At 64.5% G+C, this 86,439-nt stretch carries 70 protein-coding genes and 2 pseudogenes (1 of these 72 cut by a window edge); 33 read left to right on the top strand and 39 right to left on the bottom strand.

What is annotated here, in order from left to right; genetic code table 11:
- Positions 1 to 154, bottom strand: a pseudogene (locus YU9_RS41085) (IS110 family transposase); the annotation flags it as partial.
- Between the two features lie 268 nt (positions 155 to 422).
- Between YU9_RS41085 and YU9_RS0107020 the strand changes: the two are divergent.
- The 3 genes from YU9_RS0107020 (at position 423) to YU9_RS0107010 (ending at position 3,165) form a co-directional block, all read left to right on the top strand.
- Entirely contained in the window at positions 423 to 647 is a 225-nt protein-coding gene (locus YU9_RS0107020; RefSeq protein ID WP_027572157.1) for a hypothetical protein, read from the top strand.
- A gap of 322 nt (positions 648 to 969) precedes the next feature.
- Positions 970 to 1,941: an ABC transporter substrate-binding protein gene (locus tag YU9_RS0107015; protein WP_027572156.1), complete on the top strand. Its 972-nt coding sequence runs from the start codon at positions 970 to 972 to the stop codon at positions 1,939 to 1,941.
- 222 nt (positions 1,942 to 2,163) lie between these two features.
- Positions 2,164 to 3,165: an ABC transporter substrate-binding protein gene (locus YU9_RS0107010; RefSeq protein ID WP_084298913.1), complete on the top strand. Its 1,002-nt coding sequence runs from the start codon at positions 2,164 to 2,166 to the stop codon at positions 3,163 to 3,165.
- Between the two features lie 142 nt (positions 3,166 to 3,307).
- Here YU9_RS0107010 and YU9_RS0107005 read toward each other — a convergent pair whose 3' ends face one another.
- Both YU9_RS0107005 and YU9_RS0107000 read right to left on the bottom strand, forming a co-directional pair.
- Positions 3,308 to 5,098, bottom strand: coding sequence for an adenylate/guanylate cyclase domain-containing protein (locus YU9_RS0107005; protein ID WP_027572154.1), 1,791 nt, complete (start codon positions 5,096 to 5,098; stop codon positions 3,308 to 3,310).
- A 386-nt stretch (positions 5,099 to 5,484) separates the two neighbouring features.
- Positions 5,485 to 7,224 carry a methyl-accepting chemotaxis protein gene (locus tag YU9_RS0107000; protein WP_027572153.1) on the bottom strand — a complete coding sequence of 580 codons (1,740 nt, stop codon included), beginning with the start codon at positions 7,222 to 7,224 and terminating at the stop codon, positions 5,485 to 5,487.
- Between the two features lie 223 nt (positions 7,225 to 7,447).
- Between YU9_RS0107000 and YU9_RS0106995 the strand changes: the two genes are divergently transcribed.
- The 4 genes from YU9_RS0106995 (at position 7,448) to YU9_RS0106980 (ending at position 13,941) form a co-directional block, all read left to right on the top strand.
- Entirely contained in the window at positions 7,448 to 8,830 is a 1,383-nt protein-coding gene (locus tag YU9_RS0106995) for an ethanolamine ammonia-lyase subunit EutB (protein WP_027572152.1), read from the top strand.
- A 156-nt stretch (positions 8,831 to 8,986) separates the two neighbouring features.
- Positions 8,987 to 10,573: a B12-binding domain-containing radical SAM protein gene (locus YU9_RS0106990; RefSeq protein ID WP_027572151.1), complete on the top strand. Its 1,587-nt coding sequence runs from the start codon at positions 8,987 to 8,989 to the stop codon at positions 10,571 to 10,573.
- A gap of 6 nt (positions 10,574 to 10,579) precedes the next feature.
- Positions 10,580 to 11,365 carry an ethanolamine ammonia-lyase subunit EutC gene (gene eutC / locus YU9_RS0106985; RefSeq protein WP_027572150.1) on the top strand — a complete coding sequence of 262 codons (786 nt, stop codon included), beginning with the start codon at positions 10,580 to 10,582 and terminating at the stop codon, positions 11,363 to 11,365.
- Between the two features lie 209 nt (positions 11,366 to 11,574).
- Complete coding sequence (locus YU9_RS0106980; protein WP_027572149.1) at positions 11,575 to 13,941, top strand: RND family transporter; 2,367 nt, start codon at positions 11,575 to 11,577, stop codon at positions 13,939 to 13,941.
- Positions 13,942 to 14,039: 98 nt separating this feature from the next.
- On the opposite strand, the gene YU9_RS0106975 is transcribed toward YU9_RS0106980, so the two are convergent.
- The gene (locus tag YU9_RS0106975; RefSeq protein WP_018648252.1) at positions 14,040 to 14,537 is read right to left on the bottom strand and encodes a hypothetical protein; all 498 of its coding nucleotides are present in this window, start codon (positions 14,535 to 14,537) and stop codon (positions 14,040 to 14,042) included.
- A 447-nt stretch (positions 14,538 to 14,984) separates the two neighbouring features.
- Between YU9_RS0106975 and YU9_RS0106970 the strand changes: the two genes are divergently transcribed.
- From YU9_RS0106970 to YU9_RS0106940, 7 genes are all read left to right on the top strand, one after another.
- Positions 14,985 to 15,218 carry a hypothetical protein gene (locus YU9_RS0106970; protein ID WP_027572148.1) on the top strand — a complete coding sequence of 78 codons (234 nt, stop codon included), beginning with the start codon at positions 14,985 to 14,987 and terminating at the stop codon, positions 15,216 to 15,218.
- Between the two features lie 193 nt (positions 15,219 to 15,411).
- Positions 15,412 to 16,296: a squalene synthase HpnC gene (hpnC, locus tag YU9_RS0106965; RefSeq protein WP_027572147.1), complete on the top strand. Its 885-nt coding sequence runs from the start codon at positions 15,412 to 15,414 to the stop codon at positions 16,294 to 16,296.
- The gene (hpnD, locus tag YU9_RS0106960; protein ID WP_027572146.1) at positions 16,286 to 17,125 is read left to right on the top strand and encodes a presqualene diphosphate synthase HpnD; all 840 of its coding nucleotides are present in this window, start codon (positions 16,286 to 16,288) and stop codon (positions 17,123 to 17,125) included. The genes hpnC and hpnD overlap by 11 nt, the downstream gene beginning before the upstream one ends.
- Positions 17,125 to 18,381: a hydroxysqualene dehydroxylase HpnE gene (gene hpnE, locus YU9_RS0106955; RefSeq protein ID WP_027572145.1), complete on the top strand. Its 1,257-nt coding sequence runs from the start codon at positions 17,125 to 17,127 to the stop codon at positions 18,379 to 18,381. The genes hpnD and hpnE overlap by 1 nt, the downstream gene beginning before the upstream one ends.
- 51 nt (positions 18,382 to 18,432) lie before the next feature.
- Complete coding sequence (shc, locus tag YU9_RS0106950) at positions 18,433 to 20,385, top strand: squalene--hopene cyclase (protein ID WP_027572144.1); 1,953 nt, start codon at positions 18,433 to 18,435, stop codon at positions 20,383 to 20,385.
- A complete protein-coding gene (locus YU9_RS0106945) occupies positions 20,382 to 21,131 on the top strand; it encodes a phosphorylase (protein WP_027572143.1) in 750 nt (249 codons plus the stop codon). Before shc ends, YU9_RS0106945 begins: the two co-directional genes overlap by 4 nt.
- A gap of 325 nt (positions 21,132 to 21,456) precedes the next feature.
- Complete coding sequence (locus YU9_RS0106940; protein WP_027572142.1) at positions 21,457 to 21,789, top strand: DUF6572 domain-containing protein; 333 nt, start codon at positions 21,457 to 21,459, stop codon at positions 21,787 to 21,789.
- A gap of 859 nt (positions 21,790 to 22,648) precedes the next feature.
- On the opposite strand, the gene hpnH is transcribed toward YU9_RS0106940, so the two are convergent.
- Positions 22,649 to 23,809: an adenosyl-hopene transferase HpnH gene (hpnH, locus tag YU9_RS0106935; RefSeq protein ID WP_027572141.1), complete on the bottom strand. Its 1,161-nt coding sequence runs from the start codon at positions 23,807 to 23,809 to the stop codon at positions 22,649 to 22,651.
- 37 nt (positions 23,810 to 23,846) lie between these two features.
- A pseudogene (gene ispH, locus YU9_RS41075) lies at positions 23,847 to 24,770 on the bottom strand (4-hydroxy-3-methylbut-2-enyl diphosphate reductase); the annotation flags it as partial.
- Positions 24,771 to 25,216: 446 nt separating this feature from the next.
- Between ispH and YU9_RS0106920 the strand changes: the two are divergent.
- The gene (locus tag YU9_RS0106920; protein WP_027572140.1) at positions 25,217 to 27,805 is read left to right on the top strand and encodes an MMPL family transporter; all 2,589 of its coding nucleotides are present in this window, start codon (positions 25,217 to 25,219) and stop codon (positions 27,803 to 27,805) included.
- Here YU9_RS0106920 and YU9_RS0106915 read toward each other — a convergent pair.
- Positions 27,773 to 28,417: a DUF2147 domain-containing protein gene (locus tag YU9_RS0106915; protein ID WP_027572139.1), complete on the bottom strand. Its 645-nt coding sequence runs from the start codon at positions 28,415 to 28,417 to the stop codon at positions 27,773 to 27,775. The genes YU9_RS0106920 and YU9_RS0106915 overlap by 33 nt on opposite strands.
- A 141-nt stretch (positions 28,418 to 28,558) precedes the next feature.
- Here YU9_RS0106915 and hpnO point away from each other — a divergent pair, with 141 nt between their 5' ends.
- Positions 28,559 to 29,950, top strand: a complete 1,392-nt coding sequence (gene hpnO, locus YU9_RS0106910) for an aminobacteriohopanetriol synthase HpnO (RefSeq protein WP_027572138.1) — start codon at positions 28,559 to 28,561, stop codon at positions 29,948 to 29,950.
- A gap of 88 nt (positions 29,951 to 30,038) precedes the next feature.
- Here the strand turns inward: hpnO and YU9_RS0106905 are convergent, their stop codons facing one another.
- The 4 genes from YU9_RS0106905 to YU9_RS0106890 all read right to left on the bottom strand — a co-directional run bounded on the left by YU9_RS0106905 (position 30,039) and on the right by YU9_RS0106890 (position 32,754).
- The gene (locus tag YU9_RS0106905) at positions 30,039 to 30,812 is read right to left on the bottom strand and encodes an anti-sigma factor (RefSeq protein WP_027572137.1); all 774 of its coding nucleotides are present in this window, start codon (positions 30,810 to 30,812) and stop codon (positions 30,039 to 30,041) included.
- Entirely contained in the window at positions 30,809 to 31,357 is a 549-nt protein-coding gene (locus tag YU9_RS0106900) for a sigma-70 family RNA polymerase sigma factor (protein ID WP_027572136.1), read from the bottom strand. The genes YU9_RS0106905 and YU9_RS0106900 overlap by 4 nt, the downstream gene beginning before the upstream one ends.
- A 109-nt stretch (positions 31,358 to 31,466) precedes the next feature.
- Positions 31,467 to 31,790: a cupredoxin family copper-binding protein gene (locus tag YU9_RS0106895; RefSeq protein ID WP_027572135.1), complete on the bottom strand. Its 324-nt coding sequence runs from the start codon at positions 31,788 to 31,790 to the stop codon at positions 31,467 to 31,469.
- 19 nt (positions 31,791 to 31,809) lie between these two features.
- Positions 31,810 to 32,754 (bottom strand): metallophosphoesterase, encoded by a 945-nt coding sequence (locus YU9_RS0106890; protein WP_027572134.1) that lies wholly within the window; start codon positions 32,752 to 32,754, stop codon positions 31,810 to 31,812.
- Between the two features lie 617 nt (positions 32,755 to 33,371).
- Here YU9_RS0106890 and YU9_RS41070 point away from each other — a divergent pair.
- A complete protein-coding gene (locus tag YU9_RS41070; RefSeq protein ID WP_051380355.1) occupies positions 33,372 to 35,291 on the top strand; it encodes a TonB-dependent siderophore receptor in 1,920 nt (639 codons plus the stop codon).
- Complete coding sequence (locus YU9_RS0106880) at positions 35,291 to 35,959, top strand: PepSY-associated TM helix domain-containing protein (RefSeq protein WP_027572133.1); 669 nt, start codon at positions 35,291 to 35,293, stop codon at positions 35,957 to 35,959. The genes YU9_RS41070 and YU9_RS0106880 overlap by 1 nt, the downstream gene beginning before the upstream one ends.
- Positions 35,960 to 36,041: 82 nt before the next feature.
- On the opposite strand, the gene YU9_RS0106875 is transcribed toward YU9_RS0106880, so the two are convergent.
- The gene (locus YU9_RS0106875; protein WP_027572132.1) at positions 36,042 to 37,661 is read right to left on the bottom strand and encodes a GMC family oxidoreductase; all 1,620 of its coding nucleotides are present in this window, start codon (positions 37,659 to 37,661) and stop codon (positions 36,042 to 36,044) included.
- 175 nt (positions 37,662 to 37,836) lie between these two features.
- Here YU9_RS0106875 and YU9_RS0106870 point away from each other — a divergent pair, with 175 nt between their 5' ends.
- The gene (locus YU9_RS0106870) at positions 37,837 to 39,006 is read left to right on the top strand and encodes a M20 aminoacylase family protein (RefSeq protein ID WP_027572131.1); all 1,170 of its coding nucleotides are present in this window, start codon (positions 37,837 to 37,839) and stop codon (positions 39,004 to 39,006) included.
- 170 nt (positions 39,007 to 39,176) lie between these two features.
- Here the strand turns inward: YU9_RS0106870 and YU9_RS0106865 are convergent, their stop codons facing one another.
- Positions 39,177 to 40,805, bottom strand: coding sequence for an inorganic phosphate transporter (locus YU9_RS0106865; protein ID WP_027572130.1), 1,629 nt, complete (start codon positions 40,803 to 40,805; stop codon positions 39,177 to 39,179).
- A gap of 117 nt (positions 40,806 to 40,922) precedes the next feature.
- Positions 40,923 to 42,320 (bottom strand): UdgX family uracil-DNA binding protein, encoded by a 1,398-nt coding sequence (locus tag YU9_RS0106860; protein ID WP_027572129.1) that lies wholly within the window; start codon positions 42,318 to 42,320, stop codon positions 40,923 to 40,925.
- 165 nt (positions 42,321 to 42,485) lie between these two features.
- On the opposite strand from YU9_RS0106860, the gene YU9_RS0106855 reads away from it, so the two are divergent.
- Genes YU9_RS0106855 through YU9_RS0106845 form a run of 3 tightly spaced genes read left to right on the top strand, consistent with a single transcriptional unit; the run spans position 42,486 to position 48,260 of the window.
- Complete coding sequence (locus YU9_RS0106855; protein ID WP_027572128.1) at positions 42,486 to 43,292, top strand: ImuA family protein; 807 nt, start codon at positions 42,486 to 42,488, stop codon at positions 43,290 to 43,292.
- Positions 43,189 to 44,784, top strand: a complete 1,596-nt coding sequence (locus YU9_RS0106850; protein ID WP_036017111.1) for a DNA polymerase Y family protein — start codon at positions 43,189 to 43,191, stop codon at positions 44,782 to 44,784. Before YU9_RS0106855 ends, YU9_RS0106850 begins: the two co-directional genes overlap by 104 nt.
- Positions 44,781 to 48,260, top strand: coding sequence for an error-prone DNA polymerase (locus tag YU9_RS0106845; protein WP_027572126.1), 3,480 nt, complete (start codon positions 44,781 to 44,783; stop codon positions 48,258 to 48,260). Before YU9_RS0106850 ends, YU9_RS0106845 begins: the two co-directional genes overlap by 4 nt.
- Before the next feature lie 257 nt (positions 48,261 to 48,517).
- Here YU9_RS0106845 and YU9_RS0106840 read toward each other — a convergent pair whose 3' ends face one another.
- Both YU9_RS0106840 and YU9_RS0106835 read right to left on the bottom strand, forming a co-directional pair.
- Entirely contained in the window at positions 48,518 to 49,288 is a 771-nt protein-coding gene (locus YU9_RS0106840) for an SDR family NAD(P)-dependent oxidoreductase (protein WP_027572125.1), read from the bottom strand.
- Positions 49,289 to 49,452: 164 nt separating this feature from the next.
- Positions 49,453 to 49,740 (bottom strand): hypothetical protein, encoded by a 288-nt coding sequence (locus YU9_RS0106835; RefSeq protein WP_027572124.1) that lies wholly within the window; start codon positions 49,738 to 49,740, stop codon positions 49,453 to 49,455.
- Between the two features lie 109 nt (positions 49,741 to 49,849).
- Between YU9_RS0106835 and YU9_RS0106830 the strand changes: the two genes are divergently transcribed.
- From YU9_RS0106830 to YU9_RS0106820, 3 genes are all read left to right on the top strand, one after another.
- Positions 49,850 to 51,250, top strand: a complete 1,401-nt coding sequence (locus tag YU9_RS0106830) for a CoA transferase (protein WP_027572123.1) — start codon at positions 49,850 to 49,852, stop codon at positions 51,248 to 51,250.
- A gap of 145 nt (positions 51,251 to 51,395) precedes the next feature.
- Entirely contained in the window at positions 51,396 to 52,646 is a 1,251-nt protein-coding gene (locus YU9_RS0106825) for an efflux RND transporter periplasmic adaptor subunit (protein ID WP_027572122.1), read from the top strand.
- 29 nt (positions 52,647 to 52,675) lie between these two features.
- Positions 52,676 to 55,792 (top strand): efflux RND transporter permease subunit, encoded by a 3,117-nt coding sequence (locus YU9_RS0106820; RefSeq protein ID WP_027572121.1) that lies wholly within the window; start codon positions 52,676 to 52,678, stop codon positions 55,790 to 55,792.
- Between the two features lie 3 nt (positions 55,793 to 55,795).
- Here YU9_RS0106820 and YU9_RS0106815 read toward each other — a convergent pair whose 3' ends face one another.
- The 5 genes from YU9_RS0106815 to YU9_RS0106795 form a co-directional block, all read right to left on the bottom strand.
- Positions 55,796 to 56,758, bottom strand: a complete 963-nt coding sequence (locus YU9_RS0106815) for an amidohydrolase family protein (protein WP_027572120.1) — start codon at positions 56,756 to 56,758, stop codon at positions 55,796 to 55,798.
- A gap of 51 nt (positions 56,759 to 56,809) precedes the next feature.
- Complete coding sequence (locus YU9_RS0106810) at positions 56,810 to 57,367, bottom strand: hypothetical protein (protein ID WP_027572119.1); 558 nt, start codon at positions 57,365 to 57,367, stop codon at positions 56,810 to 56,812.
- 24 nt (positions 57,368 to 57,391) lie between these two features.
- Positions 57,392 to 58,822 carry a TolC family outer membrane protein gene (locus YU9_RS0106805; RefSeq protein WP_027572118.1) on the bottom strand — a complete coding sequence of 477 codons (1,431 nt, stop codon included), beginning with the start codon at positions 58,820 to 58,822 and terminating at the stop codon, positions 57,392 to 57,394.
- Positions 58,823 to 59,006: 184 nt separating this feature from the next.
- On the bottom strand, positions 59,007 to 59,786 hold the full coding sequence (locus tag YU9_RS0106800; protein WP_027572117.1) for an enoyl-CoA hydratase: 780 nt from the start codon (positions 59,784 to 59,786) through the stop codon (positions 59,007 to 59,009).
- Positions 59,787 to 59,931: 145 nt separating this feature from the next.
- Positions 59,932 to 60,585 carry a hypothetical protein gene (locus tag YU9_RS0106795; protein ID WP_027572116.1) on the bottom strand — a complete coding sequence of 218 codons (654 nt, stop codon included), beginning with the start codon at positions 60,583 to 60,585 and terminating at the stop codon, positions 59,932 to 59,934.
- Positions 60,586 to 60,876: 291 nt separating this feature from the next.
- On the opposite strand from YU9_RS0106795, the gene YU9_RS0106790 reads away from it, so the two are divergent.
- Both YU9_RS0106790 and YU9_RS0106785 read left to right on the top strand, forming a co-directional pair.
- On the top strand, positions 60,877 to 61,422 hold the full coding sequence (locus YU9_RS0106790; protein ID WP_027572115.1) for a sigma-70 family RNA polymerase sigma factor: 546 nt from the start codon (positions 60,877 to 60,879) through the stop codon (positions 61,420 to 61,422).
- A gap of 2 nt (positions 61,423 to 61,424) precedes the next feature.
- The gene (locus YU9_RS0106785; protein ID WP_027572114.1) at positions 61,425 to 62,063 is read left to right on the top strand and encodes an NrsF family protein; all 639 of its coding nucleotides are present in this window, start codon (positions 61,425 to 61,427) and stop codon (positions 62,061 to 62,063) included.
- Positions 62,064 to 62,327: 264 nt separating this feature from the next.
- Here YU9_RS0106785 and YU9_RS0106780 read toward each other — a convergent pair whose 3' ends face one another.
- Positions 62,328 to 63,428 (bottom strand): DUF2336 domain-containing protein, encoded by a 1,101-nt coding sequence (locus YU9_RS0106780; RefSeq protein WP_027572113.1) that lies wholly within the window; start codon positions 63,426 to 63,428, stop codon positions 62,328 to 62,330.
- 63 nt (positions 63,429 to 63,491) lie between these two features.
- The gene (locus tag YU9_RS0106775; RefSeq protein ID WP_027572112.1) at positions 63,492 to 64,649 is read right to left on the bottom strand and encodes a GGDEF domain-containing protein; all 1,158 of its coding nucleotides are present in this window, start codon (positions 64,647 to 64,649) and stop codon (positions 63,492 to 63,494) included.
- A 435-nt stretch (positions 64,650 to 65,084) separates the two neighbouring features.
- Here YU9_RS0106775 and YU9_RS0106770 point away from each other — a divergent pair, with 435 nt between their 5' ends.
- The 4 genes from YU9_RS0106770 to YU9_RS0106755 all read left to right on the top strand — a co-directional run bounded on the left by YU9_RS0106770 (position 65,085) and on the right by YU9_RS0106755 (position 69,195).
- Positions 65,085 to 65,654 carry a sigma-70 family RNA polymerase sigma factor gene (locus tag YU9_RS0106770; protein ID WP_027572111.1) on the top strand — a complete coding sequence of 190 codons (570 nt, stop codon included), beginning with the start codon at positions 65,085 to 65,087 and terminating at the stop codon, positions 65,652 to 65,654.
- The gene (locus YU9_RS0106765) at positions 65,651 to 66,346 is read left to right on the top strand and encodes a hypothetical protein (RefSeq protein ID WP_027572110.1); all 696 of its coding nucleotides are present in this window, start codon (positions 65,651 to 65,653) and stop codon (positions 66,344 to 66,346) included. Before YU9_RS0106770 ends, YU9_RS0106765 begins: the two co-directional genes overlap by 4 nt.
- Before the next feature lie 16 nt (positions 66,347 to 66,362).
- Positions 66,363 to 68,075 (top strand): S8 family serine peptidase, encoded by a 1,713-nt coding sequence (locus tag YU9_RS0106760; RefSeq protein WP_027572109.1) that lies wholly within the window; start codon positions 66,363 to 66,365, stop codon positions 68,073 to 68,075.
- Positions 68,076 to 68,559: 484 nt separating this feature from the next.
- On the top strand, positions 68,560 to 69,195 hold the full coding sequence (locus YU9_RS0106755; RefSeq protein WP_051380354.1) for a TIGR03809 family protein: 636 nt from the start codon (positions 68,560 to 68,562) through the stop codon (positions 69,193 to 69,195).
- Here YU9_RS0106755 and YU9_RS0106750 read toward each other — a convergent pair.
- The 6 genes from YU9_RS0106750 to YU9_RS0106725 form a co-directional block, all read right to left on the bottom strand.
- Positions 69,192 to 70,562, bottom strand: coding sequence for a TIGR03808 family TAT-translocated repetitive protein (locus YU9_RS0106750; RefSeq protein WP_027572107.1), 1,371 nt, complete (start codon positions 70,560 to 70,562; stop codon positions 69,192 to 69,194). The two genes, YU9_RS0106755 and YU9_RS0106750, sit on opposite strands and share 4 nt — an antisense overlap.
- A gap of 95 nt (positions 70,563 to 70,657) precedes the next feature.
- Entirely contained in the window at positions 70,658 to 71,311 is a 654-nt protein-coding gene (locus YU9_RS0106745) for a pyroglutamyl-peptidase I (protein WP_027572106.1), read from the bottom strand.
- Positions 71,308 to 72,297: a methylmalonyl Co-A mutase-associated GTPase MeaB gene (gene meaB / locus YU9_RS0106740; RefSeq protein ID WP_027572105.1), complete on the bottom strand. Its 990-nt coding sequence runs from the start codon at positions 72,295 to 72,297 to the stop codon at positions 71,308 to 71,310. Before meaB ends, YU9_RS0106745 begins: the two co-directional genes overlap by 4 nt.
- A gap of 51 nt (positions 72,298 to 72,348) precedes the next feature.
- A complete protein-coding gene (locus tag YU9_RS0106735) occupies positions 72,349 to 73,860 on the bottom strand; it encodes a tripartite tricarboxylate transporter permease (RefSeq protein ID WP_027572104.1) in 1,512 nt (503 codons plus the stop codon).
- A gap of 4 nt (positions 73,861 to 73,864) precedes the next feature.
- Entirely contained in the window at positions 73,865 to 74,356 is a 492-nt protein-coding gene (locus YU9_RS0106730) for a tripartite tricarboxylate transporter TctB family protein (protein WP_027572103.1), read from the bottom strand.
- A 174-nt stretch (positions 74,357 to 74,530) separates the two neighbouring features.
- Positions 74,531 to 75,523 (bottom strand): tripartite tricarboxylate transporter substrate binding protein, encoded by a 993-nt coding sequence (locus YU9_RS0106725; protein ID WP_027572102.1) that lies wholly within the window; start codon positions 75,521 to 75,523, stop codon positions 74,531 to 74,533.
- Between the two features lie 161 nt (positions 75,524 to 75,684).
- Between YU9_RS0106725 and YU9_RS0106720 the strand changes: the two genes are divergently transcribed.
- On the top strand, positions 75,685 to 76,209 hold the full coding sequence (locus YU9_RS0106720; protein WP_245266315.1) for an SRPBCC family protein: 525 nt from the start codon (positions 75,685 to 75,687) through the stop codon (positions 76,207 to 76,209).
- 7 nt (positions 76,210 to 76,216) lie between these two features.
- Here YU9_RS0106720 and YU9_RS0106715 read toward each other — a convergent pair whose 3' ends face one another.
- The 10 genes from YU9_RS0106715 to YU9_RS0106670 all read right to left on the bottom strand — a co-directional run bounded on the left by YU9_RS0106715 (position 76,217) and on the right by YU9_RS0106670 (position 84,692).
- Positions 76,217 to 76,987: a DUF3298 and DUF4163 domain-containing protein gene (locus tag YU9_RS0106715; protein WP_036017123.1), complete on the bottom strand. Its 771-nt coding sequence runs from the start codon at positions 76,985 to 76,987 to the stop codon at positions 76,217 to 76,219.
- 31 nt (positions 76,988 to 77,018) lie between these two features.
- Positions 77,019 to 77,315: a nucleotidyltransferase family protein gene (locus YU9_RS0106710; protein ID WP_027572099.1), complete on the bottom strand. Its 297-nt coding sequence runs from the start codon at positions 77,313 to 77,315 to the stop codon at positions 77,019 to 77,021.
- 34 nt (positions 77,316 to 77,349) lie between these two features.
- Entirely contained in the window at positions 77,350 to 79,506 is a 2,157-nt protein-coding gene (scpA, locus tag YU9_RS0106705) for a methylmalonyl-CoA mutase (protein WP_027572098.1), read from the bottom strand.
- A 23-nt stretch (positions 79,507 to 79,529) separates the two neighbouring features.
- Complete coding sequence (locus tag YU9_RS0106700) at positions 79,530 to 79,994, bottom strand: GFA family protein (RefSeq protein WP_027572097.1); 465 nt, start codon at positions 79,992 to 79,994, stop codon at positions 79,530 to 79,532.
- Entirely contained in the window at positions 79,991 to 81,862 is a 1,872-nt protein-coding gene (locus YU9_RS0106695) for a methylmalonyl-CoA mutase family protein (RefSeq protein ID WP_027572096.1), read from the bottom strand. The genes YU9_RS0106700 and YU9_RS0106695 overlap by 4 nt, the downstream gene beginning before the upstream one ends.
- 81 nt (positions 81,863 to 81,943) lie before the next feature.
- Entirely contained in the window at positions 81,944 to 82,435 is a 492-nt protein-coding gene (gene folK, locus YU9_RS0106690) for a 2-amino-4-hydroxy-6-hydroxymethyldihydropteridine diphosphokinase (protein WP_027572095.1), read from the bottom strand.
- A 1-nt stretch (position 82,436) separates the two neighbouring features.
- The gene (folB, locus tag YU9_RS0106685; RefSeq protein ID WP_027572094.1) at positions 82,437 to 82,805 is read right to left on the bottom strand and encodes a dihydroneopterin aldolase; all 369 of its coding nucleotides are present in this window, start codon (positions 82,803 to 82,805) and stop codon (positions 82,437 to 82,439) included.
- On the bottom strand, positions 82,802 to 83,662 hold the full coding sequence (gene folP / locus YU9_RS0106680; protein ID WP_027572093.1) for a dihydropteroate synthase: 861 nt from the start codon (positions 83,660 to 83,662) through the stop codon (positions 82,802 to 82,804). Before folP ends, folB begins: the two co-directional genes overlap by 4 nt.
- Positions 83,663 to 83,894: 232 nt before the next feature.
- Positions 83,895 to 84,302, bottom strand: a complete 408-nt coding sequence (locus tag YU9_RS0106675; RefSeq protein WP_027572092.1) for a DUF4332 domain-containing protein — start codon at positions 84,300 to 84,302, stop codon at positions 83,895 to 83,897.
- 24 nt (positions 84,303 to 84,326) lie between these two features.
- Positions 84,327 to 84,692, bottom strand: coding sequence for a hypothetical protein (locus YU9_RS0106670; protein WP_027572091.1), 366 nt, complete (start codon positions 84,690 to 84,692; stop codon positions 84,327 to 84,329).
- A 346-nt stretch (positions 84,693 to 85,038) separates the two neighbouring features.
- Here YU9_RS0106670 and YU9_RS0106665 point away from each other — a divergent pair, with 346 nt between their 5' ends.
- Positions 85,039 to 86,439 carry the 5' portion of a helicase HerA-like domain-containing protein gene (locus tag YU9_RS0106665; protein WP_027572090.1) on the top strand. Its footprint extends 222 nt past the window's final position, so 1,401 of the gene's 1,623 nt are visible here — the first part of the coding sequence; its start codon is at positions 85,039 to 85,041; its stop codon lies beyond the right edge, outside the window.

Genomic DNA, 86,439 nt, shown 5'->3' with positions numbered 1-86,439 from the left:
GCGGCAGGTTGGCGAGCCGCGTTTCCACCTGGCCACGCGACCATTTCTGCCGCAGCACGATCGCACCACGCTGATCGTGCCCCACGACGTGGAACGAGTTCTTGCCGATATCGATGCCGATCACGGCGATCGCTGCGTTGAGTTTCTGAGACATGGCCTGCTCCTTGTCTTCGCTGCCCCCGCCAGCTTCTCGTGCTGGCAGGGCCGGAGCACGGCCGGACCATCCCATTACCGGAAGTCGCACTTGTGAAGGCGAAGATCGGTAAGCTCAAAATAAACAATCACTGAACTGCTCGTTCGGCCGGCGTTCACATCAACCCTTTAAGGTCTTCAAACTGAAAATTAGTGCCCTAGATGGAGTTCCCAGCCGTGGAACAGACTCGGTTATCGACGCAGGGCACACTCACAATGGAGGAGACATCATGAAGAAGTTTCTTATTTCGGCGGCAGCCGCAACAATCATGACCGGCGCTGCCTACGCTCAGACGGAATTTTACGTAGTGCAAGACACCACCACGAAGAAATGCACCATCGTGGACAAAAAGCCGACCACCACCACCAGTGTGGTTGTTGGCGACGGCAAGGTGTTCAAGACGCGCGCCGAAGCTGAGACCGGAATGAAAAGCATCAAGGTCTGCGCGCCCTAAGATTGGCGATGGCGGGAAGCGATAACGCCCCACCGAAGAAGAGCGAGGCCGCCTCAGTTGGCGGCCTCGTTCGTATCAGGCCAAGCCTTGCAATGTCGGCCATTGGCCCGAAGGGGGCCGAGACCCGGTACTTCTGTCGGATGTCAGCTGTTTGGAGTGTACCGGACACGGTATGCTCAACCTGAGTTCTTCCGGGCCTGACCCATTGCGGGCGTGCGACATCGCGCCGCTTCGCGACCGAGAATTGCACTTCAGTGAGTGCGACGAACGTCAAGGACTGATACTCTGCGCTCCATCGTCCTCAAGCTGCGATGAGGAACGAATGAAACGGCGGGAGTTCATAGCAGCTACTGCGGCGGTGCTCGTTTCACCTCGGCATTCGCTTGCGCAAACCAAAGCTCGCCGAATTGGCTTCCTCGGCCGTTGGGCAGATGATCCGACCCGCGACCCAAGTCATGCTGCATGGCTTCGCGGCTTGCGGGAGAAGGGCTGGATCGCGGGCAAGAACCTGCTTGTCGAATATCGTGATGCCGCGGACGGCCTACCGGCTTTAGCTGCCGACTTGGTGGCCTTGACTCCCGAATTGATAATTGCTTCGGGACCGAACCCAGCCCTAGCTCTGAAAGCGGCCACTACCGCCATTCCGATTGTGTTCGTGGCGGTGTACAATCCCATAGCTATTGGCCTTGTGCAAAGCCTGTCACATCCGGGCGGCAACATCACTGGTCTCGCGACCTCCGTTCCCGGAGGTATGACTGGAAAATTTGTAGAGATCCTCCGGGAACTGGTGCCTGGCGCCGCGAAAATTGCGCTGTTGGTCAATCCAGAAAATGCAATTCACCGGCTACTGTTGGCGGAAGAAATACCGCGTACTGCCGGAAACATGGACGTGGCCCTGCCGACAGTTGAGGCGAGCAAGGCCGAGGAACTGGATGTTGCTTTTGCCTCGGCCGTCGCCCAGCACGCCGATGCAATAATAGTTTTGGCGGACTATCTTACTATTTTCGAGGCCCCGCGAGTTGTCGCCCTCGCGGCTAAGCACAAATTGCCCGCCATTTATCTCTTCCGGCAATTTGCCAAAGGCGGATTGGTCGTCTACGGACCCGAATTACCCGATGTATGGCGCCGTGCAGGCAGCTATGTCGATAAGATTCTCAAAGGCACCAAGCCTTCAGATCTGCCGGTGGAACAGCCGACCAAATTCGAGTTGGTGATCAACATAAAGACTGCCAAGGCACTCGGCCTCACCGTACCGCCCTCGATACTCGTCCGCGCCGATGAGGTAATCGAATGATGCTGCACTGCATGGGTCCGGAAGTGGCCCGACGCTGACCTTGGCGTGAGCGACCATGGCGTCCGGTCTGCGGGGTAGACCGGACCAGCCCCAATGCAGGTGCGAAGTCGCCGTTTGACCAACTGAGGCATCGAGCCTGATAAATGTCTAAAGCCAGTTGGGTGCCATTTCTCACTCGCGGCCTATTCTCAAAGTGCTAGGCTTTAAGCACTGGACGAGTTCATGTCTTCGCACATGCAGCGGCGCGAGTTCATCACGCTTCTAGGCGGCACGGTGGCGACGTGGCCGTTGGCCGTGCGTGCGCAGCAACCGGCAGGGCGGGTCTACCGGGTGGGTTTCCTCGGGATCGCTTCCCGTCAGCGAGCGCTCCCTTTCGTCGAAGCATTCGAAGATGGCCTGCGAAGGTTGGGCTACCGTGTTGGCGAGAACGTCACCATCGAGTACCGCTTCGCCAACGGCGAGATGGACCGGCTGCCTGCGCTTGCAGCGGACCTGGTCCGGCTCGGCGTGGACGTCATCTTCGCTGCGTTCAATCCGGCCACGGTGGCTACCATGACGGCGACCAGGACCCTCCCGATCATCATGGTCGCCACAATCGATCCTGTCGGTACCAGGCTGGTCGCCAGTCTGGCGCGTCCCGGAGGTAATGTCACCGGACTAGCCGCCGATGCGGGCGGCGAGATTTTGGGCAAGCGGTTTGAGTTGTTGAAGGAAGTGATACCGAACCTGTCGCGTCTAGGCATCATGTGGAATCCGGACGTTGCGGTCAATCGAAGCCGGCAGGCGGCGATGACGGAGACCGCTCGGACGCTCGGGCTGACCACAATTCCGGTTGAAGTACGTGGAGTGGACACACTTGAGCAGGCGTTCGCGACAATGACGAAGGAGGACGCGCAGGCGTTCGTCGTACAGGGAGATAGCGTACTGCATGAGTACCGCGGCCAAATTGCAGAAATGGCTGCAAGGAATCGGCTGCCGTCCGCAGCAGTCGCGAAAGATTTGGCGGCGGCGGGTTTCCTTCTAAGCTACGGAGCAGATCTTCTCGACCTATATCGTCGCGCCGCGAGCTTTGCTGACAAGATTTTCAAGGGTGCGAATCCTGCCGACCTGCCGGTCGAACAACCAATCAAGTTCGAACTGGTGGTGAACCTCAAGACCGCCAAGGCACTCGGCCTCACCGTGCCGCCGACGCTGCTCGCCCGCGCCGACGAGGTGATTGAATAGAGACGCTGTTTGCTGCGGTGCATGAGTCCGGAAATGGCCCATCTGCGAAGTTGCGCTGGGTCTCACGGAGGTCCGCTTATCGCGGCAGAGCGGACCAGATTTGCTCAACCTGAGTTCTTCGCATTTTGACCCATCGCCGACATCACCCCTCTGGTATCCCGGCCATGCGCATGCCCTCATAGAAGCGCTCGCGTCCAGCGAGGTAAGTCGGATTGTCGCTCGGCACGTTGGCGCGGAAGCGGGAGATGGTGAAAGTCGGGTCGAGCGCAAGCCCCACTTGGGCTGCGGATCGCGCCTCATCAAGCCGACCGAGGTGCGCCAGCGCGGTGGCAAGATAGATATGCGCGCGTGGATGATTTCGGTTGATCTCCACCGAACGACGGAACCGCGCGACCGCCTCTTCGTCGGCACCGAGCTGCAGCTTGGCGAAGCCCGCGAATATCATCCAAACAAAAGCCTCCGTATCACGAGGACTGAGGCGAAGTGCCTCTTGGACATGGGCCTCGGTCTCCTCGCCGCGACCGAGAAGATACTTGGCGCGACCGATATAGGCGTGCGCATTAGCTAGGTTTCGATCCAGCGCCAATGCCTGCTCGCATTCAGCAATACCTTGGGCCGCGCGGTTGGTGAACATTTTGACGTTTCCTAGAAGCCAGTGGGCGCGTGCGTGCTGGGGGGCCAGGGACAGAGCCTTGATCAAGGCGGTCTCAGCCGCTGCGAGACGCGCGGCTCGGTCAACGGTCAAAGCCATGCCAACAGCTGCCGCATCAACAACTGCCAATCCGACCAGCGCTTCGACATTTTTGGGATCGAGCGCCAAGGCGCGTTCAAAAAAGCTGCGCGATTGCGCAAGATATTCGGAAGTCCTTCCCTTGCTTAAGCAAGCCATGCCCTGGAAAATCAAATCCATCGCATCGGGATGCAGCGAACGCTCCGCCCGCCGCGCCTCAGTCTCAATGAGTTGGGCATTTAGGGTGTTGGCAAGCCGCGATGCAATTTCGTCCTGTATGTCGAAGAGATCGGCGACTGGCTTGTCGAAGCGTTCGGCCCACAAATGGCTTCCCGTCTCAGCGTCGATCAGCTGTACGTTCACCCGAAGCCGGTTGCCGCCGCGTTGCACGGAACCTTCGAGGACATAACGGACGTTTAGCTCGCGCCCGATTTGCTTCACGTCAACGGCCTTGCGCTTGAAAGTGAGCGCCGTGTTGTGAGCGATGACGAACGAGCCGCTGATGCGCGACAAGTCTGTAGTCAGGCTCTCGGTCACGCCATCCACGAAGTACTCTTGCTCGGGATCGCCGCTGATGTTCGCGAATGGTAGAACCACAATGGACAAGCGTGGTGCTGAAAGCGGGCTGTGTGTCGTGCTGCCGCCCTTTGTCGCCAGGCTGGGTTCATCACGGACTATGGCATAGACCCGCACCGGGCGGTCGATGTTCTTGAGGTTCTGCTCGCCAAGATCAGCGAACTCGATCCCGACCTTGCCTCGGACTTGATCGTAGGTCGAAGACGAGATGCAGATGCCGCCGGGTTCTGCGATGCCCTCAAGCCTCGCCGCGATGTTGACGCCATCGCCAAAGATGTCATGAGGCTCGACAATTACGTCGCCGATGTTGACGCCCACGCGCAAAGCGATCCGTCTGCCTTCCGCGTCACCAATTGTAAGTTCCTTGATGCGGGTTTGAAACTGCACAGCGGCCCGAACCGCTTGGACCGCGCTCGGAAACACAGCTAAGAACCCGTCGCCGGTGTTCTTCACGATGCGGCCGCCGTGTTCGGCAATGGCCGCGGCGACGGCGTCCGTCAGAAGCGCCGTCAGCCTGGCATGCGTAGCCTCTTCCTCCGTGTGCATGAGCCGTGCGTACCCAGCCACGTCGGCGGCCAATATCGCCGACAACTTGCGCTCGACCCGCACTGGTCGCTTTTGCACCATGGCCTGCAATCCAAACCCATGAGATATTGTACGACGGATCGAGTGACCAGGCCACACGGCTAATGTCGCCTGTTGGCCCATCGCCGACTCGCCGAGGCCAAATGGTAGCTTCCGGTTTTGGCGGCAGAGCGGGCGAGACGCGGCCTCTTTGTTTGGCAAGACTTCCGCGCTCCGATCCTATGGTGAGCAGGGTCCGTACCGCACGCCATCGCCAGGATGACATCATGCCACTGTTTTGCCCGACGAGTCAAAATAGATTTCGTAAAATCAGCAGACGCGTGCGGCCCCCGCCAAGTCATTGAAAAACCTGTGCCCGCCTACTGTGCATGGGGTTGTTTTCAAGTTTTTATTTTGAAGCGGCCAGCCTAGCGGCCACGTCCGCGCCGTCACCCCGCCCTGGCGATGCCGCCGTCCGTGGCCCCCGAGCGCAGGTTCTGGAAGAACGTCTCCACCTCGCGCGACAGCGTCTGCGCCGTCGCGGTCAGGCTGCTCGCCGCGGTCAGCACCGAGGCTGCCGCCGTATCGGTCTCGCCGATGGCATCGCGCAGCGAGGTGATGTTCGCGACCAGCGTCTCGTTGCCCTGCGCGGCTGATTGCGCGTTGGAGGAGATTTCGCGCGTGGCCTGGTCCTGCTGACTGACGGCGCCGGCGATGGCCGAGGTGACATCGTTGATCTCACGCACCGCGCCGCCGATCTCGCGGACGGCATCCACCGCGTTGCGGGTGGAGGCCTGGATCATCGAGACGTTCTCGCTGATTTCGGCCGTGGCCTTGGCGGTCTGGCCGGCGAGCGCCTTCACTTCGTGGGCGACCACGGCAAAGCCGCGGCCGGCATCGCCGGCGCGCGCGGCTTCGATGGTGGCGTTCAGCGCGAGCAGATTGGTCTGCTCGGCGATCGCCTGGATCAGATTGAGCACGCCGTCGATGCGCTGCGTGGCCGCGGCGAGGCTCTCGATCTCGGAGATCGACTTCTCGGTGCGCTGGCCGGTCTGCTCGACCGCACCAGCGCTCTGCCGCACCTGGCGTCCGATCTCCACCACCGAGGCCGACAGCTCCTCGGCCGCGCTCGCCACCGCCGAGACGTTATGTGAGGCCTGCTCGGTGGCGTTCGCCGCCGTGCCGGCGCGGCTGCTCGCATCCGCAGTGACGCGCGTAATGCTCTGCGCGGTCTCGCGCATGGTGGAGGCGTTGTCGCTGAGGCCGTGCATGATGGCGCCGATCGCATCGCGAAATTCCTCGACCGATCGTTCGATATGACGGGCACGCTCCTCGCGCGCGGCGGCGTCCTGCGAGACCTGCGAGGCGAGGTTGCGGTTGCGACCCATCGCGTCCTGGAAGACCTGGATCGCGCGGGCCAGCGCGCCGATCTCGTCGGCGCGATCGGAGTGCGGCACCACGACATTTTCGGCGCCGTCGGCGACCTGCTTGATGGTGGCGGTGATCGCGGCGAGCGGCCGGGCGATCGAGCGGGCGATGATGACGATGCCGATCACGACAAGGGCTAGCGCCACGCCGCCGAGGCAGGTGAGCACGAAGGACAGCGTGCGGTTGGTCTCGGCTAGTTGGGCGATCTGCCCGGCGCGCTCGGCATAAACCTTGGAGAGCGCCTCGAGGTCCTTGTTCAGCGCCGAGCGCACGCTGCGATTGGCGTCGTTGTCGCCCCATTCGCGGCCCGCGGCTGCATTGATCTCGACGCCGCGGCGCACCAGCTCCTTGCGGAATTCGACGAACTGCTCGATGCGCTTCTTGAAGGTGGCAAACTGCTCGGCATCGTCGGCTTTGACGATCGTCTCCCAGCGCTTCACGACATCGAGGATCTGGGCGTTGAACTTGAGCAGGCCATCGCCGTATTTCTTCACCACGGCCGGCTCGGTCGACATGTAGACGCCGCGCGATTCCATCACGACCGCATAGACCAGCGAGTTGACCCGCTCGACGTTCAGCGCGGCTGCATTCGCCGTCTCGATCGCGCTGGTCAGGTCGGCGCTGCGGCGGCTGTTGTAGTCGGACAGCATCGCGATCGCCGCCGTGAGCAGCGCAAACAGCGCGAAGATCGCGTAGAGCTTGGTGGCGAGCGTGAAATGGCCTGCCGGCTTGGTGGCATTCCCAGATCGGTCAGTTGTCATGGTGTTCAGGGGCCCGGATGAGCTTGAGACGACCGGTGAGCGCGGTCGTTTAAAATTGATGCAAAACTATGCAGAACGAAGATGGACGCGGCGTTAATGTGTCCGTTGGCTGCCTTCGTCCTTGGTCGAACGAAACGTAAGATATTTCAGCGTCTTGATCCGAAGATATAGTTTCACGATAGTCTTGGAGTCGGCCATTGGCCGATGAACCCCGGAGACACCCTTGGTCTACCGCCACAGCATCGACGCCACGACCTACACCTTCCCTGATCTGCGCGACCTCCTCGCCAAGGCGACACCGCCGCGCTCCGGCGACCGGCTGGCCGGGGTCGCCGCCGACACCGCCGCGCAGATGATCGCGGCGCGGATGGCGCTTGCGGACGTGCCGCTCGGGCAGTTCCTGCAGGAAACCGTCATTCCCTATGAGACCGACGAGGTCACCCGCCTCGTCATCGACAGCCATGACGCCAAGGCCTTCGCGCCGGTGGCCTCGCTGACGGTCGGAGCTTTCCGCGACTGGCTGCTGTCGGACGCCGCAACGCCCGAGGTGTTGCGCAAGCTGGCAGGCGGCATCACCCCGGAAATGGCGGCCGCGGTGTCAAAGCTGATGCGCAACCAGGATTTGATCCTGGCGGCGCGCAAATGCGAGGTCACCACCGCCTTCCGCAACACCATCGGGCTAAAGGGGCGGATGAGCACGCGGCTGCAGCCCAACCATCCGTTCGACGATGCCAGGGGCATCACCGCCTCGATCCTGGACGGCATCCTGCTCGGGTCCGGCGATGCCTGCATCGGCATCAATCCCGCGAGCGACGATCCCGCCATCATCGCGCAATTGCTGCGGCTGCTCGACGAGATTATCGCCCGGCTGAAGATCCCGACGCAGGGCTGCGTGCTGACCCATGTCACGACGACGCTGTCGCTGATCGGGCAGGGCGTTCCGGTCGACCTCGTCTTCCAGTCGGTCGCCGGCACGGAGGCCGCCAATCGCAGTTTCGGCATTGATCTTGCGCTTTTGAAAGAGGCGCAGCAGGCCGGGCTGTCGCTGGGGCGCGGCACGGTCGGGCAGAACGTGATGTATTTCGAGACCGGCCAGGGCTCGGCGCTCTCGGCGGGCGCCCATCACGGCGTCGACCAGCAGACCTGCGAGGCGCGCGCCTATGCGGTCGCCCGCGCCTTTGCCCCGCTCCTGGTCAACAGCGTGGTCGGCTTTATCGGTCCGGAATATCTCTATGACGGCAAGGAAATCATCCGGGCGGGGCTGGAGGATCATTTCTGCGGCAAGCTGCTCGGCCTGCCGCTCGGGGTCGACATCTGCTACACCAACCATGCCGAGGCGGACCAGGACGACATGGACAATCTCCTGACGCTGCTCGCCGCCGCCGGCGTCACCTTCATCATGGGGGTCCCCGGCGCCGACGACGTCATGCTGAACTACCAGTCGACGTCTTTTCACGACGCGCTCTATGTCCGCGACGTCTTCGGCTTGCGTCGCGCGCCGGAATTCGACGACTGGCTGGCGGGCTCGGGCATCACAGGCGCCGATTTCCGTCTTGCCGGCGATGCAGGCCTGCTGCCTGATTTTGCCTCGCGGCTGATCGCGTGAGGCGGCGGCAGGTGCCAACTCTCCCTCAGGAAACCATCGGCGCTTTCCGGAATTATGCTTGTGCCACAATATTGAGAAATTCCGGCGACAGCATTACCCTATGCGTCTGGCTGGCAATTTCCGCACCATTCGGTCGAGCGTGGCGGGGGAGCTTTGATGCGAGCTGAAAGTAACGGAACGTCCCGGCGGATTCTCTGCGTATTTCCGCGTTACACCTCGTCCTTCGGTACGTTCGAGCATTCATATCCCCTGACCGACGGCGTCCGCGCCTTCATGCCGCCGCAGGGGCTATTGCTGATCTCCGCCTATCTGCCGCAGGATTGGCAGGTCAAATTCGTCGACGAGAATCTGCGCCGCACGACGAAGGAGGAGTTCGAATGGGCGGAAGCCGTCTTCGTCAGCGGCATGCACATCCAGCGCCAGCAGATGAACGACATCTGCCGCCGCGCCCATGAATTCGATTTGCCGGTCGCGCTCGGCGGGCCCTCCGTCAGCGCCTGCCCGGATTACTATCCGTCCTTCGATTATCTGCATGTCGGCGAGCTCGGCGACGCCACCAACCAGCTGATCGAGATCCTCTCGCGCGACACCTCGCGCCCGGAGCAGCAGGTCGTGCTCACGACCAAAGACCGCGTGCCGATGACGGAGTTTCCGATCCCGGCCTACGAGCTCGCCGACGTGAAGAAATACTTCCTCGGCAGCATCCAGTATTCCAGCGGCTGTCCCTATCAGTGCGAGTTCTGCGACATCCCCGGCCTCTACGGCCGCAATCCGCGCATCAAGACGCCACAGCAGATCGTCGCCGAGCTCGACCGCCTGCGCGAATGCGGCGTGACCGACACCATCTATTTCGTCGATGACAATTTCATCGGCAATCGCAAGGCTGCGATGGACCTGCTGCCGCATCTGATCGAATGGCAGAAGAAAACCGGCTATGTGGCGCGGCTCGCCTGCGAGGCGACGCTCAACATCGCCAAGCGGCCTGAGATACTCGAGAAGATGCGCGAGGCCTATTTCGTCACCATCTTCTGCGGCATCGAGACGCCCGATCCGGATGCATTGCATGCGATGCACAAGGACCACAACATGATGGTCCCGATCCTGGAGGGCGTGCGCACCATCAACTCCTACGGCATGGAGGTGGTCTCGGGCATCATCATGGGGCTCGACACCGACAAGCCGAACACCTCGGAGGCGCTGCTCGCCTTCGTCGAGGAGTCCCGGATTCCGCTGCTCACCATCAATCTGCTCCAGGCGCTGCCGAAGACGCCGTTGTGGGACCGGCTGGAGCGCGAGGGACGCTTGGTCGACGACGACGGCCGCGATTCCAACGTCGACTTCCTGCTCCCCTATGAGGAGGTCGTGTCGTCCTGGAAGCATTGCATGGAGGTCGCCTACGCGCCCGAGAGGGTCTATGCGCGCTATCAGCATCAGTGCGATTACACCTATGCCAACCGCCTCAAGGTGCCGTTGGCACCGGAGATGAAGACTTGGCCCAACATCAAGCGCGGCCTCGTCATGCTGCGCAACATTTTCTGGAAGGTCGGCGTGCTCGGCGATTACAAGCGCGTGTTCTGGAAGTTCGCGCTGGGACGCATCAAGCGCGGCGATCTCGAAGGTTTGATCGGCTGCGCCACGATCGCGCATCACCTCATCACCTTCGCGCGCGCGGCCTCGAGCGGCAAGCAGAACGCCTCGAACTATTCGATCCGGCTGCGCGAGGCCGCCGTTCCCGCCGAATGATGCCACATGTCTGATCCGGCCCTGCCGCGCCGTCCGACGCTCGATTTGCGGGCGTTCACGCCCGCGCGCGTTGCACTTGGCCGCAGCGGCGCGAGCATGCCGACGAAGGCGCTGCTTGATTTCACGCTGGACCATGCCCGCGCGCGCGATGCCGTGCATGCCGCCTTCGATACGCCGCGTCTGGTCGCCGATCTCGGCGCGCTTGGACTTGCCGTGACCGAAGTGAGGAGCCGGGCGGTCGATCGCAGCGACTATCTGCGGCGGCCGGATCTGGGACGACAGCTTGAGCTCGGCTCGGCGCAGCTTCTGGCACGAAGCGCCTCGGCGCCGTGCCAGCTCGCGCTTGTGATCGGAGACGGCCTGTCCGCGGCGGCGGTCCACAGCCATGCGGCGATCATGGTGAGGCACCTGCTGCCGCTGCTCGCGGAGGGCGATGCTGTCGCGATCGGCCATGTCGTCGTCGCCTCAGGCGCGCGCGTCGCGCTCGGCGACGAGATCGGCGCCATTCTCGGTGCCCGCATGGTCGTGATGCTGATCGGCGAACGGCCCGGCCTGTCCGCGCCCGACAGTCTCGGCGCCTATCTGACCTTTGCCCCGAAGCCCGGCCGCACCGATGCCGAGCGCAATTGCGTCTCGAACATCCACAACGCCGGGTTGAGCTATGACGAGGCTGCCTTCAAGGTCGCCTGGCTGGTCCGCGAGGGGCTGGCCCGGCAGGTGAGCGGCGTGGCGCTGAAGGACGAGAGCGCGGACCGCGCGCCGCGCCAAATTGGCACATTCTCGCCTGGATGACCGGCATCCCAGGCCCAGATCGCCGCTTTCTTGATCGATTCGGCCAAGCTTCGCCTGCTTGCGAAAAGACCTGTTGACCTGCTAAACCGCTGCCGGCGATTTTCCGCGCATTTTCAAAGGGCAAGCCTCCCATTGGTATGGCGTTTTCAAGCCGTTCGCGGGGCGCAATAAGCTCTCAAGACTGAGCCAATTTAGGAACTGGACAAGGCATGCTCGAAAAGCACAGCGAGAGTGAGGTTCGTGTCGACAAGGTCGAGCAGGGACCTGCGTCCTCCATCGCCTTCGGGCTGGAGCGTCTCGGGCTGATCGCGGTCCGGGCCCCGATCGTCTCCTGCATCGTCCTGCTCGCCCTGATCGTCGGCGCCGTGTTCGGCATCTACCGCATCAAGATCGACGATTCGCTGTCGCAGCTGTTCCGCTCCGACACCCGCGAATTCAAGCAGTATGAAGAGGTGACGAAGAAGTTCCCGGCGGAGGAGTTCGATGTTCTCGTCGTCGTTGAGGGCAAGACGCTGCTGGAGCGGAACAACCTCGAGAAGCTGCGCGACTTCGTCACCGACCTGCAGCTGGTCGAAGGTACGCGCGGCCTCGTCTCGCTGTTCTCGGCGCGCCAGGCGCCGGCCCCGGGCAAGCTGCCGGCGGCGCTGTTCCCGGCCGAGCTGCCCGAGGGCGCGGCCTATGACAAGTTCATCGAGACCGTCAAGAACAACGAAATCATCCGCGGCAAGCTGCTGTCGGAGGACGGCACGCTGGCGCTGATCGTGCTGTCGCTCGATCCGGAAGTGGTCGGCTCCAACAAGCTGACCAAGACCGTCGGCGACATCCGCGCGCTGATGAAGGAGGATCTCAGCGACACCGGTCTCAACGTGCAGCTCTCCGGCGTGCCGGTGATGCAGCTCGAGATCCGCAATGCGGTCGAGCGTGACGGGCTGACCTACAACATCCTCGGCATCCTCGCCGGCTGTGTCATCGCCATCATCTTCTTCCGCAAGATCTCGTTCATGATCGCCGCGGCGTTCCCGCCGATGATCGCGATCCTCTTGGCGCTCGGTGCGCTCGGCTGGGCCAATTTCAACCTCAACATGTTCCTGAACGTGATGACGCCGCTCATCATGGTCATCAGCTTCTCGGACTCGATGCAGCTCACCTTCGCCGCGCGCGACCGGCTGATCGCAGGCCAGGACAAGTTCACCGCGTTCAAGAACGCGGTGCTGGTGGTCGGGCCTGCCTGCGTGCTGACGCACGGCACCGCCGGCATTTCCTTCATCGCGCTGCAATTCTCCGACTCCGACCTGATCCGCAAGTTCGGCGAGGCCGGGCTCGCCGCCACCATCATCGCGCTGGTCGCGGTGTTGTCGCTGGTGCCGGTGTTCGGCGTGCTCTTCGTGCGCAACGAGAAGGTCTTTGCGGTCAAGTTCCAGGGCGCCGATGCCGGCGTCCAGGCGCTGCGCAATTTCTGCTACTGGATCGCGGTGCGCATGGTCGGCCGGCCCGGCCTGTTCAGCCTGATCGCGGTGCTGTTCGTCGGCGGCCTCGGTGTCATTTACGCCAATCTGGAGCCGCGCTACCGGCTCGCCGACCAGGTGCCGGACAAGCGCCAGGCGGTTGCCGCCAGCGACCGGTTAGATGCCAAGCTCACCGGCGCAAACCCCGTCAACGTACTGATCGTGTTCCCCAAGGGTGAATCGCTGTATTCGCCGGAGACGCTCCAGACCATCGCCGAGGTGCACGCCACGGTCGAGAAGGCTGCCGGTGTGGGCAACGTGTGGTCGCTGGAGACGCTGCGTCGCTGGCTGGCCGAGAAGGCCGGCAGCGCCGATGTCGCGACGCTGAAGGAATATGTCAGCGTCATCCCCGAGCATCTGGTGCGGCGGTTCATCGACGCCGAGCAGGATGCCGTCGTCGTCGCCGGCCGCGTGCCGGACAAGGATTCGAGCCAGCTCCTGCCGATCGTGGACAAGCTCGACACCGAGCTCGACGCCGTCCGCAAGAAACACCCCGGCTATGAGGTCGCGGTGACCGGCCTTGCCGCCATCGCGGCGCGCAACTCGGCCAACATGATCGAGAAGCTGAACCGCGGCCTCACCGTCGAATTCGCGCTGGTCGCGATCTTCATCGGTCTCGCCTTCCGCTCGTGGGTGGTGATGTTCGCCTGCATCCTGCCGGGCATCTTCCCGGTGGTGATGTCGGGAACGGTGCTGTGGGCGATGGGCGAGGGGCTGCAATTCGCCAGCGTCGTCGCGCTCACCGTCTCGTTCGGCCTGGGATTGAGCGCCACCATCCACTTCCTCAACCGGCTGAGACTGGAGAGCAAGCCGGGCGTCGGCTCGGGGCTCGCCGTGGAGCGGGCGACCGTGCTGGTCGGCCCTGCGCTGATCCTGACCACGGTGGTCTTGGCCTGCGGCCTCGTCGTCACCGTGTTCTCCGACCTGCCGTCGCTGCGACTGTTCGGCTGGCTCAGCGCCTTCTCGATGGTCATGGCGCTCGTCGCCGACCTCTTCATCCTCAGGCCGACGGCGATGTGGCTGATCAACCTGCACGGCAAGCTGCAGGGCACGGATAAGCCGGCGATCTGAGCCGCATCGTGGGGTTTTGGCCCGCGCAGGGAGCGTTACGGCAAAAAGCCCCCGGCTCGCGAGAGCCGAGGGCTTTGTTGTTCTAAGCGGAAAGGATCCTAGCCCTTCGTCATCGTGATGTTGACGCCGCGAATCTCGCCCTTGGAAGAGATCTGCACGGTCTGCTTGGTGCCGTTGGTGCGCAGCGACAGATTGGCGGCGAAGCCGTTGGCCTCGACGAATACGTCGATCTGGCCGCCGCCGGCGGTGCCTTGGAGGTTGCCGAAGATGTTGCGGCTCGCCTCGCTCCAATTGCCGGAGATGCGGTCGCCCTGGCTCGTCACGTCGCTGGTGAGGTCGAACTTGTAGCTGTCGGACGCGCAGTGCAGGGCCTGCTTGAGGTTGAGACCGCTGCCGGCGACCTTGTAGTCGGCCTTGCAGCGGATGCGTTCGGTAGACCCGTCGGACAGCGAGACCGTGCCGGTGCCGGTCCACGCGCCGTCGAAGCCGGCAAACGGTCCGGACGACTGTGCGTGGCTCGCCGAAACCGAGAAGAGCAGCGCAGCGCCAACGCCGGCCGCGGTGATTGCCAGTCCAGATCGCCCAAAGAATTTCATCACGAATATCCCGTTTTGGAACGACGTCCGTTCAAGATCCAAGACGTCTCGCCACATCGAAGGTTTAGTGTTCCGAGCCTGTGTCAGGTTCAACGCGCCAGGGCCAGAGATGGCGGTTCACCGGGCGCCGGCGGGGTGATTTGCCGTGTTTCGGCGTGTTTCTGGCTGGAACGGCGAGGCGGAGAGATGCAGCTCTGCAACAGCCGTGCAGTAAAATACAGGCTTTCTGAATTATGACGTAGTATCAACCCCTTACATCTGCCAATGAAGGCGCAGGGAAGACCTGATTTGGTGGGCGTGGCGCCAATTTGGCCGCATTTGCCAGTGCTTGTGCCTTCTCTGAGGCCGCTACCCTGCGGCGACTTGCCATCAGAACAATCCGTTCCGGTCGTCCGCCCTGTGCAGCCCGGGATCGGTGCGTTTCTGCCGTCAGAATGAAGGAATACAATGCGTAAGCTTCTCGTCGCTCTCACCCTGCTGTCGGCATCCCTTTCGACGGCTGCATTCGCCCAGCAAGGGCGCGGCACGGAGGCCGAGCAGAAGGCCTGCACCCGCGATGTGCAGAAGTTCTGCCGTCCGGTCATTGATCAGGGCGATTTCACCATCCTGGCCTGCCTCAAGGAGAACCGGGCCAAGATCTCGCAGGCCTGCGACCAGGTGCTGAAGAACCACAATCAGTAAGCTCGGCCGCTGGCCCACACAAAGGCGGCCCCGGGGCCGCCTTTTCGGGCCCGATCCGCAGAGGGCAGCTATCGAGACACAGGATTGGTTTTGCGGTCGTATTCCCCTATATGGGGGCCGCGGCGGCATCGCCGGCAAGAGCCCGCGCGAGCGAAAAAGCCTTCCTGTCCAAACGATTGTAAACTAGCCCTCGATGACCTCTGCGAGCGAATTGCGATCCGGCAAGGGTGACCGCGACGAGAATTTTCCCGTCGCGTCCTGGATCATTCATCCGCGTCATCGCGCCTTGATCCTGGCCTATTACAACTTCGTCCGTACCGCCGACGACATCGCCGACCATGCGACGCTGCCGGCCGACCAGAAGCTCGCTTATCTCGATCTGCTCGAGGCGGAACTGCTCGGCAAGGGCGACACCCAGGCTGAGGCTGTCACGCTGCGCCGTGCGCTGGCCGAGCGCGGCATGGCGCCGCGTCACGCGCTCGACGTGCTGATCGCCTTCCGCATGGACGTGACCAAGCTGCGCTACGAGACCTGGGACGAGGTCATCCACTATTGCCGCTATTCGGCGATGCCGGTCGGCCGCTTCATGCTCGACGTTCACGGCGAGAGCACCTCGACCTGGGCCGCGTCGGACGCGCTGTGCGCAGGCCTGCAGATCAACAATCATCTGCAGGATTGCGGCAAGGATTTCCGCGAGCTCAACCGCGTCTATCTGCCGCGCGATGCGCTGGCCGCGAGCGGTGCCTCGGTCGAGCAGCTTGGCCTCGCCCAATCGCCACCGGCGATGCTTGCCTGCCTGCAGGGGCTCGCCGCGCGCAACGAGGCGCTGCTCGACGAGGGCAGGTCGCTAGCTGCGGAGATCCGGGATTTCCGTCTCGGCGTCGACGTTTCCGTCATCCAGGCCTATGCCGACCGCATCGTGCGCCTGCTCAAGGTGCGCGACCCCCTGCGCGAGCGCGTGCATCTGAACAAGTTCGAGCTTCTCACCTTCAGCCTCGCCGGAATCATCGGCGAAGTCGGCCGCCGCGCGATCGGACGCAAAGCCATTTCCAGACCGGGGACTGCACATGACGCTTGAGGCGACCACGCCCGGCGCCAATTACGGCTCGACCGCATCCGGCAGCTCGTTCTATGCCGCGATGCGCATTCTGCCGCGTGACCAGCGCGAAGCGATGTTCCAGATCTACAGCTTTTGCCGCCAGGTTGACGACATCGCTGATTCCGACGGGCCGCGCGAGGAGCGGCTCGCCGCACTTCAGCAATGGCGCGACGACATCGACGCGCTCTACCAGGGCAATCCGCCGCCGCGGCTGAAGGATTACGTCGCCTCGGTGAAGACCTTCGGGCTCAAGCGCGAGGATTTCCTGGCCATCGTCGACGGCATGGAGATGGACGTGCCGCAGGACATCCGCGCGCCCGACATGGCGACGCTGGATCTCTATTGCGATCGCGTCGCCAGCGCCGTGGGGCGGCTGTCGGTGCGGGTGTTCGGCATGCCCGAGGAAGACGGCATCCTGCTCGCCCACCATCTCGGCCGCGCGCTGCAGCTCACCAATATCCTGCGCGACATCGACGAGGACGCGGGCCTTGGCCGGCTCTATCTGCCGCGCGAGGCGCTGCTGCATGCCGGCATCACCTCCAATGATCCGAACCGCGTGATCGCCGAGCGCGCGCTGCCTAAGGTCTGCCTGCCGCTGGCGCAGCGCGCGAAGTCGCATTTCGAGAAGTCGGACGAGATCATGAACCGCAACAAGCGCCGCGCCGTGCGCGCGCCGCGGATCATGTCCAAATACTACCATTCCATTCTGGACCTCCTGATCGCGCGCGGCTTCACCGCGCCGCGCGAGCCGGTGCGTGTGTCGAAGATCACACGCATCCTGATCCTGCTCCGTTACGCTTTCATCTGATGCAAAACACAGCTCACATCATCGGCGCTGGGATTTCCGGCCTCTCTGCCGCCGTGCGGCTCGCCAATGCCGGCTTCAAAGTCGCCGTGCACGAGGCGACGCACCAGGCCGGCGGCCGCTGCCGGTCCTATTTCGACGGCGCCACCAATCTCACCATCGACAACGGCAATCATCTGCTGCTGTCGGGCAACAGCCATGCGCGCGCCTATGCGCGCGCGATCGGCAGCGAGGCCGGCCTCGTCGGCCCCGAACGCGCACAATTTCCCTTCGTCGATGTCAAGACCGGGCAGCGCTGGCAGATCGATCTCGGCGAAGGACGATGGCCGACCTGGGTGCTCGACGAAGGCCGCCGCGTGCCCGACACCGGCCTCACCGATTATCTCAAGCTGGCGCCGCTGATCTGGGCGTCGGAGGAGACGCTGGTCGGCAAGTCCATTCCGACCGAAGGCATCCTCTATCAGCGCCTGGTGCAGCCGCTGCTGCTGGCCGCGCTCAACGTCGATCCGCCCGAGGGCTCGGCCGGCCTCGCCGGCGCGATCGTGCGCGAGACGCTGCTCGCCGGCGGGCAGGCCTGCCGTCCGCTGATCGCGCGCGACGGCCTCAGTGCCGTGCTGATCGAGCCCGCGGTGAAGTTTTTGCAGGAACGTGGCCACACCGTTCAGCTCGGCCATGAGCTGCGTTCGTTCGTCAACACCGACGGCAAGGTGACCGCGCTGAATTTCGGCGGCGAGGACGTGATCCAGCTCGGTGCGGGTGACGTCGTCGTGATGGCGGTGCCGCCGCGCGCGGCTTCCAGCCTGCTGCCGGGCCTGAAGACGCCGACCGAATTCCGCGCCATCGTCAACGCCCATTTTCGCATCACACCGCCGCCGGGCTCGGCACCGATCCTCGGTGTGATCGGCGGCGTCGTGGAATGGCTGTTCGCGTTTCCGAACCGGCTCTCGGTGACCATCAGCAATGGCGACCGTCTCGTCGACATGCCGCGCGAGGAGCTCGCGCAGACGATCTGGAACGACGTCTGCGAGGCGGGCGGTGTCTCCGGGGAGCTGCCTCCCTGGCAGATCGTGCGCGAGCGCCGTGCCACATTTGCGGCGACACCTGCCCAGAATGCCCTGCGTCCGGGGCCGGTCACTGCGCTGAAAAACCTGTTCCTCGCCGGCGACTGGACTGCTACGGGATTGCCGGCAACCATCGAGGGATCGGTCCGGTCGGGTGACCGCGCTGCCGATCTGGTTCTCGCCGCAAAGCGGCCCTGACCGGCAATGTGCCGGTCAACTTTCAATCCACTATCGGAGCAATCGAGCGACATGGATTCCGTGAACGCGACCAGCCGCGAAGCTTTGGAATCGAGCATTGCGTCGGCCATCCAAGGCGTCCTCGGCTTGCAGCAGTCCGACGGCCATTGGGTGTTCGAGCTCGAGGCCGACTGCACGATTCCGGCCGAGTACATCCTGCTGCGCCATTATCTCGCCGAGCCGGTCGACACCGTGCTCGAGGCCAAGATCGGCAACTACCTGCGCCGCGTTCAAGGCGCTCTTGGCGGCTGGCCGCTGGTGCACGACGGTGAGTTCGACATGAGCGCCAGCGTGAAGGCTTACTTCGCGCTGAAGATGATCGGCGACTCCGTCGACGCACCGCACATGGTGCGTGCGCGCGAGGCCATTCATGCCCGCGGCGGCGCGATTCATAGCAACGTCTTCACGCGCTTCCTGCTGGCGACGTTCGGCGTCGTGACTTGGCGCGCGGTGCCGGTGCTGCCGATCGAGATCGTGCTGCTGCCGTTCTGGTCGCCGTTCCACCTCAACAAGATCTCCTATTGGGCGCGCACCACCATGGTGCCGCTGATGGTGATCGCCGCGCTGAAGCCGCGCGCGAAGAATCCGAAAGGAATCGGCATCGACGAGTTGTTCCTGCAGGATCCGCGCTCGATCGGCATGACCTCGAAGGCGCCGCACCAGAGCATGGCCTGGTTCCTGCTATTTCGTTCGCTCGATGCGATCTTGCGCGTGATCGAGCCGCTGTTTCCGAAGCGCCTGCGCAAGCGCGCGATCGACGCCGCGCTCGCTTTCATCGAGGAGCGGCTCAATGGCGAGGACGGCATGGGCGCGATCTATCCGCCCATGGCCAATATCGTCATGATGTACGACGCGCTCGGCAAGGACGAGAATTATCCGCCGCGCGCGACGACGCGCCGGGGCATCGACAAGCTGCTCGTGATCGGCGACGACGAGGCCTATTGCCAGCCCTGCGTCTCGCCGGTGTGGGACACGACGCTGACCGCGCACGCGCTGCTGGAAGCCGGCGGCGACGAGGCGGTGCCGGCGGCCAAGCAGGGGCTCGACTGGCTGATCCCGAAGCAGGAGCTGGAGGTGAAGGGCGACTGGGCGGCGAAGCGGCCCGACGTCCGTCCGGGCGGCTGGGCCTTCCAGTACAACAACGCGCATTACCCCGATCTCGACGACACCGCGGTGGTGGTGATGTCTATGGACCGCATGCGCCGGGAGCACGGCGTCACCGGCTATGATGCCGCGATCGCCCGCGGCCGCGAGTGGATCGAGGGCATGCAGAGCGACGACGGCGGCTGGGCCGCCTTCGACGTCAACAATCTCGAATATTACCTCAACAACATCCCGTTCTCCGACCATGGCGCGCTGCTCGATCCCCCGACCGAGGACGTCACGGCGCGCTGCATCTCGATGCTGGCCCAGCTCGGCGAGACCGAGAAGACTAGCAAGCAGGTTGCCGCCGGGGTCGCGTACTTGCGGAAGACCCAGCACCCGGAGGGGTCCTGGTACGGCCGCTGGGGCATGAACTTCATCTATGGAACCTGGTCGGTGCTCTGTGCCCTGAATATGGCCGGCGTCGACCGCAACGACCCCATGATTCGCAAGGCAGCCGACTGGCTGACCTCGATCCAGAACGATGACGGCGGCTGGGGCGAGGACGCCGTCAGCTACCGGCTGGACTACAAGGGATGGGAGGCCGCCCCCTCGACCGCCTCACAAACGGCATGGGCTTTGCTTGGCCTCATGGCGGCAGGCGAGGTTGATCACCCGGCCGTCGCGCGCGGGGTGGAGTACCTGATTGCAACACAAAACAAAAAAGGACTGTGGGACGAGCAGCGGTACACCGCCACAGGCTTCCCCCGCGTGTTCTATCTACGGTATCATGGTTACCCAAAGTTCTTTCCGCTGTGGGCATTGGCGCGGTACCGGAACTTGCGGAACACCAACAGCAGGGTGGTAGGGGTCGGAATGTGACTTTGGGGACGGGGGACTATGTTACCGCGGGTCAGGCCATCGACCCGCGGCCGATACTGATCGTGACCGGACTGGTTCAGGAGGCCCGCATCGCAGCCGGGCCTGGAATGGCAGTCATCTGTTCATCCAGCAGCCCGACGCAGTTGCGGGCGCTGTTGACGGTGGTGGATCCCGAGACGATTCGCGGTGTGATCTCGTTCGGCGTGGCCGGCGGGCTCGACCCGACGCTGCGCTCCGGCGACGTCGTGCTGGCGACCGAGGTGCTGTCCGGCGACGCCCGCTGGGCCGCCGGCCTGTCGCTCGGCGACGACCTGATCGAGCGCCTGACCTCGGGCCGCCGCCGCGTCGTGCGCGGCAGCCTCGCCGGCGCCGAGGAGGTGGTCACGAAACGCTCGTGCAAGGCGGCGCTGCACTCTGAAACGGGCGCTGCCGCCGTCGACATGGAAAGCCACATCGCGGCCGCCTACGCCGCCGAGGCCGGGCTGCCCTTCGCCGCGGTCCGCGTCATCAGCGATCCCGCCCATCGCGCGCTGCCGGCGCTTGCCCGCGCCGCCATCAAGCCGAACGGCCAGATCGACCTCGCCGCGGTGCTGCGCGGCATCGTGCGCAATCCGGCAACGCTGCATGCGCTGGTCTCGACCGGCCTCGACTTCAACCGCGCGCTGCGCAGCCTGCGCGGCTGCCGGGATTATCTGATCGGGACGGAGCTCGTGGGCAGCGAGGTGCTGGTGTCCGAGGCGGCCTGAGCGGGGCTGCGAGCCGAGAATATGAAAAAGGCCCGGTCGTGCGACCGGGCCTTTTTCGTTGGGGCGTAGGATGGGTGTGAGCCCTTGCAAAACCCCTCTCTTCCTCGTCCCGCTCTCCGTAATCGCAGTCATCATTTGACGCTCGACGCAATCCGTCAGCAACGATAGCTTCCGGTTCCGCCAGATTGACGCGAAGAAGAAGCGCCCGCAAGGAACGAGTTGCGACGGTACGCGGTCATGGCGCGACGCTACCACGAAAGAAGTGCGATAGGTTTCGCGAAGAGATCAACCATCTTGCGGCCTGTGCAAATTTTCGAGAGTGCTGATGTCGGTCGATCAAAGGGACACAATCGATTTCGCTACTATTGACGAGGCAACGGGCGATCTATGGCTTACGATCAGTGATCATCTGCCTTGGGACGAGAATGAAGAGAATCATCTGGTCCTTCTGCAGAACAAACTCAATGCGTACCTGCGCTTTATTGAGAGTGGTGAGGTGCTTAAGAAAGTGCCCGATGCTCGAAGGCGCAGGATAATCATAAATTTCCTTGGAAAGTTTCCGCTGAGTCAGAAGGCTGAGGTCTTTTTCAGTAAAGCGCGCGGTGCAATAGAAGGCGCTGGCTTTCGGTTACAATTTAGCCTCATGCAGGCGCGGTGACCCCGTCGGGCAAAACACCAAAACACCCGTCAATCCCCCTTCGCAAAAATATTCCACTTTACCGAATTTCGGATTTGTGGCATAGAGCGCTCATCCCGGCCCTGCCAGAGGGGCGCTTCGCGATCGTCACGAGATGCGGGTCGGGGTGCGGTGGACGCGGTAGCGCCGGCGCGAAAGGCGATGACAGGGCGGGCAACCGTGAGTCATGCGCGGAGCGCTACGACACGGCGCAGTCACAGCGGCCAAGCTGGATCTCGGGGGTGAGCACACGCGAGCCTCGGATGCTTCCGGCGACGCCGTCCGCGGACGGAGAAGTCGTGTGGTCCCGACGCCCGGGGGTCTGGCGTCAAATCTCGCGGTGATGTGGCAGCCAACCGGCACGCGCATCGATCAGCGGCGAGGCGACGGGGGCAATAGTGCAACGCTCCCCGAGGAGAGCACGAAGGACACCGTTAAAACCATCCGCGCAGGGAAGGCCGGGCGACCGGCATCACCTGTGATCCACCCCGTGTGCGTTTTCCATGCATACGGACCGCGGGTGCCGCCGGCGCCCGGCCTTCCCTGCGCCCTCTGGTCTTTCGAGGGGCGCGAACGAACAGCAAAGCTCGGGCGAAAGAAGCCGCGAGAACGTGCAGGTGTGTCTGCGAGGAAGAGGGCGCATGGCAAGAGCAAGCTGGTGCCGCACACTCCGTCATTGCGAGCGCAGCGAAGCAATCCAGAGTGTCTCCGCGGAACGATTCTGGATTGCTTCGCTGCGCTCGCAATGACGACGGGGCGGATAGCGTGGCTCAATCACCAATCAAAAAAGCCCGGTCGCGCTGGCGGCCGGGCTTTTGTTGCGAGAATTGATCGTGCGCGCTTACGCCGCAGTCGAAGCCTTCTGCGCAGCCTTCGCCTGCGCGGCGGCGGCTTCATCCTTGCGGATCTCCGAGAGCTTCTTCTGGACCTGCTCGGAGAAGATGTACTGCGCCGGGCGCTGCTTGGAGAGGTCGATCTCCGGCGCCATCGGGCCGGTCGTCTTGATGCCGCGCAGCGACACCCACATCGCCTTCAGCGGGTTGTTGAGCGCTGCGGTCGCCGCCGTCGGCTCGTAGCCGCAATGGGCCATACAGTCGGCGCACTTTTCGTACTTGCCGGTACCGTAGGAATCCCAGTCGGTGGTCTCCATCAGCTCCTTGAACGTCTTGGCGTAGCCTTCACCGAGCAGGTAGCAGGGCTTCTGCCAACCGAAGATGTTGCGCGCGGGCATGCCCCACGGCGTGCACTCGTATTCCTGGTTGCCGGCGAGGAAGTCCAGGAACAGGCCGGAGTGCATGAAATTCCACTTCTTGCCCTTGCCCATGGCGAAGACGTCGCGGAACAGCTTCTTGGTCTTGGTGCGGTTGAGGAAGTGCTCCTGGTCCGGCGCGCGCTCATAAGCGTAGCCCGGCGACATCGAGACGCCGACGCCGAGCTCGACGGTGAGGTCCAAGAACTTCGCGATCTCCTCGGCCGGATGGCCGTCGAAGATGGTGGCGTTGACGTTGACCGTGAAGCCGCGCGCCTTGGCCGCCTTGATCGCGGACACCGCGCGGTCGAACACGCCCTTCTGCGACACCGCCTTGTCGTGGTGGTCGCGCAGGCCGTCGAGATGCACCGAGAAGAACAGGTAGGGGGAGGGCTCGAACAGGTCGAGCTTCTTCTCAAGCAGCAGCGCGTTGGTGCAGAGCGAGACGAACTTCTTGCGCGCGACGAGGCCGCGCACGATCTCGCCGATCTCCTTGTGGATCAGCGGCTCGCCGCCGGGAATGGCGACCATCGGCGCGCCGCACTCGTCGGCCGCGTCCCAGCACTCCTGCGCGGTCATGCGACGGTTGAGGATCGCGTCCGGATAATCGATCTTGCCGCAGCCGACGCAGGCGAGGTTGCAGCGGAACAGCGGCTCCAGCATCAGCACGAGCGGATAGCGCTTGCGGCCAAGCAGTTTCTGCTTGAGCAAATAGCCGCCGATACGCATTTCCTTGAAGAACGGGATAGCCATTACAAGTTTCTTTCTGGGCTTTGAATTCGGGTGGGTAGCTGGCGGCCAGTTGGGCCGGAAGCCGGAATTCGATGTTTTCCTCGCGTCCCGGCAACACCGAGACCTTCACTGGTCCGATCCGCCGCATCGCTTCGATCACGTCATCCACGAGTACCTCGGGCGCCGAAGCGCCGGCCGTGACGCCGACGGTCCGCGCATCCTTCAACCATTCCGGATTGAGCTCGCTGCCGTCGGCAATCAAATAACTCGCGACGCCGGCCTCAGTGCCGATTTCGCGGAGCCGGTTCGAGTTCGAGCTGTTGGCAGCGCCCACCACCAAGATCACGTCGACCAGCTTGCTCAGGTTCCTTACCGCAGATTGGCGGTTCTGTGTCGCATAGCAGATATCCCGGATATCCGGGCCTTGAATATCTGTAAAGCGGGCCTGGAGGGCGGCAATGATATCCCTGGTGTCGTCGACCGACAGGGTGGTCTGGGTGATGTAGGCCACTGGGCTATCCGCCGGCAGGGTCAGGGCCTTAACCTCTTCAACGCTTTGAACAAGCAGCACCGGCCCCGGGACCTGCCCCATCGTGCCCTCGACCTCGGGGTGGCCGGCGTGGCCGATCAGGATCAGGGTGCGGCCCTTGCTGATGTAGCGCTTCCCCTGATTGTGAACTTTCGTGACCAGCGGGCAGGTGGCATTGAGCACAGGAAGGTCGCGCGCGGCGGCCTCTTCCTCGACGCTGCGGGCGACGCCATGGGCGCTGAAGACCGTGACCGATTTCGGCGGAACCTCGGACAGTTCCTCGACGAAGATTGCGCCTTTGTTCTTCAGGCTCTCGACCACGTATTTGTTATGCACGATCTCATGGCGCACGTAGACGGGTGGGCCGTACTTATCCAGCGCCCGTTCCACGATCTCGATCGCACGCACCACGCCTGCGCAGAAGCCGCGCGGCTGCGCCAGATAAACTTCCATTGGACGCCCATCACGCAAGTTGCACCAATCCGCTTCAAAGTCCCCGGCGGCACCCCGATACAAGCCAAGAGTTGCAATATCCGCACCATTGGTTCGCACATGCGGTAGCCACCCACCCCCGTGGGGGCTCCGGCGCATGGAGGCGCAATACTTTGTGGCAAAAAATCGGCAATAAGGAAAGGTCGGAACTCTGACAGGTCACTTCCGAGGTATTTTAGTAGGGCTCGCGGGGTGCGCAAGTCCGCGGCATTCGTGCATTGTCCTTCGTCACTTTCCCGCCTCAACTCCCCGGCTATACCGGCCGCCCGCATGATTTTGCCACGGTCTCCGCCGTTTACCTCGAACCTTCTCGCGGCGAGAACCATCAAAACAGCAATAGGTTTCGCCCGGGAACTCCGATAAACAGCGGGCGTTTCCGGCAAGCTGTAACCGCAGAAAGAAAAGAAGTGCTGCAAAGCGTCGTCGTTGCCATCGTCAGGGCCTGCACCCGGTTTGCCTCCCTCGTCGTCATTCTCGGGCTCCTGCTGTCGGTAGGAGCGGGCTACTACGCTGCGCGCCACTTCGCCATCAACACCGACATCAACTCGCTGATTGCCCAGAATCTGGACTGGCGCCAGCGCGACCAGCAGTTCGATCGCGCCTTCGACCGCGATGCGACGATCACGGCGGTTGTCGAGGCCAAAACCCCGGAAATGGCGAGCGCGGCGGCGGACGCGCTCTATGCCAAGCTGAAGGACGACACGACCAACTTCCAGTCGATGCAGCAGCTCGGCAGCGGCGAGTTCTTCGAGAAGAACGGCCTGTTGTTCCTGCCGACCGAGGAGGTCGCCAAGATCACCGGCCAGTTCGAGTCAGCCGCGCCCCTGATCGAGATCATGGCGGGCGATCCCTCGATCCGCGGCCTCACCGGTGCGCTGGAGACCGGACTTGCCGGCGTCAAGCGCGGCCAGGTCAAGCTCGACAACACCGAGCGGCCCTTCAACCTGATCGCGCAGACGGTCGAGACCGTGCTCAACAAGGGCAACGCCAGCTTCTCCTGGCGCGAGCTCGTCAGCGACGAACCGTTGAAGGATTCGGACAAGCGCGCCTTCATCGAGTTCAAGCCGATCCTCGATTACAACGCGCTGGAGCCGGGCAAGGGCGCGACCGACGCGATCCGGAAAGCCGCGGCCGATCTGGATTTCCCGACCAAATACCAGGCGCGGGTGCGGCTGACCGGCCCGGTCCCGATCGCCAACGAGGAATACGCCACCGTCCAGGAAGGCGCCGTGGTCAACGGCATCGGCACCGTCCTCGTCGTGCTGCTGATCCTGTGGCTGGCGCTGCATTCGGCGAAGATCATCTTTGCGGTGTTCATCAATCTCTTCGTGGGCCTTGCGATCACGACCGCGGCCGGCCTGATGATGGTCGGCTCGCTCAATCTGCTGTCGATCGCCTTCGCGGTGCTGTTCGTCGGTCTCGGCGTCGATTTCGGCATCCAGTACAGCGTCCGCTACCGCTCCGAGCGCTACAAGCATGATAACCTCTCCGGCGCGCTGGTGCTGGCGGCCAAGCGCTCGGCGGTGCCGCTGTCGCTGGCGGCAATGGCCACCGCGGCGGGCTTCCTCTGCTTCATGCCGACCGATTACAAGGGCATCTCGGAGCTCGGCCAGATCGCCGGTGTCGGCATGCTCGTGGCGTTCGTGTCCAGCATCACCGTGCTGCCGGCGCTGCTCAAGCTGCTGAACCCGCCCGGCGAGCCAGAGCCCGTCGGCTACGCTTTCCTGGCGCCGCTCGATCACTTCCTCGAAAAGCACCGCGTGCTGATCGTCGGCGGCACGCTGCTGCTGGCGCTTGGCGGCCTGCCGCTGCTCTACTTCATGAAGTTCGACTTCAACCCGATGAACCTGCGCAACCCGAGGGCCGAATCGATCGCCACCTTCCTCGACCTGCGCAAGGACCCCAACACCGGCGCCAATGCCATCAACGTGATGACGACATCGGAAGAGCAGGCGAGGCAGGTCGAGGCAAAGCTGGAGAAAGTGCCCGAGGTGCTCAGGGTGATGTCGCTCGACAGCTTCGTGCCGCAGGACCAACCGCCGAAGCTGAAGCTGCTCGCGCAGGGGGCCAAGGTGCTGAACCCCGCGCTGAACCCCGATCAGATCGATGCGGCGCCGACGGACCAGGAGAATGTGGAGTCGCTGAAATCCTCAGTCGACAATCTGCGCCGAACGGCAGGTGATGCGAAGGGACCGGGGGCGGTCGCCTCGCGCCGTCTTGCAGACGCGCTCGAAAAGCTTGCCAATGGCGACGAGGCCACGCGCAACAAGGCGCAGGACGTGTTCGTCACGCCAATGAAGATCGTGTTCGACCAGCTCAGGAACGCCATGCAGGCCGAGCCGGTCACCCTGAAGTCGCTGCCGCCCGATCTCGTCAGCGCCTGGAAGAGCAAGGACGGCGTCATCCGAGTCGAGGCGCTGCCCAAGGGCGATCCCAACGACAACGACACGCTGCGCAAGTTCGCCGCGGCGGTGCTCGCGGCCGAACCGACCGCGATCGGCGGACCGGTCTCGATCCTGAAATCCGGCGACACCGTGGTGAAGGCGTTCATCCACGCCGGCATCTACGCGCTGCTGGTGATCGGGATCTTGCTATGGATCACGCTAGGCCGGTTCGTCGACGTGCTGATGACGCTGGTGCCACTTCTGGTTGCCGGCGCGGTGACGCTCGAGATCTGCGTGTTGATCGGCCTGCCGCTGAACTTCGCCAACATCGTTGCGTTCCCGCTGCTGCTCGGCGTCGGCGTCGCCTTTAAGATCTATTATGTCGTGGCCTGGCGCTCAGGTAGGACAAACCTGCTCCAGACCAGCCTGACGCGCGCGATCTTCTTCAGCGCGCTGACGACGGCGACCGCGTTCGGCAGCCTGTGGCTGTCCAGCCATCCCGGCACGTCCAGCATGGGCAAGCTGCTGGCACTCTCGCTGGTGACGACGCTCGCGGCGGTGCTGCTGTTCCAGCCGGCCCTAATGGGCAAACCCCGCAATCTCAGGGAGTAGGCAGATGTCGCCGACGGAGTCGGCGGCGCCCTTCTGCCCGGGCTTGGCTGCGCCGGCGGCCTTCGGAGTTGCGGGCGCGGGCGTGGTGGTGCCTGTCGTGGCTTGGGCTGCTTGGGCCCCTTGGGGTTTCGGCGCGGCGCCGCCGGATTTCGGCGCGCCCTTGGCCATGGCGTTCACAGGACTCGAGGGGATCGGCGGGCCGACCCGGGTCCAGGTTTCGCCGCCGCAGAGGAAGCCCATCACGCAGCCCTTGATTTCGAGCTGATCGGGACCGGCCGGCGTGATGGTCGCGCTGTAGAGCTGGCCATCCTTGGCGTTGTAGACCTGTCCTTCCCACTGATCGACGCCGGGCTTCTTCTTCATGTCGATCAGGGTTGCCATGCCCAGCGTCGGCCTGTTCTTTTTCGAGACATCCGGATTGTTCTCGTCGCGCCCACCGGGCTGCTTTTCCCAGGAAACCGCGCCCCACATGCTGCCATAGCATTGGGCGACACGAATGTTGGCGACGCCGTCGGCGACCCGCCAGTCGCCGGTCGGGTCGGCGGCGAGGGCCGGGGTCAGGCAGGCGTAACCGCCAGCCAGTATTATTCCGGTGTAAAGGGCCAAACGCATGAGTGTTCCTTGGCAGTGCAACATGGTCTAAAGCTGTGCTTGCGAAGATGGTCCGAAAAAGGGCAAAAGGCCGCACAGACCGTTTTCAGTAACGCTCCGTTTTCAGTTGACGAGACGGCCCTCAAGCGAAGTATGTAGCGGATGCACAGCCCAAATCCAGACATGTCTCAGCTATTCGCGGACCGTCAGGCCCAGCGCAGCACCCTGCATAACCGGTATCTGAACGAGCAGTTCGTTCGGGTTCTCAAGACCATCGGCTACGATGTCGGCTTCCAGAAAGGGCAGGGGCAGTATCTCTACGACCGCGAGGGCGCTCGCTACCTTGATCTGTTGTCCGGCTTTGGCGTGTTTGCGATCGGGCGCAATCATCCTGTCATGCGGGATGCGCTCAAGAGCGTGCTCGATGCCGATCTTCCCAACCTCGTCCAGTTCGATGTCTCGACGCTCGCCGGCGTGCTGGCCGAACGGTTGCTGAAATACGTTCCCTATCTCGACAAGGCGTTCTTCGCCAATTCCGGCGCGGAATGCGTCGAGGCTGCGATCAAGTTCGCGCGCGGCGCTACCGGCCGGCCCGGCATCGTGTATTGCGCCCATGGCTATCACGGCCTGACCTATGGTGCGCTGTCGCTGACCGGAGACTCGAATTTCCGCACCGGCTTCGAGCCGCTGCTCCCGGGCTGCACCCCGATCCCGTTCAACGATCTGGCCGCGCTCGAAAAGGCGCTGGCCTCGCGCGAGGTCGCGGCCTTCGTCGTCGAGCCGATCCAGGGCAAGGGCGTCAACATGCCCACCGACGAGTTCCTGCCCGGCGCGGCCGCGCTCTGCAAGAAATACGGCACGCTGTTCGTCGCCGACGAGATTCAGACCGGCATGGGCCGCACCGGCCGCTTCCTCGCGGTCGAGCACTGGAACGTCGAGCCCGACATGGTGCTGCTGTCGAAATCGCTGTCGGGCGGCCATGTGCCTGTTGGCGCGGTGCTGACGCGCAAGAGCATCTTCGACAAGATTTTTAATCAGATGGACCGCGCCGTTGTGCACGGCTCCACCTTCTCCAAGAATGACCTGGCGATGGCCGCTGGCATCGCCACGCTCGATGTCATGGAGTCCGAGAAGCTGATCGAGGCCGCCGCCAAGCGTGGCGCCGAGCTGCGCCTCGCGCTGACGCGCATGGTGCCCGGCTACGAGCTGTTGAAGGAAGTCCGCGGCAAGGGCCTGATGATCGGCATCGAGTTCGGCCCGCCGAAGTCGCTGCGGCTGCGGGCCTCCTGGAACGTGCTGGAGACCGCCAACAAGGGCCTGTTCTGCCAGCTTATCACCGTGCCGCTGTTCAAGGATCACAAGATCCTCACGCAAGTCGCCGGCCATGGCAGCCACACCATCAAGCTGCTGCCGCCGCTCACCATCACCGAGGAAGACTGCAGCTGGATCGAGCGCGCCTTCGACGACGTCATCGCCGGCAGCCACAAGGTCCCCGGTGCGATCTGGTCGCTCGGCAAGACGCTGGTCGACAACGCGGTGCGGCGGTCGGCGTAGCAATCGTAGCCCGGATGGAGCGAAAGCGAAATCCGGGACTGTCGAGACAGGCAAGACCGTCTCCGGATTGCGCTGCGCTCCATCCGGGCTACGAGCCCGACTTACCCTCCACCTTCGCCATCGCCGCCTCGAACTTGTCGACGAATTCGGCGAGCTCGTCGGCACCGAGATCGCTGACGGCCCAGAAGTTCAGGCCGCGCTCGCCCCAGCGGCGGCAGTTGAAGCCCTGCATGGTTTGGGTCTTCGGCGGCCGGTGCTCGGTGCTCGACGTTTGCGACACGAACAAATTGATCACGTGTTGCCGGCGCCGGTAGACCACCGCGCCGATGGCGCGGGCATCGATATAGTCGAGCCGGCCGCCGACCAGCGTGAAACCTTGCGCGGTGAGGTCGATCACCGGCGGGGCGACGTCGAGCTTGCCGTTGAACCACGGCTTGACGGTGTGCTGGTCGGTCGAGACCACGTCGGTGAGGTGGCCGGCCTGGAGCGAGCGCAGATGCGCGGAGACGACCTCCGACAGGATGCGCTGCTGGTCATCCTGGCGCAGCACCACGGCGACGACGCCTGTCGCGGCGAGCGCAGAGACCGCCGAGCCCATGGCAAAGCCGCGCAGCACGGAGCGCCGCGTCGGCTGGCGCTGCGGCTGCGGCAGCGAGGCTTCGATGCGGGCGCGCAGGCTTGCCGGCGCGGTGTAGCGCAGATTGGTCTCGGCGAGCACGCGCTGCATCTCGCGCTGCGCGGCAAACTCGGCTGCGCAGTCCGGGCAGCTCGCGATATGCGATTCGATCTCGCGCGCGTGGCCGGCATCGAGCTCGCTGTCGAGCAGCGCGTGAAGCAGGATCCTTGCTTCGTCGCAGGTCATTTCGCTTGCTCCTCTTCCGCCATCCAGGCCGCGCGCAGCATGGCGCGGGCGCGGGCGAGGCGGGACATCACGGTGCCGACGGGGGCGCCGACGGCCTCGGCGATTTCGCGATAGGACAGGTTGTTGATCTCGCGCAGCACGAAGGTTTCCTTGAACGGCTCGGCGAGCGCGTCGATCAGTTTGCGGATCGCGCCGACATCGCGGCTGCGCACCATTTCGGTCTCCGGGCTCGCCTCGGCCTCCTGCCAGAGCGGCGTCTGCTCGGCGGCGCCGGGCGTATCCTCGATCGCGCTCGGTCTGTGCGCGCGACGCGCATATTCGGCGTTGCAGACGTTGCGCAGAATGGCGAACAGCCAGGGCTTCATCGCCGGGCCGCGGTAGCTGTCAAAATGCTTCAACGCTCGCAGATAGCACTCCTGCACCGCGTCCTCGGCGTCGGAGGCATCGCGCAGCAGGTAGCGTGCGAGCGTGTAGACGTCGTCGAGATAGGGCAGCGCCGCCTCGCGGAAGCGCTGTGCCTTCTGCACATCGTCGGTGGCGGGCATCGCTCCTCGCTTTGCCTCTGCTTCTTGTTTTGCCGTGATCGAAGACGCACGCGCCCGGCCGGCGTGGGACCACCGGCCGGGCAAGACGTTGATGCCTTGGTTGGAGACGTTACTCAACCTTGATCATCCCCGTCATGTGCGGGTGCAGCGAACAAAAATACTTGTAGTCGCCCGCATTTGTGAAGGTGAACGAGAACTTATCATCGGTATCCAGGGTCTTGGACCTGAACCTGCCGGCCGACACCACGGTGTGCGGGATGTCGTCCCGGTTGGTCCAGGTCACGGTGGTGCCGACCTTGATCTTCAGCTCGGCCGGCTGGAACACGAAATTATCGATGTGCACGTCCATGTCGTCGGCGCGGGCGCTTGTTGCTGGCAACAGGATGGCCGCGATCACGGCGGCACCGAAGTCGCGGCGGTTGAGTGTCCTCATTGTCTGATTCCGTTCAGCCTTAGCCCTGCAGCGGCGTGTCGATGATGGCGAGCCGCTGCTCGTTCTGCTTGAAGTTGATGCTGGCTACCCCAAGCATGGAGCGCAGCCTTGCGTCCTCGACCTTCATCGGGCCGGGCGAGGGCGCGGCTCCTGGTGCCGGCTGCGGGAAGGCGGTCGAGCGCGCGGTGTGGAAGGTGACGTTACCTTCGACCTTCTGCATCACCTGATGGATGTGCCCGTTCAGCACGGTGACCGAGCCAAAACCCTTGACGTATTCGAGCGCGCGGCTTCCATCCTCAGTGCCCCAGCCCCATTGCGGATAGACCGTCCACAGCGGGATGTGCGCGAACAACACGATCGGCGTCGATTTCGACTTGCCGCGCAGATCGTCCTCCAGCCAGGCGAGCTGCTCGGCGCCGAGATTGCCGAGGCCGCCGGCCTTGAGGTCGACGACGTTGACGAGGCCGATGAAGTGCACGCCGCCGGCATCGAAGGAGTACCAGCCGTGGCCCTTGGTGCCGCGGCCGTAGCGCTCGCGATAGAGCTTCACCTCCTCGTCGATGAAGTCGTGCTCGCCGGGGACGTAGTGCACGTCGAGCTTGGTCTGCGAGATGATGCGCTCGGCGTTGTCGAACTCGGCAGCTTTCGACAGATGCGTGATGTCGCCGGTGTGGATCATGAAGGAGGGTTTCGCCGGCATCGCATTGATCTTACCCACGGCTTCCTCCAGCGTGCCGAGCGCGTTGGGATTGGCCGGCTTGTCGAACCCGACATGGCTGTCGCTGATCTGCAGGAAACTCATGCCGGGCGTCACCGCTGTTGCGGCCTCAGCGGAATCAATGATGCCGAGCGAGCGCGGCACGCCGCCCGTGACGGTCCAGAGCACCCCGGTGCCGGCCCAGGTCATGCATTCCAGCACCTTGCGGCGGCTGACACCGTCGTCCCCCTGATCTTGTCCGCTCATTGCGCTTCTCCTCTCGCCCGGAATTGGGCTTCGGGAGAGGTGATCGAGGGAGGGACGGGTTTATTCGCGGGACGGCGCTGACGATTTCGTGAGTATCTCGGCGCCGGCCGGCCGCATGACTGGGCGCATCGCAACAACCAATGGATGTTCACAACTTAGATTAAGAGTAATTCTAAGTCATTGATTATCAAGGATTCTTTGTTGACCCGTGGAACTGGTCATGGTCTTAGCACCCCTCGAAATTTGGGGGCGATGATATGGACTTCGATGCGAGATTGACCGGCCGCGTTCGCGGAGAGATGAGCCGTGCGAACTCATCTTGCTCACACGCAAGGCGGCGGTTGCAGGTCACAGCAAGCGTATTTGCGTTACTCGGAGGCAGCGATGCCGTCGCCCAGCAAGCATCACAGAGCGTTGTGCTGCCGGCGATCTCCGTCGAAGCTCCTCGACGTGCCTCGTCAGTTGCTCGCGCGGAGTCGAATCGAACAACGAGTGCCAGTCGGCGTCGGAGCCAGTCCTCAAACCAGCGCCAGGGTGAGTCCTCAAGTCATCGCCAGGAGCAATCCTCCCTGGAAAAGGTCGCTGGCTTCGGTAAGACGGGTACTCGCATCGCCGACATGCCGCTCAACATCCAGACCGTACCTACGACGCTGACCCAGGAACAGGGGGGGACTGAGCTGCGCCAAGCCATCCGCAATGTCAGTGGCATTAGCGAAGGCGGGCTGTCGAGCTATGGATTCTTCGATCGCTTCAGCATCCGTGGCCTCGACGTCAATTTCTTGGTCAACGGCCTTTTCGATGCGCCGGTGGTCATGGGCTATCCCCGCTCGCTCACAGGCGTCGAACGGATCGAGGTCTTGAAAGGACCGGGCTCAGCGCTGTTCGGCAGCGGGACGCCGGGAGGCACGATCAATCTCGTCCGCGCACCTCCCAGTACGGTACCAGCATATTACCTGGACCAGAGCGTCGGCTCCTTCAAAACATATGAGACGACTTTCGGCGCCACCGGCCCGACGACGGCGCCCGGTCTGAATTACCGGATCGACGGGGCGTACTTCACCTCTGAGGGCTTCCGCGGTCTTTCCAGGGAGAACATCGAACTCCTGCCTTCTTTCACATGGCAGCCCAACAGCGACCATCTGGTCACGGTGAATCTCGATCTCCGCCATCTGGAGCGCACGCCCGATACCTCCGGCATTTTGTTTCGTGGTAACTCCCTCCTGCCCGTGCCCCGCGAGACCCGTTATTACACGCCCTTCGCAAAGGGAAATCAGGATATCGCTCGGTTGGCGGTCACGGACGAGTGGCGGGTTTCAGATTTCCTGACCATCAACAATCGTTTCAGCTTCATGCACAGGGATCTCGACATCCTCCGCAATGCGGGCGGCAGAGTTGTCGGCGACGCCACGTCGATGACGGGCCGCATTCTGCGATCGCAGCAGGATAACTGGAACGACGTCGACTACCAGTTCGAGCCGGTTTGGCGATTTGCGACGGGCAGCATCAATCACACGTTGCTCACCGGATTCGAGGTTCAGCAGCACAACGTCATCTCTCGGCGCGACAGTGCAAATCTGCCGAACATCACCGATGTCTTCGCCCCGGTCATCCCGGAGCAATCGATGGCCGGGCTGACATTTACGCCAGTCTACAACAACACCATCGATGCGACCTATGCCAGTTTCTACGCCCAGGATCAGATCGACGTTACGGACCGCCTCAAGGTGCGCGTCGGGTTGCGTTATGATGATTTCGCAACCACACTGACGCAACGGCTCAGCAACGCAAGGGACAGCCGCGAGGACGGAGCGGTGAGCTACAATGCGGGTCTAGTTTATCACCTCACGTCCTGGTTCTCGCCCTTCATAGGGACATCACGGAGCAACTTCGCTCTCCTGAGCACGGAAACTCTGGTCAATAATATCCGCGCCCCGGAGCAGGCGACGCAATATGAAGGTGGAATACGGCTGTCGCCATTCGGTAACCACTTGATCGCGACCTTCTCCATTTTCGAAACGACACGCGAGAACTTTCTGCAGACCGTCGGAACGCAGGTCTTCGCAATCGGAGAACAACGTACGCGCGGCTTCGACATCGATCTGGAGGCTCGGCCATTCGAGGGCACATCCATTCGTGCCAACTACACCTACCAGGATCCGCGGTTGACGAATTTCCCATCCGAACCTCTGTCGGTGGGAACTATTCCGTTCGGCATACCACAGAGCATCTTCAATCTCTGGATCACCCAAGATATCCCCTCGGTGCCCGGACTGAAGATCGCCGGCGGCGTCCGCTATCGAGACCGTGTCTTCGCGGAGAACTACGGCACAGCGATCAAGGAGGGCCACAGCCAGCGTGTACTGCCCTCCTATGCGCTGGTCGACGCTGTCATATCCTACGACGTCAAGCCCAATTTCCAGATCAGCGCCGGTGTTTCCAACCTCTTCGACCAAACCTACTATGTCACGCCGGTGAACTGGGGCGCGCTGCCCGGGGAGTCGCGCACCTTCTTTCTCCGTGGTCGGCTCCGGTCCTAATGCTCGATTTGCCAGCGCCGGCAGTTGCGGACGAGGCGGCACGGCGTTCCCGTGCTCGTCGCGCTTTCTTCCTGCGCTGGCTCCGCCGCGTGCATGTCTGGCTCGGCCTCTGGGGCGCCGTGCTCGGCTTGTGCTTTGGCGCGACGGGAATTCTCCTGAATCACCGCGCGACACTCAAGCTTCCGCTTGCCGAGACGACTCGGAGCAACTTTCAGCTTGCCCTGCCTGCTGAGCGTCCCGAGACGATCGAGGCTTTCGCCGCTTGGGCGCAATACTCGCTATCGCTCTCGCGACCTGCGACCGGCACCACGATTGAGGCGGCGCAGAATGTGCTGTGGGGTGACAGTGCGATTCGGCAACCGGAGCGCTGGCAAGTGCGCTTCAATGCTCCTCGGTATTTGATTCAGGTCGAGTATTGGCGAGGCAACAGCTTTGCCAGTGTTCTGCGGTACGACGCAAACGTCTTCGCAACACTCACGCGTCTGCACAAGTCAGAAGGAGTCGGAGTCGCGTGGATTCTGCTCGCCGATTCCATTGCAGGCAGCATTATTCTGCTTGCGGTGTCGGGCCTGCTCATGTGGAGCCAGCTAAGAGGTGGCCGGCTAGCCATACTTCTGGTCGTCGCTTCCGCCGCTCTAACTCTTGTGATCGGCTGGCAATCGTTATGAGGCTGCACGCGTGCGGCGGCAATCCATCATCCCCCTGGTCTTCTCCCTCGGTCCAGAATTGGGCTTGAGCGGTGCGTGGTCTCTATCGCGCATCTTCCAAGATCATCGTCGCCCCCTTCTCCGCAATCATTGCCGTCGGCGTATTCGTGTTACCCGAGGTTATCGTCGGCATGATCGAGGCATCGACGATGCGCAAGCCGGACAGTCCGTAGAAGCGCAGGCGCTCGTCAACCACCGCCATCGGATCGTTCGCCGTGCCCATCTTCGCCGTGCCGACGGGATGGAAGATGGTGGTGCCGATGTCGCCGGCGGCTTTTGCGAGGGAGGCATCGTCGTCGCCGACGGAAGGCCCGGGTAGATATTCGCTGGGCCGGTACTTGGCCAGCGCCTTCTGCTGCATCAGGCGTCGCGTGGTGCGGATGGCGTCGGCGGCGACCTGGCGGTCGTCGTCGGTCGACAGATAGTTCGGCGCGATGATCGGCTTCTCGTCCGGCGTCGCCGAACGAAGCCGCACGGTGCCGCGCGAGGTCGGCTGCAGATTGCAGGCACTGACGGTGATCGCAGGGAAACGATGCAAGGGATCGCCGAACTTGTCGAGCGACAGCGGCTGCACGTGGAATTGGATGTTGGCACGGGCGCGCGTCGCATCGGAGCGCGTGAAGATGCCGAGCTGCGACGGCGCCATGGTCAGCGGCCCGCGGCGGCGGAAGGCGTAGTCGAGCCCCATCAGGCCGCGGCGGAACAGATTGTAATAGGTCTCGTTCAGCGTGCGCACGCCCTCCACCTTGTAGATCGCGCGCTGCTGGAGGTGGTCTTGCAGATTGCGCCCCACACCGGGCTTGTCCATGACGAGGTCGATGCCGAGCGGCGACAGCCAATCGGCGGGGCCGATGCCGGAGCGATGCAGCACCTGCACCGAGCCGATGGAGCCTGCCGAGAGGATCACCTCGCGCTTCGCACGCGCCTCGATGATCTCGCCGTTCTGGATGAAGCGCACGCCGACGGCGCGGCCCTGCTCGATGATGAGACGGTCGACCAGCACGTGCTTCTCGAGCCGCAAGTTCGGGCGGTTCAGCGCCGGCTTGAGGAAGCCACGCGCCGACGACCAGCGCCGTCCGCGCTTCTGGTTGACGTGGAAATAGCTGGTGCCTTCGTTGTCGCCGGTGTTGAAATCCGGGATGCGCTTGATGCCCATTTCTTCTGCGGCGTCCCCGACAGCGTCAAGAATGGCCCATGACAACCGCGGCGCCTCGATGCGCCAGCCGCCGCCGGCGCCATGATGCTCGCTGGCGCCGAGAAAGTGGTCCTCGAGGCGCTTGAACAGCGGCAGCACGTCATCATAGCCCCAGCCGGTCAGCCCAAGCTGGCGCCAGTGATCGTAATCGGCGGCCTGTCCCCGCATCGAGATCATGGCGTTGATCGCCGAGCAGCCGCCGATCACCTTGCCGCGGGGATAGGCCAGCGCGCGGCCGTTCAGACCCGGCTCGGCCTCGGTCTTGAACATCCAGTCGGAACGGGGATTGCCGATGGCGAAGAGATAGCCGACGGGGATGTGGAACCAGATCCAATTGTCGTCGCCCCCGGCCTCCAGGATGAGGACGCGGTTGTTGCGATCGGCCGACAGCCGGTTCGCGACGATGCAGCCGGCCGTTCCGGCTCCGACGACAATGTAGTCAAACTCACCTTCAAGCCGCCTCGGCATTCTGCTTCCACCCGGATGGTCCCTTAACGTTCCGTCCTAATAGGCAGACCCGCCGGACCGGGACAAGCCCGGCTATGCCCGTTTGTCAGGGCCAGATCCCGATCCCCGGGAGTTGGGTGGACTGACGCTTGCATGGTAGACAGTCCTGTATTCCCAACAAGGCTTGAGACCCTCCATGCCCATCGTGAACCGTGTCGCCGACCTCCAACCCGATATTCAGGCCTGGCGCCGGGACATCCATGAGCATCCCGAGCTGCTGTACGACGTCCACCGCACCGCAGCATTTGTCGCGGATCGCTTGCGGGAGTTCGGTTGCGACGAGGTCGTGACCGGCCTCGGCCAGACCGGCGTGGTCGGCGTGATCAAGGGGAGCAAGCCGGCCGGCGAGGGGCTCAAGGTGATCGGCCTGCGCGCCGACATGGACGCTCTGCCGGTGGAGGAGCAGACCAATCTGCCTTACGCCTCCAAGACCCCCGGCAAGATGCACGCCTGCGGCCATGACGGCCACACTGCGATGCTGCTGGGAGCCGCCCGCTATCTCGCCGAGACCCGCAATTTTGCCGGCGATGCCATTGTGATCTTCCAGCCGGCCGAGGAGGGCGGCGCCGGCGGCGCGGCCATGGTCAAGGACGGCCTGATGGAGCGCTTCGGCATTGAGCAGGTCTACGGCATGCACAACGGTCCGGGCATCCCGATCGGCTCGTTCGCGATCCGGCCGGGTCCGATCATGGCGGCGACCGACGAGGTCGACATCATGATCGAGGGCGTCGGCGGCCATGCCGCGCGTCCGCACAAATGCGTCGATTCCGTGCTGGTCGGTGCGCAGGTGATCACGGCGCTGCAGTCGATCGTCGCGCGCAGCGTTGATCCCCTAGAGTCGGCCGTGATCTCGATCTGCGAATTCCACGCCGGCAATGCCCGCAACGTCATTCCGCAGACCGCGACGCTGAGAGGTACCATCCGCACGCTTTCGCCGGAGGTACGCAAGCTGGTCGAGAAGCGGGTGCGCGAAGTCGTGGCTGGCGTGGCGCAGATCACCGGTGCCAAGATCGACCTGCACTACAAGCGCAATTATCCCGTCGTGAACAACCATGCGGCGGAGACCGAGGTGGCGCGGCGCATTGCCACGCAGGTCGCGGGCGAGGCCAATGTGCACGAGATGGCGCCGCTGATGGGCGGCGAGGATTTCGCCTACATGCTGGAGGCGCGGCCCGGCGCCTTCATCTTCTGCGGCAACGGCGACAGCGCCGGCCTGCATCACCCCGCCTACAATTTCAACGACGAGGCGATCGTCTACGGCACCTCCTACTGGGTCAAGCTGGTCGAGGAGCAGCTCGCGGCCTGAACATCGACGTCATCCCGGGGCGCCTCGCAGAGGCGAACCCGGGATCTCGAGATTCTCCGGTGCGCAATTGCGCACCGTAGTTCGGTCCTGCGGACCGCCCCGGAATGACAACCTGAATGCAAATGGCCGGGCCAAGCCCGGCCAAGCGCGTTGATGGAATATCGTTCTACTCAGAACATCCGCGAGAAGATCACATAGAGCGTGGCCGACAGCATGATCGCGCAGGGCAGCGTCAGCACCCAGGCCATCAGCAGGTTACGGATGGTCGACCATTGCAGGCCCGAACCGTTCGCGGCCATGGTGCCCGCGACGCCCGACGACAGCACATGCGTGGTGGAGACCGGCAGGCCGAACACGTCGGCGGCGCCGATCGTGGCGGCGGCCACGAGCTCGGCCGAGGCGCCTTGCGCATAGGTGAGATGCGACTTGCCGATCTTCTCACCGACCGTGATCACGATGCGCTTCCAGCCGATCATGGTGCCGAGGCCGAGGGCGATGGCGACCGCGATCTTCACCCAATTGGGGATGAACTTCGTGGCGGCGTCGAGCGAGCCCTTGTAGGCGTTCAGGGTCGCGATCTCCTCCTTGTTGAGATCGTTCTCCTTGTCCTTCATCAGGAACCGGATCGCTTCCGAAGTCATGTACATGTCGTTGCGGGTGTTGCCGACGGCTTCCGCCGGCACCTTGTTCAGCGTGCCGTATTTGGCGACCTGATCGCCGACGTCCTTCACCAGCACGGCGAGCGAGGGATAGGTGCCCTCGTTGATGTGGCGCAGCGTGATGTACTGCGTCACGGCGGGGCGGGGATCGCCGATGATGCTGTGGCCGGCGCCCTTCGCGGAGATCACCTTGGCGGCGGCATCCGAGGTCTTCTGGAACTGGACGACCTGGGATTCCGGCAGCGCGCGGTTGAGCGCATAGGCCGTCGGCACGGTGCCGATCAGGATCAGCATGATCAGGCCCATGCCCTTCTGGCCGTCGTTCGAGCCGTGCGCAAAGCTGACGCCGGTGCAGGTTGCGATCAGCAGGCCGCGGATCCAGAGCGGCGGCGCCTTGTTGCCTTCGGGCGCGGAATAGAGCGCCGGGTTGCGCACGATGAACTTGAGCAGCAGCAACAGCGTGGCGGCGCAGATGAAGCCGAACAGGGGCGACAGCAGCAGCGCGTAGCCGATCTCGGTTGCCTTGGTCCAGTCCACGCCCGAGGTGCCGTCGCGGCCGCGCATGACGGCGTTGGCGACGCCAACGCCGATGATCGAGCCGATCAGCGTGTGCGAGGAGGAGGCGGGCAGGCCGAAGAACCAGGTGCCGAGATTCCACAGGATCGCGGCGATCAGCAGCGCGAACACCATCGCGAAGCCGGCGCTGGAGCCGACCTGGAGGATCAGCTCGACCGGCAGCAGCGAGACGATGCCGAAGGCGACCGTGCCGGAGGACAGCAGCACGCCGAGGAAGTTGAAGAAGCCCGACCACATCACCGCGACTTCGGCCGGCAGCGAATGGGTGTAGATGACCGTGGCCACCGCATTGGCGGTGTCGTGGAAGCCGTTGACGAACTCGAAGCCGAGCGCGATCAGCAGCGCAATGAACAGGAGGATGTAGGGCAGATAGGTCGTCACCCGCGTGCCGGTGGCATTGACGTCGACATAGATGCTGTAGGCGACGAACAGCAGCCCCGCGGCGAGGATGCCGAAGAACAGGATCATCGTCAGCGGATTGAAGCCCTTGTCGAGATTTGGTCGCGAGGCCGGCTGGACGGGCGCGGGATCTGCTACCGCGCGGTCGAATGCAACATCGGTCATGTCTGGACGCCCCTTAACTCTCAGGTAAGGGTATTGTCCGTGATGGATTTGAAGGCTGGATGACAACCAAGGCGCGAAAGCCGTTTTCCTGCCAGTCTGCCGTTTCCCTGCTAGTACTTAGGCAGCCCGTGCGGCCTTCTTCTGCAAGCCGGCGGCGATCTTCAAATCCTCGACAAAGCGCTGATACTCCAGCACCTTGGCTTCCGGATCGGGCAACCGCAGCAGATAGGACGGATGCACCGTCACCAGCGCTTTGCGCCCGTCGGGAAGGTCGATGAGCCGGCCGCGGTTCTTGCCGATCGGGGTGATCTTGCCGAACACGCTTTGCGCTGCAGTTGCGCCCATCGCCACGATGAGATCCGGCTGGATTGCCGAAACTTCCCGCTCATACCATTGCCGGCACGCCCGGATCTCCGGCGTCGTCGGTTTCTGGTGCAGGCGGATCTTTCCGCGCGGCACGAATTTGAAGTGCTTCACCGCGTTGGTGACATAGACCTTCTTGCGGTCGACGCCGGCCTCCTCCAGCGCGCGGTCGAGCATCTGGCCGGCCGGACCGACGAAGGGGTGGCCGGCGAGGTCTTCCTTGTCGCCGGGCTGCTCGCCGACCAGCATGATATTGGCGTTCTTCGGGCCCTCGCCGAACACGGTCTGCGTCGCATCCTTGTAGAGATGGCAGGCGCGGCAATGGGCGGCTTCCTCGCGGAGCGTTTCGAGATCGTCGACAGCTGACTTGCGTTTCATCGGAGCCTCCGGAGGCGGGATGATCCGCCCGCCGGTCCAGCGTTCGGCGTCGGCGAGCAGAGGTTCAAGTATCGAGGCTTCCGACAGGTTCCTGCGGCGCGTGTTCGGCGCCTCCGGCGTGAACGGGTGGTCCGGCCGAAAGTGGCGGCGCCAGGTTTCTTCCAACCGGTTCGGGGCGGGCAACTCCGATTGGTTGATTCCCGGCGTGAATGTGATCGCGTGGCCGTCCCAATGTGCGCAAACGTCCGGCGTGAGGATCGACCAGGGCATGTCGGCGTAGCGGCGCGCGAAGAAGGGGGCGGCAAATTCGACGATATGATGCTCCGGCACGAACCAGGCGGCGTAATGGGCCTTGTGCTCGCGTCCGATTTCGCGGAAGCGAACGACGTCGCGCATCCGCTGCACGTCGCGATGCACGTTGCCGGCCATCGCTGTCGCCAACGCGACGTCGGGATCTGTCCTGATCTCGAGCAGATCATGGTCGCTCCGCAGCCGCCACAACAGGCGATAGAGCAGCGCAAAGCGTTCACTGTCGCGGTGCAGGGCTGCGATGCGGGCGAGCGCGATGAAATTGGCCGGCACGCTGAAGGTGCCGTCGGTTTCGATCGGCGGAAGGCTGGGCGCTTCGCAAAGACCAGCCGGCACCGCGTCTTTCGCGCGGCCCTGCACGCTCCAGGTCACGTCGGCCGGCGCGATCTGATGCAGTGCGAGCGCGCGGGCGGTTTTGCGCCAGCTCTCGAAATCGGTCTGGCTGTCGAGAGTGATGAGGTACATGGCACTTGAATCCTCTTGATTCTGCTCATGAATCCGACTGGACGCCAATTCGATTGACTCTTGGGGCGCCGTTAGCTTTATATTAGAACATATCATGAACAAATGAGCCAGCCGCGGGTTCTCTTTCGAGAGCCATCGGCAATCACCTCTGAAGGAGCGGCGAGCATGAGCGGCGCACGTGGAAGCGCGCTTGCGATCTTGCGCGGCCAGATCGAGCGCATCGAGACGGCGGAGGTCGTGCATCAGCGCGATCGCGTCGCGCTCGGCCACAGCGAGGCCGACAGCGCGCTGAAGGGCGGGCTCGCGCGCGCGGCGATCCACGAGGTGTTTTGCGAGGGGCGCCAGGGCGCGGCCGCCACCGGCTTCGTCATGGGGCTTGCGGAGCGCGTCTCAGCGCGTCGGCCGCTGCTGTGGGTGCGGCAGGATTTCTCAGAAATAGAGACGGGCGCGCTGTCGATGAGCGGCCTCGCCGAGCTCGGCCTCGATCCGCGCCGCGTGGTGATGGTGCGCGCCGCCGATGTCGAGAGCGCGCTGCGCACCTCGGCCGACGCGCTCGCCTGCGATGCGCTGGGCGCCGTCGTGCTCGAGCTCTGGGGCGAGATCAGGCAGTTCGATCTCGTGGCGAGCCGCAAGCTGACGCTGGCCGCGCAAGGCTCAGGCGTTACCGGTCTGATGCTGCGTATGGCCGCGCAGCCGCTGCCTTCGACTGCCGAAACGCGATGGATGCTGCGCGCGGCGCATTCACCGCCGGGTGCAGCTTCAATGCCTGCGGCGCCTTGGAGTGCCTGGGGCGCGCCGCGCTTCGATGCCGAGCTCTTGCGCAATCGTCATGGCCCGTGCGGCCGGTGGATCATGGAATGGAATTGTGATGAGTGCCAGTTCAGTGAACCGTCGACGTATTCTCAGCCTGTGGCTGCCGCGCCTGCCCATCGACCGGATCCAGCGGTTCCTTGGCAGCGCCGGACTGGGTAAAGCCAATAATGAGCCGAGCGTCGTCGTCATCAAGGACAACAACGCGCTGGTGATCCATGCGCTGGACGAGGCCGCCGAGTGCCTCGGCCTGTACATCGGTCAACCCTTGGCCAATGCGCGGGCGATGTGCCCGGACCTGAAAGTGTTCGACGCCGATGTCGTGGCTGATGCGAAGACGCTTAGCGATATCGCCGACTGGTGCGACCGCTTCACGCCGCTGGTGGCGCTCGATGCGCCGCACGGGCTGTTTCTCGACATCACCGGCTGTGCGCATCTGTTCGGGGGCGAAACCGCGCTGTTGCAGACACTGGTCCGCGCGCTCGGTCGGCAGGGCTTTGCCGTCAGCGCGGCGATCGCCGGCACGTCGGTCTGCGCGCGCACGCTGACGCGGCGGGCTACAGGCACCATCGTGGCCGATGGCGGAGAGGCGGAGGCGATTAGCGGGCTGCCGGTCTCCGCGCTCGGTGCGGGCGAGACCATCACCACCGGCCTGCGTCGTGCCGGCCTGAAGACCATCGGCGATGTCGCCTCGCGCGAGCCGCACGAGATCACGGCGCGGTTCGGCGCGCGGTTCTCCACGCTGCTGGCGCATGCGCTGGGGCAGGGCGATGCGCCGATCAACCCGCGCAAACCGTTGCCCGATTACATCGTCGAGAAGCGCTTTGCCGAGCCGATCGCGACCGACACCATGATCGCGATGACGTTGTCACGGCTGGCCGACACGTTGATCGCGTCCATGGAGAAGCAGGGCAAGGGCGCACGGCGTCTGGAGGCCGCCTTCTTCCGCACCGACGGCGTGGTGCGCGCGATCACGGTCGAGACCGGACGTGCCGTGACGCGAAGCGCCGTGATCGACCGCCTGTTCCGCGAGCGCCTCGATGCGCTCGCCGATCCGCTGGATCCCGGCTTCGGCTTCGACATGGTGCGCCTGTCGGCGAGCCGCACCGAGATCGTGGTGCAGGAGCAGCGCGATCTCGACGCCCATGTCCACGACAATGACGAGCTCGCCGCGCTGATCGACCGCATCGCCGCGCGCATCGGGGGAAAACGGGTCGTCGTGCATCTGCCTGAGGATACCCATATCCCCGAAAACGCGGTGCTGGCTGCATCGGCGCAGCATCACCTCACGTCGGCCATGCAGGCCGAATGGCCGGCGCGCATCGAGAGCGAGCCGCCGTTGCGTCCCTTGCGGCTGTTCGACAAGCCGGAGCCGATCAAGGTGCCGTTCGCGACCGTGCCCGACGGCCCGCCACACCAATTCACCTGGCGCCGCGCGCTGCATGCGGTGGTGCGGGTGGAGGGGCCCGAGCGCATCGCCATGGAATGGTGGCGGCAGGACGGCAAGCAGCTGACGCGGGATTATTTCCGTATCGAGGATGCCGAGGGCCTGCGTTTCTGGATCTTTCGCGACGGTCTTTATGAAGGAGAGGTGTTCGACGGCGACGGCAAGCCCGCTTCTCCCGGCTGGTATGTGCACGGTCTCTTCGCATGAATACGCTTAGCTATGCCGAGATCGGCATCACCACCAATTTCTCCTTCCTGCGCGGCGGCTCGGATCCGCGCGCCTATGTGCATCAGGCCAGCATCCTCGGCATTCCCGCGATCGGCATCGCCGATCACAACACGCTCGCCGGCGTGGTGCGGGCCTACAAGGAGCTCGACAATGCCGAAGTGCTGCACAAGCCGAAACTGCTGATCGGCGCGCGCATCGTCTTCATCGACGGCACGCCCGACATCCTGGTCTATCCGCGCGACCGCGCGGCCTATGGCCGGCTGTGCCAGCTTCTCACCCGGGGCAAGCGCGGCGACGACATCACGCGGATCGAGAAGGGCGAGTGTCATCTCACCTTTGCCGATCTCCTGGAGTTTTCGGAAGGCCAGCTCCTGGTGTTGACGCTGCCGCATCGCTTCGAGCCGGCGCAGGCGCTGGATGTTCTCGCAAAGCTCAAGGACAGTCGTGCCGAGGACGTGTGGCTGGCGGCGAGCCTGCTCTATCGCGGCGACGACAGGCGTCGCCTGGCGCGGCTCGATGATCTCGCTGCAAAGGCAAAAGTGCCGCTGCTTGCGACCAACGAGGTGCTCTATCACCACTCCGCGCGCCGTCCTCTCCAGGACGTGCTGACCTGCATCCGGGAAAAGACCACGATCGACGTGATTGGGAAGAAGCTCGAAGCCAATGCCGAGCGGTTCCTGAAGACGCCGCGCGAAATGGCGCGGCTGTTTCGCGATTTCCCCGAGGCGATCGCGGAGACCATGCGCTTTGCGGACAAGATCGACTTCTCGCTCGACCAGCTCAAATACCAGTACCCGGACGAGCCGGTGCCGCCGGGCAAGACCGCGCAGGGGCATCTTGAAGATCTGACCTGGGCCGGCGTCGACAAATATTTCGGCGGCGAGATCGACGACAAGCTGCGCGGGACGCTGAAGAAAGAGCTCGCGCTGATCGCCGAGCTGAAATACGCGCATTACTTCCTCACCGTGCACGACATCGTCCACTACGCGCGCAGCCAGAACATTTTGTGCCAGGGGCGGGGATCGGCGGCGAACTCGGCCGTCTGCTACGTGCTCGGCATCACCTCGGTCGACCCGACCAAGGTCGATCTGTTGTTCGAGCGCTTCATCTCCAAGGAGCGGCTGGAGCCGCCCGACATCGACGTCGATTTCGAGCATTCGCGGCGCGAGGAGGTGATGCAATATGTCTACCGCCGCTACGGCCGCCACCGCGCCGCGATCATTGCCACAGTCATCCATTATCGCCCGCGCAGCGCCATCCGCGACGTCGGCAAGGCGCTCGGCCTGACAGAGGACGTCACCGCCGCGCTCGCCGATACCGTCTGGGGCAGCTGGGGCAAGGGCCTCAACGACATGCAGGTCAGGCAGGCCGGGCTCGATCCGCAAAACCCGATGATCAATCTCGCGGTCGAGCTTGCGACCGAGCTGATCGAATTCCCGCGCCATCTCTCCCAGCATGTCGGCGGCTACGTGCTCACCCAGGACCGGCTCGACACCTATGTGCCGATCGGCAACGCCGCGATGGACGACCGCACCTTCATCGAATGGGACAAGGACGACGTCGATGCGCTCAGCATGATGAAGGTCGACGTGCTGGCGCTGGGCATGCTGACCTGCATCCGCAAATGTTTTGATCTGATCGATCAGCACAAGGGCGAGCGTCTTGTGCTGGCGAGCGTCCCGCAGGATGACCCGAAAGTTTACGACATGCTGTGCGCCGGGGAATCGCTCGGCGTATTCCAGGTCGAGAGCCGCGCCCAGATGAACATGCTGCCGCGCCTCAAGCCGCGGACCTTCTACGATCTCGTCATCGAAGTCGCGATCGTGCGCCCCGGGCCGATCCAGGGCGACATGGTGCATCCGTATTTGCGGCGGCGGAACGGGCTTGAGCAGGTGAGTTATCCCTCGCCGTCACCGGATCATGGCGACAAGGACGAACTCTACAAGGTGCTGCACAAGACGCTCGGCGTCCCGCTGTTCCAGGAGCAGGCGATGCGCATTGCGATCGAGGCCGCACATTTTACGTCCGAGGAAGCCAACGGCCTGCGCCGCTCGATGGCGACATTTCGCAATGTCGGCACCATCGGCCAATACGAGGAGAAGCTGATCGGCAACATGATCCGGCGTGGCTACGATCCTCAATTCGCCAAAAGCTGCTTTGACCAGATCAAGGGTTTCGGCTCCTACGGTTTTCCCGAGAGCCATGCCGCGAGCTTTGCACAGCTGGTCTACATTTCTTCGTGGCTGAAGCACTACCATCCCGACGCCTTCTGCTGCGGCCTCCTGAACTCGCAGCCGATGGGCTTTTATGCGCCGGCGCAGATTGTCGGCGATGCCCGCAAGAACGGCGTCGAAGTCCGCGACATCGACGTGTCCTATAGTTTCGCGCAGAGCACGCTGGAGCAGGGAAGCGGAAAATATTGCGCCGTACGCCTCGGCTTCCGCCAGATCGACGGTTTTCACTGGCTTGATGAGGACGAGGAGCGGCTCAAACGCTCACAAGCGTCATTCCGGGATGGTACGAACGGGACCGCAAAGCGGCCCGGAGCACCAGACCCGGAATCTCGAGATTCTCAGGTGCGCAATTGCGCACCCCAGTTCACGCTTCGCGTGCCCCGGAATGACAGCATGGAGAGAGTGCCCGACTGGGCCGACCGCATCGTCGCCGCCCGCAACCGCCGTCCCTTCACCTCGCTGGAAGATTTCGCCCGCGACACCGGCCTGCCCAAGCGCGCGCTGATCCTGCTGGCGGATGCCGACGCCTTCCGCTCGCTCGGGCTCGACCGGCGCGAGGCGCTGTGGCAGGTGCGGCGGTTGCCCGACGACGTGCCGCTGCCGCTGTTCGAGGTGGCGACCGCGCGCGAGCAGCCGGACGAAGGCGCAAGGCCGCTGCCGGTGATGCCGCGTTCCGAGCAGGTGGTCGCGGACTACCAGACCATCCGGCTGTCGTTGAAGGGCCATCCGATGGAATTCTTGCGCGAGATGTTTACGCGTGAGCGCGTCGTCGCCTGCAAGGACATCAGCCATGAGAACGAGCGGCGCCGCGTCCGCTGCGCCGGCGTGATCCTGGTGCGGCAGCGGCCGGGCAGCGCCAGCGGCGTCGTGTTCATGACGCTGGAGGACGAAACCGGCATCGCCAATGTCGTGGTCTGGCCCAAGATCATGGAGCAGTACCGCAAGGAGGTGATGGGCGCGCGCCTCATCCTGGTCGAGGGCTACATCCAGAGCAGCCCTGAAAAGGTGACGCATCTCATCGCTCAGCGCATGGTCGACCGCTCGCACGATCTAGTCGGATTGGCCAACGATGCGCTCAGCCCTAAGCATCCGATGCCGGCAGGCGCCACCGTCGTCGAACCGCTGAACGAAGATCCCCGCGCACTCGCGGACATGCCCGCGCAAAAAATCCGCCACCCCCGCAACGTCCGCATCCTGCCGCCGTCGCGGGATTTTCATTGAGCGTCGTAAGGCGGCCTGCCCACCACGCAGTCATTGCGAGCGCAGCGAAGCAATCCAGAGTCTTTCCGCGGAAGCAGTCTGGATTGGCTTCGCTGCGCTCGCAATGACGAATTTGCTGACGCGATCGCGCGCTACACTCTCAGTCGTCATACCCCGCGAAAGCGGGTATCCAGTACGCTGCGGCGCCTCGGCTCAATCACAGCCGCCTCTGGAATACTGGATCGCCCGGTCAAAGCCGGGCGATGACAGTGTGCCCCTCAAAAATTCACCCGGTTCGAGATCGCGCCATCCACGACGAGATTGGATCCCGTCGTGAATCCCGATACCGGGCTCGCCAGAAACACCGCCGCGCTGGCGATCTCCTGCGGCGTCGCCATGCGGCCGGTCGGATTGCGCTTCATCGCGTCCTGGTACCGCTCCGGCATGTTCTGCTCGATCATCTCCCAGACGCCGCCCTTGAAATAGACGGTGCCGGGCGAGACCACGTTGACCCGGATCTTCTTCTTCGCGTATTGCCGCGCCAGTCCTTTGGCCATGTGGATCAGCGCGGCCTTGATCGGGCCGTAGGAGCTGGCCGAGTCCGCCTGCGCCGCGGAGATCGACGAGATGATCACGAAGGCCGCATCGCCGCTGCTGGCGCCGCTCGTCTCGAGAAACGGCCGCGCCGCGTCGAACGCGTGCACGGCACCGAGCACGTCGAGCCGGAAATTCTGCTCCCAGGACGCGGGATCGTGTCCTTGCGCCATCGCGCCGGCATTTGAGAACAGCATGTCGATGCCGCCGAGCTCCTTTGCTGCAGCCTCGATCCAGGACTTCAGCGCCGCGCCGTCGGTGACATCGACCGGGCCGCCGGTGGCGCTGACACCGCTCGCCTTCAACTCCGCGACAGTGGCCGCAACCTGATCCGCGTTGCGCGCGCAGACCGCGACGTTGGCGCCTTCACCGGCCAGCGTCGCCGCAATCGCCCGCCCGATGCCGCGCGTGCCGCCGAGCACGATGGCGTTCTTGCCTTTGAGACCGAGATCCATTGTTGGCTCCTTCTTGTTAGTGCAGCGAGTGTAGCTGCTTCAGGGAATACGCAGAAGCCTCCACATCGTCATTGCGAGCAATCCAGAAATACATCCGCGGAAACAGTCTGGATTGCTTCGTCGCAAGGGCTCCTTGCAATGACATGGAGCGAGATGTGCCCGCCTCACTCCGGCGCCGCCCCCACCGGGGGGCCGCCGGGCGGGCGGTGCAGGAAGGTCAGCGAGACGTAGGCGCCGACCCAGGAGCCGATTGCGGCGAAGGCGACATAGAACGCATTCTCGGTGTAGCTGATCACCGCGTAAGAGGAGAGTAGATACCAGACCGCGCTCCAGGTCGCGGCCGGCACGCGCTTGCGCGCGACCACGGCCGAGGTGAACATCACATAGACCGCGTCGGTGGCCGCTGTTGCGACGAAGACGGCGCCTGCGGTGAGGGGATCGATGGCGGCCATTGCAATCCTTCTTGTGCTGATGAATGGTCGCAAAAACTACAGCATGATCCGGAAGAGTGTGCAGCGGTTTTCCGAAAGATCATGCCCCTGGAAACGGAGAGAAGCGGCCATGCAAAGCCCCGCCGATATTCTCAAGGACATCTGGACCACCGCCGGCGGCGATGCGGCCGCGCTCGATCGCGTGCGGCTGACCGGCACCGAGCCGCAGATCCCATCCTCGTTTCGCGTCGCCGTCGCCGGCCAGACGACGATCGCCGCCGCCGGCCTCGCCGCCGCCGAGATCTGGCGGCTGCGCAGCGGGCAGATGCAGGACGTCTCTGTCGAGATGCGCCACGCCGTCGCCGAATGCCGCTCGGAGCGCTATCTGCGTGTCGACCACAAGCCGCCCCCGCCGGCCTGGGATGCGATCGCCGGCGTCTACAGGACCGGCGATCGCCGCTTCGTCCGCTGCCACACCAATTTCCCACATCACCGCGACGCCGTCTGCAAGGTGCTTGCTTGCGAGCCCGAGCACGAGAAGGTGCAGGCGGCGTTGATGCAGTGGAAGGGAGAGGATTTCGAAACTGCGGCCTACGCCGCAGGCGGCGTTGTCGCCTTGATGCGCTCCTACGACGAATGGTCCGCGCTGCCGCAGGCGCGTGCGCTTGCGCAATTGCCGCTGGTCTCGATCGAGAGGATCGGCGAGGCCCGGCCAAAGCCGTGGCCAAATGGCGATCGCCCGCTCTCAGGTCTTCGTGTGCTCGATCTCTCCCGCGTCATCGCGGGCCCCGTCGCCGGCCGCACGCTCGCTGCGCACGGCGCGGACGTGCTGCTGGTGTCAGGGCCGGAGCTGCCCGCCATCCCCTGGCTCACCATCGATACCGGCCGCGGCAAGCTCACCACCTTCATCGCGTTGAAGAGCGAAGCCGGGCGGGCGCAGCTGCGCGAGCTATTGAAGGACGCCGACATCTTCTCACAAGGCTATCGCCCGCGCGCGCTCGCCGCTCTCGGCTTTTCACCGGAGGACGCTGCGCAAATCAATCCCGGCATCGTCTATGTCACGCTGTCGGCCTATGGCCACACCGGCCCCTGGGCCGGGCGGCGCGGCTTCGACTCCTTGGTGCAGACCACGATCGGCTTCAATCATGCCGAGGGGCAGGCTGCAGGCATCGATGCGCGCAAGGAATTGCCGGCACAGATCCTCGATCACGCCACCGGCTATCTGATGGCGTTCGGCGCGATGATGGCCAAGGCGCGCCAGGCGTGCGAAGGCGGCAGCTGGCACGTGCGCGTGTCGCTGGCGCAGACCGGACGCTGGCTGTGGAATCTCGGCCGGCTCGACGGCGGGCTGAACACCCCGGATCTTACGGGCGAGGCCGTACATGCTGCGTTCATCGAGAGCATGCCATCTGGCTTCGGCACGTTGAAGGCGGTGCGCCATTCCGCGCTGCTATCGAAGACGCCGGCGCGATGGAGCCGCCCGGCGATGCCGCTTGGCAGCCATCCGGCACAGTGGCCGGTGCGAAGCTGACAAGAAGCTGACACGTCGCAAAATTTTAACGCCAACCGCGAGGGGCCAAGCGTTTTTTAGGTTGTTTGAAATCCCAATTCGGCACTATTAGCGCGACCGATGAGGCAGTCATTTGCCGAGATCGTCGCAGACACGACCGGGCCCCATGGTAGTTGAAAATACCAAGCGATTGCAGGTGCTTACGAAACAGCGGGTGATCACATCCGTAGTTTTACTAGTTCTTGCCGGCGCCGGTGCCGGGGCCTACGGCGTTCTCTCTTCCGGGGCTAAGGAAAAGAAGCACTCCGAGATCTCGAGCCAGTCGCGAAGGAATGCGCAGACCTTCACGCCGACGCCGTCCGAATGGGCGACGCTGACGATCGAGCCGGTCAAGGCCAAGAGCTTTCGGGCCGAGTATGTCACCGAGGGCAAGGTCGCGGTCGACGAAGACCGCTCGACGCCGGTGTTCTCGCCCTATGCGGGCCGGGTCACCAAGCTGCTGGCCAAGCCCGGCGAGATGCTGAAGCAAGGTCAACCGCTGTTTACGATCGAGGCCGCCGACACCGTGCAGGCCCAGAACGATTTCATCGCGGCGATGACCTCGCAGAACAAGGCGAGGTCGGCGCTCGAGCTCTCCGACATCCAGTTCAAGCGCGCCAAGGACCTTTATGAGGGCCATGCCATTCCGCTGAAGGATTATCAGCAGGCGGAAGCGGCCCAGGTCCAGGCGCAAAACGATATGCGCTCCTCGGTGACGGCGCTGGAAGCTGCGCGCAACAAGCTGCGCATCCTCGGCTTCACAGAGGAGGCCATCAAGACGTTCCAGGAAAAAGGCGTCATAGATCGGGAGATCACGATCTACTCGCCGATCTCCGGCACCGTCGTGCAGCGCAAGATCGGCCCCGGCCAATATGTCAGCGCCGGCGCCAGTGATCCGGTCTTCGTGGTCGGCGACCTCTCCACGGTCTGGCTCACCGCCTTCGTGCGCGAGAGCGATGCGGCCGCGGTGTGCATCGGGCAGGACATCACCGTCAACGTGATGGCGCTGCCGGGCCGTCCGTTCACCGCCAAGATCAACTACGTTGCCGCCGCGATCGACCCCACCACCCGCCGCCTGCTGGTCCGCGCCACCATCGACAACAAGGACGGGCTGCTGAAGCCGGAAATGTTTGCGAATGTCACGATCTATTCGGCCGGCGACCGCGCCGCGCCGGCAGTGCCGAAGCAGGCGCTGATCTATGAAGCCGACAAGGTCCGCCTCTGGGTCGCGCGCGAGGACAAATCGGTCGAGCTGCGCCAGATCAAGATCGGTCTCATCAACGGCAACCTCGTCGAGGTCACGAGCAACCTGAAACCCGGCGAACAGATCGTCGTCAAGGGCAGCCTGTTCATCGACCGCGCGGCGTCCGGCAGCTGATCGACGACCCAAAGAAATTGAAGACCTGAATGGATCGTCTCGTTGCCCTTGCCGTCAACCGGCGCTTTCTGATGGTCGGGATGTTCGTCGCCGTGCTGATCGGCGGCCTGATCGCGTTCAACCAGCTCAACATCGAGGCCTATCCCGACCCGACCCCGCCGATGGTCGATATCGTGACGCAAAGCCCGGGCCTGTCGGCCGAGGAGATCGAGCGCTACATCACGATCCCGATCGAGACCCAGGTCGCGGGTCTGAAGAACCTCACGACCATCCGCACCATCTCGCTCTACGGCCTCTCCGACATCAAGCTGCAGTTCTCCTTTGCCTACACCTATGACGAGGCGTTGCAGCAGGTCTTGAACCGTCTGGCGCAGCTCGCGCCGCTGCCGGGCAACGTGCAGCCGCAGATCTCGCCGCTCAGCCCGATCGGTGAAATCTTCCGTTATCGCCTGGTCGGCCCGCCGAACTACAGCGTGCTCGACCTCAAGACCATCCAGGACTGGATTCTGCAGCGCCGCTTCCGCGCCGTGCCCGGCGTCATCGACGTCACCGGATGGGGCGGCAAGAGCAAGACCTACGAGCTCCAGGTCGATTTCAACAAACTGGTCGCCAACGGCCTGACCCTGCCGCAATTGCTCCAGGCGGTCGGCAATTCCAACGTCAATGTCGGCGGCAACACCGTCAATATCGGCCAGCAATCGGCCGTGGTGCGCGGCGTCGGCCTGATCCGCTCGATCGACGATCTCGCCAACACCATGGTGGCTCAGACCGGCGGCAATCCGGTGCTGGTCAAGGACGTCGCAACCGTCACTGTCGGCCAAAGACCCCGTCTCGGCATCGCCGGCCTCGATGATTCCGATGACATCGTGCAGGGCATCGTGCTGATGCGCCGTGGCGAGCAGAGCTCGCCAACCATCAAGCGCGTCCACCAGCTCGTCCAGCAGATCAACAACTCCAGCATCCTGCCGCCCGGCGTGCGCATCGAGCGCATCTACGACCGCGGGGACCTGATCGAGCTCACCACCCACACCGTGCTGCATAACATGGTGATCGGCATTTTGCTGATCGTGCTGTTGCAGTGGATATTCCTCGGTGATCTCCGCAGCGCGCTGATCGTCGGCGCCACCATTCCGTTCGCGTTGTTCTTCGCCGTCATCATCCTGGTGCTGCGCGGGGAATCGGCAAACCTCCTGTCGGTCGGTGCGATCGATTTCGGCCTGATCGTCGATGCCACGGTCATCATGGTGGAGGCGATCTTCCGGCGCCTGACGCAGACCACGCCGATGTCGGAATCCGAGCATATGTCGCCCGAGACGCTGTTCGGCATGAAGAGCCATGCCATCCTCAGCGCGGCCGCCGACGTCTCGCGATCGATCTTCTTCGCCGCGGCGATCATCATTGCGGCCTTCCTGCCGCTGTTCACGCTATCCGGGGTCGAGGGCAACATCTTCGGGCCGATGGCTCGCACCTATGCCTATGCGCTCGCCGGCGGGCTCCTTGCGACATTCACCGTGACACCGGCGCTCTCCGCAATCATCCTGCCTGCGCATGTCGAGGAAACCGAGACGAAGGTGATGCTGATCCTGCACCGGTTGTACTCGCCGTTGCTGCATTGGGCGGTCGCCAACCGCAATATCGTCCTTGGCGGTGCGGTCGGCCTCGTGCTGATGACGGTCGCGCTCAGCCGGCTGCTCGGCCTCGAATTCCTGCCGAAGCTGGAGGAGGGCAATCTCTGGATCCGTGCCACGCTGCCGCCGACCATCTCGCTCCAGGAGGGCAACAGTTACGTCAACGAGATGCGCAAGGTGATCCGCGCCCGGCCCGAGGTCGAGTCCGTGGTGTCGCAACACGGCCGTCCCGACGACGGCACCGACGCCGCCGGCTTCTTCAACGCCGAGTTCTTCGCTCCGCTCAAGCCCGTGAGCCAGTGGCCCGGCACCCGCGACAAGGAAGAGCTGACAGCGGAGCTGCTCAAGCAGCTCGACGATCGCTTCCCCGGCGTTGAGTTCAACTTCTCGCAATACCTCCAGGACAACGTCTCCGAAGCCGTCTCCGGCGTGAAGGGCGAGAACTCGATCAAGCTGTTCGGCAGCGACCTTCAGGCGCTCACCGACACCGCCAACAAGATCAAGTCGGTGCTGGCCACCGTGCAGGGCGTCACCGACCTTGCGGTGTTCACTTCGCTCGGGCAGCCGACCGTTCAGATCGACATCGACCGCGCCAAGGCCGCGCGCTACGGCCTTGCTCCGGGCGACATCAACGCCACCATCAAGGTCGCGATCGGCGGCGACACCGCCGGCGACCTTTATGAGCCCGGAAGCGACCGCCACTTCCCGATCATCGTTCGCCTCGCGCCGGAGTACCGCCGCAGTGCCGAGGCGATCCAGAATTTGCGGATCGGCGCGCCCGGGCCGAACGGTACCGTTACGCAGATCCCGTTGAGCGAGGTCGCCACCATCAGCCTCGTCTCCGGCGCGGCCTACATCTATCGCGAGCAGCAGGAGCGCTATCTGCCGATCAAGTTCTCGGTGCGCGAACGCGATCTCGGCAGCGCGATCCGCGAGGCGCAGCAGAAGATCGCCGAGCAGGTGCAGCTGCCGCCGGGCTCGCACATGGAATGGGTCGGCGAGTTCGGCAATCTCCAGGACGCGATCCGGCGGCTCTCGATCGTGGTGCCGATCTCGCTGGCGCTGATCGGCGTGCTGCTCTGGTTCAACTTCGGCTCGATGACCGACACGCTGCTCGCGATGAGCGTGATCCCGATGGCGATCTTCGGCGGCGTGCTCGGCCTGTTGATCTCGGGCACAGCATTCAGCGTCTCCGCGGCGATCGGCTTCATCGCACTATTCGGCATCGCCGTGATGGACGGCATCATCATCCTGTCGCAGTTCAACCAGCTCATCGAAGAAGGCATGGACCGCATGAGCGCGGTGGTGCGCACCGGCGAGCTGCAGCTCCGGCCCGTGCTGATGACCTGCGTCGTCGCAGGCGTCGGCCTGCTGCCGGCGGCGCTGTCCGAAGGCATCGGCTCACAGGTGCAGAAGCCGCTCGCGGTCGTCGTCGTCACCGGCATGATGCTGGCGCCGGTCGTGATCCTGGTGACCTTGCCGGTCCTGATCTCCTTCTTCTCCCGCCGCGCGCGCTGACCGTCAGAACCCGTAGAGCCGCGCCGGATTGTCGACCAGGATCTTCTTGCGCACCTCGGCATCCGGCGCCCACACCGGAAGCTGGTTGAGCAGGCGGCCGTCGTCGATCTGATAAAGGGGCGCGATGTCGGTGGGCCTGCGTCCCTCGACGCGGCTCGAATCCGGATGCGGCCAGTCGGTGCCCCAGACGATGCGGTCTGCATTCGCCGCGATCAGCGCGCGGGCATAGGGCACCATGTCCTGATAGTCGGGCGCGAGCTTCGACGAGCGATAGGCGCCCGAGATCTTCACATAGGCCTTGCCGGACTTCACCAGCGCGACGAGGTCGGAGAAGCCCGGCTGCTCCAGCCCGAGCGAAGCCTCGAGGCCGCCGAAATGGTCGAACACGACGGGCACCGGCGCCGTCTCGACGAGGTCCTTGATCGCCGAAATCATGGTCAGCGTGGTGTAGAGCTGGACGTGCCAGCCGCGCGCCTTCATGCGCTCGACGGCGGCGGTAAAGCGCGGCCGCCCGACATTGGGATCATTGACGCCGCCAGTCGCCAGATTGAGGCGGACGCCGCGGAAGCCGTCTTGATGCATCGTATCGAGCTGGGTCTCGGTCGTCTTGTCGTCGATCACGGCGACGCCGCGCGCATTGGCGCCGCGTGCCTTCATGCCGAACAAGGTCGACGAATTGTCGGTGCCGTAGACGCTCGGCGTCACGATCACCACGCGCTCGATATGCAGCGCCTTGTGCAGTGCGGCCATTTCTTCAGGGCTCGCCGGCTCCGGCGTATAGACCCGCCCCGCGAAGAACGGAAACTTTTCGGGATCGCCATGAATGTGGGTGTGGCAGTCGCAGGCATGCGCCGGGACGTCGAAATTGATCGGCGTCGCGGGCTGTGCCGCACGGGCATGGGCTTTGCTGGTCATGGCTACTCCGGCCGCAAGGGAGGCAAGCAGGACGCTGCGTCGACTGAGCATGGTTTCTCTCCCGGTTTATTTTTTATTGGCGAGTGGGAGGAGAATATCACATCAGCCGGGCAACCGCTCCGTTTCGCTGCATAGCTGCTCGACGAGACCAGCAAGCGGACGAGAGCCGTCCACGCGCACGACCGGGCAGGGGAGGCCCGAGAGCCACGCTTCATGCTTGGCGAGACTGCGACCTTCGCGATCGCCGGCTTCGTAATGGGAGGCCCATTCGACGAAGTCTTCGGTTTCGCCATGGCGCCAGCCGCCCGGCGCGACGGCATCAGCACCGAAATGGGCGGCCTCGCGGGCGCGCAATCGTTTCATCCGGATCTCGCGCGGCGCGGTCACGAAGACGACGAGGTCGAAGTACGAAACGAGCTCCTCACCCCAGCCGGTGACGGATCCGCTCAGGACCCAATCGAGACGCGGCAAAAACATCTCGCGCATCAGGCGCAGGCGGTCGGCGGCGGGGCGCGTCCTCTGGTAGGGCGACACGGTCGGCAGCCAGAAATAGTCGTCGCTGTCGTGATGCGGTAGCGCAAGCTGGCCCGCGAGCGCGCGACCGAGCGTCGTCACTCCGGAGCCAGAGGCTCCCATCAGATGGATGCGGCGGCTTTTCATCGGCATCCACCGAGAGTTTTGAGCCTACTGCCCCGACGGCGTGCGCAGCCCGTGCCAGGCGTCGCGGACCTGATGGTAGTGCACCTCGGGCAGATAGTCCGGCGTGTTCAAGTTCAGCGTCTTGACGTCGAGATGGCCGACGGCGCTGAGCAGTGTGTAGGAGGCAATCACGCGATCGCGCAGCGCGCCGATCAGGCGGGCCTTGGCCTGGATCAGATCGGCCTGCGAGTTCAAGACGTCCACCGTCGTGCGCTGTCCGCCGGCGGCCTCGCGCTGCACGCCCTGCAGCGCGACGGTCGCCGCCTTCACCTCGGACTCCGAGGCCGAGACCGTGATCTTGGCGCCTTCATTGGCAACCCAGGCGCTGACCGCCGCCGTGCGCGCCTGGTTGCGCACCTGGTCGAGCACGAGCCGGCTCTGCGCCGTGATCTCCTTGGCCTGCCGGGTCTGCGCCGCGGCTTGGCCGCCGTCGTAGATCGGCGCAGTGACATTGGCGACGATCGAGGCCTGGTCCTCGGCGAAGGTGCCGAGGGTCGGGTCGTTGTTGCGGCTCTTGCTGGCGCTGCCCTGGATGGTCGCGCTCGGCAGCAGCGCGCCTTCGGCGATGCGGATGTTGGTGGAGGCGACATCGACGTCGAAACTGGCCGCCATCACCGCCGGGTGCTGGCGGATCGCCATCGTCGTGGCGTCCTCGCGGCTCTTCGGCAAATAGCGATCGACCACTTCGGCGGGCTTGAGCTGCGACGGCGCGTTGCCGATCACTTGCGCATAGGTCGCCTGGCTAACGGCCAGCGCGACCTCTGCCGCGTTGAGATCGGCGAGGCCGCGGTTGAGACGGGCCTCGGCCTGCGCCGTGTCGGTCGGCGTGACGTCGCCGGCATTGAGGCGGCGCTGGGTGACGGCGAGCGTCTCGCGCAGGAAGGCGACGTTGGAGCGCTGCGCCTCGACCAGCGACTGGTTGGCGAGCACGTTGGTGTAGGCGGTGACCGCATCGAGCAGCACGCCCTGGCCGACATTGCGCAGCGCCTCGCGCCCCGACTGCACCTGGAGTTCGGCGGCCCGCACGCTGTTGGCGGTGCGGAAACCGTTGAACAGGGTCTGCGTCACGGTGACGCCGATGATCCAGGGTTTCAGATTGGCGGTCTGGATGGTGTTATCGGGCAACAGATTGCGCACCGATTGCAGGCCGGCGCTGAGGCTCGCCATGATCTGTGGCCGGTAGCCGGCAAGCGCCTGCGGTACGTTCTCGTCGGTCGCGCGCTGGCGTGCGCGCTCAGCATTGAGCTGCGGGTTGGTCTGGTAGGCCTTGGCCAGCGCCTCCGGCAGAGCTTCGGCCCAGGCGGCGGAGGGCAGGGCGCACGAGAGCGCCAGCGTGGTCCATGTCGCAAACACGGGACCCACGCCCGATCGATGCCGCGTCACCACGCGACCAGCTCTGGCGGTACGCCCAATCATGTAATCCCGCTTAACCCCGGTCCGCCCCCGCCGACGATGGCCTCTTAGCTGTTTAGCCAGCCGAGGTCCCGCAGGCAAACTGCCGCGGGGAAAACTCCCATGAAATCCGTGCTTGTTGCAGGTGCGTCACAGGATTTCAGCGGGAAAGCGCCAGAGCCTTACACCAGCCTGACCGGTTCGCGCTCTACCGGTTCTTGTTCACCGGCTTGCGCTTCTCGATGAACGCCGCCATGCCCTCGGAGCGGTCCTCCAGCGCGAAGGTCGAGTGGAACAGGTTGCGCTCGACGCTCATGCCCTCGGCAAGCGTGGTCTCGAAGGCGCGGTTCACCGCTTCCTTGGCCATCGCGGCCGCAGGGCGCGACATCGATGCAATCTTCTCAGCTGCGGCGATCGTTTCGTCCATCAGCTTGTCGGCGGGTACGATGCGGCTGACGAGGCCCGAGCGCTCGGCTTCCGCCGCATCCATCATCCGGCCGGTGAGGCAGAGGTCCATTGCCTTGGACTTGCCGATCGCGCGCGTCAGGCGCTGGGTACCGCCGATGCCGGGAATGGTGCCGAGCGTGATCTCGGGCTGGCCGAACTTTGCGGTGTCGGCGGCGATGATGAAATCGCACATCATGGCGAGCTCGCAGCCGCCGCCGAGCGCGTAACCCGCGACCGCGGCGATCGTCGGCTTGCGGCAACGCGCGACGCGGTCGCCGCCGATCGCGGCGAAATCCTCGGAGAACATGTCGATGAAGCCCTTGGGCTGCATCTCCTTGATGTCGGCGCCGGCGGCAAAGGCCTTCTCGCTACCGGTCACGACGATGCAGCCGATGGCGTCATCGGCCTCGAGATCGTCTACGGCGGCGGCGATCTCGCGGAAGACGCCGAACGAGAGCGCGTTGAGCATCTTCGGCCGGTTCAGCTTAATGATGCCGACCGCACCGATGCTTTCGACGATGATGTGTTCGAACGTGCTCATACTCCACCCACGCTTTTCATTGAGCGGGCAATGTGCCCGCTGGCGCGGTGGGCTTCAAGGGGCTACAGGCCGCCGGAACGCGACGAAAGGCGCGTTCCGGACGAGGCCCGCCAGGCCAGTACTCAGGTCGCCAATCGGCCGGCAATCACGCCATGAACATCCGAGCGGCGGACGCCAGCGTCAGCAGCGTGCCGACGCCGATGAAGATCTTGCCGATCAGGGAGCTCTGGTCCCAGGCCGAGCTCTGCTGGCTGCTTGCCATCACCGGCGCCGGCCGTGGCAGCGCCTCGGTTGCGGCAATCACCGCCTTCTGCGCCGGCGGGTTCTCCTGCACGGCGCGATCGATGTCGTTGAGCTGATCGGGCGCGACGACCTGGCTCTCGGGGTTCGCTGCGTCGGTATTATCGGCTGCTGCCTGCACATTGTCGTTGGCGCGGTTCGTCATCGCGGAGGCGGCCGCGGCAGTCGGCGTGTCGGCGGCGAGCTGCGCATTGGCGTTGGCGACGTCGGGCGGCATCTGGCTCGACGCCGGTACCTGACTGTCGGTCTTGTCGTTCTTGGCCTCGTCGGCCTTGGGCGCGGCGTCCTTCTTGTCGGCCTTGTCGTCGGACTTCTGCGTCGTCTTGCTGCTGGTGCGGCGCGAGTCGTGGCGCCGGTGCTTGGCCGTGTCGGCCTGCTTGTCTGCGCTGTCCGCTTTACTGCTCGCGGCCGAACTCGGCGCCGCCTGTGCAACGCCCCCAAACAGCAGGAAAAGCCCGGCCAAAACGATCAGGGCCGCGCGCGCGCTGGTTTTCATCATGTTGACGATCTCCCCAATTCCGCCCGTCCCGGCTGCGAACAGAGACCCTGGGGCGTGACGACAGCGGGGCAGAAAATGGGAATCTTCGGGCTACACCCGGCAAAAACGGGGCAAACCGTCCCCTTGCGACCGGTGGCCCGATGCGGGACGCGCCGATCGGTGTTATGAGCCGTCGCCGATGTTTGCGGCCGCGCCGGTCGCGAGGTCCGGGTCTTGATCACGAGTTCGTGATATGTCCGGCCCCTGCGTAACAATTTGAAAGAGCGGCCGAATTGCATGGTGAGGGCGCGGGTGCGCGGACGTGAGGACGAGTGGACCGGCCTGATGCGGTCGGCCATGGCGGGCGATGACGCGGCGTATCATCGCCTGTTGAAGGCAGTCACGCCGGTGCTGCGCGCTGCCGCGAGGCGCGGCTTGGCGCGGGCAGGTCAGCCTCCCGACCAGGCCGAGGATATCGTGCAGGAGATTCTGTTGGCGGTGCATCTGAAGCGGCACACCTGGGACAGCGAAGCCCCCTTCGCGCCCTGGCTGTTTGCGATCGGCCGCAACAAGCTGATCGACGCGCTCCGCCGGCGCGGCAGGCGCGTGTTCGTCAACATCGACGATTTCGCCGAGACGCTGCCGGGTGAGGCGCCGCAGGAGACGGCTTCGGCTGGCGAGGTCGCCGCCCAACTGGGCACCCTGCCGCAGCGTCAGCGCGACGTGCTGCAGTCGATCGCGGTCGAGGCCGCCTCGATCAAGGATACGGCGGCAAAGTTTTCGATGAGCGAGGGTGCGGTGCGGGTCGCGCTGCATCGCGGACTTGCGGCGCTGACGGCCAAACTGCGGGATCATTAGTCATGGACACCGATCAGCTCATTCGCTCGCTCGCAGCCGACAACGCGCACCGCGCGCCACGGGTCGGCGCCGTGCTGACCATGGCGCTGCTGGTGGCCGCGCCCTTGTCGATCCTGATTTTTGCGACGTTCCTCGGCGTGCGCGCCGACGTGATGAGCGCCATGCGCAATCCGTTCTTCGACATGAAGTTCGCGGTGACGCTGTCGCTCGCAATCCCCGCGATCATCGTCAGCCTGCATTTGTCGCGTCCCGAAGCCCTGCTGCGCGGCTGGGGCTGGCTGCTCCTGCTGCCCGTCGGGCTGCTCGCGGTGGCGATCGGCAGTGAGGCGATGATGGCGCCAGCCATGCCGATGACGATGCGCCTGATGGGCAAGAACTCCAGGGTGTGCCTGGTCGCAATCCCTGCGATGTCATTGCCGCTGCTTGCGGGGGCGCTGTTCGGCCTGCGCCACGGCGCGCCGTCGCGCCCCGCGCTGGCCGGTGCACTCGCCGGTCTGGTCTCGGCCGGGCTCGCCGCGACCCTCTACGCCTCGCACTGCACCGATGACTCGCCCCTGTTCGTCGCGACCTGGTACACGATCGCGACCGCGATGGTGACCGCGATCGGCGCGGCGGTCGGCGCGAGGGTCTTGAGATACTAGAGCACGATGGCATGAGGCTTGATCGCTGCAACGACCGAGGTGCACTCCCTCGCCCCGTTCTTGCGGGAGAGGGTTGGGGGAGAGGGTGTTTCCGCGATGGGACAATTCCCAAGAGGAGAAAGCCTCACCCGGCGCTTCGCCATAGCCGAGGCTTTGCCTCGGCGTCTCTTGAGATGACGGCCGCCGGAGGCGGCCTACGCCTCTCCCGCAAGCGGGAGAGGTGAACCACCCGCGGCAATCGATTCAGCTTAAAGCCATTCCGCTTTAGCCCACCGGCGTCGCGCTCTGCATGCGGTGGAAGCGCAGCACCTGCTGCGCGGTCGATGAGCGCAGGGCCTCGTAGGTCTCGCGCAGCGTCAGCATGTCGGTCTGCGACCCGCCGGAGAGCCTCTCGCGCATGCCGATGATGGCGCGCACGCTCGACCATTGCATGCCCGCAACCTTGGCAAGGATCATCACGCCCTCGGTGCGGCTTTCGATCATCATGGTCTCGGCGGTCTCGACCGCAACGCCGGCGAGCGCGGCGAGCCCGGCATTGGTCTCGTCGAACTTGCCCTGCTCGGCGAAGGTGGTGATCTGGAATTCGTTGAGGCGGCCGTCCTCGTGCAGTGACTTCACCAGTGCGCGCGCCATCTCGGTCTGCCTGGTGATGGCGGCGGCGCGGACCCGCTGGGCCGCCTCCTGCACCACGGTCGACACCTCGTCCGCGAGCTCAGGATGCGCGGCTTCCAGCTTCCGGCGCACGGTCGAGGACGCCTTCGCAACCAGCCTCAGGTAATGATGGCGCGGCAGGTCGGGCCGCAAGCCGATGCAGCTGGCGAGGAGGTCGTCGCGTTCGGCGCGCGTGACGAGGTCGGTGAGACGTTCCTCGGAGAGCCGAGCGCCAGGATTGCGGACGGTCGATTGCACGACGTCCTCGTTGCCGCGTGTCACCAGCACGTCGGTCAGGGCTTCCGACAGAACCCGCCGCAGCGAGATCGCCTTCAGATGGGCCTGGCCCCGCGTGCGCGCGATCTCGATCAGGGTGGCCTCGTCCAGCCGTTCCGATTTCGACAGCACGGGTCCAGCGACCTCGATGACCTCGTCGAGCGCGAGCGTGCGGATGATCTTCGGCGGCGCAGCCGCGATCGGCGCGAGGCGTTCGGCGAGCAGCGCCCTGGCCGCAATCTCGATCTGCTCGATCAGGCACTGGAACACGTCGTCGAACACGCGAATGTGGTCGTCGGAATAGTCGACTGCATTGCCCACGAAGAGATCGGTGACGCGGCGCAGCGTCTCGACCCGGCGCGCAACGGTGCCGTGCGAGAGGGCAGCCTGCAGTTCCTCGAGCAGGTTTTCGGATGGTCTTGCGGATTTGGAAATCATTGCCCTGTCCTGGAGCGTTCGGCCCGGCGGCGGCTTCTGCCGCACCGGAGGAGAATGGATTGGTCAGCTCGTTGCGATGCAGTTGCGCCCTTGCGCCTTGGCGGCATAGAGCGCGCTGTCGGCGCGCGCGAGAAAAGTGTCGGCAGTATCAACGTCGCGCAGCGTCACGACGCCCGCGGAAATGGTCACCCGCATGCCCGGAGAGAATGCGCTCCAGTCGAGATCGGCGACGATGCCGCGCAAGCGCTCGAGCATGTGGCGCGCGCCGTCGCCCGACGTGTCCGGCAGCAGCAGCAGGAATTCCTCGCCGCCGTAGCGGCCGAAACTGTCGGTCGGCCGGATGTTGGCGAAAATGGTGATCGCGAAGGTGCGCAGCACCTCATCGCCAATGGGATGGCCGTGGGTGTCGTTGATGCGCTTGAACCAGTCGAGATCGATCAGCGCGATCGCGCAAGGCCTGGATGCCTGCCGCGACGTTTCGATCTCGGCGTCTAGAAGCCGCATGATGCAGCGGCGGTTGTAGGAGCCGGTGAGTTCGTCGAGCTCGGCCAGTTCCTCGATGCGCCGATAGGCGGCCTTCAATTCGATGCTGCGCCGGTACAGGATCTTGCGCAGGGTGGCGCCGAACAGGCCGAGGAACGCGCACTGGCCGATCACCAGCACGAAGCAGAGCATCGAGGCGGTTCGCTGCAGCCGGGTCGCGACCGGCAGTCCGATCGGCAGGTCCGATCCTAGGAAGACGATGGCGAGTCCGCAGGTGGCAAGGCCCCAGGTGAGCATTGCCTGGCTCGACGTCATGCGCAGCGTGCCGAACGCGAAGATCAGAAACAACACGGCCAGGAACGCGACCCCGACCGTCGGCACCGCGAGCAGGAACAGCAGTTGCAGCGCCATATGCGCCGAGATCTGATAGACGGTGAGGTAATGATCCTCGAACCGGTCGCCGAAACCGGCTTCCGACAGCACCGTGAACGTCCCGATGATCAGGAGGCCGCCGAGCCAGAACAGCGATGGAACGCCCATGGAGATCGTGCCGTCATAGGCGTAGAGCAGCAGGACCGAGGCGCCCAGCGAGTAGCTGGCGACCTGGCCGATATACATCTGGCGGCGCTGCCGGGCCCGGCGCGCCCGGACTCCGGGAGCTGTCGTCTCAGGCGCGAGGACAAGATCCGCGACCTCTGCGGCATTCCTCTCCGGAAAGGACGTCGCGGCCGTGCTCATGGTCCCGCCAATGATGGATGTCAGTGCAAAATCTACGTGGCAAGCCTTTAGGTTTGGTATCCTTCTGGAGCCGAATCCGAACGGTGCAACCCGGAACAAGGTGATCAGCCACCTCGAGAATTTTGCCGGTGATCATGCATCCTTCGCGATGCGGTCGAGCCAAAGCAGGGCTTGGCGCGACAAACGTGGTGCAGGGCTGCTATGGAACCGGAATTGCCCGGCCCGATGCCGGGTGGACCATTCCGCAGGGAAACATCTCAGTATTATGATACCTATCTGGATTGATGCCGCTGACTTAAGCGGGTGGGATAAGAAAAATATGCAGATGTGGGGTAGCTCACACAGGTTCCCGTATGACTGCGGTAGCTTGAACAATTTTGCACCCCCCGTCGAACCGTCCACCGCATCGACCCGACCAACTTTGCGAGACGGCCATTGAGCGTGACACAGGCGGCTTCGGACGAGATCCTGATCGCCAGGATCGCTCAAGGTGACCGGCTCGCCATGCAGGTGCTGTACGGGCGGCACCATGTCAGGGTCTACAGGTTCGGACTGAGGCTCGTGCGGGACGAGCAGGCGGCGGAAGACCTCATCAGCGAGGTGTTTCTCGACGTCTGGCGTCAAGCCGGCAAGTTCGAGGGCCGGTCCGCCGTTTCCACCTGGCTGCTGGCAATCACCCGATTCAAGGCCCTGTCTGCGCTCCGGCGCAGGAAGGATTTCGAGCTGGACGAAGAAGCCGCCAACGCGATCGAGGACACGTCCGACGATCCGGAAACGGTGGTGCAGAAGAAGGATACCAGTGAGGCGTTGCGGGAGTGTCTGACGGGGCTCTCGCCGGAACACCGGGAGATCGTCGATCTCGTCTACTACCACGAGAAATCCGTGGAAGAGGTGGCCGAAATCGTCGGGATCCCGGGGAACACTGTGAAGACGCGCTTGTTCTATGCGCGCAAGAAACTGGCCGAACTGCTGAAGGCAGCCGGCGTTGAGCGAGGCTGGCCATGATGGCTTTGAGCAAGAAGATGCTGGAGCAAGAGCCCAGTGAAATTGAACTGCTGCTGCCCTGGCACGCCGCCGGCACGCTGAACGCGCGCGATGCGCGCCGTGTCGAGGAAGCGCTGGCACGCGATCCCGAGATGGCCAAGCAATATGCCGCAATCCGCGGCGAATACGAAGAGACCATCCATCTGAACGAGAGCTTGGGGGCGCCGTCGGCGCGCGCGATGCAGAAGCTGTTCGCCGCGATCGACGCCGAGCCGGCACGGGCGAGCGGTTCGCTGCCGCTGTCGGCGCGCATCTCGACCTTCTTCGCGAGCCTGTCGCCGCGCACGTTGGCGTGGTCCGCAAGCCTCGGCGCCGTCGCGCTCGTGCTGCAGGCCGGGATCATCGGGGCCGTGCTGATGAAGAACCAGCCGGCGACCTTCCAGACGGCTTCGCTCTCGACCAGCGCGCCGATCACACGCGAGCTCGGTAGCACGGCCGCGCCGGCGCGCGCGCTGGTGCGCTTCACGCCGGAGGCGCGCGTCGCCGACATCACCGCGCTGCTCGACAGCTACCAGGCGTCGATCATCGGCGATGCCAAGGGCGGCATGTTCCGCCTCCAGTTCGACAAGGCGATGAGCCAGGACGAGCTCGCCTCGCTGCTCGGCAGGATACAGCGCGAGAAGTTCGTCAACCTCGCCGTCGCGGCGCCCTAGGCGCGCCGCTGAGCCGATGACGGGCAAATCCGAGAGCAGGGTGCGCGCCGGGGCCTACGCTTCATCGGTCGGCGCCGCGCTTCTGGTCGCCTCCTGTCTCGGCGTCGAGGTTGCGCAGGCGCAGGCGATCATGCGCACGCCGATCAGCGTTCCCTCGCGCACGCCGACCATCACTCCGAGCATTACCCCGCGGGTCAGCCCCAGTGTCGCTGCGCGCGCGGTCAGCGTCGACCGCGGCCCGCGGACGATGGCGACCATTCCCCACACCACGACGTCGCGCGTACGGCCGACGACGCCGGTGCTGCCCTATGCGCGCTATTCGCCGAACCTCTATCCGGCCTGCACCGCTCCCTATCGCGATGCCGACGGCGAGTGCACAGGCCAACCGAACGCAGGCGGCGAGGGCACTGGAAAACCAGGCAAGAAAAGCGCCGGCAAGGGGCGTGGCAACAACACGCCGGTCGCGGCGAACCAGCGCAGCTTCGCCGGCGAATTCGTCGCCGAGATCGACGGTGCGCTGTCGTCGGCCGAGGCCGACGAGTTGGCGCGTCGCCACGGCCTGACCCGCGTCGCCTCCGAGAACTTCCCGCTGATTGGAGCCACGTTCGGCCTGTTCCGCATCACCGACGGCCGGCCGTACGAGACGGTGCGGCGCGAATTCGCGGCCGACGGCAGCGTGCGCTCGCTCCAACCAAACTTCCGCTACGTGCTCCAGGACCAGAAATCGTCGGGGACGACCGAGGGCGATCCCGCGCAATATGCGCTGACGAAGCTCCGCCTGCCGCAGGCGCATACGCTGGCGCATGGAGCCAATGTCACGATCGCCGTGATCGATTCCGGCATCGACGCCAAGCATCCCGAGCTCGCCAATTCCGTCGCCGACAATTTCGACGCGCTCGGCAGTGCCGAGGGGCCGCACGTCCATGGCACCGGCATCGCCGGGGCCATCGTGGCGCATGCGCGTCTCATGGGCAGCGCGCCTGAGGCGCGGATCATCGCCATCCGGGCCTTCGGCGGCGCCAATGGCGGCGCCGAGAGCTCGTCCTACATCATCCTGCGCTCCCTGAATTACGCCGCCGAGCACGGTGCGCAGATCGTGAATATGAGCTTTGCCGGTCCAAAGGACGCGGTGATCGAGCGCGCGATCGCGGCGACGGCCGCGCGTGGCCTCGTGCTGATCGCAGCCGCCGGCAATGCCGGCGCGAAATCGCCGCCGCTCTATCCGGCAGCCAACCCCAATGTGATCGCGGTCAGCGCGACGGATCAGCAGGACAGGCTGTTCTCCGCCTCCAACCGCGGCAACTACATCGCGATCGCAGCCCCCGGCGTCGATATCTTCCTGCCGGCGCCCGACGGCAAATACCAGATGACGTCGGGAACCTCGTTCTCGGCCGCCTATGTCTCTGGCGTCGCGGCGCTGCTGCTCGAGCGCAACTACACTCTGAAGCCGGAAGCGCTGCGCATGACGCTGGCAAGGACCGCGCGCGACCTCGGCTCACCCGGGCGTGACGACCTTTTCGGCGACGGTCAGGCCGACGCATTTGCCGCGGTCATGGCTGTTCCCGCCGACAGCGCGACGCCGGTTGCGGCTGCCTCCGGTACAACAAAACGTGAAGACGCGGGCAAGCGTCGCGACGAGCCCGGCAGCCGTGCGATCGAGCAACCCTCGCTGTCCAGCACGGAAGATAAATCCACGGTTTCTCAGGCAGATAGGCCGGCGACGCGATAGCGGCTGCGTCAATGATGCGCGAGAGGCCGAAGGTCAAAAAAGCGAACCCCGCATTGAACGTTCAGCCAGCTGCCACGACCAACTGATGTGGGAGCGGTCATCCCTCCCCATCAGTCATATCAGGCGCGAGCGCCCATCCACCCCAAGCGCCCATATGGCTCGACCCGTCCGGTTGTCCCCCCGGACGGGTCTTTTCTTTTTGGGGCGTCCGATTTTTTGAGGCTTCGCATTCGTTCAGCTTGCGGTTGAAGATCGCCGGAGCTTTGATCGCCGTCGCTCGCACAACGCGCCGCAAGTCCGTTATGCTTGTGCGAAGCTTGACTCGAAAACACAGCAAATCACCGCACGACTACGGTGTTTGATGACGAATGCCGTGTCGTTGCTGGACAAGTCAAAACTTTTCCACAAAATATTCATGTCGCGTCTAAATTGATTCGTGTGCGTTGCGTCCCCGCGTCCGTATTCTCTCCTGACGGGCTGGTTCATGACACATCGCCAAGGGTTTGTTCGCGACGCGGCTCGCAGCCGCCACATCGCGGCACATTGGTGCGCTCTCGCCGAGCAGCGCCTGCAACATCTCTCCGAGATGTTCGAGACCGGCCGCTGGCGCCGCTATCATTCCGAGATCGCGTTCCTCGAAAACATCCAGGAAGCCAAGCGTGCCGTCCAGACGTGGCGCGCGCTGGCAACCGGCGGGGATGTCGCCGAGGCGGCTGCGAGTGTGACGCCCGCATTCGGTTGGTCGCCGGCGACCATGCCCCGCATGGCGCCACGCGAGCAGCAGGCGCAGACCGTGCAGCCCAAGGCCGTTCATATCGCTCCCGAGACCGCCATGCCGATCAGGCTCGATCCGAAACCGGACGTACTCGCGGAGATCACCGAAGCCCCGATCGCGCCGCTTGCTCCAATCACACCGCGCCCGGCGCCCGCTGCGACGGCACCGCTTACCTTGCCTGTTGCCACGGCGCCGAGCGTCACGCCTGCTGCCATGGCAACACTCCTGCCGCAGTTCTCCCCGCCCGCCACTGAAATCGTTGCGGCCCCCGAGCGCGTCGTCGAGTTCACCCTCAGCCTCGACGGCCTGGAAGCGAAGTACCCGCTGCTGCGGAACGCGTTCTAACGCCGCACCGCATTGCCGCCGACCACCACCTGCGCGAACCGTTGCGCCCCTTCGGCCGACAGATCCGACGTCACGGCACGCGCGTGGTCGAGCCCGACCACGGCGCCTCGCGGCGTTTCCGAGATCATGTTGTTGTTGACGAGCGCGGTGCCGGCGCCCGGCACCACGGAGACGCCGACGCCGGCCAGCGCCTTGCGGATCACGTTCCCCGTGATTGCAACGTCGCGCAGATATTTGCCCCAGCCGGCGACGATGCCGTAGGACGGCGCGTTCTCGATTACATTGCCGGTCACCGAAGAATCCGCTTCGATGTAGATGCCGACGCCGGCATCGTCGTCCGGCGCGGTCCCGATCGGCCGCTTCGGGATCAGATTGCGGATGATGTTGCCCTGGACCACCGCGATGCGGCCGCCTTCGTTGAAATTGCAGACGGAGACGCCGACGGCTGCGCCGTCGACGGTGTTGTTGGCGATCACCGCGGCCTCGAACGCGAACTCCGAATAGAGCGCGACCTCGCGCACGTCGCTGACGCTGTTGCCGCTGATGTGGATGTTCGAGGCGGAGTTGCCGCGCACCGCCGAGTAATCGCAATTCTTGATGCGGTTACCGCGCACGATCACGTTGCCGGCGCGGAAAGCGTTGATGGCATTGCCGTATTGGCCCGAGCCGCCAGGGCCGGCCTTGATCTCCTCGATGCGGTTGTCGGCGACCAGCGTGCCGTCGTCGCCGATCGCGGTGCGCAGGATCTCGATGCCGTTGTCATTGGTGCCGAGAATCGTGTTGCGGGAGACGCTGAGGCCCCTGGCGTCGAACGAGACGACGGCGGTCACCGCGATGTTGGTGAAGATACTACCGGAGATCTCGCCGGCGACCTGCTCGAGCCAGATGCCGCTGCCGCCCGAGTTCGTGATCTCGCAATCGGCGATGCGGACGTCGCGGCTCCCGAGGACATGGATCAATCCGCGCCGCGGGGGCAGTGGGATATTGCCGCCGTCGAAGGTGAGGCCGGTGAGGCCGATGGCATCGGAGCCGTCGCTCTGGATCGCCGAGGCCCCGCCGGTGAAGACCAGCCTGGTCGCACCGCGCACGCCGATCAGTTGCGCGCCGTTCGGCAGGCGCAGCAATCCGCTGCGGTAGACGCCGGGTGGCAGCGCCAGCGGCATTTGCGCCCGCGCGGCCTCGTCGATCGCGCGCTGCAGCGCGCGCGTCTGATCCTCGCTGCTGCCGGGCCGCACGCCGTATTGTGTGGCATCGCGGCCGAGCAGGGACGTCAGCGGCGCCGCGCGCGCGGCGTCAACAGGCATAGCCAGCGCGCCGGCGATGCCTGCGGTTGAGGCTCCGATGAGGTGACGGCGATTGAGGTCCATGACGCGTCCTCCGGCGGACGCGGGAGGTGTCCGCAGCGGTTTGGTAGCGCAGCGCGGCCGGTGCCGTGAGGATTGTTCGCGGTAGGGTTAAATGTTTACGCAATCGGGCTGCGTGACTGCCTTGCCAGCCGCACCATCTCCATCAGCATGGCTTCCCCCGCGTCCACCAGTTCCTCCAGCGTGATCCGCGGCGCGCCCTTGCGCCGGGCTGCGCCGCTCCGCGCAAGCAAGGGAATGTGGATGAATGCCGCGAGCCGCGGCCCGCCGGCCCTCACGTTCTCGATCGCGCGCCAGCTTAAGTAATTGCAGAGATAGGCGCCGGCATCGCGCGAGGGGCGCGCGTCGATGCCGGTGAGGCGTGCCGCGCGCAGCAGCCTTGCGGTATGCGGACCGAACGTCATCGCGTCAGCATGGCCGACGATGCCGCGCTTGCTGGAGCGGGTGTTGGCGGCATCGGGCCAGAGCATTGTGACCGCGTTGCGCGCGCGGGTCTCGATGCGCAGGTAAGGCGTGCGGGCGGCGAGGCCGAACATCAGGAGCGCGTCGGGCTTTTGCGCGGCGAGCACGTCAGGCAATTGGCGGTCGACCGCGGCGTAGGTGACCGGGAAAACGTGGCTCGACAGCTCGACATCGTCGAGCGCCGGCCGGCGCAGCTGCGTCAGCCGCGCCACCAGCGGCTGGGTCGGGTTATAGGGCGCGCCGGGAAACGGTCCGAAGCCGGTGAGCAGAATGCGGAGCTTGTTGCTCATTGCAGCAACTCCAGGATCTGCTCGGCGGCGAGCGCCGGGGTGAGATGGCCATCGGCAACTTCGGTCTCGAGCTTCCGGACTTTCGTCCGCACCGACGCCTCGCTGCGCAGCCGCGCCAGCATGCGCTGCTCCAGCATCGACCACATCCACTTCACCTGCTGCTCACGCCGCCGCGCGGCGAAATCGCCTGACGCGTTCATCGCCTTCCGGTGATCCAGAACCTTCTGCCAGATCTTTGCGATTCCATCGCCTGTCAGTGCCGAATAGGTCTCGACCGGCGGATGCCAATGCTCGGATCGCGGTGCCAAGATCTGCAGCGCGCCGCGATAATCGGCCGCGGTGATCCTGGCACGCTTGAGATTGTCGCCGTCAGCCTTGTTGATGGCGATCATGTCGGCGAGTTCGACCAGGCCTTTCTTGATGCCCTGCAACTCGTCGCCGCCGCCGGGCAGCATCAAGGCAAGGAAGAAATCGGTCATGTCGCAGACTGCGGTCTCGGACTGGCCGATGCCGACGGTCTCGACCAGCACAACGCCGAAGCCGGCCGCCTCGCACAAGAGCATCGCCTCGCGCGTCTTGGCGGCGACGCCGCCGAGCGTGCCCGAGGACGGCGAGGGGCGGATGAAGGCATCGTCGGAGGCCGCGAGGCGCGCCATCCGCGTCTTGTCGCCGAGGATCGAGCCGCCGCTGCGCGCCGAGGACGGATCGACCGCGAGCACCGCGACCTTGTGGCCCTGTTCGATCAGATACGTCCCGAGCGCATCGATGGTGGTGGATTTGCCGACGCCGGGCGAGCCGGTGATGCCGACACGAAACGCCTTGCCGGTGTCCGGCAGCAGCTTCTGCACCAGCTCCCGCGCCAGCGCCTGATGGTCGCCGCGCCGGCTCTCCACCAGCGTGATCGCCCGCGCCAGCGCCGCGCGGCTGCCGGCGCGAAGCTCCTTGGCGAGGGTCTTGATGTCGAGCGAGGACTTCTTCTCAGTCATGCCCTGCTTTACAACGCCCCGGCGGGTCAGGCGAGGGCCGCCCGCCCGATATCACCGGGTCGTTGCCGCGGCTGTCTGCATCGGTTTCACCTTGCGCCACACCCAAACCATCACCGGCCAGAGCAGGGCGCCGATCGCCATCGCGGCGAGGATCGCCGCGACCGGGCGCTCGAAGAACGGCAGCACGCTGCCGTCGGACTTGATCAGCGAGGTGACGAAGGCCTGCTCGACCATGGTGCCCATCACGATGCCGAGCACCATCGCTGCGACGGGATAGCCGTTCGCCTCCATGACATAGCCGATCACGCCGAAGGCGGCGACGGTGACGACGCCGAACATGTTGTTGCCGATCGCGAACGAGCCGACCGCGCAGCACAGCATGATGATCGGCATCACGGTTGAGCGCGGCGCCAGCAGGATGTAGGCGGCGACGCGGATCATGGCGATGCCGAGCGGGATCATCAGGATGTTCGCGATGATGAACATCAGATAGATCGCGTACATGCTCGACGCCTTCTCGGTGAACAGCGTCGGGCCGGGATTGAGGCCCTTCATGTAGAGCACGCCGATCGCGATCGCCGCGATCGTGTCGCCGGGGATGCCGAACAGCAGGGAGGGCACCCAGCCGGACGCGATGCTGGCATTGTTGCTGGCGCCAGCCTCGACCAGGCCCTCGACATGGCCGGTGCCGAACTTTTCCGGCTCCTTGGAAAAGCGCTTCGACATCGCGTAGGACACCCAGGCCGCCATGTCGGCGCCGGCGCCGGGAAGCACGCCGATGATGATGCCGACGATGTTCCCGCGCGTCATCTGCCAGTGATACAGCTTCGTCAGCTTCCACTGGCCGGCCATGATGCTTCCGAATCTTCGCCGCGGCAGTGGCGGCGGTTCCGGCGTCAGCATCGCCCGCATCACCTGCGCCACCGCGAACACGCCGACCAGCGCCGGGATCGGCTCGATGCCGCCGAACAGATCGGTAATGCCGAAGGTGAAGCGCGGGATGCCGCCGGGATTCTCGATGCCGATGCAGGAGACGAGCAGGCCGATGAACATGCCGGCGATCGCCTTCACCGGCGAGGAGCGCGCGACCAGGGTGGCGCACATCAGGCCGAGCAGCGCCAGCCAGAAATATTCGAAGGTCGAGAACGACAGCGCGATCTCGGCGAGCGGCGGCGCCAGGATCATCAGCGACAGCACGCCGGCGATACCGCCGACCGCCGAGAACCAGACGCCGGCACCCAACGCAAGCTCGGCTTGGCCCTTGCGGGTCATGGCATAGGCCTCGTCGGCATAGGCCGCGGAGGCGGGCGTGCCGGGAATGCGCAGCAGCGCGCCCGGAATGTCGCCCGAGAAGATCGCCATCGAGGACGCCGCCACGATGGTCGCAATCGCCGCGATCGGCGACAGATAGAAGGTGACGGGGACGAGCAGGGCGGTCGCCATCGTCGCCGACAAGCCCGGCAGTGAGCCGATCACGAGGCCGTACACGGAGGCTGCGATCATCGCGATGATGACCTCCCAGGTGGAGATCAGCGCGAATGCATCAATCAGGGTCTTCAGCATGGGATTACCAGGGCGTCGGCAACAGGCCGGCGGGCAGCGGCACGCGGAGCAGCTTGCCGAAAATGAGGTGGATGGCGAAGGGCGAGAGCGCCGCGAGCGGCAGCGCCAGCTTCCACTTGGCCCCGAGCGCGGTCGAGGTGACGTAGACCATGATCGCAGCGGTGATGATGAAGCCGAGCCGGTCGGCGGCTGCGACGTAGAACAGCAGCAGCGCCGGCGGCAGCAAGGCGCGCAGGCCGTAGAGCTTACTCTGCGGCGGCGGACTGGCTGCCTGGCCGTTCTCGAACGGCACCAGCTCTTCCTCTTCCTCGAAGGAATGGCCTATGCCGAACACGATGGCGAGCCCGCACAGCGCAAGACCGCAGCCGATCACGAGCGGAAACACGTTGGGGCCGACCGGCTGCCCCGGCACCGGCGGCAAGATGTAGCCGCCATAAGCGGCAGCCGCGCCAAGCACGACGAGAAACGATCCCGTGACGGAGTCGGGAAGACGCATGGGAGGGGTCCTGTGGAGTTTTTTTCTCCCTCTCCCCGTTCTTACAGGGAGAGGGTTGGGGTGAGGGGCTTTCCGCGCTGACGGTGAGAGTTGGACTCGCGGAAAGTCCCCCTCACCCGAATTCGAACAGAGCTCGAATTCGACCTCTCCCCGCGAGCGGGGAGAGGTGAATAATCACGCTTTGCTCAATCCCGCCGCCTTCATTGCCTCGCCCATCTGGGCGTCGCCCTTGTCCATGAAGCTGGCAAACTGGCCGGCATCGCCCCACACCGTGCCGAAGCCACGATTGCTCATGAAGTCCTTGAACTCGGCGGAGTCGTAGACCTTCTTCAGCGCCGCGGTCAGCTTGGTTGCGATCTCCGGCGGCAGGTTCTTGGGCGCGCCGATGCCGCGCCAGGCGCCCGTCGCGTAGTCGATGCCCAGCGCCTCCTTCAGCGTCGGCACGTCCTTGAAGACCGGGTTGCGCGCGGGGGCCATGATGGCGAGGCTCCTGGCCTTGCCCGCCTCGATGATGGCGCGCGCCTCGGGCACCGAGCAGGTGGTGAGGTCGAGGCCGCCGGCGGCGAGATCCTGCATCGCAGGTGCCGCGCCGTTCGACGGCACCCAGGCGACCTGGTTGGCGGGCAGGCCCATGGCCTGCATCCAGCCGACCAGCGCGAGATGCCAAATGCCGCCCTGGCCGGTGCCGGAAGCCTTGAACTTGCCGGGAGGCGCCGCCTTGATCGCGTCGGCGAGCTCCTTGACAGTCTTGTAGGGCGAGGAGGAGGAGACCTGGATGCCGGGTGGGTCCTCGTTCATCAGTGCCAGCGGGGTGTAGCTCCTCGGCGTCAGCTCGGTCAGGCCCTGCCAGTGCATCATCGAGATTTCGACGGTCAGCATGCCGATGGTGTAGCCATCGGGCTGCGCGGTCGCGATCGCGCTATGGCCGACGACGCCGGAGCCGCCCGTGCGGTTGACGACGTTGAAGGGCTGGCCGAGGTCCTTTTCCAGCAGCGCCGCGACGATGCGCGCGGTGGCATCGGTGCCGCCGCCGGCGCCCCAGGGCACGATCACGGTGACCGGCCGAGCTGGATAGGCTTGTGCGAGTGCGGGCTTGAACCCGAAAGCGGCGGATGCCGCGACCGCGGCCGTCGAAGCCGCAAAAGTGCGGCGCGAAATCTTGGACATTGAATGCCTCCCAGCGGCGCCCGTGACGCCGGGCGCTCGTGTCAATGGCGACATTCTAGTCGGCTTTGCAGCGCCGCCGCAAGGTAGCGCTACCAAGGAGATCGACATGTTGTGTGAAAACAGCATGCCCATCGGATGGGCCAGTCGGAAATCGGGTGGGTTTGGCCTGCGCGATTCGCCAACCTCAGCGCGTAACGAAAGCCAAAGGCAAGCTATCGATGACTCAAGCCTATTACAGCGCCGTGCTGGATCGGCCGCTGGATGACGTCTGGTCGCTGATCCGCGATTTCAACAACTATCCCGCCTATATCGACGGCGTGAGTGAGAGCGTGATCGAAGACGACAAGCGCGGCGATGAAGTCGGCGCCATCAGGCGGTTCTGCTATCTCGGAAACTGGATTCGCCAGCGCCTGGTCGATCACTCGGACCTGCAGCACACCCTCACCTATGCCGGTCTCGAAGCATTGCCGTATCCGCAAGATCACGGAAGTCAGACGCCGGCGCCGACGCGCTATCAGGGCACCATGCATCTGCGCCCGATCGTCGAGGGCGACCGCACCCTCATCGAATGGTCGGTCATCCTCGATACCGAACCTGCGGACGCCGATCGATGGCAAGCCTTGTTTGCGTCCTGGATTCCGGATTGGACGGACTCACTTGCGCGGACGCTGGCGCGATCCAGTTAGCGATCGCTCAGGGCTCCTCCGCGTCGCCCTTCGGCCGCGCGCCGCCGAAGATGCGCGTGCCTTCCGCGGTGAGGTAAGGCTTCAGCGTCTCCCACGGCACGAAGGCGACATACTCGCCTTCGGCGTAGGGACCGACGGCGCAGGGCGGATAGTGGAAGGTGAGACCGGAGCTCTTGCCCGCTTCAGTTGACGGCGCCAGCGTCACCGCGCCGACCTTGAGCAGGTTCGGCTCCACGCCTTTGAACCACTCGTCGGTCGCGGTCTCGCTGGTGTCGCGCTTCTTTTTCTCCACCTTGAGCGAGGCGATCGCGGCCTTCACCATCGCCTTCATGGTGGGGCCGCCATCGGCGGTCTCGGTGAAGAACGGGCGGATCGAGATGCGCTTGGTCGTTGTCCTGTCCCACAGGATCGTGTTCACGTCCGAATTGGGATGCGCGCCGCTTGTGTTCATGTAGTCGTTGCGGAGGATGCTGACGTAACGGTCGGCAACAACGGAGCGGATCTCATATTTGCGCTCAAATTCCCAGCCGCCTTCCTTAAAGAACTGCGGATCGGCTTTGCGCGAGGCGGCGGCCTCGGCCGCGTTCTTGTCGAGCCATCTCTTGCCCTCCGCGAGACAATCCGCCGCCAGAGCCGCGTCCGCCTTGATCTTGTCGTCAAGGAGGATGCGCGCCTCGATGCTCTTGGTCTTGATGATGGCGTCGGGTCTTGGATCGGCGGCGCGGGCGGAAAGCACGCACGTTGCGCTGAGCGCCAGGGCGACGCTCAAACCGGTCATGAACTTCAAGGATAGTGCTCCTGCGTGAGCGTCAGAATATTTCCAGAATGTCGTCTGCGCTGTGTGGCGCAAAGCGAGGGGACATCAAGCGGCGAACGGTTGCCTGCGTCTGGAGGCCGGTGGCGTCCTCGATGATGTGCTCGACATCGATCAGGTTGAGTAGCGAGAACGAGGTCTCCGGTTCGACCTCGACCAGAATGTCGATATCGCTGTCAACGCCGTAATCTTCGCCGGCCCGCGAGCCAAGAATGGCAAGCTTCGATACGCCTTTGCCTTTGATGGCGTCCGCGTTCTTGCGTATCGCAGCGATGATTTCGTCACGTGACATGGACACACCTGGCCGGTCACGGCCAGTCTACCATCTACTCCGCCGCCTCGCTATGCCCGAGCCGCGCGTTCAGCTTGCGGATCAGCTCCTCGGCTGCGTCCGCGATCACGGTCCCGGGCGGGAAGATGGCCTCAGCACCGGCGGCATAGAGCGCATCGTAATCCTGCGGCGGCACCACGCCGCCGACGATGATCATGATGTCGTCGCGGCCCTGCTTCTTCAGCGCGGCCTTCAGCTCCGGCACGGCGATGAGGTGGGCGGCAGCGAGCGAGGAGACGCCGAGGATGTGCACGTCGTTCTCAACCGCTTGCCGCGCGGCTTCGTCCGCGGTGGCAAACAGCGGCCCGATGTCGACGTCGAAGCCGATATCGGCGAACGCCGATGCGATCACCTTCTGGCCGCGGTCGTGGCCGTCCTGGCCGATCTTGGCGACCAGGATGCGCGGACGGCGGCCCTCGGCCTCCTCGAAGGCGTCGATCAGCGCCTGAACCTTCTCGACCTGGCTGCCCATGCTGGACGCCTCCCGCTTGTAGACGCCGGTGATGGATTTTATTTCGGCGCGGTGCCGGCCGAACACCTTTTCCATCGCATCGGAGATTTCGCCGACGGTCGCCTTCGCGCGTGCCGCGTCGATGGCGAGCGCCAGCAGATTGCCATTGCCTTCGCCGGCCGAACGCGTGATCGCCGCAAGCGCGGCATCGACGTCCTTCTGGTTGCGTTCGGCTTTCAGCCGCTTGAGCTTGTCGATCTGAAGCCGGCGGACATTGGTGTTGTCGACCTTCAGGATCTCGATTCTGTCCTCGTCGGTCGGCTTGTACTTGTTGACGCCGATTACCGCCTGCTTGCCGGCATCGATGCGGGCCTGGGTCTTGGCCGAGGCCTCCTCGATGCGCAGCTTGGGCACGCCGGCTTCGATGGCCTTTGCCATGCCGCCGAGCTCCTCGACCTCCTGGATATGGCTCCACGCCTTGGCCGCGAGGTCGCGCGTGAGCCGCTCGACGTAGTAGGAGCCGCCCCAGGGATCGATGATGCGGGTGGTGCCGCTTTCCTGTTGGAGGAAGAGCTGGGTGTTGCGGGCGATGCGCGCCGAGAAATCAGTCGGCAGCGCCAGCGCCTCGTCAAGCGCGTTGGTGTGGAGCGACTGCGTGTGGCCTTGCGTCGCCGCCATCGCTTCCACGGTGGTGCGCATCACATTGTTGAAGACGTCCTGCGCGGTCAGCGACCAGCCGGACGTTTGGCTGTGCGTGCGCAGCGACAGCGAGCGTGGGTCCTTCGGATTGAACGGTTTGAGCAGCTTCGCCCACAGCAGGCGCGCCGCGCGCAGCTTGGCGACTTCCATGAAGAAGTTCATGCCGATCGCCCAGAAGAACGACAGCCGCGGCGCAAAGCGGTCGACGTCGAGGCCGGCGGCAAGGCCGGCACGTAAGTATTCGACGCCGTCGGCGAGCGTATAGGCGAGCTCGAGGTCCTGCGTCGCGCCAGCCTCCTGCATGTGATAGCCGGAGATCGAGATCGAGTTGTATTTCGGCATCTTTTGCGAAGTGTAGGCGAAGATGTCCGAGATGATCCGCATCGAGGGCGCCGGCGGATAGATGTAGGTGTTGCGCACCATGAACTCTTTCAGAATGTCGTTCTGAATGGTGCCTGAGAGCTTCTCCGGCGGCACGCCCTGTTCCTCAGCGGCGGCGACATAGAGCGCGAGGATCGGCAGCACCGCGCCATTCATGGTCATGGACACGCTCATCTGGTCGAGCGGAATGCCCGCGAACAGCGTGCGCATGTCGTAGATGGAATCGATAGCGACGCCCGCCATGCCGACATCGCCGCCGACCCGCGGATGATCGGAGTCATAGCCGCGATGGGTGGCGAGATCGAAGGCGACCGAGAGGCCCTTCTGTCCGGCCGCGAGATTGCGGCGATAGAACGCGTTGGAATCCTCAGCCGTGGAGAAGCCGGCATACTGCCTGACGGTCCAGGGCTGGTTGACATACATGGTCGGGTAGGGGCCGCGCAGGTAGGGCGCGATGCCCGGATAGGTCTCGAGGAAATCGAGCCCGGCCAGATCCGCCTCGCCATAAGCGGGCTTCACCAGAATGCCCTCGGGCGTCAGCCATGGCTCGGCGCTGCCGGCTGGAGCTGCGGTTGCGGTCCGCTCGAAGGCGACATCGGCGAAATTGGGAATGCGGCTCATGGCTTCAACCATATCATAGGCGCTCAATCATGATCCGGATGCTGATAGCTGACGATGGTCGCCATCTTCTCCGGTCCGTAATTCTGCTGCGTGGTCTGGCTCGGCAAATTGGCGATACCGACCACCCAGCCGAGGCGGGATTCAGTGCCGAACTGCCGCGTCGGGATGACGCGGTCGGGATGGTCGAAGGTGCCGGTCATGATCTCGATCCTGTCGCCGTCGATGCGGCCGAAGCTCAGCGGCGTGCCGCAGCCAGGGCAAAAGCCGCGCTGGGCGATGGTGGAAGAGCGGAAGAACGAGGGCTGCCCCTTCGTCCAGGCAAAGTCCGTCTTGTTGACGTCGGCGAAGGAGGCGAATGGCGCTCCGCTCGCCTTCTGGCACATCCGGCAATGGCAGATCGAAATCCTGGTCGGTGCCGTCATGACTGCAAAGCGCACCGCCCCGCATTGGCAGCCGCCGGTGAGAACGGGTTTGCCGGTTTCGGTCATGGCTGCTCCATCCGTCGATAGGCGTCTTGCAGGATCGCAAGCGCATCGCCTCCGGCGAAGACAAAGCCCGTGACGCCGGCCGCACGCAGCGCCGCCTCGGCATCGGTCGGGCGGCCTGCCAGATAGATATGTCTGCTGCCTGCCGTTTGCAGGGCCCGGGCGGCGGGTTCCGCCTGACCGGCATAGACCTTGTCACTGGAACAGAGGCAGGCAAGCTCCGCACCTGAGGCCTCGAATGCGGCTGCGAGCTTGGCCGGATCGGCAAAGCCCTCGCTGTCGACGGCCTGGATGCCTCCCGCTTCGAAGAAGCTCTTGGCGAAGGTCGCCCGCGCCGTGAAATCGGCGGGCGTGCCGAGATTGGCCAGGAACACCTTTGGCCGCGTGCCCCGCACCTTCAAGGCCGCATCGGATTTGTCGCGCAGCGCCTCGAATGGTTGCGCCAGCCGGATCGGCGGCAACGCTTCGAATTTGTATTTTGGCTCGCCGTAGGGAGCGAGCGTGATCGGTGTCGCCTCCAGTACGGTGGCTTCGCTCTCATGCAGGTTCGGAAACTCGCTGGCGCCGGTCAACACGTCACGGCGCTTTGCGATATTGGCCTCGCGCGCCTTGCGCGTTACCGCAACCTTGCTCTGGAACACGCCCCGCTGAAGCGCCGCGAAGGCGCCGCCGGCTCTCTCGCTCTCCTGGAACAGGGCCCAGGCGGCCTCGCAGAGCTGCGCGGTCAGCGTCTCGATGCCGCCTACGCCCGCCGCGGGATCGCTGACCTTGGCGAGGTTGCTCTCCTCCAGCAGCAGAAGCTGCGTGTTGCGCGCCACGCGGCGCGCGAACGGATCGGGCAGACCCAGCGCGAGCGTGTGCGGCAGCACGGTGATGGCATTGGCGCCGGCGAGTCCCGCCGCGAACGTCGCCATGGTCGCGCGCAGCATGTTCACGTAGGGGTCGCGCTGCGTCAGCATGCGCCAGGCCGTATCGGCGGCAATGAACAACGGCTTTGGCGCGAGCCCGCAAGCCGTCTCGATGCGCGCCCACAACAGCCGCAGCGCGCGGAATTTGGCCATTGTCAGGAACTGGTCGGCATCGGCGGCGAGCCGGGCATAGACCATGCCCTGTGCCTGCTCGAGGGGGACGCCGGCAGCTTCGACGGCGCGCAGATAGGCGACGCCGCAGGCCAGCACGAAGGCGAGCTCCTGCACTTCCGAACCACCGGCATCATGGATCACGCGCCCATCGGCCGAGGCAAACGGCCCTTTGAAGCCTAGCGCAGCAAGCCCCTTGATCGCGCCGGTGACGGCGGGAACGATCTCGTCCCAGCTATAAGGGCTGTGGCCCCACACCGCACCGGCCGCGAGCGGATCGAGCCCGAAGCGGATGTTGCAGGACGCGGGGTCGAGACCCCGGCTCTTCACATATTCCGCGACATGGATCGCGGCCATCCGCGATTGCGGACCGATCTGGAGTTCGATGCCGATCCCGGCGTCAAGATGAATATTCTTCAGGACCTTTGCGACAGCATCCGCCGTCGGTTCCAGACCGAAACCATGGGCGCCGCTGCCGCCGGCGAACACCAGCGCAAGCCCCGTCGCGCCGTTCTCCAGATCCTGCAGGGCCTGCGCATTCGCGAGCGCCGCGTCGGGATGGTCGATCCGCTGCACGATCTGCCACGGCGCCGCCGCTGGCCGTCCCACCACGGGCGCAACGCCCTCGGTGCGCGGATAGAGCGGATCGATCTTGATGCCATCATAGGTCTTGCCGACCAGCTTCTCGAACGGCGCGCCCTTCAGCACGCCGTCGACCAGCTTGCGCCAGTCTTCGACGCTCGCCTTGGGAAAATCCGCCGCCAGCGGCAGGTCGTCAGTCACGGAGGTCATGCGGCGAGGGGCTCCCGAAAGTCTTGTTATTCGCAGGCGAAATTGCCACGGCAGACCGTCCCTGCAAACGGTTGTTTTTGGTTAACCGGTATCCGGAAGCCGCTCAATGCCTTGCGTCGAGACGCTGGCGAGCCCGTCACGCACACGAATGCCTGAGATCACGCGGTCTGGCGCGATTTCGGCCAGCGGCACCAGCACGAAGGCGCGCTCGAACAGGCGCGGATGCGGCAGCGTCAGGTCGGGCTTCTGCAAGCTGACGTCGTCGTAGGCGACCATGTCGAGATCGAGCGTGCGCGGGCCCCAGCGCCGCTCCTTGTTCCGCGTGCGGCCGAATTTCCGCTCGACCTTCTGCAGCACGAACAACAGCGCGTGCGGATCGAGGCTGGTCTCGATCTCGATGCAGGCGTTGATGAAGGGATCCTGGTCCTCGTCGCCCCAGGGTGGGGTCGCATAGTCGGACGAGCGCGCGATCAGCGCCGCCTGCGCCATGCCGCAGATATGCGCGATCGCCTTCTTGAACGTCGCGCGGACATCGCCGACATTGCCGCCGAGTGCGATCAGCACGCTCGCCATGTCAGGGATGCCGCGAGCGCGTTAGCATGATGCCGACGTCGTCGAAGATCGCGGCGATCGGCGCGTGCGGCTTGTGCACCGTGACCTTCACGGCGCGGATGCGCGGGAAGTGCGACAGGATGGCGTCAGCCACCGCGCCGGCGGCGCGTTCCAAGAGCTTGTAATTGGTGTTCTTGAACGCCGCCGTCGTCGTCGCCACGACATCGGCGTAGGACACCGTGTCCGCGAGCCGGTCGGTCCGCGCAGGCTCCGACAGGTCGGTATAGAGTTCGAGGTCGATGACGAAGCGCTGGCCGACCTCGGTTTCGTGATCCATCACGCCGTGGCGGGCATGGATCGACAAGCCGGTGACGAAGATCGTATCGGTCATTGCTTGCTCTCGATTGCGTGTGCCACCCGCAGGGCCTGCAAGGTCTCGGCGACGTCATGGGTCCGGATGATCCTGGCGCCGCGCTGCGCGGCCATCAGATGCGCGGCGATCGAGCCGGCGAGCCGCTCCGATGGCTCCGACGGCGACACCGAGGCGATGAAGCGTTTTCGCGAAGCACCAACGAGGATTGGCAGGCCGAACATGTCGAGCTCGCGCAAGCGCGCCAGCGCGATCATGCTCTGCTCGGCCGTCTTGCCGAAGCCGATGCCGGGATCGAGCACGATGCTCTCGCGCGCAATGCCGGCTTTTGCGGCGATGTCCAGCGAGCGCAGGAAGAATGCTTTCATATCCGCGACGATGTCGATGGCGGGATCGACGCTGTCGCGGTTGTGCATGACGATCACGGGAACGCCCCTTGCGGCGATCAGCGGCGCCATGTCGGCGTCCCCTTGCAGACCCCAGACGTCGTTGGCGATCGCCGCGCCCTGTTCGAGCGCGAACGCCACCACCTCCGCCTTCATGCTGTCGATCGAGACGGGCACACCGAGCGCCACCACGCCAGCCAGCACCGGCTTCAGCCGCGCGAGCTCTTCCGCCGCCGTGACCGGCCGGGCGCCCTTGTAGGGTCGGGTGGACTCGGCGCCAATATCGATGATGTCGACACCATCGGCGATCATCGCCCGCGCCCGCGCGAGTGCCTGATCTGGTGCGATGAACGCGCCGCCGTCGGAGAAGGAATCCGGGGTGATGTTGAGCACGCCCATCACCGCCGGGATCGGCCGGCCCACGAGCGTCCGCAGCGCATCAGGCCCGGCCGAGCCGGCCGGCGGGACGGATGGGGAGGGCGAGGCATTCATGCGCGTGGCATTGCGCTGTCGGGAAGGGGGAGTCAAGACGGGATTGGAAGCGCCGACGGCTCCGGGCGTCGCTCTCTCGCCGTCACCCTGAGGTGGCCGCTTCTTCAGCGGCCCTCGAAGGGCTACGGCCCGGCTCTTTCCGTGGAGATGCAGCGTGGCCGTGCATCCTTCGAGGCTCTCCACGAGACGCGTTGCGTCCCGTGCTTCGCACCTCAGGATGACGGAGTTGCAATCAATACGTGATCTTCGGCGGCAGCTTCTTGGCCTTGGCGATGATGTCGCCAACCGACTTCTCCGACGGCAGGATGCGGACCAGCTTCTTCTTCTCGTTGGCTTCGCGCATGCTCTGCGCCAGCCTTGCGGGATTGCGATAGGCGAGCTCGCGCACGGTGGCGACGCCGGCGGCGCGGACCAGGCCGACCTTGGCCCTGCCCATGCCGGGAATGCGCATGTAGTCGGAGACGTTGGCCCACTCCAGCAGCGACTGCTCGCTGATGCCCGTCTTGGCGGAAAGCGCCTTGCGGCCCTTCACGGTCGAGGCCGCCTCGAGCAGCGCGTCGGTGGTGCGGATTCCTTGCGCCTTCAACTTGTTGGCTGCAAAGGCCGGCAGGCCCTCAATCTCGGAGATCGGATATGTCATGATGCTCGATATGAAAAGCGTCGCTCAGGCGAACTGGCTGAGGCCCGGCGTCCCCGCGATGATCTTGCCCATCTGATCCGCTCCGATTTTGTCTCGCCCGTAGCGGAAAAGTTCACGGGCGACGTTTTGAATCTCGGACATGCCAAGCCCCAGGCCCATCAGGCGGGTGCCGACGGCCATCAAGCCGCCGCCCATCAGCCGCGACAGGCCGCCGCCGCTCCTGGACGCCTCGATCGCAGCTTCCGCTCCCGGGATTTGGTCGATCAGGGCCTGCACGCTATCGGAAGGACCCTCGCTGCGGAGGAAGCCCAGGATGATGCCGACGGTCTTTTCAGCGACAGCACCATCTATGCTGGCGTTTGCCGCCAGCCGTCCGATCAGCTCGTCCATAAGGCCCGCCCCTCAGCCGGTTTGCATGCCGGAGTATTGCTTTCGAAAATGATCTTGAGCCGGTGTGATGTGAAATTCAAGCGATGAACGCACGCGCCGTCGCGATTCACCTTCGAACGCGCGAAAGGTGTTGCAGCCGTGCAAGAGCCGAGGACGAATCGGCGATAAATTGCCGGGTTGCGAACACCTCGTTCGTACTTTCGGCTGATGTCGTCCGTTTGTGTCCGACAATGTCGCATGCCGGGACGCGTTGAACGGTTTTAATCGGCGTGCGACATGCGTTAAACTACGGAACTGGTGCATTTGAGTTTCAATACGCGAAACTCGGCAGAGAGATCAGAGAATAATGACCGTACAGGACAGCAAGCTCGGCGACACCGACGACAAGATCTTCGTCGGCAAGGGAGACGAGCAGGCCTGGTTGACGTTGGCGCTCGCCAATCGCCACGGCCTCGTCACGGGTGCAACCGGAACCGGCAAGACGGTGTCGCTGCAAGTGATGGCGGAAGGGTTTGCGCGCGCCGGTGTTCCGGTCTTCGCAGCCGACATCAAGGGCGACCTCTCCGGCATCTCGGAGGTTGGCGAGCCTAAGGATTTCATCGTCAAGCGCGCCACCGAAATGGGGCTGTCATTCCAGCCCGATCAGTTCTCGACGGTGTTCTGGGACGTGTTCGGCGACCAGGGCCACCCGGTCCGCGCCACCGTCACGGAAATGGGGCCGCTTCTGCTGGCGCGCATGCTCGACCTGAACGATGTGCAGGAAGGCGTGCTCAACGTCGCCTTCCGCGTCGCCGACGACAACGGCCTGACTTTGATCGACATGAAGGACTTGCGGGCGCTGCTCGACGCCATCGTGCCCGATAGCGGGAAGAAGGGTGCGGACGCGGAGGAGGATCCGCTCGCTGCCATCCGCAAGGCCGCTCAGGGGTTCGGCAACGTCACCAAGGCGACCGTCGGCACCATCCAGCGCCAGCTCCTGGTGCTGGAGAACCAGGGCGGCACCAAATTCTTCGGCGAGCCGGCGTTGACGCTGAAGGACTTCATGAAGACCGATCGCGATGGCCGCGGCATGGTCAACATCCTGGTCGCCGACAAGCTGCTCCAGAATCCCAGGCTTTACGCGACGTTCCTGCTGTGGATGTTGTCGGAGCTGTTCGAGGAGCTGCCCGAAGCCGGCGATCTGCCCAAGCCGAAGCTCGTGTTCTTCTTCGACGAAGCGCATCTGCTGTTCAATGACGCGCCCAAGGCGCTGATGGACAAGATCGAGCAGGTGGTCCGCCTGATCCGCTCCAAGGGCGTCGGCATCTACTTCGTGACGCAAAACCCGATCGACGTGCCGGACCGCGTGCTTGGACAATTGGGCAACCGGGTGCAGCACGCGCTGCGCGCCTTCACGCCGCGCGACCAGAAGGCGGTCGCCGCTGCGGCGCAGACCTTCCGGCCGAACCCGAAGCTCGACACCGCAAAGGTGATCATGGAGCTCGGCAAGGGCGAGGCGCTGGTGTCCTTCCTCGAGGGCAACGGCACGCCTTCGATGGTGGAGCGGGTGATGATCCGGCCGCCATCGGCCCGCATCGGACCGATCACGCCGGACGAGCGCAAGGCGATCATGGCTGCAAGCCCGGTGAAGGGCAAATATGACACCGCCGTCGATTCTGAGTCCGCCTACGAGATGATTCAGAAGCGCATCGCCGCCACGGCGGCCACGGTGGACGCTTCAGCTGGCGGAAGTGGCGGCGGCATCCTG

It is taken from the genome of Bradyrhizobium sp. WSM1743 (genome assembly GCF_000473065.1).
Lineage (GTDB): Bacteria > Pseudomonadota > Alphaproteobacteria > Rhizobiales > Xanthobacteraceae > Bradyrhizobium.
Note: the sequence above shows the minus strand (reverse complement) of the source record. Positions and strands in the feature narration are given on the sequence as shown.

Bases quoted from the DNA above. Each gene is read 5' to 3' on its own strand.
- YU9_RS0107020 (WP_027572157.1), top strand. From the start codon at position 423: ATGAAGAAGTTTCTTATTTCGGCGGCAGCCGCAACAATCATGACCGGC.
- YU9_RS0107015 (WP_027572156.1), top strand. From the start codon at position 970: ATGAAACGGCGGGAGTTCATAGCAGCTACTGCGGCGGTGCTCGTTTCA.
- YU9_RS0107010 (WP_084298913.1), top strand. From the start codon at position 2,164: ATGTCTTCGCACATGCAGCGGCGCGAGTTCATCACGCTTCTAGGCGGC.
- YU9_RS0107005 (WP_027572154.1), bottom strand. From the start codon at position 5,098: ATGGTGCAAAAGCGACCAGTGCGGGTCGAGCGCAAGTTGTCGGCGATA.
- YU9_RS0107000 (WP_027572153.1), bottom strand. From the start codon at position 7,224: ATGACAACTGACCGATCTGGGAATGCCACCAAGCCGGCAGGCCATTTC.
- YU9_RS0106990 (WP_027572151.1), top strand. From the start codon at position 8,987: ATGCGAGCTGAAAGTAACGGAACGTCCCGGCGGATTCTCTGCGTATTT.
- eutC (WP_027572150.1), top strand. From the start codon at position 10,580: ATGTCTGATCCGGCCCTGCCGCGCCGTCCGACGCTCGATTTGCGGGCG.
- YU9_RS0106980 (WP_027572149.1), top strand. From the start codon at position 11,575: ATGCTCGAAAAGCACAGCGAGAGTGAGGTTCGTGTCGACAAGGTCGAG.
- YU9_RS0106975 (WP_018648252.1), bottom strand. From the start codon at position 14,537: ATGAAATTCTTTGGGCGATCTGGACTGGCAATCACCGCGGCCGGCGTT.
- YU9_RS0106970 (WP_027572148.1), top strand. From the start codon at position 14,985: ATGCGTAAGCTTCTCGTCGCTCTCACCCTGCTGTCGGCATCCCTTTCG.
- hpnC (WP_027572147.1), top strand. From the start codon at position 15,412: ATGACCTCTGCGAGCGAATTGCGATCCGGCAAGGGTGACCGCGACGAG.
- hpnD (WP_027572146.1), top strand. From the start codon at position 16,286: ATGACGCTTGAGGCGACCACGCCCGGCGCCAATTACGGCTCGACCGCA.
- hpnE (WP_027572145.1), top strand. From the start codon at position 17,125: ATGCAAAACACAGCTCACATCATCGGCGCTGGGATTTCCGGCCTCTCT.
- shc (WP_027572144.1), top strand. From the start codon at position 18,433: ATGGATTCCGTGAACGCGACCAGCCGCGAAGCTTTGGAATCGAGCATT.
- YU9_RS0106940 (WP_027572142.1), top strand. From the start codon at position 21,457: ATGTCGGTCGATCAAAGGGACACAATCGATTTCGCTACTATTGACGAG.
- hpnH (WP_027572141.1), bottom strand. From the start codon at position 23,809: ATGGCTATCCCGTTCTTCAAGGAAATGCGTATCGGCGGCTATTTGCTC.
- YU9_RS0106915 (WP_027572139.1), bottom strand. From the start codon at position 28,417: ATGCGTTTGGCCCTTTACACCGGAATAATACTGGCTGGCGGTTACGCC.
- hpnO (WP_027572138.1), top strand. From the start codon at position 28,559: ATGCACAGCCCAAATCCAGACATGTCTCAGCTATTCGCGGACCGTCAG.
- YU9_RS0106905 (WP_027572137.1), bottom strand. From the start codon at position 30,812: ATGACCTGCGACGAAGCAAGGATCCTGCTTCACGCGCTGCTCGACAGC.
- YU9_RS0106900 (WP_027572136.1), bottom strand. From the start codon at position 31,357: ATGCCCGCCACCGACGATGTGCAGAAGGCACAGCGCTTCCGCGAGGCG.
- YU9_RS0106895 (WP_027572135.1), bottom strand. From the start codon at position 31,790: ATGAGGACACTCAACCGCCGCGACTTCGGTGCCGCCGTGATCGCGGCC.
- YU9_RS0106890 (WP_027572134.1), bottom strand. From the start codon at position 32,754: ATGAGCGGACAAGATCAGGGGGACGACGGTGTCAGCCGCCGCAAGGTG.
- YU9_RS41070 (WP_051380355.1), top strand. From the start codon at position 33,372: ATGCCGCTCAACATCCAGACCGTACCTACGACGCTGACCCAGGAACAG.
- YU9_RS0106880 (WP_027572133.1), top strand. From the start codon at position 35,291: ATGCTCGATTTGCCAGCGCCGGCAGTTGCGGACGAGGCGGCACGGCGT.
- YU9_RS0106875 (WP_027572132.1), bottom strand. From the start codon at position 37,661: ATGCCGAGGCGGCTTGAAGGTGAGTTTGACTACATTGTCGTCGGAGCC.
- YU9_RS0106870 (WP_027572131.1), top strand. From the start codon at position 37,837: ATGCCCATCGTGAACCGTGTCGCCGACCTCCAACCCGATATTCAGGCC.
- YU9_RS0106865 (WP_027572130.1), bottom strand. From the start codon at position 40,805: ATGACCGATGTTGCATTCGACCGCGCGGTAGCAGATCCCGCGCCCGTC.
- YU9_RS0106860 (WP_027572129.1), bottom strand. From the start codon at position 42,320: ATGTACCTCATCACTCTCGACAGCCAGACCGATTTCGAGAGCTGGCGC.
- YU9_RS0106855 (WP_027572128.1), top strand. From the start codon at position 42,486: ATGAGCGGCGCACGTGGAAGCGCGCTTGCGATCTTGCGCGGCCAGATC.
- YU9_RS0106850 (WP_036017111.1), top strand. From the start codon at position 43,189: ATGAGTGCCAGTTCAGTGAACCGTCGACGTATTCTCAGCCTGTGGCTG.
- YU9_RS0106845 (WP_027572126.1), top strand. From the start codon at position 44,781: ATGAATACGCTTAGCTATGCCGAGATCGGCATCACCACCAATTTCTCC.
- YU9_RS0106840 (WP_027572125.1), bottom strand. From the start codon at position 49,288: ATGGATCTCGGTCTCAAAGGCAAGAACGCCATCGTGCTCGGCGGCACG.
- YU9_RS0106835 (WP_027572124.1), bottom strand. From the start codon at position 49,740: ATGGCCGCCATCGATCCCCTCACCGCAGGCGCCGTCTTCGTCGCAACA.
- YU9_RS0106830 (WP_027572123.1), top strand. From the start codon at position 49,850: ATGCAAAGCCCCGCCGATATTCTCAAGGACATCTGGACCACCGCCGGC.
- YU9_RS0106825 (WP_027572122.1), top strand. From the start codon at position 51,396: ATGGTAGTTGAAAATACCAAGCGATTGCAGGTGCTTACGAAACAGCGG.
- YU9_RS0106820 (WP_027572121.1), top strand. From the start codon at position 52,676: ATGGATCGTCTCGTTGCCCTTGCCGTCAACCGGCGCTTTCTGATGGTC.
- YU9_RS0106815 (WP_027572120.1), bottom strand. From the start codon at position 56,758: ATGCTCAGTCGACGCAGCGTCCTGCTTGCCTCCCTTGCGGCCGGAGTA.
- YU9_RS0106810 (WP_027572119.1), bottom strand. From the start codon at position 57,367: ATGAAAAGCCGCCGCATCCATCTGATGGGAGCCTCTGGCTCCGGAGTG.
- YU9_RS0106805 (WP_027572118.1), bottom strand. From the start codon at position 58,822: ATGATTGGGCGTACCGCCAGAGCTGGTCGCGTGGTGACGCGGCATCGA.
- YU9_RS0106800 (WP_027572117.1), bottom strand. From the start codon at position 59,786: ATGAGCACGTTCGAACACATCATCGTCGAAAGCATCGGTGCGGTCGGC.
- YU9_RS0106795 (WP_027572116.1), bottom strand. From the start codon at position 60,585: ATGATGAAAACCAGCGCGCGCGCGGCCCTGATCGTTTTGGCCGGGCTT.
- YU9_RS0106785 (WP_027572114.1), top strand. From the start codon at position 61,425: ATGGACACCGATCAGCTCATTCGCTCGCTCGCAGCCGACAACGCGCAC.
- YU9_RS0106780 (WP_027572113.1), bottom strand. From the start codon at position 63,428: ATGATTTCCAAATCCGCAAGACCATCCGAAAACCTGCTCGAGGAACTG.
- YU9_RS0106775 (WP_027572112.1), bottom strand. From the start codon at position 64,649: ATGAGCACGGCCGCGACGTCCTTTCCGGAGAGGAATGCCGCAGAGGTC.
- YU9_RS0106765 (WP_027572110.1), top strand. From the start codon at position 65,651: ATGATGGCTTTGAGCAAGAAGATGCTGGAGCAAGAGCCCAGTGAAATT.
- YU9_RS0106760 (WP_027572109.1), top strand. From the start codon at position 66,363: ATGACGGGCAAATCCGAGAGCAGGGTGCGCGCCGGGGCCTACGCTTCA.
- YU9_RS0106755 (WP_051380354.1), top strand. From the start codon at position 68,560: ATGACACATCGCCAAGGGTTTGTTCGCGACGCGGCTCGCAGCCGCCAC.
- YU9_RS0106750 (WP_027572107.1), bottom strand. From the start codon at position 70,562: ATGGACCTCAATCGCCGTCACCTCATCGGAGCCTCAACCGCAGGCATC.
- YU9_RS0106745 (WP_027572106.1), bottom strand. From the start codon at position 71,311: ATGAGCAACAAGCTCCGCATTCTGCTCACCGGCTTCGGACCGTTTCCC.
- meaB (WP_027572105.1), bottom strand. From the start codon at position 72,297: ATGACTGAGAAGAAGTCCTCGCTCGACATCAAGACCCTCGCCAAGGAG.
- YU9_RS0106735 (WP_027572104.1), bottom strand. From the start codon at position 73,860: ATGCTGAAGACCCTGATTGATGCATTCGCGCTGATCTCCACCTGGGAG.
- YU9_RS0106730 (WP_027572103.1), bottom strand. From the start codon at position 74,356: ATGCGTCTTCCCGACTCCGTCACGGGATCGTTTCTCGTCGTGCTTGGC.
- YU9_RS0106725 (WP_027572102.1), bottom strand. From the start codon at position 75,523: ATGTCCAAGATTTCGCGCCGCACTTTTGCGGCTTCGACGGCCGCGGTC.
- YU9_RS0106715 (WP_036017123.1), bottom strand. From the start codon at position 76,987: ATGACCGGTTTGAGCGTCGCCCTGGCGCTCAGCGCAACGTGCGTGCTT.
- YU9_RS0106710 (WP_027572099.1), bottom strand. From the start codon at position 77,315: ATGTCACGTGACGAAATCATCGCTGCGATACGCAAGAACGCGGACGCC.
- scpA (WP_027572098.1), bottom strand. From the start codon at position 79,506: ATGAGCCGCATTCCCAATTTCGCCGATGTCGCCTTCGAGCGGACCGCA.
- YU9_RS0106700 (WP_027572097.1), bottom strand. From the start codon at position 79,994: ATGACCGAAACCGGCAAACCCGTTCTCACCGGCGGCTGCCAATGCGGG.
- YU9_RS0106695 (WP_027572096.1), bottom strand. From the start codon at position 81,862: ATGACCTCCGTGACTGACGACCTGCCGCTGGCGGCGGATTTTCCCAAG.
- folK (WP_027572095.1), bottom strand. From the start codon at position 82,435: ATGGCGAGCGTGCTGATCGCACTCGGCGGCAATGTCGGCGATGTCCGC.
- folB (WP_027572094.1), bottom strand. From the start codon at position 82,805: ATGACCGATACGATCTTCGTCACCGGCTTGTCGATCCATGCCCGCCAC.
- folP (WP_027572093.1), bottom strand. From the start codon at position 83,662: ATGAATGCCTCGCCCTCCCCATCCGTCCCGCCGGCCGGCTCGGCCGGG.
- YU9_RS0106675 (WP_027572092.1), bottom strand. From the start codon at position 84,302: ATGACATATCCGATCTCCGAGATTGAGGGCCTGCCGGCCTTTGCAGCC.
- YU9_RS0106670 (WP_027572091.1), bottom strand. From the start codon at position 84,692: ATGGACGAGCTGATCGGACGGCTGGCGGCAAACGCCAGCATAGATGGT.